This window comes from Flavobacterium sp. I-STPP5a, assembly GCF_009764685.1.
GTDB lineage: Bacteria > Bacteroidota > Bacteroidia > Flavobacteriales > Flavobacteriaceae > Flavobacterium.
In genome coordinates this window covers 1-95,852 of record NZ_VHLM01000084.1, presented here as the reverse complement: position 1 = coordinate 95,852, position 95,852 = coordinate 1, and the positions used below count along the sequence as shown (strand labels likewise).

General features: G+C 34.7%; 63 protein-coding genes, 2 tRNA genes, 1 pseudogene and 1 riboswitch. Of the genes and pseudogenes, 24 read left to right on the top strand and 42 right to left on the bottom strand.

The window, feature by feature from the left end; translation table 11 throughout:
• The 19 genes from FJV36_RS16175 to FJV36_RS16085 form a co-directional block, all read left to right on the top strand.
• Window positions 1-2,127, top strand: a 2,127-nt coding sequence (locus FJV36_RS16175) for a hypothetical protein (RefSeq protein ID WP_158728094.1), incomplete at its 5' end; no start/stop codon positions are given.
• Window positions 2,128-5,517, top strand: a complete 3,390-nt coding sequence (locus FJV36_RS16170) for a hypothetical protein (protein ID WP_158728095.1) — start codon at window positions 2,128-2,130, stop codon at window positions 5,515-5,517.
• A 10-nt stretch (window positions 5,518-5,527) separates the two neighbouring features.
• Window positions 5,528-6,022 carry a hypothetical protein gene (locus FJV36_RS16165; RefSeq protein ID WP_158728096.1) on the top strand — a complete coding sequence of 165 codons (495 nt, stop codon included), beginning with the start codon at window positions 5,528-5,530 and terminating at the stop codon, window positions 6,020-6,022.
• A 16-nt stretch (window positions 6,023-6,038) separates the two neighbouring features.
• Window positions 6,039-6,254 carry a hypothetical protein gene (locus tag FJV36_RS16160; protein WP_158728097.1) on the top strand — a complete coding sequence of 72 codons (216 nt, stop codon included), beginning with the start codon at window positions 6,039-6,041 and terminating at the stop codon, window positions 6,252-6,254.
• A gap of 557 nt (window positions 6,255-6,811) precedes the next feature.
• Complete coding sequence (locus FJV36_RS16155; RefSeq protein WP_158981257.1) at window positions 6,812-14,173, top strand: hypothetical protein; 7,362 nt, start codon at window positions 6,812-6,814, stop codon at window positions 14,171-14,173.
• A gap of 13 nt (window positions 14,174-14,186) precedes the next feature.
• Window positions 14,187-20,054, top strand: coding sequence for a vWA domain-containing protein (locus FJV36_RS16150; RefSeq protein ID WP_158728222.1), 5,868 nt, complete (start codon window positions 14,187-14,189; stop codon window positions 20,052-20,054).
• Between the two features lie 93 nt (window positions 20,055-20,147).
• Window positions 20,148-22,751 carry a hypothetical protein gene (locus FJV36_RS16145; RefSeq protein WP_158728221.1) on the top strand — a complete coding sequence of 868 codons (2,604 nt, stop codon included), beginning with the start codon at window positions 20,148-20,150 and terminating at the stop codon, window positions 22,749-22,751.
• Window positions 22,752-23,016: 265 nt separating this feature from the next.
• A complete protein-coding gene (locus tag FJV36_RS16140) occupies window positions 23,017-23,286 on the top strand; it encodes a hypothetical protein (protein ID WP_158728220.1) in 270 nt (89 codons plus the stop codon).
• 65 nt (window positions 23,287-23,351) lie between these two features.
• Window positions 23,352-23,621, top strand: coding sequence for a hypothetical protein (locus tag FJV36_RS16135; protein WP_158728219.1), 270 nt, complete (start codon window positions 23,352-23,354; stop codon window positions 23,619-23,621).
• A gap of 5 nt (window positions 23,622-23,626) precedes the next feature.
• Complete coding sequence (locus FJV36_RS16130; protein ID WP_158728218.1) at window positions 23,627-23,968, top strand: hypothetical protein; 342 nt, start codon at window positions 23,627-23,629, stop codon at window positions 23,966-23,968.
• 144 nt (window positions 23,969-24,112) lie between these two features.
• The gene (locus FJV36_RS16125; RefSeq protein WP_158728217.1) at window positions 24,113-24,910 is read left to right on the top strand and encodes a DUF5977 domain-containing protein; all 798 of its coding nucleotides are present in this window, start codon (window positions 24,113-24,115) and stop codon (window positions 24,908-24,910) included.
• Window positions 24,911-24,922: 12 nt separating this feature from the next.
• Window positions 24,923-25,783: a DUF5977 domain-containing protein gene (locus FJV36_RS16120; RefSeq protein WP_158728216.1), complete on the top strand. Its 861-nt coding sequence runs from the start codon at window positions 24,923-24,925 to the stop codon at window positions 25,781-25,783.
• Between the two features lie 179 nt (window positions 25,784-25,962).
• Window positions 25,963-29,751 (top strand): tail fiber domain-containing protein, encoded by a 3,789-nt coding sequence (locus FJV36_RS16115; RefSeq protein ID WP_158728215.1) that lies wholly within the window; start codon window positions 25,963-25,965, stop codon window positions 29,749-29,751.
• Complete coding sequence (locus tag FJV36_RS16110; RefSeq protein ID WP_158728214.1) at window positions 29,748-30,968, top strand: hypothetical protein; 1,221 nt, start codon at window positions 29,748-29,750, stop codon at window positions 30,966-30,968. The genes FJV36_RS16115 and FJV36_RS16110 overlap by 4 nt, the downstream gene beginning before the upstream one ends.
• Before the next feature lie 380 nt (window positions 30,969-31,348).
• Window positions 31,349-34,474 carry a DUF5050 domain-containing protein gene (locus FJV36_RS16105; protein ID WP_158728213.1) on the top strand — a complete coding sequence of 1,042 codons (3,126 nt, stop codon included), beginning with the start codon at window positions 31,349-31,351 and terminating at the stop codon, window positions 34,472-34,474.
• A 92-nt stretch (window positions 34,475-34,566) separates the two neighbouring features.
• Entirely contained in the window at window positions 34,567-34,839 is a 273-nt protein-coding gene (locus FJV36_RS16100) for a hypothetical protein (RefSeq protein ID WP_158728212.1), read from the top strand.
• A complete protein-coding gene (locus FJV36_RS16095; protein WP_158981255.1) occupies window positions 34,836-36,830 on the top strand; it encodes a hypothetical protein in 1,995 nt (664 codons plus the stop codon). The genes FJV36_RS16100 and FJV36_RS16095 overlap by 4 nt, the downstream gene beginning before the upstream one ends.
• A gap of 205 nt (window positions 36,831-37,035) precedes the next feature.
• On the top strand, window positions 37,036-37,407 hold the full coding sequence (locus FJV36_RS16090; protein ID WP_158728384.1) for a hypothetical protein: 372 nt from the start codon (window positions 37,036-37,038) through the stop codon (window positions 37,405-37,407).
• Window positions 37,349-37,747, top strand: coding sequence for a hypothetical protein (locus tag FJV36_RS16085; protein WP_158728383.1), 399 nt, complete (start codon window positions 37,349-37,351; stop codon window positions 37,745-37,747). Before FJV36_RS16090 ends, FJV36_RS16085 begins: the two co-directional genes overlap by 59 nt.
• 471 nt (window positions 37,748-38,218) lie before the next feature.
• On the opposite strand, the gene FJV36_RS16080 is transcribed toward FJV36_RS16085, so the two are convergent.
• From FJV36_RS16080 to FJV36_RS16045, 8 genes are all read right to left on the bottom strand, one after another.
• Entirely contained in the window at window positions 38,219-40,753 is a 2,535-nt protein-coding gene (locus FJV36_RS16080) for a multicopper oxidase domain-containing protein (protein WP_233264543.1), read from the bottom strand.
• A 4-nt stretch (window positions 40,754-40,757) separates the two neighbouring features.
• A complete protein-coding gene (locus FJV36_RS16075; RefSeq protein WP_158728382.1) occupies window positions 40,758-41,630 on the bottom strand; it encodes a DUF2911 domain-containing protein in 873 nt (290 codons plus the stop codon).
• A 17-nt stretch (window positions 41,631-41,647) separates the two neighbouring features.
• Window positions 41,648-44,185: a heavy metal translocating P-type ATPase gene (locus FJV36_RS16070; protein WP_158728381.1), complete on the bottom strand. Its 2,538-nt coding sequence runs from the start codon at window positions 44,183-44,185 to the stop codon at window positions 41,648-41,650.
• 77 nt (window positions 44,186-44,262) lie between these two features.
• A complete protein-coding gene (locus tag FJV36_RS16065) occupies window positions 44,263-44,823 on the bottom strand; it encodes an AraC family transcriptional regulator (RefSeq protein ID WP_158728380.1) in 561 nt (186 codons plus the stop codon).
• Window positions 44,824-44,911: 88 nt separating this feature from the next.
• The gene (locus FJV36_RS16060; RefSeq protein ID WP_158728379.1) at window positions 44,912-45,142 is read right to left on the bottom strand and encodes a heavy metal-binding domain-containing protein; all 231 of its coding nucleotides are present in this window, start codon (window positions 45,140-45,142) and stop codon (window positions 44,912-44,914) included.
• A 142-nt stretch (window positions 45,143-45,284) separates the two neighbouring features.
• On the bottom strand, window positions 45,285-46,094 hold the full coding sequence (locus FJV36_RS16055) for a hypothetical protein (RefSeq protein WP_158728378.1): 810 nt from the start codon (window positions 46,092-46,094) through the stop codon (window positions 45,285-45,287).
• The gene (locus tag FJV36_RS16050; protein WP_158728377.1) at window positions 46,094-46,582 is read right to left on the bottom strand and encodes a heavy-metal-associated domain-containing protein; all 489 of its coding nucleotides are present in this window, start codon (window positions 46,580-46,582) and stop codon (window positions 46,094-46,096) included. Before FJV36_RS16050 ends, FJV36_RS16055 begins: the two co-directional genes overlap by 1 nt.
• A gap of 5 nt (window positions 46,583-46,587) precedes the next feature.
• Entirely contained in the window at window positions 46,588-47,445 is an 858-nt protein-coding gene (locus FJV36_RS16045) for a DUF3347 domain-containing protein (RefSeq protein ID WP_233264542.1), read from the bottom strand.
• A 313-nt stretch (window positions 47,446-47,758) separates the two neighbouring features.
• Between FJV36_RS16045 and FJV36_RS16040 the strand changes: the two genes are divergently transcribed.
• From FJV36_RS16040 to cobN, 3 genes are all read left to right on the top strand, one after another.
• The gene (locus FJV36_RS16040) at window positions 47,759-48,052 is read left to right on the top strand and encodes a hypothetical protein (RefSeq protein WP_158728375.1); all 294 of its coding nucleotides are present in this window, start codon (window positions 47,759-47,761) and stop codon (window positions 48,050-48,052) included.
• 491 nt (window positions 48,053-48,543) lie between these two features.
• A complete protein-coding gene (gene cobW, locus FJV36_RS16035; RefSeq protein ID WP_158728374.1) occupies window positions 48,544-49,581 on the top strand; it encodes a cobalamin biosynthesis protein CobW in 1,038 nt (345 codons plus the stop codon).
• 76 nt (window positions 49,582-49,657) lie between these two features.
• Window positions 49,658-53,389 (top strand): cobaltochelatase subunit CobN, encoded by a 3,732-nt coding sequence (cobN, locus tag FJV36_RS16030; protein ID WP_158728373.1) that lies wholly within the window; start codon window positions 49,658-49,660, stop codon window positions 53,387-53,389.
• 67 nt (window positions 53,390-53,456) lie between these two features.
• Here cobN and FJV36_RS16025 read toward each other — a convergent pair whose 3' ends face one another.
• The 20 genes from FJV36_RS16025 to FJV36_RS15930 all read right to left on the bottom strand — a co-directional run bounded on the left by FJV36_RS16025 (window position 53,457) and on the right by FJV36_RS15930 (window position 75,616).
• Window positions 53,457-54,035 (bottom strand): cob(I)yrinic acid a,c-diamide adenosyltransferase, encoded by a 579-nt coding sequence (locus tag FJV36_RS16025; RefSeq protein ID WP_158728372.1) that lies wholly within the window; start codon window positions 54,033-54,035, stop codon window positions 53,457-53,459.
• 72 nt (window positions 54,036-54,107) lie between these two features.
• Window positions 54,108-54,593, bottom strand: a complete 486-nt coding sequence (locus FJV36_RS16020; RefSeq protein ID WP_199250871.1) for a GyrI-like domain-containing protein — start codon at window positions 54,591-54,593, stop codon at window positions 54,108-54,110.
• Between the two features lie 8 nt (window positions 54,594-54,601).
• Window positions 54,602-56,308, bottom strand: a complete 1,707-nt coding sequence (locus tag FJV36_RS16015) for a VWA domain-containing protein (protein WP_158728371.1) — start codon at window positions 56,306-56,308, stop codon at window positions 54,602-54,604.
• A 72-nt stretch (window positions 56,309-56,380) separates the two neighbouring features.
• Window positions 56,381-57,082: a hypothetical protein gene (locus tag FJV36_RS16010; RefSeq protein WP_158728370.1), complete on the bottom strand. Its 702-nt coding sequence runs from the start codon at window positions 57,080-57,082 to the stop codon at window positions 56,381-56,383.
• A gap of 111 nt (window positions 57,083-57,193) precedes the next feature.
• Window positions 57,194-58,270, bottom strand: coding sequence for a cobalt-precorrin-5B (C(1))-methyltransferase (locus tag FJV36_RS16005; RefSeq protein ID WP_158728369.1), 1,077 nt, complete (start codon window positions 58,268-58,270; stop codon window positions 57,194-57,196).
• Window positions 58,271-58,273: 3 nt separating this feature from the next.
• Window positions 58,274-59,029 (bottom strand): precorrin-6A reductase, encoded by a 756-nt coding sequence (gene cobK, locus FJV36_RS16000; RefSeq protein ID WP_158728368.1) that lies wholly within the window; start codon window positions 59,027-59,029, stop codon window positions 58,274-58,276.
• Between the two features lie 52 nt (window positions 59,030-59,081).
• Window positions 59,082-60,917 carry a precorrin-4 C(11)-methyltransferase gene (cobM, locus tag FJV36_RS15995; protein WP_158728367.1) on the bottom strand — a complete coding sequence of 612 codons (1,836 nt, stop codon included), beginning with the start codon at window positions 60,915-60,917 and terminating at the stop codon, window positions 59,082-59,084.
• A gap of 24 nt (window positions 60,918-60,941) precedes the next feature.
• Window positions 60,942-62,171 carry a precorrin-6y C5,15-methyltransferase (decarboxylating) subunit CbiE gene (gene cbiE / locus FJV36_RS15990; protein ID WP_158728366.1) on the bottom strand — a complete coding sequence of 410 codons (1,230 nt, stop codon included), beginning with the start codon at window positions 62,169-62,171 and terminating at the stop codon, window positions 60,942-60,944.
• 2 nt (window positions 62,172-62,173) lie between these two features.
• Window positions 62,174-62,527: a four helix bundle protein gene (locus tag FJV36_RS15985; RefSeq protein ID WP_199250870.1), complete on the bottom strand. Its 354-nt coding sequence runs from the start codon at window positions 62,525-62,527 to the stop codon at window positions 62,174-62,176.
• A gap of 81 nt (window positions 62,528-62,608) precedes the next feature.
• Entirely contained in the window at window positions 62,609-63,955 is a 1,347-nt protein-coding gene (cobJ, locus tag FJV36_RS15980; RefSeq protein ID WP_158728365.1) for a precorrin-3B C(17)-methyltransferase, read from the bottom strand.
• Window positions 63,952-64,662, bottom strand: a complete 711-nt coding sequence (cobI, locus tag FJV36_RS15975; protein ID WP_233264541.1) for a precorrin-2 C(20)-methyltransferase — start codon at window positions 64,660-64,662, stop codon at window positions 63,952-63,954. The genes cobJ and cobI overlap by 4 nt, the downstream gene beginning before the upstream one ends.
• Window positions 64,663-64,665: 3 nt before the next feature.
• Window positions 64,666-65,604, bottom strand: a complete 939-nt coding sequence (locus FJV36_RS15970) for a sirohydrochlorin chelatase (RefSeq protein WP_158728364.1) — start codon at window positions 65,602-65,604, stop codon at window positions 64,666-64,668.
• Complete coding sequence (gene cobA / locus FJV36_RS15965) at window positions 65,594-66,382, bottom strand: uroporphyrinogen-III C-methyltransferase (protein ID WP_158728363.1); 789 nt, start codon at window positions 66,380-66,382, stop codon at window positions 65,594-65,596. Before cobA ends, FJV36_RS15970 begins: the two co-directional genes overlap by 11 nt.
• A 117-nt stretch (window positions 66,383-66,499) precedes the next feature.
• On the bottom strand, window positions 66,500-67,330 hold the full coding sequence (locus FJV36_RS15960; RefSeq protein ID WP_158728362.1) for an SDR family oxidoreductase: 831 nt from the start codon (window positions 67,328-67,330) through the stop codon (window positions 66,500-66,502).
• Window positions 67,330-68,127, bottom strand: coding sequence for an NAD+ synthetase (locus FJV36_RS15955; RefSeq protein ID WP_158728361.1), 798 nt, complete (start codon window positions 68,125-68,127; stop codon window positions 67,330-67,332). Before FJV36_RS15955 ends, FJV36_RS15960 begins: the two co-directional genes overlap by 1 nt.
• Before the next feature lie 19 nt (window positions 68,128-68,146).
• A complete protein-coding gene (locus FJV36_RS15950) occupies window positions 68,147-70,768 on the bottom strand; it encodes a TonB-dependent receptor domain-containing protein (RefSeq protein WP_158728360.1) in 2,622 nt (873 codons plus the stop codon).
• Window positions 70,769-70,881: 113 nt separating this feature from the next.
• A riboswitch (cobalamin riboswitch) is annotated at window positions 70,882-71,079 on the bottom strand.
• Window positions 71,080-71,332: 253 nt separating this feature from the next.
• Window positions 71,333-72,277 (bottom strand): adenosylcobinamide-phosphate synthase CbiB, encoded by a 945-nt coding sequence (gene cbiB / locus FJV36_RS15945; RefSeq protein WP_158728359.1) that lies wholly within the window; start codon window positions 72,275-72,277, stop codon window positions 71,333-71,335.
• Window positions 72,262-73,284 carry a histidinol-phosphate transaminase gene (locus tag FJV36_RS15940; protein ID WP_158728358.1) on the bottom strand — a complete coding sequence of 341 codons (1,023 nt, stop codon included), beginning with the start codon at window positions 73,282-73,284 and terminating at the stop codon, window positions 72,262-72,264. The genes cbiB and FJV36_RS15940 overlap by 16 nt, the downstream gene beginning before the upstream one ends.
• 2 nt (window positions 73,285-73,286) lie before the next feature.
• A complete protein-coding gene (locus FJV36_RS15935; RefSeq protein WP_233264544.1) occupies window positions 73,287-74,741 on the bottom strand; it encodes a cobyric acid synthase in 1,455 nt (484 codons plus the stop codon).
• Window positions 74,742-74,767: 26 nt separating this feature from the next.
• Window positions 74,768-75,616, bottom strand: a complete 849-nt coding sequence (locus FJV36_RS15930; protein ID WP_158728356.1) for a hypothetical protein — start codon at window positions 75,614-75,616, stop codon at window positions 74,768-74,770.
• A 69-nt stretch (window positions 75,617-75,685) separates the two neighbouring features.
• Here FJV36_RS15930 and FJV36_RS15925 point away from each other — a divergent pair, with 69 nt between their 5' ends.
• Window positions 75,686-77,131 (top strand): cobyrinate a,c-diamide synthase, encoded by a 1,446-nt coding sequence (locus tag FJV36_RS15925; RefSeq protein ID WP_158728355.1) that lies wholly within the window; start codon window positions 75,686-75,688, stop codon window positions 77,129-77,131.
• An 801-nt stretch (window positions 77,132-77,932) separates the two neighbouring features.
• On the opposite strand, the gene FJV36_RS15920 is transcribed toward FJV36_RS15925, so the two are convergent.
• From FJV36_RS15920 to dinB, 6 genes and pseudogenes are all read right to left on the bottom strand, one after another.
• Window positions 77,933-78,017, bottom strand: a tRNA-Ser gene (locus FJV36_RS15920).
• Between the two features lie 330 nt (window positions 78,018-78,347).
• Window positions 78,348-78,932 (bottom strand): annotated as a pseudogene (locus tag FJV36_RS15915) (NAD(P)H-dependent oxidoreductase).
• A 191-nt stretch (window positions 78,933-79,123) separates the two neighbouring features.
• A complete protein-coding gene (gene ppsA / locus FJV36_RS15905; RefSeq protein ID WP_158728352.1) occupies window positions 79,124-81,547 on the bottom strand; it encodes a phosphoenolpyruvate synthase in 2,424 nt (807 codons plus the stop codon).
• A 182-nt stretch (window positions 81,548-81,729) separates the two neighbouring features.
• Window positions 81,730-82,092 (bottom strand): hypothetical protein, encoded by a 363-nt coding sequence (locus tag FJV36_RS15900; protein WP_158728351.1) that lies wholly within the window; start codon window positions 82,090-82,092, stop codon window positions 81,730-81,732.
• A gap of 446 nt (window positions 82,093-82,538) precedes the next feature.
• The gene (locus tag FJV36_RS15895; RefSeq protein WP_158728350.1) at window positions 82,539-85,595 is read right to left on the bottom strand and encodes a DNA polymerase III subunit alpha; all 3,057 of its coding nucleotides are present in this window, start codon (window positions 85,593-85,595) and stop codon (window positions 82,539-82,541) included.
• Window positions 85,596-85,906: 311 nt separating this feature from the next.
• Window positions 85,907-87,067, bottom strand: coding sequence for a DNA polymerase IV (gene dinB, locus FJV36_RS15890; protein ID WP_158728386.1), 1,161 nt, complete (start codon window positions 87,065-87,067; stop codon window positions 85,907-85,909).
• A gap of 89 nt (window positions 87,068-87,156) precedes the next feature.
• On the opposite strand from dinB, the gene FJV36_RS15885 reads away from it, so the two are divergent.
• A complete protein-coding gene (locus tag FJV36_RS15885) occupies window positions 87,157-87,921 on the top strand; it encodes a LexA family transcriptional regulator (protein ID WP_158728349.1) in 765 nt (254 codons plus the stop codon).
• Between the two features lie 472 nt (window positions 87,922-88,393).
• Here the strand turns inward: FJV36_RS15885 and FJV36_RS15880 are convergent.
• From FJV36_RS15880 to FJV36_RS15845, 8 genes are all read right to left on the bottom strand, one after another.
• Window positions 88,394-88,478 (bottom strand) — tRNA-Ser (locus tag FJV36_RS15880).
• A 166-nt stretch (window positions 88,479-88,644) separates the two neighbouring features.
• On the bottom strand, window positions 88,645-89,778 hold the full coding sequence (ribB, locus tag FJV36_RS15875; protein WP_158728348.1) for a 3,4-dihydroxy-2-butanone-4-phosphate synthase: 1,134 nt from the start codon (window positions 89,776-89,778) through the stop codon (window positions 88,645-88,647).
• A gap of 8 nt (window positions 89,779-89,786) precedes the next feature.
• Complete coding sequence (locus tag FJV36_RS15870; protein ID WP_158728347.1) at window positions 89,787-91,223, bottom strand: LptF/LptG family permease; 1,437 nt, start codon at window positions 91,221-91,223, stop codon at window positions 89,787-89,789.
• 8 nt (window positions 91,224-91,231) lie between these two features.
• Entirely contained in the window at window positions 91,232-91,885 is a 654-nt protein-coding gene (locus FJV36_RS15865) for an outer membrane lipoprotein carrier protein LolA (protein ID WP_158728346.1), read from the bottom strand.
• Window positions 91,886-91,924: 39 nt separating this feature from the next.
• Window positions 91,925-94,366 carry a DNA translocase FtsK gene (locus FJV36_RS15860; protein WP_158728345.1) on the bottom strand — a complete coding sequence of 814 codons (2,442 nt, stop codon included), beginning with the start codon at window positions 94,364-94,366 and terminating at the stop codon, window positions 91,925-91,927.
• A gap of 15 nt (window positions 94,367-94,381) precedes the next feature.
• Window positions 94,382-94,759, bottom strand: coding sequence for a diacylglycerol kinase family protein (locus FJV36_RS15855; RefSeq protein ID WP_158728344.1), 378 nt, complete (start codon window positions 94,757-94,759; stop codon window positions 94,382-94,384).
• A 10-nt stretch (window positions 94,760-94,769) separates the two neighbouring features.
• Entirely contained in the window at window positions 94,770-95,267 is a 498-nt protein-coding gene (gene tpx, locus FJV36_RS15850; RefSeq protein ID WP_158728343.1) for a thiol peroxidase, read from the bottom strand.
• 332 nt (window positions 95,268-95,599) lie between these two features.
• The coding region (locus FJV36_RS15845; RefSeq protein ID WP_199250854.1) for a transposase at window positions 95,600-95,852 on the bottom strand (253 nt) is incomplete at its 5' end.

The following is a 95,852-nucleotide window of genomic DNA, read 5'->3' as shown; positions in this document are numbered from 1 at the left end:
TTTACACAAAGCCCAGCGCAATCTTTTGGCCCTGTTACTAATAATGAATTCAGGTTGACTTCAAAGTTTACTTTAACTGGTTCCAAAAAAGCCTTTGCCATTTGCAAAGGGGTGATTTTATTGCAACCGCAAGCAGGAGCGGGAAACCAAGATAAGGTAAACCTCATTCTTCGTACCTTCAAACAACCCTTCCCGGGACTAAATGTAAAATACTTCATCTACAGAGGTTTACAAAAAAGTGATTTCTTTACTTCAGATTCCGCTCCTAAAATCATCGAAAAAACAGCAACGACTTCTGATTTTATCAACAAAATCAACGAAGATTTTCATGCCTTTCACGACAGTCGCAAAGATGCTCAAAACAATCCAATTCCCTTACCTGTATTTACGGCTAAGTACATTGGTTATGATCCCGAAGTTCTAGATTCTACTTTATTATCTAGCTTCTTCTTCAAAGAATCGGAATTTGTTGCCGCAGGAGAAACATTCAACGAAAAAGACGATTTCGAATTGCCTATGATTGATATGGGTAAATCATTAGGAAGTTTTGCTGAAGGCGAATGCGGAATTGACGTTGTATTAAACTACGGCGATTACAAACACAATTTTGACAATAGTGAATTTGTTTTCAATTTAGAATATGCCCGTAAAGCCGAAGCTAAAATTGTAATAAGTGGTACTAATATAAATAAAAAATTATTACGAGAACAAAGTACACAGTTTATTGATATTGCAGCGTTTTACGGTTTATTTGTACCTAGCCAAAGTGTAAGCATCACAACATCAAGAACTCAAACTGTAAAAAAAGGCCCTGAAATATACGATGTTATTATTAGCAAATTTGCTACAAAGAACAATTGGTATGTTTATATCCAGAGTGATCGTACCCGTAGTTATGACTTTTATGGCAATTACAAAATAAATCCATCAGGAGTTAACAATCTAAAAACGGGATTACTTGAAAATCCGGATACGAAAGTTGTTCCTATGACCGAAAGCAAATACGGAACTTTTGACTGGCCCGTTTTAGTCAACACGCAACAACAGGCAAACTCAGTTACAACAAACAACTTGTATTTGCAATTAACAACCGATAACAACAACAATACCGCTTTATACGGGCAAATTGGAAAAATAGCTAACGCACAAAAAGACAATTTTATCAATGCTGATGGTTTGCGAATGCCTCCTGATGCTGAAGGTAAGTATCAATCTTTAACTTCACAAATACAGCTTACAGCACCTGCAGCAGCTGGTAAAAACATTGCAACACTTAGCATATTGCTCTATCAGGGAAAAATTAATGCTTACGAAGCTAAACAGGTTTTAGATGAAGCTGGTAACCCAATTGTTCAGTTAGGACAAGCTAACTTTTTTGATGATGTATTTAGTTTAATTGATGCACAACCTTTACTAAAATTAAGCGGTGATACAAGTTTTTCTAAAATGACTTCAGAAAAATTGAACCTAATCAATCATTTTTATGACAAGAAACAGCAAGGAATTTCGATTGCGCAAACGCTAACTGTAAATGATGTTATCGAAACAGGAATCGAAGCCACGCCAACAGTAGCCCGCGTGACCTACCTTACGGAAGCCAGTGATGTCATGAACAATGCCGTCTCTGCCACCGGAAGCACTACGCCCGATACCAAAACCAGCGCTTCAGCCAGCGGTGCGGTGACTAAAAGCAAAACGTACGAGTTACCAGAACCCTATTATTATAATTTGAAACTGTTTACAGATAGCACACAAACCATTACAGGACTGGAACTCAAAACGCTGGACGGAACCACACCCAACAAAATTATTTTGGGACTTACTAAAACTGAAAATGACAACATAAAAGCGTTGATTACAGCGGGTTTAAAAAACCCCCGTTTGTTTTTGATTGATTTGTTTGAAGACGGCAATGAACTGCTCTCCCCCGAAAATATCACATATCAAAAATACAAAGTGGGTATCGTGGCTGAGAATACAAGTGGCGAAAAACAACTGTTTAATCCCGAAACCGATGTTTTTGTGTATTCACTAGATAGGAAGTACCATTTTAGTAAGGGGTATAGTGAGTTTATGCCTGATTTAGTATTTAATCAAGATTATTTCATCATTAATACAGTTATATAAATGACAAGTGTAGCAATTTTAAGAGACGGTAGACCAGTAAGAACACTTTTGTATGATAATCCTCTTTTTGATATTGATGGATTCCTAGTCGAGTTTACAAAAGGAGGAAATCCTCCTGAAGTTTATAGATATTTACAACAAAGTGATTTTAAAATCGAAGATAGGAAAAAATCAAATTTAGAAGGTTATTATAATGAAAGTATTTATTTGAAGTACATACAAAAAGTTGATCCAGTTCCTAGTATCGACCTCTTAACCAAGTATAACTTTGAAAAAGATCTTGCTACCGAAAGAGAGGATATAACAGTTAGTACGGTAGATTTTAATGAACCTTTCAATTATTTCTACAACAATAAAGAATTTACTTTTAAAATAGAACTTGCGATTGATAACAAAGGAATTAGAAATTATTTAAAACCTATAATCGAAGATTTAAAACTTATTGATTACAAAATTAATACAGGAACAACTGTAGGAGTTGTTACACTCAATAATCAATCAAATAATCCTGGGGGATATTTTTATAAAAAGAATTTTGGAGATTTTGTAAACGCATGGACTATAAGTGATATACAAAAGAGCAGGTTCAAAAAAATAATGTCATTAATAATATTTAAAATTAGACGTATTAATGAAAAAATTATTCCAATCATTGCTAATAACACACACTTCTTCGATAAAGAAATGCAAGTTGCAGACGGAATTATTGCGTATAACGATCCTATTTATGGTCTTACAGATTTAGAAAAATTGTTATTTGACCTAAAAAGAGGCTGGGGATATTATTATGCACCACTTGATCCTACAGCTTTCCCACTTAAAGAAAATTTTGATGCTGTATTCAATTCACTTTCTACTTATGATGATTATTTTAAGTATTATACTGGTCTAGTAAATTTTTATAACACATGTTATAGAACTAAAAATCTTGCCACTTATAGATCTGATGAAAAATTAAGATATCTACTGCAAATTCTACCATCATCTGCATTAGGTATTCTACCCTATCCACTTATTATTGCAGCCATAAAAGGACTTATGAAATCGGTTTTAGATCAAGACCTCCAAAGATTTATGGTAAGATTAGTACTGTCAGTAACAACTGTTCATGCTAATGAGTTTTTAGATTTTTTATTGGAAAAAGAAGATGGGAATCGAACTAATTTCCAGCATATATATGATTCCCTAACTGATGCTCGATTAGAGCGATATACCATTGTTAATTGGTTTGTAAATGAACAAACCAATAGAAAGTATTATGCATTTGCTATATATGAATTGTGGAAGGTATCACGATATAATAACGAATACAACGCTCCCGCAACAGGAGTAAATACAAATTGGTATTTTTATACTCATCCGAGCGAAATCAATAAAAAGAGTTTTCATGAGTTAAAGTTCACTTCTAACACTTCTGTTACGTCTAACGGTGGTTTATTTACGTCCAAAACAAAATATAGTTCTCAAACAAATGATAAAAATATAGTAATTAAAGAAATATATACAGAGGCATCTATTGTTTCAACACCAGTAGGATTTAGTCCTGGTCCAAACAGAGAGATAGTAAAAGAAATAGGAATATACCATTTGTTCCAACCCATATCATTCTCAGGATTTGAGTCAAATTTAGATTTATTAATACCTCAAAAAGCAATTGTTCCGGCATTTCTATTCCATTTTATTGAAGAATATGATCGTCTTGTGGATTTTGATGCAAAAATTTCGCTTGCTATAAATTTGACTTTAGATGTTTTATTGCTCTATTTTACTGGTGGCGCAAGTATCCTTAGAGATTTACGCTATTTGCAATACACTACCGATGTTGGTGTTGCTATGACAGGACCTACAACAGCAATGAATGTCGTGGAAGTGTGGAGAGGACTAGAAGCTGGAAGCCAAGTCTTTACACTCACAGCGGGTTCTTTAGCACAAATTAATCACTACTTAATCACAACCGAAAATAATGCCGAAAAAAAGAAAATACTAGAAGGCACACAAAAAGTCTTTATCTGTTTAATATTTATCGGAGCTGGAGCATCTATTGTTACAAGAATGAAAGCCGTAAGAGAAGCAGAAAATGTTTTGGGTTTAATTGATGCGTTACCGCCAGGAGTAGCCAGCGGACTAACTGCTGATGCTATAAGTTTGCTAAAAACATTAAAAGGGCAAAAAGCTGTTTCCTTGACCCTTTTTGGAAACCGATTAAATACTCTTGACCTAGCAGGTGTCACAAACACCATTGCGCCAAAATACCAACTCCTTACTGATGCTCAAAAATTGCTTTTCTGGAAAGATTTTAGTCATATTGACGATATAAATGATATCGCTTTATGGAGGAAACTCAATAGTGGCATGGGTAGCACGGGTGCTCTTGATGGTAGTTATGTAAAAAACTGGTTGGATTTGACAGAGAAAGGAATAGCTTTGGAGGCCAGAACATTAGATTTCATAACTAATCAAAAAAGAGTTAATGCTATTATCAAGTTTTATGATGAGCCAGCTTTAAAAAATGTTTTACAACCTTTATCTTATGTAACAAGATTAAAGTTCGTGGATTATTTTGGTGATATATCATCAGATCTTTTTAATAAATTTATTCAAAAACCAGAGAAAATAACTGAATTTATTAACGTTGATGGAGCCAAAAGATTATTTTTAAAAAGCAATAAACATTTTTGGTTAGTTAATGGATACAAATATGAATATATTGATTCATTTAAATTAGAAATTATTAAGGCAGTAAATGCATATAAAAGTAATACTTTATTTACTGATCCATTAAAAAAAGTAGAAGCGTTAGATGTATTAAGAAATAGTTCTAAATTTACAAAAGGTGATTTTGTAGAAAAGCCTATGAAAATTTATTTGAATAATTTGCTTTTAAATGATGAGGATGTAATGTATAGTGTAGATATTTTATTTAAAAAAGCTAATGGTACAAATTTTAAACCCAGTATATATCTAGATATAGATGCAATAGTAGTTAATACATCAACTAATAAAATTAAAACTCCATATAGTGCTAAATTAAATGTAGGTGATACATTTAAAAACGCTGGTACCAAAGCTTATGATGATGCACAAAAATTAGAGTTTTTTAGAAATTTACCTGAGGATATAAGTCAAGCAAAATCCTATATAATAAATCAAAATAAAAAAGTATGGAAAGACGTATCAAGACCTCAAGATTTGGATCAAATATTCTCTATTGAAGTAAGATATGTCAATAAATTAGGACAATCGCAAACAATGCCTTTGTCAAGTTTTAAACAAAAATTAAAATCAACTCCTTATTCAAGAAATGATTTTACAGAAATAAATCCATCAACTTTTGGTACAACAAGAGATGAATTAATGGAAAGTACATATAACAGAATAATAAACGATTAAAACAATAATTATGTCATTTGAAATCAGATACATTGTAGGGAATTTAGATACTTTTTTTAGAAGAGATGAGATGAGTGTATTACTTTATTACGCAAAAAATATTAATGATACTTTAGCTGGTAATTTTCATTATTTACTTCAAGACGAAACGGTTTATAAAATAAGAAATAATATTAGTATTGGTAATTTAAACTCTTTTGATGATCGACCCGCCTATTTCAATATAAATGAGATACAGAATTGTATTCAATTTATAAACAATCAACTAGTGCCTTCAATGCAAAATGAAAGTGTAAATATGTGGGAGAAATATGGAGGTTTTGAGACTATGAAGAATCTTATTAATAATGCTCCAAATAATCAATGGAGTTTTGATTTAAATATAAATCATGATTATGTCCCAGAAGATATGGATTATTATATTGATATGGCAATTGAAATAAAAGAATTATTACAAGAATCTTTAAATTTAAATACGCCTATAATTATAAGCTATTTAGATTAATCCCGATCGCACGGATTTGCAACCAGGGGTGGGTAATGGTCAAGTTTGGGTTGTAAAAAGAGAAATTGTACGTGATGGAACATTCATTCCATATCAGGAATTTTTGAGTGGTAATGAGTGGATTAGAGGTGTGGATTGGTATGGATTTATTGGTAAGCAAAAAGCAGGCATAATTACTAAATCCCGATCGCACGGATTTGCAATCCGTGCCAGCTACAATAAGCCATCATAAATGCTTTCTCGTCCTGAAAAAAGTTTACATATTACTCTTTCTTATAAACCTATTTATAGACAAGACACACTAAAAAAACAGCTCAAAGCCCCAATTCTTTGAGCTGTTTTAAAAACTACAACTTCAGTAAAAAAATACTGAGCAACCGGTCGTAAAAACTGTCATTCTCACGACAGAAAATCACGATCTGACAAACCCAAAAAATTACATTCTATACATTCAAATGGAAACTTAAAAACATAAGTTCCCCAACCCTTTTATTGGCTTTTCCCAAAAGTCAAGACTTAACATTATCCGCTCACTTTACAACCCTGTAAAGTCATAGAAAACGCCTGTTAAACCACTGCGCACAAATTTTTTAAAGATCGATTTTAGGCTCACCTTTACACTATCAAAAGGAAATAACACTTCAAAACAAAGCAAATTCAGCAGCTTTTTGAAGTAATATTTAAGCCTGAATAAATGGATTAATAATTTGATTGCATAGACTGGTTGTAACAATTACAATTTAATCATGCAAAATACGAACAAAAATTAAAGTCAAAAAAAATTAGCATATGCCAACTAATCCTATTACAGCGGTTCCTATTCCTAAAGCTACAGCAAGATATTACCCTCGATTGTCTGAGGTAGTCACTGTAGATGATTTACCCGAATTTTTGTCATTTGTTGAAAATGGTTTAAATGCCATTTTTGATAAAATACATTATAAAAACTTACAATACTCAAAAGGGTACCGTGGCGACTCAGCTTTTTACAGCCTTGATATTGTAACGAGCAAGAAACTGGCTCTTCCGCTACCTTTTGGTTTAGGTCTTGTACTGAATCCTGACTTGAAAGATAACGACTCATCTATCTCGTCATTTCCTATTACACTTGAATACCAGTGGGAAATCCTGGCATTTATCAAAACCTTTAGCTCCAGCAGTTTTTCATTTTCATTAGAAGATTTTTATGCTGTAGGATTACAAGTCTTCCGCATTAGCGAAGAACAAGTAGTGGCGCATATGCTTAATATTTTTGTAGAGCCTGCAGATGCAATTACAAAATACGAACAGCTTTTGGTTGATATTAATAAATTATATGCTATTACCCAAACGTCAGGCTATCAAAATTTAGAATTCCCTGTGGGAGTTGAGCAGTCAATAGGAAGTGTTGTTACGCTAATCCAAAACAATCCCAAAATCACAAAATCAATTCCTTTGCTTTTGTTTGCGGTTTATATTTTTGAATCAGATGTAAGTACCACTAAAAGCAAACTTCAGGAATTCTATAATATCATCGCACCCGATGGTATTGAAGCGCATATTAAAAGAATTATTACACCAAAAGCAAAAGCAACTCTTGAGTTAAGCGCCGGTATTGAGTTCCCTCAAACTATTTTAAGACCTGTTCTTGAAAATGGTTCTGCTTATGAAAATCCAGCTGCAAAATCAATATTTGTATTTGCTAAAGCCCAATTGTATGCAGATACAGAAGCTGGTATAGGTTATCAGGTGGAATTAGCTGGTACATTGACACCGCGTTATGCAATGATTGGCAATACTGGATTAATTATTGAATTAGACACTTTAAAAGTCGATTTAAGCAAGAAAACCAATATTTCTGAAGCAGATGCAGATGGGCGTCCTAATGATTTTATTGGAGTTTATGCGCGTGCCATTTCTGTTACCTTACCCTCAAAATGGTTTCATAGCGATGATGAACATCAAGGAAGCACGACTGCTACCTTAAAAATTGGTGCTTCAGATTTATTAGTGGGTACAGGAGGTTTATCTGGAAATATTTATCTAGAAACGGTTCCTGTCGTTACGGGCGGTTCCTTCAAATATTTCGATGATAAGTTCGATTTTATTTATCCAATCACCATGTTCGAAAAGAACCCCGAAAGCGGTGAAGTTGAAGAAAAAGAAATTGCTGATTATGCCGATTTAACCACTTTTTTACAAGAGTTAAATGCTGCTAAATTACCGTATGCTTTTAAATATCCATTATCATTAAAAACACTGCCTAGTATAGTACACGCAACAATCAAAGCCAATAGTGTTTATACTTTTAATACGGCTAAAGACTACCAAAACTTTTTATCGCAACTTATCGAAAATACACTTTGGAAAACTATCGGTTCAGCCGAAAAAGGTTTCAAAGTAGGTTTCAATAAATTTGATATTTCTTTTAAGCAAAATAAGGTTATTGGTTCTAACATTAAAGGGAAGTTACTACTTGAAAAATTTAAAAATTCCGATAATGAACCATTCAGTGCACTTATTGATGGCCACTTATATGATGATGGTGATTTTAATTTAACCGCTTCATTTAATAAAGACAATCCTCCATCTGCTACATTATTCAAGCTTGTACATTTTGATTTCTTAAGCCTGGAACTCGGAAAGGACGACGAAGACTATTATATTGGTACTTCTTGTTACATTACTTTTCCGAATCCTCTTATGCAGAGAATCATGGAAGGACAAGGTATTAGTATAGAAAAACTGCGTATCTACAGCAACGGAAGCATTGAAGTGGAAGGAGGTTCTATTCCTATTCCAAAACCTATCAATATAAATCTAGGACCAGTAAAAGTTTCTGTTACCAATATTAATTTTGGTTCAACCCAAATTAATGGCCGCAAATTTAACTTTTTTGGATTTGACGGAGCAATTAGTGTCAACCCTTTAGGAGTTGATGCCCGCGGAGAAGGAATTAAATATTATTTCCCTGCTGATGGTAGTTTTGACGGTGATTTCTTAAGAATTCAAACTATTGAAGTGGATTTGATGATTCCAGGAACAGCTACGCAAGAATCGGCTATGGCTATTATTCATGGTATGATTTCGCTTCCAGAGCCGGGAAAATCTAAAGAGTTCATGGGAGAGGTTTCTTTAAAATTACCAAAAGCTAAAATTACAGGAAGTGTTGGAATGCGTTTTGCGCCTAAATACCCTGCCTTTTTAATTGATGCAAGTATTGAATTGCCTACTGGTATTCCGCTTGGATTTGTTTCCATCACAGGTTTTAGAGGTTTATTAGGATTTAGATATGTGGCTACCAAAAAAGCTGCTGGATTAAAAGTAGATAATTCTTGGTATGAATATTATAAACATCCTAAAGCGGGAATCAATATTAGAAAATTCAGTGGTCCTCCAGACTCTTTACAATATGATTCACCCTTTTCTATTGGAGCTGGTGCCACCTTTGAAACTACAGGTGGAAACATACTGTCGCTTCGTGCCATGCTATTACTTTCTTTACCCACCTTATTTTATATTGAGGCAGGATTAAATGTTCTAGGTGATCGATTAGGACCTATTGAGAAAGATCAAAGTACACCTCCGTTTTTTGCGATGGTTGCCTTTGGTGATGATTCCCTTGAGTTGGCTGCAGGAGCAGATTTTCAAATACCAAAAGATGGTGGACAAATCATACAGTTACATGCTTTATTAGAAGCTGGGTTCTTCTTTAAAAATCAAAAACCTTGGTATATCAATATTGGATCTAAAAAAGACCCAATTACAGCGAGGATTTTAACCTTATTTACGGCTAAAGCATTTATCATGCTATCGGCTCAGGGAATTGAAATGGGTGCTAGATTAGATTTTAAATTGGATAAAAGCTTTGGACCTGCAAAAGTCAAATTATGGGCTTACTTAGAAATGGGTGGGAAAATTTCATTCAAGCGTCCGCAAATGGGTGGCTATATTGCCGCAGGAGGAGGTATTCAAATAAAAATTTGGATTATCAATGTTGAAATTGTATTAAATACCATATTCTCTGTAGAATCATTTAAGCCTTTCTTGATTTATGCAAAAATTGAATTAAGTGTACGTATAAAAATTGGTTTTATAAAAGTGCGCAAAAACTTCACTATAGAACTTCAATGGGATATTAACAGAATTGTTGACCGTACACCGTACAGCCCGCTTCCAAAAGGAACTCATGGAAATGTTAATGATAACAGAACTGCCGATTCTGTAAAAGGAGTACACATGCTAACTAATGAAGCCTTTTTATTGAACTATTTTGATAGTATGCCTGTTCCGGGTGCAATTTCACAAATAATTCCCCTTGACACCTATATCGATATTAAAATGACTAAGGGAGTTTTGCCAAAGGACAGCCTTTCTAAAAAAATTGGAGGCTATACAGCTGATGCAAAAAATTATATCGATTTAATGCCACCTGAAGCGACATCGAAATCAGGTAGAAAACTTCGTCAAGTAAAACATCAGTATTCAATTGAATCGATTGAGTTGAGCTCTGCCAATGGAAACTCTTGGGTTCCTTACCATCCTTTTGAAGCTGTGGTTGATTCAAATTCCAGATCGCTTGTTTCAAATTTACCTTGGGCGCAATGGCAAAAGGTAGTGGATCAATATGATAGTATTCGTGTTTTGGCAACCAATCCGTTTTCTTATTTAAGTGCAGGTGAGCCTGGCTGGCATGTTCCGGAACAATTTGGAATCACTCCTTCAAAGTTATTCTGTGTATCAGAAAGTATTAAGCCGGAGCATGTTAATTTCTTAAACAAAAGAATAGGAAAACGTTACTATGTACCCACTCAATATGAAGCAGATAGAATCAATGGTCTTTACTTTAAACTCATTGGTGAAACCCCTGAAATTGTTGATGGTGCACTTATTGGCGGAGATTTTATGAGTATATCGGCAGAAAGCAATCCATTTGGTTTTAGAAGATCTCTTTCGTTCAAAAACTATAATAAATTAGAAATTATTTTCCCCGAAGCTGCGATTGAACCGACTTTAAAACTGACAACACAAGCTAAAACAGTAAAAATTAGCGCCTACACTTCTGTCTTTCGAAAAGGAGACAAGTTAGCTACTTATAACGGTGTTAAATTACGTAAATCTCCTAGCTCAGAGGCTTTAGATGAAGTGACTTATACCAAAGCTGAACTGCAAGCGGCTATAACTTTATATGATAGCAACAGTAATGTTTTAGACAAAAATAAAATTGATAAGATTATAATTACTCCTGTTGCTGCGAAAGCTGATGCCATTTTAGAGGTGAGAAATAAAATTGCAGCCTTATTTAATCAGTCATACGCTTCAAGGGATGGTGAGTTCACTATGACTGAACCTAGTAATCTAGAAGAGTATGATAGATTGTCAGTGTTATTGGCTCAATTAAAAGCTGATGCCGGTAATGTTAATCCGACAGGAGCTCTTACTCCATTAACGTTTATACGTTTCTATGGATATAACGGAAATGCAAATTATGCTTTTGACAAAATTTTCAAATACAATGACACTTATTTAGTTTCATTTTATCCGAGTCCAAATACAACTGTTATTGCACAAATTGATGCTAAAGGTAATCTGGTAAGAGAACGTTTGTTGAATGGTTTAGTGACATCGATGCAGGTTGTAAATAATAATTTATTAGTTACTCAGGCTTTAGATGCGACTCAGTGCAAAGGAATTGGCGAAGCAATCATTAATGATAATTTTATTGTGGGTTGTGTGGCTCCGGCCAAAACAACTGCAATTGTTGAACTTGATTCTGAATTAAACAGAACTTTCGGAATGCAGTATTTAAATACTTATTCTACAGGTTTCAACAAATTGTTACCGCTTCAAAATAATGAACTGCTTTGGATTAATACATTAGAAAATGGAACTCAAATTAACTGGATTAACGGTACAGACCGTTCTATTGTTCATCGCATAAAGATGGACGAAGTAGCCCATAAAGTGCTACAGCATAATAATACTGATTTTAGTCTGATTACAAAAAACAAAAAAATCATCCGTATTCGTATTGACCTAAGTACAAAAGCAATTGAAATTAAGGATACCAAATTGGTTTCTGAACCATCTATTTCTGATGTTACCGATGCAGTACTTGCAAATAATAAAGTCTTGCTTACTGTTAAACTGACGAATGGAAAATTTGGATTGGCTCAAATAGACGGAACTGCAGTTACTGTTGTTAAAAACGATGTGATTTTTGATTCTCCGGTTTATTTATCAAATAAAACGCTGGCTGATAATGCAGTCATTGCTTACAATCAAAAATATTTGTTTGTATTTAATGCTTCATTACAACTTGGCCGATTAATTGAAAGAGGAGGTACAAATGATAAAGCATCTATTATCAACATTCAAAACGAGCCATCAGAGAATGAAATTGTAATGCTTTCTTCTAAACAAAACGAAAAAGGAATTTATTTCTCTCTGTTTAATGATCAATTTGATAACTGTTGTTTATATCCAACAGAAACTGTTTCAGTTGAGTCATCTGCATCAGCTTTGACCAATTCAACTGCAAATCTGATTGAATTAGATACTGTTGTTAAATCAGACTACACAAGAGTTATTAAGTCTTCAAAATTATTGACAATCAATGCTCTTATTTGTTCTGCTGGAGGAAATCCGGATGAAGATAACGAATTAGATTATACAACTTACATTCAGGAAATCGGATGGCTGACAAAAGAAAGCGCAGAGCATAATTTAACTATTCCAGGATCTACGGCTGTAGCCGAAGATAATCAGGCAATGGAAGCTGCTATTAATAATACAGTTCAACCAATTTGGAGACCAAATTCAACTTACTGCTTAAAATTTGTTTTAACGGATAAAGTAGATGGTAAAGATACTAAGTTCGAGTACTATTATGGATTTAAAACATTAGGTCCTGTTGGTCATTATCCTATTCCTGATGAAAAACTTGCTCCTGGTCAAAAACCATCTGTTAAAAATGAGTTGACTGAACTATCAAAATCACCTTTGACTTCGTTAAGACAATATTTAGATTACAACCGTTCTTACCCAAATGCTGATGGAAGTTTATTGTTATCTAAACCTTCATTCTATGGAAATGAGCAGTGTAAGATAACTATGTTTTTCAAGAACCCATATGTCTATCACATGTTTACAGATTGGGAGAAATATGGAGATGAAGCAGGAAGACCAAAAATTAAAGGAGTGATGAATCTTATTATTAAAGATCCTTTAAATGATGTTCTTATTCCATATCCGTTACCGACACAATCAACAACAGAACCAACAACATACCCTAAAGCAGAGGAAAAAAACATCGAATGGGTTGGCGATAATGACCCAAGAATTCCTTTAAATATTCAAATGTTACAAAACATGATTAAAGGAAGTACTGGTAAAATAAAATGTGACATTAAAATTGGAAATGCTTTAAAACCAAAATCTTATGGGTATGAGGTAAAATTAACCGATTTAAAACCTTCAAAACTATACACGGTTTTAGTGAAAAATTATTTTGATGATAACCAAAATGAAATTGAAGAGAAAAGTGAGAATGTATTAGTGCATCAATTTGGATTCCAAACATCACGCTATAGAGACTTTGCAGAACAAGTAAACAGTTATAAATTAAGTATCGAACCAGTACGTAATGCTTTATTTGATATTCCGTTAAGTTTAAGTGCAGATCAGATTACTTCTTTAAACAATCTGATTTCTGGCCAGGATGATCCGTTAAGCAATGCATTTGCTTTGAAATACCAACATTTATTTGATCGTGCGATTGAAGGCGTTTTGAAAATGTCTCCTTTGGATCCTGCTCAGTCTACAGAAGTGAACCGAATTATCAATACTAAAACTAACGAGGTTGTAGCACTTTTAGTTCGTAATCCTGAACCATTCAATATTCCTAAAATTCCATTGGAAGAAATTAAGAATACTGTTGTTGTAGTCGATGATGCTGGTAATGCAGATACAAAATACAAAGTATTGTATTCTAAAGATTATGCTCAGCTATTAATTATGAATGACAGTAAAAAAATTACTGAAAACAATTTAAAACTGAAGTTTGAATACAGAATGTGGAATAACAACGGAATCGTTGGACCCAACGCGACTGCATTAACGTTTCGTGTTGGTGAACCAGTAATCTTACCAATTGAAAATATAAATCTTTAAAAAACAATACATAATGAATTCTATAAATCTACAAGAAAGTCAACTCTCGGGCTGCGAAACGCATATAGCTATCGTTGTTGATGAGTCGGGTTCTATAAATGGAAACGAAGCGCAGCAAATACGTGATGGACTAACTTCATTTATCAATTCTCAAGCCCAGAGTAATATAACACTTTCGTTAATCGGAATGTCTGACAATGATGATACTCTAAGATCTGATCATGTTATTCAAAAAAGAATTTCGAGTAATAAAGCTGAATTTTTAACCTGGACCAATTTGTTTGGTTCAGGCAGGGCTAATAAACAGTCTGATCACTGGGCATCTGGTCTAAAAGCGGTCAACAATTTAGCTGTAATTCCGGATATTATTGTTATCGTTACAGACGGTATGCAGGTAAACAATTCTGAGGCACTTACAGCTTTATACAGAGATTTAAATCTAAAATCGCAAATTTTTGTATATGGCGTAACAAGTACGGTTAACAATGCGAGCGAATTGGTAATTCCCCTGAACTCTTTTCTAGGAAAAGCACCAGTATTGAAAAGTGGCGGTATTTCTATTCTGAATTCAGATTATATTAGAGTTCCTGATTTTAGCACTTTAGGAAACGAACTGAACCAACTTAATGCTGATTTATCAAGTGCACAAATTGGTTGTTTGCCTAATGTAAGTATTATTCAAAACAAATTAGTTTATCCGGTTTTAAGAAGAGGTTTGGCCGTACATCAAAGTGCCGGAACTTTGGTTCTTAAAAATAAAAGCCGTGTTGCCCTAACTTTGCCAGCCGGAACAAGAATTCATAACGCAAGTAATATTGATGGATTGGTTTTTAAACTGGAAAGCGCCGTTACTATTGCCGGTTCTTCTCAGCTTGAAGTTAACATCAGAGTTGATGGAACACCTGTAGCTACCGGAAACTTCCCAGCACTATTGGTTATAAATAAAGTTAGCAATCCTCTGGGCTTAAGTATCAACTTCAACGTTACAAAAGAATTGTACACTGTTGTTGTAGATCCTACTAAAACAGCTTTGCAATCTACCAGTTTACAAATTGCTGCTGCAGGTTCAAAAGGACTTGATAGTACAAAAGGGATCCATCTTCGTTGGCTTTTTGCTGGAGAATTAGGAGCAAACCATCTTCCAAAAGGAAATCTGTTTACAGGAGTAAATTCTAATTTTAATAAAACTGATGACTTCGTAAAAGTATACAGAGCTGCTTATACTAAAGTTGTTCATAAATTAGACTTAACAAAAAAACCACAGTCAGTAGATAAGCAAAAGATGTTATGGGTTTATAAAACGTCAAATCCACAAAGATCGATTTATGTTTATTTCAAAAACAAAGCAAAATATCTGTCAACAAGAGCAAGTATTGATCCGATGTTAAACCCATCAGGCTTTATTAAGGCTTATGGAAATGAGATTATTGAGATTGAAAATAAAAGCGAATTGTTTTTTGCTGCAGAGCTAAAATTTACTTCAGCTAACGACTCAGGCATTGTAAAATTAGAAACATTATCCGTTGCTGAAAATAGCATTGTTGCACCAAAAAGGCTTAGTAATCGTAAAACCTATTCTTCAACACAAGTAAATACGATACGCGTAGTTGCAGAAAACGGAAGAAGCATCCGATTTAAAGCTAGTAGTTGTTTATTAAGCGAAATCAATTTTGAATTTTATTCTGATTTTATCCTAAATGCAAATGAGAATGGAATTTGGGATCTAAAAGGAAAATATGCTCTGACTACTGATGATAATAAAGCATTTGAACAATTAGAGCCGAAACTAAATGCTGTTCACGGAAAATGGTTGAAATTTAATGATGGCGAATACGTAAATGTAAACAACTATAAAGATAAATGGAAACGTCCAACCCAAGAAGGAGATAAAAACATTAAACAAGTTGTTGAAAGTTATTTAAGCTTAAGTAATGACGGTACTAATCCAAAGGCTTTAGAAACTATCAAATTTAATGACAATGTACCTGTCAACGAACCTCAAGAGGGTGAAGTGGCAGAATTTGCAAAAAATTCGACTGAAATATCTAACCTGGATTTATTAAACATTGCTGCAAATGATTACCATATTGCCAGAATGTTAGGTTTAGGATGTATTGATATTGATGAAACGGTTTTTTCTGGAGAATACATTTATCTTACAGAGTATGTTACACTTAAAAATTTAGAAGGAGGTGCTACTCCTAAAGAAGTACAGCACCTTTCTATGAGTATTCCAACTTCTGTAAACACAGAACGTTTACCTCTTCCTGTACAATTAAGCAATTTTTTGCCTGGTTTGAATGCTGGTTCAGATGAAGACGAACAAACAGCCAAAATCACAGATCCTGACGGGTACAGTTTTGACGGAAAGAAAAGATATGTGAGCTTGTTTATGAGTGATATTAAAGACTATAGTGTAGATACTGTATTCTTTAATTCTACAGAAGAATACGACGGAAGTTCTTTTACATTCCCAATTTATGCGGGAGTAGATTATAAATTTAAAGGCGAAACCAATTGGCAAAAACCAGAATTATCATCTGACACAGCATATTCTAATGTCACTGCAGCATTAACTCGTGGATCTTATGAACCTGCTCCGATTGTTATCCCAGAATCTGGAAAGTCATTTTTAAATGTTCGTCAGGAAAAAACAGGTCTTCAGACTTATGTTTATCAAGGATATGGTATTAACATTTTTTCAAGAGCAACATCTGGAAGACAATTAGAAATTACTTCGGATATTAAACCAAAAAATACCTTATTGCCTCCAACAGGAATCAATTCGCTATTGATTACTGAAGAAAATCCGTTAATGTTTACTTCAATGAGTGAACAGCTCAAATTAAAAACATTATTAGAAGATAAATCCATAACAGATAAAACGTATATCCGACTTCTTTTCGAATATTCTGGTATTCAGGAATTATTAAACTATCCAGTTCCTGACGGAATGAGTAATACTGATGCTTTACTTGCGGATAAAATTTATCCAGATAATGAAGAGCTATTTGCCGATTATTTTAAAGTTTATTACAGAGATAGCCTGCCTCAAATTGAGCATGCTAAAATCGTGGATATTACAAATAGTATCTCGAATGAGCTTACCTCAATCATTAAAGTTAAAGAGTACAAAATCCTGAGCAGTGGCGAAGATATTAAGATTAACCTAACTAATGATAATAAAGACCGATTTATTGGAGGTATTTTAACGGTTGGTGATCAAAACTATATCATTCAGGGTATTAACAATGTTATCATTACTGCAGGAAAATTTGACTCTGCCGATATTGAAGTATTAAAAAAAGAAGTAAGCGAAAGTCTTCTTTCAGATGGAGATGCTACAATAAATTCTGAACAAATCAAGGAAATTAATAAACCGGTAAACGAATTATGCTCTTTAGTAGAGAATATGTTAACGCCTGCCAACTGGCATCAGCCAAGTCCAATTAGTTTTCAGGTTCAGGTACCTCAAGCTTTAAAAACGGTTCATAGAGAAGTTGTTTTACAAAAAGACAGTCAGGGAAATGATACTTTACAAGTAGAAAAAACAAGAGGTATTTGGAACAAAAGAGTAATTGTCGAAAAGGTCTTGGAAGATGCCTATCAAGTTGATGAAAACGGCAAATATGTGTTAACTCTAGATAAAGATGTAATTCCACTATTTGATGCGGAACAAAAACGGGTACAAAAACATTTTGGTTTATATAAGCTTACTTTCAAAGGGTTAAAACTAGATCAACATCCACAATATACTAACAATGGAAATTCAGTTGAATGGATGAATGGTTCTGTTCGTTTATTTACTAAAAGTTGTTTTGAAGGTTCCAATCCTATTCCTGTAAAATCCAGAAAAGAGTTTAAAGTTGTACGTGCATACAATATCGGAACAAATGAAGATTTAGTATTGACTATTAATGATCCTACTTTCAAAATAAAAAATGACGGAACCCAAAATATGGATCCGAATTATGATCACATCATTATTAAAGAAAATGTTGAGCAGATACCGCAAGAGCAGGAAATAAATTATTATCCAAGTTATAAAGCATATCTTTTTGCTGATCCTGCAAACGGAATTACAGCAGCAAACATTCTGCCTAGAGCTGGAGAAAATACGCACTATTCCATTTTTGGAATTAGTAGTCATTCCAATTTGTATGGCTTTGATTCTAAAATTAGTGTGCCTACTCCAATGTATGCAGTTAGAATTGAAAAACCAATTAAGCCTGAAGAGGTAAAAGGACCTTTGTATGCTACAAGACCAGATTTTTTTAATCGATCAACCTACACATTTACAACCAAATATGATAGAAAACCCTACGGAATGCTGCATTACAGGGCAAATGATGATGCTTTATTAAATGTTTTATACGAAGCTGCAACAATTAAAACAATACGTGAAAACCTAAGTAAGCTCGGTGGAAACAATGAAACTTATTTTACGAATAGATGGCAGGATTTTTTAGACTTTGAAACACTAATAAACCAAAACAACAAATTGAATCCAGTTGATTTATTAGCACCTGATAAACAGCCAGATCCGTTGCCTCTGAGAGTCCCATTGAACTATACGGAATACCCAGAGGAAGCTGATGCAAAATTTAAATACCGTTTTCCAGCTCCAGATAGCGTTTTGTTACTGGCTTCAATAAATGAATTTATTAATTGGCATAATCAATCGCACCCAACAGCAATACAGGTTCCAAAGCTTCTTAAGCTTAATTCTCTTAATGATGTAATCATTTCGACAAAAAATGGAATAGAAAGAAATTTATTGGCCATTCACTTTATAGAACAAGCCATTCATGCTGTTTTTGTACCGCTAACAGAAGTACCCGTAATTTACGATTATATTAAGGATAATAGCTATGTTCCTGTCAATAAAAAACAAACGATTAAAGACAAGAACGGGAATATTTTAAAGTATCCTAATCCTGATTTGGACATTGCGCCAATGATGAAAATCGCAAATGAAACCGAATGTAGAACACAATTTACTGATTTTAATCTGGATGGAAATTCACAAAGTATCTACTTCTACGGAGTTCGTGAAATGGATATTAAAATGAATTTCAGTGAGTTTAGTACATTTTTAGGACCAGTAAAACTAGTGCCTTCAAATCCGCCTCAGACACCGGAAATCAAGCGAATCATGCCTGTTTTAGAAAATAAGGTTTTAGGAATCAAACCTTCTATTCAAATAGAATTAAATACTTACAAACCGGAATACAACATCAGGAAAATAAACATCTATCGTGCCACAAATGTACTTGATGCACAATCCATCAGAACGATGACCGCTGTCAAAGAAATTTTAATTGATGAGCATACTTTATCTGCTGACTTTGATAGCGTCTGGACCGTTTATGATGAATTTGAAGATCTCGAAAGTGTTCCTTTTGGAGATGGGCTTTTCTATAGAATTACGGTTTCAAGAGAAATTGAATATGCTGATCCAAGTTCGACTGAACTTAATCCGATCGTCAATATTGATTATACCCCGTCTCAACCATCAAAAATTACGGCTACAGTGATTGCTGATGCTATTTCGCCTGAATCACCAGTGTTAAAAGCTATAGGAGTTCCAACAGGAATAAATGGATCTATATTGAAACCAGTTGTTTTCAATTGGAAAAAAACAGTTCATAATGGTACCTATCTTCTTTACAAAATGAACAATCAAGGAAACTGGGAGAAAATTCATGAGAAAGTTTCTAACGATAGTGAAGTAATTCTTGCCTTAGCTGATGTTCCATCGTACACAGATGAGCTTTTGATTAAGAACAATGATGATGAAAGAGTTTACCATCACTTCAAAGTCCTTTCAGTAAATTCTTCCGGAATGTTCAGTAGTGAGGAAAAAATCCTAACCCTCTAAATAGAAATGAATCCCAACGAGAACGATTCGTTGGGATTTAAAATCAAGCTAGTCAAAATAATAGTTACAAAAAGAAAATAAATTTCAAACAACATGGCAACAAACAGATTTAACATTGGCACTAAATTTCAAAATGCAGATATCCCATCTGAGAGTGATTTCAAAGAAATTTTTGACAGTTTTGTTCATAAAGACGAAGACAAAGCCGACTTTCAAATGGTTGAAACAGGTACCGATACGGAACATTATGTAACTCCCGCACTTTTGCGTACCGGCTTACAAAATATTGGGATTATTACAGGTAACTCTTTTATGCCGCACAAAGAAAACTTTGAGGATTCATTTAGCGGTACAATCCTTCCTTTAACCTATTTTCCTATTCCAAAAAGTGTTAAAGTATTTAAAAACGGGCAATTATTACAAGAAGGTCCAGATTACACTGTCAATTACGACACAGCACAAATTAAATTTTTAGAAACCGTAAGCGACAGAAATTTAGAAGTAGATTACTGGTATAAAAATTTGAGTCCAAATCCTGGAAGCGGATCAGGAACAGCTATCGATTTCACCAGTTTTTTACATACTTCAGGAAATGAAACTAAAAACGGATTATTAACTTTTAATAACACAACCGCTACCTCAACTAGTGGTATTATATTAAAAAACAGTGGTGCAGCAGCAACTTCACTTGATGTTACAAATAGTGGTGCAGGAAGTGGAATTTCATTACAAAATTCTTCAACGGGTAGTGGAGTGAAAGTATCAAATGCTGGAGCTGGAGTTGCAGTACAGATAAACTCAGAAACTGCGTCAACAGGTGATATTTTACAGGTGTCAAAAAATAATGTTGTAAAAGCAAAAATCGACAATGAAGGTAAAGTAACAGCTGAAATATTTGTTACTTCTGGTGGTACAAGTTCAAAGTTTGTTAAAGGAGATGGTAGCCTTGATACTACAGTTTATGCAGAAGATACAAAAGTAATTCATACTACCGGAAACGAATCAAAAGACGGGGCTTTAAACTTAACGCACAATTCCTCTGTACAAGATGTTTTAACAATCACTAAAAACAATAGTGCGAACTGCTTAAAACTAGTTCAAAACTCTAGCTCTAACGCTACTACTTCTACTTTTGACACCACTACTGCTGATAATAATAGAAAAGCAATCAGTATTCAAAAAATACAAGTAGAAAAAGCTTTTATCACACACGACGGAAACGTTTCTGGAACTTCATTTACCACCTTAAATGAAAAGGCTGATATTACGGATGGTTTTTTAACGTTAGCTAGTTCAACTTCTCCATCTGCAACCGCAGGTCACGCCAAATTATACGCCAAAACTGACGGTACAACCGATATGTATGTAATGGGAAGTGATGGGGTTGAGAAGAAAATTGGTGGTGTTGTAGATTTATCAGGCAAAGAAAATACTATTGCACTAGGAACAACTGCACAATATTACAGAGGTGATAAATCTTGGCAGACGCTTGACAAATCTGCAGTTGGGCTCACTAATGTTGACAATACTAGTGATTTGAATAAGCCAATTTCAACGGCTACGCAGGCTGCTTTGAATGGGAAAGCGATAGATGCTAATGTGGTGCATACTACAGGAAATGAATCTTTTACAGGTTATAAATCGGCTACTAATTTCCCGAGTTTATCCGGAATATTGTTAACAAATGCTTCTGGAGCAAGTACATCAGTTTTAGGTGTTACAAATAATTCATCTACTGAAGCAGTTAGTATTGACAGTAATTCTAACGGAGCTGCTTTACTTGTGAGGACTAATAGCTCATTAGGAGGTACTGCATTAAAAATAGAAGCCTCATTTCCATCAACAGGGAAAGCTTTATTATTCGCCAAAACAGGTGTAGATACAACTTGGATTTCTAACAATGGAGATTTTACAGCGCCTAAACTTATCAAATCAGGAGGTACATCTTCTCAATTTTTAAAAGCTGATGGAAGTGTTGATGGTAATGTTTATTTGAAAAGTACTGATTTGAGTAACTATATTCAATTGAATGATAATTCAAGAATAGGCGGATTTAAATCGTTTGATAACAGTATTAGATTTAATAACAATACTTCAAATGCAGGAATTTCCACATCGTCCTTTATTGCGATGCAAAACAATCATATTACTCTTGGGTCAATGGGAAGTGGTCAAAGTACTGCTAATGTTGTAAGTTTCGATACTACTACGGCAAACTCTACCGTGTTAAAAATACCAGCAACATCAGGAACAATTGCATTAACCAATAATCCCACAAGCATAACTTCAACAGCATTTATTAAATCTGGTGGTACAAGTTCTCAATATTTAATGGCAGATGGATCTGTAACTAATTCTAGTCCTCAAGCGTTGCCTTATAAATCTTATGTAGCAATGATATCACAATCTGGAACTTCAGCCCCTGTTTTAACTCAAATATTTAATAACCTAGGACAAACAGTAACATCATCATATCAAACAGTAGGGTATTATAGACTTGATGTAACTGGAGGCGCTTTTATAACTGATAAAACAGCTATATTTTATTCAGATAGTCATTATCAGTCATATACTTCTTACGCAGTAATTGGAACGCAAAATTATGTATCGGTATTGTCAACGACTCAGAATGTTTCCGGCACGCTTATCAATAGTGCCATAAGTGGAAGTTTTATCGAAATCAGAGTATATATTTAATTCAAAAAAAACTAAATCAATGAAGTGTTTTATCAAAACTAATTGAAAAAAACAATAAAGCTTCTTACATGGAATAATTCGGAATTTATAAATAAATGGATTAAGCTAGATTGATTAAGCATCTTTAAAATACTATTAAGTACTGGTTTAACCAGCCCTAGAATAAATAAAATTATCTGTTTTAGGGCTTATAAAAAAAGTGCATTAAAAAGGCCTTAATGGTAATCTAAAACAAAAAAAATAAATTCAAAAACACATAAAAAAAATGGAAACACAAGAAATTAAAAAAGAAGAAGTAAAAGCAATCAATCCAGATCAATTAAAAAAGTTACAAGACTTTAATGGATTCATGGATAAAGCCAGGCTATCATTAGGAGAATTGTCAATTCAATACGAATTTCAAAAAGCTGATATTTTAAGTCAAATTGCTGTTCAGCAGCAAAACATCGGGGATTTAGAAAAAGCAATCAAAGAGGAATACGGAGACATTCGCGTAAATATTGAAACTGGTGAAATTGTAAAACAAGAAGAATAAAATTCTTGAAAACAATTTTAGATCAGTCAATAATTTATTACAATAAAAAAATTAAAAAAATTAAAATGGAAAACGTAGCATTAAAAAAAGAAGAAATAAAAGCAATCAACCCAGAACAATTAAAGAAGTTGCAAGACTTCAATGCATTCATGGATAAAGCCAGATTATCATTGGGAGAATTGTCTATTCAATACGAATTTCAAAAAGCTGATATTTTAAGTCAAATTGCGGTTCAGCAGCAAAACATCAGTGATTTAGAAAAAGCAATCAAAGAGGAATACGGAGATATTCGTATAAACATTGAAACCGGTGAAATTGTAAAACAAGAAGAATAAAATTCTTGAAAACAATTTTAGAACAGTTATTAGGGACCACATATTTAGCAGCCTATTTGGCGTGGTTCCTTTTAGCTTTTGGCGGGGCTTTTACCGCTATAATAATTCGCGCAAAATTGAAGTACAAAAACAGCTATGATACTCCTCATCGTTGGTCCTGGTCTTTTTTGCTGCAGCACAATCTACTTAATTTAACTATTGGCTTTTTAATTGCTGTAGCTTTTTTTAGATTCTCAAATCTAGTCTTAAAAATAGAAACAAGTATTTGGCTCGCCTATTCTATTGGTTTTATAAGCAATGAAATTGCATTTTCTCTTATGAAATTTGGTTTAACACCAAAAAAATAAATTTAAATCAGTACTTCAAAAAAAGCCGAAATTTAAAATCGGATACAATTGCTAAACAATCTTTTACTGCTAAAAACTTATTGTTGTGATTGAAGTAAATCACTCAATAAGTTAGAACAATTCATAATTAATTATAAACAGAGTATGGAATATTACAATATAGCCAAGAGACTTACTGCGTCAAAAAATGATTGCGCTGCCGGTGTTATTGGTACGTCCGTTACACTTGCTGCTCCTGCAAATCAGTTTGTATCAACAATAAGTGTTGAAGATGCAAATGCAAAAGCCGATGCTTGGCTCGCTGCAAACGTACAGGCATATGCAAATAACACAGGATCATGCAGAATTACTGCATGGAGAGGAATAAATCCTTCTTGCGTGCTGGAACCCGCAACAACATTATCTCCATTTGATTACTTGGTTGTAAGGTATAAATGGGCATTAGGAGCCGGACAAGATTTTGACACCTATACCGGAATCGTAAATTCAGGAACACCTCTAGACAATAAATGGATGGGCTGGGGTCACGGATTTAATAACGAAATTCCATTAAATGCTTTAGCAGTTGATTCATACATCATGTGGGGAGGCGATAATACTCAAGCAAATGGAGTTGAAAGTTGTCTGGTAAATTTTAGCAAAATAACTACAGACTTTCCTACACTCAATACAATTCAGTTACGAATGGCTGGTTCTTGGTACAGTGCTGTTAATACAGGAAATATAGATATTGAAGTAATCACATATCTAGGTGGAGAAATGGTTAAATCAGGATATGATATTATAAATAATGGAGGTACTCAGGTGCATAAACAAACGTATTCTAAAAGAGTACTCATACAAGGTACTAACTTATCAAAGAATATAGAATCTGTAGCTAATCTTGGTTATATAACATATTTTAAAAATTCTTCTACAGGACAAATTGTAATTAATTATTAAAAAATAATAGAAATGGGAAATACAGGATATAAATCATTCGCTAATCTAGAGTTGTATTATTTAGATGACGGCAGTTCTGCGGGATTACCAACAAAACCAAATGTTGTTACAGATCCTGATTATATTGCACCAGTTTTAGACACAGTTACTTGTGCTCCAACTACAAGATATTATAGTGTAGAAAAAAAATTAAGTGCAAAAAAAAATAACTGCGGAAGTGGTTATAGCGGAAGTACCGTTGTACTTACCTCGTATCCAAATCAGTTTGTCTCTACAATTAGTTTAGCAGATGCTAATGCGCAGGCAGATGCATGGCTAGCTGCAAATGTACAAACGTATGCAAATAATGGAGGAACATGTGAACCTATCTACACTGGAGGGGGTGGAGGAGGAGGCGGTTGCTTTGTTGAAGGCACACTAATTACATTGCCGGATGGTTCAAGAAAGGTAATCGAAGATTTACACCTGGATCAGCTGCTGCTTTCTGCTGAAATTGAAACGCTTATTGACACCAATGATGCTAGTGAATTGTATAAATGGTCTTGTGAACATTTATTAGAAACCAGAATTATATCACCAATTACCAAATTAACACAGAAAGTTGCATATAAAACGATGATAATTAATGATGGTTTGTTTGAAGCTACTCCAACTCACCTGCAATTAATTCAGCGTGATGGTCTTTGGAGATTTATTGCTCTAGGAGATATTCTGGTTGGAGATAATTTGTACACTATTGAAAGTGAAATTATACCGGTTACATCAGTTACAATCAATTTAGAAGAGAGAAAAATTTATCCGTTGACATTAAATCCATTTCACACCTATTTTGCAAATGGAATTTTAACTCATAATTACAAACAAGCATATTGAAATCTTTAAGATTAAACCCAAATGCTACATTGGAATTTTTTAAAACCGAAGCCAAAAAAGCTATTCTATTAAAATTGAATTTCTTTTTCTTAACAGTTTTAATCTAATGCAGAATTTGGGTATTTAAAAATAGTTTCTAAACGAAACACATAATTATTTAATTAACGGAATATAAAAAAATGAGTATAGATCATAACAGAATAAAAGTAGCCGATTTAGAAAAAGGCGCTCAAAACCAAATCTTAGTTACTAAAACCAATGGAGAATTGGAGTTTAGCGATATTAACAACACTCTTGATTGTACCGTTCCGGGAAAGGTATTAGATGCTAGACAAGGTAAAGTTTTACAAGATAATAAAGTTGATAAAGTTACGGGTAAAAGTTTACTCTCGGATACTGAAATCACGCGTCTTGGAACACTCTCTAATTATACACATCCAGCAAATCACCCGCCAAGTATTATTGCTCAGGATGTTAATAACAGATTTGTAACAGATGCTGAAAAAGCAACTTGGAATGCTAAACAATCTTCATTGGGATTCACTGCAGAAAATGTAGCCAATAAAAACGTTGCCAACGGGTATGCCGGACTTGGCGCAGACGGGAAATTAATTTCGTCACAACTTCCATTGATTAGCATATCAAACACTTTAGTGACTGCTTCACAGGCAGAAATGTTAGCTGTTACCGCCGAAACTGGAGATATAGCCGTTAGAACCGATTTAAATAAATCATTTATATTAAAGGGTTCAAACGCTACGTTATTAGCAGATTGGCAAGAATTGCTTTCATCGACTAATGCGGTAACAACAGTTTTTGGGCGTAATGGTTTAGTTACAGCTCAAATAGGAGATTATACAGCAGACCAGATTACTGAAACTGCTACAAAGAAATTTCAATCTGCAAATCAACAGGCGTTTAATGATGCAACTTCCAGTATTCAAACCCAATTGAATTCTAAACAACCATCAGGCACATATGCCACAGGAACAGGAAGTGTAACTGGTGTAAATACCGGTGATAATGCGGTCAATTCATTATATAGCGGTTTAGTGTCTAATGCAACCCACACTGGTGATGCAACAGGTTCAACGGCATTAACAGTAAAAGGAATTAATGGTACATTACTTTCAGGCTTAGCAACTGGTATTTTAAAAAACACCACTACTACTGGAGTTCCTGTTATTGCTGTAGCTAGCGATTTTCCTATATTGAATCAGAATACTACAGGAACTGCAGGAACAATCACCGGGAGTATTGCCCAAAGTCAAGTAACAAATTTAGTAACTGATTTAGGTTTAAAAGTTGATAAAGTCACAGGGAAAAGTTTACTCTCGGATACTGAAATCACACGTCTTGGAATACTTTCTAATTATACACATCCAGCAAATCACCCGCCAAGTATTATTGCTCAGGATGTCAATAACAGATTTGTAACAGATGCTGAAAAAGCAACTTGGAATGCTAAACAATCTTCATTAGGATTCACTGCAGAAAATGTAGCAAATAAAAACGTTGCCAACGGGTATGCAGGACTTGGCGCAGATGGGAAATTGATTTCGTCACAACTTCCATTGATTACCATATCAAACACTTTAGTGACCGCTTCACAGGCAGAGATGTTGGCTGTTATCGCCGAAACGGGAGATATAGCCGTTAGAACCGATTTAAATAAATCATTTATATTAAAGGGTTCAAATCCTACGTTATTAGCAGATTGGCAAGAATTACTTTCGCCAAATAGTGCGGTAACAACAGTTTTTGGGCGTAATGGTTCAGTTACAGCTCAAACTGGTGATTATAGCGCTGATCAAATCAATGAAACTGCAACAAGAAAATTTCAATCTGCAAATCAACAGGCATTTAATGATGCAACTTCCAGTATTCAAACACAATTGAATGGAAAGCAAGCCGCTGGAAACTACGAACCTGCTTTTTCAAAAAATACAGCTTTTAATAAAAACTTTGGCACAAGTTCGGGAACAATAACTGAGGGTAACGATTTAAGAGTTATCAACGGACAAACTGCTTTTGGATGGGGAAATCATGCAGGATTATATAAACCAACCAATACATCGGATGTTCCATATAAAAGTATTATCAATTTGAATACTTTATTTACAGGGTATAGACAAAGTTCTGTCAATACATGTCAAGTAAACAGTCAAAGTACATTTTCTCCTGATTCAACCTCAAGCTGGGGAATCTTAACAAGCTCTAAAACAGATGACGCTACAGATTACGGAATTCAGACGTATGTGTCAATGGGTGATATACCAAATTCCTATGTTCGAAAATGTGCAAACGGAACTTGGGGTTCTTGGGGAAAACTTTTAACAAATGGTAATTACAATTCTTATGCCCCTACTTTAACTGGTGTGGGTGCTACTGGAACTTGGGGAATAAATATAACAGGAAATTCAAACACATCATCCTATTCTAGTCTTTTATCAAGAAGTAATGATACAGGGAATATAATAACATCCTTTAGAAATACAACAGCTGGTAATAAAAGTTGGCATGATGGAAATAATGAGACTGATGCACCAGTTGCTGGACAATGGTTCAATATAGAATCTATGAGACATTCCAATCCATCTAATGTTTATGGAACACAACAGGCTTATTTATGGGGAGGAGGAAACCCTGACATGTATATCCGACAGGTAAATAATGACGTATTTAGTCCCTGGGCAAGAGTGTTAAATTCTAGTAATTATAATTCCTATTCTCCTACTTTAATAGGTGCTGGCGCTAGTGGTACATGGGGAATAAATATCAGTGGTAATGCTGGTTCAGCAACATATTTGCCTACTGCATATTTAGGAGGACAACAACTTAACCCTCAAACTTACTTTGGACAAGGCATAGGATTAAAAGTGGCAATGACTGGTTTCCCAAGTGTCTGGGCTGATACTCTATGGATAAATGGTTATGCTGGAGGCGATGTATTACAAATGTGTGCTCTACATACTTTAAGGAATGGTCAGCCAAGAATGTTTATTACAGCCCAAGCTTCTAATGCTACAGCTTATGGTTCAAATTATGAGTTCTTAACTACATACAACTATAGTAGCCATGTTCTACCACTAACTGGTGGTACCTTAACTGGTTCTATAAATGCTACTTCGGGAATAGCTGTAGGTGGAGCGAATTCAAGAACAGGAAGCTTAAACGTACAAAACGCTATTGCAATAGGTGATAGCGATACTGGATTTAAACAGAATGGAGATGGAGTATTAGAGACTTATGCGAATAACGTGTTAGTTAGAACTGATACTAGTGGTTCATCTGTATTCAATGTTCCTATTACAGCGGCATCGTTTATAGGCAACGCTTCAACTTGTAATATAACAAAAGGGTATGATAGTAATCCAGACAATTCACATCCTGGAAATGGAGTTAGACCTTTTTATTCATGGAATACTGGACAAGCTAACAATGCAACAAGTGGTTATTCAAATGGGATAACTGTAGGTTCTCATCCTGGAGATCCTAATTATGGTTTTCAGATTGTTCAAAATATGTGGGATGACCAATTATATTTTAGGAGATATAATTACGGTTGGCAAGGTTGGAAAACAGTACTAGATAATTCAAATTATGTTTCATACTCAGCATTCTCAGGTGCAATTACTGGAGCCTCATTAACAGTAACGGGAGATGTTACTGCTTTCTCTGACGCAAGGGTTAAGGAAAATATAAGACCTATTACGAATGTAATTGAGAGAATACAAGCATCCAGAGGGGTAATATATGATAGAATAGATACAAAACAAAAAGACAACATTGGATTTATAGCTCAGGAACTTGAAGCCACTTTCCCAGAATTAGTACTAATTCAAGAAGATGGAACTAAAGCTGTTAAATATCAAAATGCAGTTGCAGTATTGTTTGAAGCTATTAAAGAGCAACAAAGCCAAATTGTAGAATTGAAAAATTTGATAACTCAACTAGTAAAATCATGACCTTAGTATCATCAGGCCCTATTTCAATGGGTGACATAAATATTGAACTTGGCAGAGCTAGAACATCACAAATATCATTAGAAACTGCAGAAAATGGAGGCTATGCTGCTATTAATCAAAATAGCATTGCTAAGCCCTCTAGTACAAATCCTGCAACAATCAATGAGTGGCGCGGTTATAATCACGCAGCAGTCGTACCATCAATAACTATTACCACTTATAGTGCCGGAAATCTTTATTTTACAATAGGTGGTACAGCCTATGTCCCTACAACGTTTCATGTACAAACTAGTACTACATCTAGTTTAGGACCTTGGACAAGCAATACCGCAGGGGTAACTTCGCCTAGAAGCGTATCAATTCCCACAGTAACTACATGGTATAGAATACAGGATGCTGTCACAACATCTATAATATCAAATGTGTATCAATATGTAATTGCTGGTGATACTACTCCACCTAATGCGCCTGTGATATCCAGTAGACTGGTTAACTCAGTCCCTAGAATAAATCTATCTTGGACTGTGCCATTTGATAATTTGGGTGTTACTGGATATGAATTATGGAAAGATGAAGGTTTTGGCTGGTTTCTGCTAGCAACGACAACAGCGACTGTATATGCAGATTTTAATTTATCGTATGACACAACCTATTCATATAAAGTAAAAGCAAATGATGCAGCATTTAATTGGTCCGCTTTTAGTGGTGTAACATCAAAAACACCAATCGAACCATTAATTGTATGTTTTGTTGAAGGTACTTTAATTACATTATTTGATGGTACACAAAAGCCAATCGAAGCCTTGGAGATGAATCAGTTGTTACTTTCTACTGAAATTGAAACACTTCAAGATACTAATGATGTGTCAGAACTATACAAATGGAATTCGAATTTCCTTAAAGAAAATAGAATAGCATCTCCTGTAACCATGATTGATTTAAAAATTGCCTATAAAACGATTATTATAAATGGAGGGTTGTTGGAAGCTACACCGAGCCATTCTCAATTGATTCAGCGGGATGGTATTTGGAAATTCATTCCATTAGGTGATGTAGTTGTTGGGGATAATTTGTATGGGATAAACCAAGAAATTATAGTGATAACTTCTGTATTTGTTAGTTTAGAAAAAAGAAATATCTATCCTATGTCATTGAGTCCTTCTCACACCTTTTTCGCTAATGGGATATTGACACATAACATTAAACCGATACAATAAATGGACTATAAAAATAAATATTATTGGTCAATCCAATGTCATGATATGTATAATTCAATGGATCTTAATTGTGAGGAGTGAAAACTTTTTTAGATTTAATTAAGACATGTCTCTTTAAATCTAAAGCAAAAAAACTTCTTGAAAACAATTTTAGAACAGTTCTTAGGAACCACATATTTGTCCATTTATTTGGAGTGGTTCCTTTTTTATTGAAGGTTTACAAACGAAGTAATTATTTCATTAATTTTTTGAATGCTTTTTACTTTCAACTTTTCTCTAATGCAGGATTTAGGTTTGTAGATTAGTCCAAGTCACAATAAAAAAAAGACAATATTTAACTCACAAAATGACAATATCAAACCATAAAACAATCAAAAAAAATGAGTACTGATCACAACAGAATAAAAGTAGCTGATTTAGAAAAAAATCAGCCAAACAAAATATTGACCACTAACACTTCTGGAGAATTAGAGTTTAGCGATATTAATAATACTCTTGATTGTACCGTTCCTGGAAAGGTATTAGATGCTAGACAAGGTAAAGTTTTACAAGATAATAAAGTTGATAAAGTCACAGGGAAAAGTTTACTCTCGGATACTGAAATCACGCGTCTTGGAACACTTTCTAATTATACCCATCCAGTGAATCATGCGCCAAGTATAATTATTCAGGATATCAATAACCGATTTGTAACAGATGCCGAAAAAGCAACTTGGAATGCTAAACAAGCAAATATTACAGCTGGAACAAGCACGCAATATTACAGAGGAGATAAAACTTGGCAGACACTTAACAAAACAGCTGTTGGACTTGCAAATACTGATAACACAGCCGATGCCGCTAAAAATGTTTTCTCTGCAACAAAATTAACAACTCCAAGAACTATCAATGGAACTGCCTTTGATGGAACTGCTAATATTACAATTGCGGATTCAACTAAAGAACCAAGTATTGCTTCCGGAACTACTGCCCAATACTTGCGTGGAGACAAAACTTGGCAGGCACTTAACAAAACAGCTGTTGGACTTGCAAATGCTGATAACACAGCCGATGCCGCTAAAAACGTATTGTCTGCAACAAAGTTAACAACTCCAAGATCTATCAACGGAACTGCATTTGACGGAACTGCAAACATTACAATTAATGCTGTCGATTCAACACCAAGAATCCCTGTTTCTGAAAAAGGTGTAGCAAACGGCGTGGCTACTTTGGATTCCAGCGGTATTATTCTAACAACTCAATTACCAAGTTATGTCGATGATGTATTAGAATTTACAAACCTGGCAGGTTTTCCAGCTACTGGAGAAACTGGAAAAATATATGTTGCAAACGATACCAACAAAACGTATCGTTGGAGCGGTACAGCATATATCTTTATTACAAGTGGCGCAGTGGACAGTGTTGCCGGAAAAACCGGTGTTGTAACATTAACTAAATCAGATGTTGGACTTGCAAATACTGATAACACAGCCGATGCGGCTAAAAATGTTTTGTCTGCAACAAAATTAACAACTCCAAGAAGTATCAACGGAACTGCATTTGACGGAACTGCTAATATTACAATTGCGGATTCAACTAAAGAACCAAGTATTGCTACCGGAACTACTGCCCAATACTTGCGTGGAGACAAAACTTGGCAGGCACTTGACAAAACAGCTGTAGGACTTGCTAATGTTGATAATACAAGTGATTTGAATAAGCCTGTTTCTACGGCTACGCAGGCTGCTTTCAATTTAAAGGCTAATTTAGTCTCGCCAAACTTAACAGGAGTACCAACGGCACCTACTGCAACAGTTGGTACAAATACGACACAAATTGCAACGACTGCTTTCGTATTGGCGAATACATCAATGCCTGATGCTTCTTCAACAATAAAAGGAAAGGTTAAACTAGCTGGAGATTTAGGAGGTACCGCAGACCTACCAACAGTACCTGGTTTAGCGACTAAAGCTAACTTAGTAAGTCCAGTATTAACAGGAACACCAACAGCACCTACAGCTACTGCTGGAACAAATACAACTCAGATTGCAACGACGGCATTTGTATTGGCAAACGCCACAACTATTCCAACTGGAACAATTTCTCAATATTATAGAGGAGACAAGTCATGGCAAACCCTTGATAAGACGGCAATAGGATTAAATTTGGTTGACAATACAAGCGATGCAAACAAGCCGATTTCAACTGCAACACAAACGGCAATAAATGGTAAGTTGAACAAAACTGGACCCGACACGTTTTCAGGACAATTAACTGTTAATAGTTTAGTTGCAAATGATAGTGGATTAAAACTTGACAAACTTTTTAATAGTTCTGGTTTGCAGTCTTCGTCTTTAGGATATTACGCAAAGGAAAGTTCATCTATATACTCTATGGTAACTGATAGCCAAGGAAATGTATATGTAGGTTTGAGAAATGGTGACATTAAGAAAGTAACAGCGCAGAATGTAAGTTCAGTATTTGGTACAAATGCTAGTTTTGGTCAATCAGCGGCCAGAATGATTATTGATGCAAATGGCAACATATATGTCTCAAACTCATTAGGAAGAACAATAACGAAAACAACGCCAGATGGTGTAACATCTTTAATAGCAACATTACCTATACAAATTATTGCTTCCTATATGGGTATTGCTGCAAATGGAGACATTTATTATACAAGTGGAAATCATCAAGCAAACGAAAACCAAGAATATTCTGTTGGAAGTCCTAATTTATTTAAATTAACTCAGGCAGGTGTAATAAGTGTAGTTGCAACTTTTCCATCTGTTCCAACAGTTCCAATAGTGACAAGTACATGTGTATTTTTAAATAAGAATAATTATAATAGCCCTGATATTTACAAAGTAGAGTTTGATGGAAGCTATTCTACTTTTGTTCCCGGTGTTAATATTGTAGGCGCAGTGTTTGGTATGATTGATCCTGCTGGAAATTATTTGTACTATTCAAATATGTTAAATAATTATATCTATAAAATAAATATACAAACAGCTCAGGTTTCTATTATAAATATTGGTCATAAATCATTTGCTCCCGGTTGCGTTGATGAAAATGGGATAGCCTATTTTTCACAGTATAATAGCACAGGTGCCACAACAGTAGATCAAAACGGAATAGTATCATCTATATATGGTGGTGGTAACGCAAATCCATTTATTGTTTCTGGTAAAAATAAAAACATTTTTTTGGTTACTGATATAGGTGTGAATAAGGTTGTTACACCTACAGCACCTGAAAAAAAAGTACTCAAAGTTGATTATGTTGGTAAAGTAGTCAAAACAGCCTACCTCGAAGACATCCCCTATGTAAAAGCCGATGCAAACGGTAATCCGATTACTAATAATGTATCTATCAATGCTAAATCATACAATCTATCTGCATTAAATATTCCTCCATCATCCAGAACAGACACGGGGACACCAGGAGAAATTAGGATAACATCATCTGCTATTTATGTTTGCATTGCAACTAATACTTGGTTAAGATCAGTACTGTCAACTTGGTAACCAGAATAAAAATCATTATTAACCATTAGAGCGAATAAATCTATTGGAGTTGAACAGATCAAATATATTTTAAACACTTAAAAAAAATAAAAATGGAAAACTCAATAATCAATAAAGAAGAAGCAAAAACAATCAGTGCAGATCAATTAAAGAAGTTACAAGACTTTAATATATTCATGGATAAAGCCAAGCTATCATTAGGAGAATTATCAATTCAATATGAATTTCAGAAAGCTGATATTTTGCGTCAGATTGCGATGCAGCAACAAAATTTCAGTGATCTTGAAAAAGCAATCAAAGACGAACACGGAGATATTCGCGTAAACCTTGAAACAGGCAAAATTATAAAACAATCAAAAAAATGAGTATAAATCATAACAGAATAAAAGTAGCCGATTTAGAAAAAAATCAGCCAAACAAAATATTGACCACTAACACTTCTGGAGAATTAGAGTTTAGTGAAATTAACGATATCAAAATAGATAGTTACAACGCCCTTGATTACACCATTGCAGGAAAGGCTTTGGATGCCAGGCAGGGTAAAATCCTTAAGGATTTAGTTGATAACATCAACATTTTACTTACCTCTGACAATGTGAATTTAGACACCGTTCAGGAACTTGTTAATGCCATTAAAACCGTGCAAACTTCACTAAGTACTATCTTGGTGAATGACCTGAGCACGGGCGGAACTACGAAAGCGCTTACTGCTGAAATGGGGAAAAGCTTAAAGGCTTTAATTGACGCTTTGACTAATTCAAAATTAGATATTGCCAATATCTCGCAAGATATTGAAACGGAAAAAGTATCTACAACCAAAGTTGCAAGTGTAAAGCAGTTGTATGATTGGTCAGCTAGTTTATTCCAAACTTGGGTGTTGGGAATCAATAGAATTTTAGGAGTCACTTATACAGTTGGACTTAACGACTATAAAACAAAAAATATTTTTAGTAACAGTAGCCCTATTGCGCTTTCTGTTCCCAGTAACACATCAGTTACTATTCCAATTGGTACCAAATTTTCATACACAGTGCAAGGTTCAGGAACTGTCACCATTATCGGAGCTGGAATTACTTTCATTCAAAAAAACTTAGTTTACACGACAGGCGATACTTTCTTTTTAGAAAAAACAGACACAAATACATGGGTAGTAGAGGGTAATGTTCCTGCTCCTACTGTAGTTATAGGTAATGTATACATACATGCATCAGCTGGTTTTGGAAATGATTCAACTGCGCAATTGGGAAATCCAGCCAGACCGTTTTTAACATTGAGCGCAGCAATGAGCGCAGCAGAAAGTAATAATCTATATAGAACTTTTATTTTTATGACTGCATCAAGTGGCCCTTATTATATGAATGGTTCTTTTGGTGCTGGGCAATACACATTTTACTCGGATTTTCCTGTAATTATATCACTGCAAAACAATGCCTTATCTGGATTAATCATGACCAATTCAACTGATTTAATCATTGATATTCCTACCGGAACTGTTGATTTTAGAAGTACAATTGTTAAAAATCAAACTCAATTATGGGGAGTAAAAGTTTCTATAAAATGTAGAACTTATATTATGAATGATGGTTTTATTGTAAGGGGTAATCCATTGAATTTAATTTGTGAGGAATTGATTCACCACGGAGGTTTTTTAAATCCAAGTAATGGTTCAATAGGTGGTATTATCAAGGCAAATACTATTACAAGTACTACGGCAGGAATATCTGATTTAACTCAAAGTGGAGATAATTTTATATTGGATTTCAATCAATGCACCACAACTAATGGCCTTGTGCTGGCGCAATATTGTAGAAGTGCAACAATAAATCATGGCAATTATACTTGTGGCAGTTCAGCAACCTTTACCTACGTTGTCCAGTGGCATCCTAATGCAGTAATTACCATTAACTATAAAGGTGATTGTCTTGTCTCGGGAAATGTAAGACTTTCTCAACAAATAGCCAATCAAATATTAAAATTTACAGGTTGTGTTACGTACACAGGTACAGTCCCTTTATTTTATCGAGTAGTAGGGTTGGCAAAGTTTTTTAATTGTCAAATAAAATGTGCAGTACTCACAACTCAATTTTTTGTTAATAACTATGTCGCATTTGAGTTTACTAACTGCTACATTGAGTGTGGTTATGATTTTTTAGATTTTTCTAATGTGGGTCCGATGACTTTTACTTCTCCAATTGCTAGGTTTAAAGGTAACAATGTAGTTTACATGACCAGCATTCCTCAGAATTATATTAAAGCCTCTTCAACCACAAACAACATGATAATTGAAGTTATTGGCAATTTAAGAACTAATGGAATTCTACAACCAGGAGTAACACAAAGCAACTTAATAACTTAATTATAAAAATAATAGCAGCAATCTATAATTCGCCAATAGTAACCCAAGGAGCTTTTCAAGATGTTTTTATTGAGGATGTGCGAATTACACATAAAAGAATTGAAAAATACTTGCGATCACTTTTCAAATGTACTCCATCAAAAATGGACATAGGATTATTTTGTTGGAGACTACCTTAGTTTTTGTAGGTTTGGAAAATGATCAAGTGAGCACAAATCAAACCACATTTGTAAGCATTCCAAATATAAAATATGATTCTGAAAACCCTGATTCTACAGAAGGAATAACAGTTCCCTTGTTTGGTGCTGATGGCAATTTCACCTTTGATGTAGCAACAATTCCTTTTGAGATTGTTGATTTTGGATATCCAACATATGAAAAAGGAATGATCTACTTTGACGGCGGTACTTTAGAAAGTCCTGAAATACTAATATCTGAACCATTGGCGATTGGTTTCTTGATGAATAAACTAATTATGAACGTGAGCCTGTTGGGGTTCAATTTAATTTTGAAGCATAATGGGTTTCATATTATCAAATATAGCACTGATTTTATTTGTTTTAGTTTATATCCTTGACGAAATCACGATTATGTTGGTTGATGTTCGCCATCGAAAATGGTTTAAAACCACGGCCAAACGGAAGCTTAACATAGCTTTTAAAGTAGATGTTTTTGCAAACTTTTTATTCCCAGTTTTCTGGAATGTTACCTTTATTAAAGGTGGGTATGAATTCGGTAGGTTTGGCGAAACTTTGTCCAGTTGCTTTGGTAAAAAAAGGCTTGAAAAGTCATTGAGTTGGTTTGGGTTATTTGTTTCCTGGACAATAGACTGCATTGATTTAGCAACATGGAGCAAAGGCGGTCATTGTATAGCGGCAGTTATGAATGAGGATAGTATAAACAACTTCTTAAATTGATTCCCAGGAGGGGGAACTAAAAAAAGTAAAGCAACAATTAAAAACTTTAACAGAGTAATTCTGTAAAGGTAGTTTAAACGTGGGTTAATTGGTGTTTAAATTGTAACTACAAAGCAAGTACATCAAAGTACTGGCTTTGTTTGTTTTACTTATAAAAAATAATACATTTTATTTTAGGTTTATTTTCATTTGAATTCTTCGATAATAGTGGTTGTTATAAAACTAAGATTTTTTAACTGAATAAATCTAAAAGTTATAAAAACTACTGCTTGTTTTAACAAGATGAAAAAGTAGTTGTTACAGATGAGCTCGAGTGGGAATTTTTCACTAATAGGTAAAAAAAGTAATTTCGTTATCGGTAAAGTAAATAGTGAATTGAAATAATAAAAATCGCCTATGGCAATACATGTCCTAAAGGCGATTTTTGTTTAAGCGAATGATGTAATGCTAGTAAAACTATATGTGCTAAACTTAATAATTTAAATTTACACCCAAACCTAATCCCATATCACTGTCGAAATGCGTTTTAATACTAAAATTCCTTTTTATGATGTAGCGCAATCCTGCCATGTATTCTTTATCGGTGTTCCACATTAAATCCATGCGAACTCTTTTGGAAACAGGAATATCCATTCGTTCTAACTGAAATCTAAAATTACCATCTGTAAAAACCTCGGCTTGGGCTTTTATAAGCATGGGTAGCGTATATTCTATACCTGCACTGAAAACTGAACGGTTGTCCTTTGTATTGGATTGGTTGAATACGTTTTTTTCCATTTCGCCTTCTTCCATTTTACGGTAACGCCAATCAAAGCCTATGAACGGCATTAGCCATTGCATTTTGCCAATATATCTACCAATATGAGTTTCTGTTTCATAACCATGATGCTCTTTGTAGCCCAATCGCCATTCTGTGCCAATACTCCAACGTGTGTTGCTGAACATTGCCATACCATCATTACCGTTAGTAGCAAAATCATTTTCTGCCATCAGGTGAAATTTACGGTCTTCGCCAAACAATTTGCGCTGTGCTAGTTTTGGATTTGGAATTAATGGGTTTGGTGCTTGATTTTGATAGGTAAAAACGCGTCCCATTCCTGCCATCATGTGGTACAAAATATGGCAATGAAAAAACCAATCGCCTTCAGCATTGGCATTAAATTCAATCACATCTGTTTCCATTGGCATGATGTCTATGACGTTTTTTAATGGTGCATAATCTCCTTGACCGTTCAACACTCTAAAATCGTGACCGTGTAAGTGCATTGGATGACGCATCATGGAACCGTTGTATAACGTAATTCTAACATTTTCACCTTTCTTGATTAAAATTTTATCAGTTTCAGAAACCACTTTATTGTCTAAGCTCCAAACGTAACGGTTCATGTTTCCCGATAATTCAAATCGCAATTCTTTTACAGGTGCATCTTGAGGCAGTGTGGTTTTAGTTGGTGATTTTAACATTGCATAATTTAAAGTCGTAATGTCTGAAAGTTCGTTACTGTTGTATTGGTCTGAAGACATTTTCATAGAATGCTTAGAATGATCTATTTTCTTTTGTCTATGTTCTTTTTTTTCAACTTCTCCAGTGATTTCAGGATACATGACTACATTCATGTCCATTTGATTGTAAGACATTTGCATTCCCATATCATCTAAATCTCCGTTCATTTTCATCATTCCGTTCATCATTTTCATTCCATCAAAATATTTTAATTTTGGTAACGGTGAAATTAATTGTTTGATACCATCACCAATATATAGTGATGCCGATTTAGTCCTGTCTTCTGGAGTCACTAGAAATTCGAACGCTGTATTATCAGCAGGAATGGTCACTACGACATCATAGGTTTCTGAAACTGCAATTAGTAATCGATCGACTTCAACAGGTTCAACATCATTACCATCATTGGCAACAACCGTAATTTTACCCCCCGCATACGTTAGCCAAAAATAAGTTGATGCACCACCGTTTGAAATGCGTAATCGTACTTTGTCGCCACCTTGGAATTGGGATAATTGACTATTACTTTTACCATTAATTAAAAAGGCATCATAGTAAACATCACTCACATCCATTGCATTCATGCGTTTCCATTCGTTTGCTACTTTAGTTTTGAAATCACCTTGCTTGATTGCCTCGGCATAACTTTGAGTAGTTCCTTTTTGGATAGCAAACCAATCGGTAGCATTGTGTAACATTCGATGCACATTATTTGGATTCATATCGGTCCATTCACTTAAAATTACAGGAACTGTTGGCAAATCGTCAATGCCTTTTCTGAAGGTTTCGTCTTCAACTCTTTTGTTTAAAATCATTGAACCGTACATCCCGATTTGCTCCTGTAAACCCGAATGACTGTGGTACCAATGTGTTCCGTGTTGTGTGATTGGAAAACTATATTTATGCGTTGTACCTGGTTCAATTGGCATTTGTGTTAGGTAAGGTACACCATCTTCTTTATTGGGTAAAAATAGGCCATGCCAATGCAGTGAAGTACTTTCTTTTAATTCGTTATGAACGTATATTTCGGCAGTATCTCCTTCCGTGAAGGTTAGCGTGGGCATTGGAATTTGACCGTTTACAGCAATTGCTCTAGTAGGTTTATTGCCAATAGTTACTAATGTATCTCGAACATACAAATCATATCGAACTGTTTTAGCTATTGTCTTAACTATAGGTTTGCTTTCAGAAATAGGAATATTTTTTGGAACTTCAACGATTTTTGGAGTTTCTTTTATGGGTTCTGAAACTTCCTTTACTTCTTTTTTTGTTGCAGAAATCACCTTTTTTGTAGCGACTGTTTTTTGTACTACTGCTTTTTTTATCGGTTTAACTTTTTCTTTAACTAACGCCATCCCACATTTTAGACATTCACCTGGTTTTGGTGAATGAATTTCAGGATGCATGACGCAGGTGTAAGACGTTTTTTGTGAATTAACCTGAGCAACAGTTACTTGATTCATCAAAAAAAGAAAAATTATAATTGATAATTTGAATTTCATTACTTTAATTTTTTATTAATTTTTCCCACTCTGCGATTCTTTTATTTAATATGTCGATTGTACTTTTCATTTTTTCCTTGTTGAGTAATGTAATTGCTTTCTTTGCTGCAGCAATAGCATTATTGTAATCTTGTAATTCTGAAGCCATTTTTTGTCTCAAATTGGGGTAATAGAAATTTTGAGGGTCTAATTTTTCAGCTTCTAAAAGCCATACTATTGCTTGTTTGAAATCTCTATTGGTGCTGTAATAATAATTTGCTGCCTGAAACAATAAAGTAGCATCTTGGGTTTTTCCTTTAGTGATGTGTTGGTCTATTAATGCGAGTATATTGTCATCCTCATTACTGTTTAGGGGTATTTTTACCACCGTGTTTTCCCAAATAATTTTTAGAAATGCTTCCCCTTTACTGTTAATGTCATTTAATTCAATTGTAAAGGTTTCATAGAAATTTAGACTCTTTTCAATGGGAATTTTGAAACGCATCACGTCTTTCTTTTCATCGTAGCCCGTTTCGCCATGTAAAGTAGTATCGGTATTAACAATTATGGTCCACTCATTATTGGAAGGAATTGAAAATATGGAGTAACTACCGGCTTTTAAAAGATTGTTGCCAAAATAAACATCCTCGGAAGTGGTTATTACTGTGCAATTACTTGCACCTGTGCGCCATAGTTTATCAAAAGGTACTAACTCACCAAATACTTTGCGGCCTCTAACCAATGGTCTGCTGTAGGCTACTTTTATTTTTGCGCTACCTACTTCTTGCTCAAACGATGCTGCTGGGCTTGATGTGGTAACTCTAATTTGAATTTTTTCTTGTGCTGATACTATTAAAGATTGCAAAAGGATTATGCTTAACAGGATTGTTTTTTTCATTTTTTTCATTTTTTCATTTAAAGTTTTAAATTTCTTAACCGTAATGCATTCACAATTACTGATACCGAACTAAATGACATGGCTAAAGCCGCAATCATTGGAGATAATAAAATTCCGAAAAACGGATATAAAACTCCTGCTGCGATTGGGACTCCCAAAACATTATAGAAAAAGGCAAAGAATAGATTTTGCTTTATGTTTTTCATGACAGCATGACTTAAATTTTTGGCTTTCACGATGCCTAATAAATCCCCTTTTACTAAAGTGATTTTGGCACTTTCTATGGCTACATCGGTTCCTGTTCCCATTGCAATACCAATATTAGCCTGTGCTAATGCTGGAGCATCATTGATACCATCTCCAGCCATTGCCACAATTTTACCTTCGGCTTGTAATTTTTTAATTTCTTTTAGTTTGTCTTCTGGTAAGCATCCAGCTTTGTATGATGCTAACCCCAATTCATCAGCAACTGCTTTGGCGGTATTTTCATTGTCTCCGGTGAGCATAATTACCTCGACACCTTGGCGCATTAATTCTTTAATGGCCGTAGCACTTGATTCTTTAATGGCATCGAAGATGGACACAAAACCAACTGCAATTCCATCAACAGCGATATAAGAAACGGTTTTGCCTAATTTTTGTTCGGCTATGATTTTGTTTTCTAAATCGGCAGAAACCTCGGATTTGACTTCTTCCATTAGTTTTTTATTACCTAATGCTACTTTTTTAGTAGACACAGTTCCCGTAACTCCTTTTCCAGCAACCGCTTCAAAATCTTTCACTTCGATTAATGAGATTGATTTTGATTTGGCATAATTGACTACAGCTTGTGCCAATGGATGTTCGCTGTATTGATTTAATGATGCTATGCTTTGTAATAAAAAATCATTATTGTTGTTGGCAGCATAAATTTTTTCCACAGATGGTTTTCCTTCTGTAATAGTTCCTGTTTTATCTGTAATTAGAACATTAACCTTATTCATATTCTCTAGAGCTTCAGCATTTTTAATCAAAACGCCTGATTGTGCTCCTTTACCAACACCTACCATTACTGACATTGGCGTTGCCAAACCTAAAGCACATGGACAAGCAATAATTAAAACGGCAATTGCATTTATAAATCCGTACACTAATGCAGGTTCAGGACCAAAATTTGCCCAAATTAAGAAGGTAATTATTGAAATGATCACCACAATGGGCACAAAATATTTGGCAATACTATCTGCTAATTTTTGAATAGGTGCTCTTGAACGACTGGCATCGTTGACCATTTGTACAATTTGCGATAGCAAGGTTTCTGAACCAACTTTTTCAGCGATCATTACAAATGATTTATTCCCATTTATTGTCCCAGCAATGACAATATCGTCTTTTTTCTTGTCGACAGGTATTGGTTCACCCGTAATCATGGATTCATCGATACTGCTTTGTCCATCAGTTATTTTTCCATCTACAGGAATTTTATCTCCAGGTTTTACTCGTAATAAATCGCCTTTTTTGATATCGTGAATTGAAATTACTTTGTCACTACCGTCAATAACCAAAGTAGCTTCGGTTGGTGCTAGTTTTAATAGTTCTTTTATAGCTCCGCTTGTTTGACTGTGGGCTCTGGCTTCTAATAATTGTCCTAATAATACAAGAGTTAGAATAACAGCTGTAGCTTCAAAGTATAAATGTACAGTTCCGTGTTCTGTTTTGAATTCACTGGGAAAAATATCTGGAAAAAACATTCCAACCAAACTGAAAAGGAAAGATACTCCCGTACCAATTCCGATAAGAGTAAACATGTTTAAGTTCCATGTGATTATTGATTTCCAAGCACGTATAAAAAATATCCAACAGGCATAAAACACAACAGGAAGTGAAAGAATTAATTGTACCCAATTCCATTTTGAGGCATCCATTACTTGTAGTAAGGGATTGTTATGGGCCATATCAATCATGGCAATGAAGAAAATCGGAACGGTAAATGCTACTGCAATTTTCATTTTTTTAACCAAGTCGGAATATGTTTTCTGGTCTTCGCTTTCGCTTGGTTCCATTGGCACTAGATCCATTCCACATATCGGGCATGAACCCGGATCTTCTTGAATTACTTCGGGATGCATTGGACATGTATACTGCGTTTTGCTAACGGTTAACTCTGGTGCTTTTACCAAATCCATTCCACACACAGGACAGTCTCCTGCCTTTTCGTATACTTTTTCGCCTTCGCAGTGCATTGGGCAATAAAATTTTCCTTGTGCATTGCTCGGTAAAGTAGTTTCTTTTTTATGATGATGAGATGGGGTAGAGCAACATGATTTTTTAGTAGCTTTATTTGTTTCCATATGCTCGATCACGTCTCCTTTGCTCATCTCAATGGTGTATTTTCCCGCTGCTTTCAAATTCTCTTGCAACTTTTCTATCGAAATGTACTTTTCCATAGTTATTGTTGCTGTTGGAGGATTTAATAAAACTTTTGCATCAATACCGTCAATAGTATTCAACGTTTTTTCTACTTTAGTGCGACAACCATCGCAAGTCATTCCGGTAATGTTGTACGTATGTGTCATTTTTTTGTTATTTAAATACAAATTTCCAGTTTAATGCTTTTTTGCAGTTGCAGAATTTTGGGTTTGATATGCAAAATTTATAAATCTTCTATTTGTTTTCTTTTTGTGGTTTTTATATTCTTGAAGTAGGTTGGAGAAAAGCCAGTTACTTTTTTGAATTGATTACTCAAATGCGAAACGGTACTGTAATTTAAAGAATAAGCAATTTCACTTAATGAGAGTTCATCATATATTATTAACTCTTTTACTTTCTCAATTTTCTGATGGATGAAATACTTTTCGATAGTGGTATTTTCTACTTCGGAGAATAGATTACTCAATGTATTATAGTCTTGATTTAGTTTTTGTGAAAGATAATTGGATAAATTAATTTTCAAATCGTTGTTTTTATTTTGAACCAAATCAATAATCAGTATTTTAATTGCATCGATAGTTTTACTTTTCTTGTCGTTAATTAAATCAAAGCCAATACCGCGAAGACTTTTTAGTAATTCTTGTTTTTGGTTTTCGGAAATGTCATTTTTTAATTCAACTTCGCCTAACTCCACAGCGATAGGATTAATCCCCATATTTTCAAACACAGACTTCACAACCATTTTGCAGCGACTGCAAACCATATTTTTAATGTATAGTTTCATTATACAAAGTTTTTTGCTTAGATGATATAAACTAACTTTGCTAAATAATTAACAAAGTTAGTTTACGATAATGACCAAAGATTATGTATTACTTGCTTTCTTCTGCATCTTCTGTAACAGGTTCAGTCAATTTCATACCACATTTAGAACACTTGTCATTCCTTTTTCCTCGAACTTCAGGATGCATTGAGCAAGCATACATTTTAGACTGATCCATCTTCGAATGGTCAGTCATTGTAGAATCTTGTTCCATCATTTCTGAATCGGTTGTTATTATTTCTTTAGTTTTTTGGTTGCAAGAAACCAGTACAAAAGCCATTATTACAGCTGAAAAGATTATTTTTTTCATTGTTTACTTGATTTAAATTACGGATTAATTTCTGCATTGTAATGATACAAAATTCTATTATTTAGTAACTTACATTCTGCACTATTTAAGTTGTATAATTCATTCTATTAATTTATTTGAATGCATTAAAAAAGTTGTATTCCAGGTTAAAATAAAAACCATTTGGAGCAGTTCTTAACATGGAGCTTAATAACTCTTGTCGGTAAGCCAAATCTATTCGTGCCTGACTATTGATAATAAACTGAATTGCAGGAACAACATCAAGATAGGACTTACCGTCTTGGTTTATGGTTTGACCCACAAATTCAACCATCAAATTGATGTTGGTTTGCTTGAAATTAGTATACTTTTTTGGATACATTAATTTACCAAAAGATAAGGTGTAATTAGTCGCATTATCTCCTAAATCGTCTGGAAAAGGATAATTGGGTTTGTTGTCAAATGCTTTCTCAAAGCTAATGGAGGAACTTATAGCTACTTTTTTTATCAATTTAGTTGCTACAAACCCGGTTTCAAAACCCGTATTGTGCCCCATGATTTCAATTTGTTCCTGATGGATATCGGCATTATTGAAACTGTATCTCCCAAAGGCCGCCAAACGAAAATGACTGTTTATGTCATCGGTTGAATAGAAACGGTATTTAGTATATAAACTTCCGCCTTCAGTTACCAATTGGTTACTGCTATTACTCACAAAAACAGAGCCTCTAAACATTAAATTTTTATTCAACCCATACGTAAGCTCTGGCATTAAATGATAATTATAACCTGATATAATTTTTTCTTTAAACAAAGATTGTGATAGCCGAATACTTACTGTATTTGCTGGAATATTACTTGCAGGATCTGTAACTACAAATAACTCTTGACTGTAATTGTTTTGAAACGCAAACAGGATTAATAAAATGCAAACCTTTCTCATTAGTTTATATATTTAATATGAAAATCGTCTTCGTTGTTTGAAGTATAGGTTACCACATTGTGGAGCGATTTAGATAGTTTCTTAAATTCTTTCTCTGTAACATAACCTTTGTCTAAAATTTGAATTTGGACTTCGGCATTGCTAGTTGAAGCTTTGTTAACTTCAATATAACCTTCCTGCTTAATTATTTCAGTTTTCAATGTTATTATTAGTGAACCAATAAAGAAACCTGCTTTTTCTACTTTTTCTTTAAACACTTTTGGAGTTAAACTATTACCCTCTTTTAGTGTTACTGTAAATGTATTGGTATTCAAATCGGTTTCTACATTAGCCACCTCTGCCATGCTTTTTAGCTGCTTGTTGATTGCATTGGAACACATGGAACACGTTAAACCTGTAGCTCTAATTTCGGCTTTTATAATTTGCGCATTGCTTTGCATTGAGAACATCAAAACCATTGATGTTAGGATTAAATATACTTTTTTCATTTGAATTATTTTATAGTTTCAACTGTTTTTCCACAACTTAGCATCATGGAGCCATAGTAGGGATTTTTTATTGCATTCTCTTTGCTTAACCAATTAGCACCAGTACCTTCGTTGAACATTGGACAAAATTGATAGTATACAGGAGTTTCGTATTTAGAAACTTTGATTAATGCATACATGTCTTTGGATAACGTAGTGAAGTGATCGCGTTGGATTTTTATATCTTTTGTAGTGGCGATATTTTCTGCATCCTTCTTTATCGTATTGACAACGCTCATCCAAGCCATGTGAACTTCCATTTCAAGCTTGTCCATTTTAACATTATTAATAGTCGATATTAATTCTTTTGCAGCAGCGGCAGTATTATTTCCATTTGAAGCAATCAAGGCATCCTTTACCAAAAAGTAATTTTCAAAAACCGATTTTACTTGATGGTCATTTTGATGTATAGTACTATTTGTTTCAACATGATTACTATGTTTAGAATGGTCTTCGTTATTAGCAATCGTTGTCGTTACTGCTTTGGCAGGAACTTTTGCTACTCTTTCATATTGGCAACATCCGTGAAGATTACTATAAACATCATCTGGAGCAAGAAAGTGATCACTATCATAACCCACTAATGCAATTCTTTGGAGTATTTCCTCTTGATTTGTTTTGGTGGCGTCATAAGTTATTGTAGCCATCTGAGTTTCTTGGTTCCAATCTACAGTGGCAATTTTTTTTATGTTTCCTGCTTTTTCGATTGTGGTTTCGCACATGCCACAGTTGCCATAAACTTTAATGTTTTCAGTTTTGGCATTTTTTATTTGTGCATTAATTGTTGTTGATAGCAATACAATAATTGCTATCATTATTTTCATAAATGAATTTTTCATTATAAATAAAGTTGTAATCAAGGCAAACTACCTTGATTGGTTGATAAAATAAATTGGGATAAATAACAGTAACGAAAGATTATAATTTCTGTACCAATATTGGTGTAGAAAAACAATACTAAACTGTTAGATTGAATAGCAAAATGCTATAAATTTGACGCAAGTAGGGCTGTCAAAAAAGGCTTAGCTTATTTTAGGGATGAGCCAAATAGAATAAAAACCATCTGATATTGATGGTGTTGTGTTGAAAAATTTAACTTTCTCAATTGAAGAATAGTTAAAGATTAAATTTTTAAAAATGATTTCGGATAACAAGCTTACTGAAGAAGTTGGACAGGTTGAAGAGCATCCACATTTAGAAGTACCGCAATTGTCTTTGCAGCTTTTGTGTTCTTTTTCTCTAGAACTAGCACTACCGCAACAACTCTTTTTAACTTTTTTAGTTGAAGAAACCTCTTTTTTACAAGAACTCTTTTCTAAACCTTTACCACAAGCCATAGCAGTATTAGACATAAGAAACATGCCTAATAAGACTAATAATATAAAGTGGTGTTTTTTCATATCTAAAAAAAAGCTTTGCAAAATTAATTAAAAATTATTCCTTTTTGTTAAAAATGATGTTAAAATGTAAACGTTTATTAATTAACCATTTGTATTGATGTTTACACAATACATATTTTAAATTGACTGTCGTTAAAAAATTTGTTCTGCTCTTGATAATCAGGATTTTTGTGTTTTCTTGTTATACTTCATACGGTATAGGAAATTTAAAATCAACCGAATATGAGGTACGAAAATTAATCAAAAAAATAAATACTGAATTTTCTATTGTGCTGGCAATGTGTTGATATGTATTTAGTTGTAACTTTTTTGGATATCAATTTTTTAATTGCGCCAATTAAAAAATTTGTAGTTCTTGGTAGTACTAATCATTTTAGAAAACAGCATTTTTAAAATTTAGGAAAATAAGCATCGTACGCGGTACATTTTATCAATTTTGCGTAAAAAAAAACTTAAATAAACTCGATATTTTCCAATGGATATACTATTTTTAACCAATAATAACACATTTTAAAAACAGTTATGACAAATAAAATTCCTGTAACTATAATAACTGGTTTCCTTGGGTCAGGGAAAACCACAATTATTCGTAATTTATTAGAAAACAACAATGGTAAACGACTGGCTGTCATTGTAAACGAGTTTGGCGAAATGGGTATTGATGGCGAATTACTAAAATCCTGTTGTACCAACGAAGAAGATATTATGGAGTTGAGTAACGGTTGCGTTTGCTGTACCGTACAAGACGAGTTTTTGCCAATTATGCTGCAATTGATGGAACGTAAAGACACTATCGACCATATTATAATTGAAACTTCGGGACTTGCCTTGCCAAAACCGCTATTGCATGCTTTTAACTGGCCGGAATTAAAACCACAAATTACCGTAGATGCTGTGATTACAGTGGTTGATGCAGTAGGGCAGGCAACTGGCGAAATTTGTGACCGTGCTAGAGTAGAAGCACAACGTAAAGCAGATGAATCTTTAGATCATGAAACCCCAATTGAAGAATTGTTTGAAGACCAATTGTCTTGTGCCGATTTGATCGTAATGACCAAAAAAGATTTGCTTGATGAATCACAATTTGAAGAAGTACAAGCTATTATTGCTGGTAAAATTAGATCGAATGTAAAAATGGTTAGTGCCAATAAAGGTATTATTGCTGCTGACATTTTGTTAGGAATTGGAGCTCAAGCCGAAAATGATTTAGCAAACCGTCATTCACACCATGAAGAGGATCATGCCAATGGTCATGAACACGAACATGACGATCATATTGACTCTGTAGTTATCGAAATTACTGCGGTTCATACTCCAGAAACATTGGTTGCAACACTGAAACAAATCATCGAAGAATACGAAATTTATAGAATTAAAGGGTTTATAAACGTTCCCGAAAAATCGATGCGTATGGTTCTACAAGGAGTATCGACTCGTTTTGACAGTTATTTTGACCGTAAATGGAAAGATAATGAAACCAGAAAAACGAGTTTGGTTATCATCGGAGACGAATTGGAGCATAAAAATTTGCAACAAATTATCAACGAAAGATTGAATTAGTACCAAATAGAAGGTATATTTGAATGGATAATCAACCACTGTTGATTGTCCATTTTTTTTAATTAGAATTGTACAAATGCATTTAATACCTACCATTCCTGGAGGCTGGAATCCTAATGAGGACGGCGTTTTTCACATCGAACAATCCAAAGGAGATATTGTTTTTCTATCCGCCGCCGATACCGAAATTCATTCGCTTAATAAAGCATATAAGGAATTATCTCGGTCACTGAGCTCCGTCGACGTGAGTCTTCGAATGGCCAACTTGACCTATCTAAAACAAGAATTGACCATCGATAAATATGTTGAAGAAGTCATTGGCGAAGCCAAACTCGTTATTTGTAGATTGTTAGGAGGTATTAGTTATTATCCTTATTTGGTAGAATCTATTGAATTGGAATGCAGGAATAAGAACATTCCAGTGCTTTTTTTATCGGGTTATGATGCGCCAGATATAGAGCTGATGAATCTTTCAACTGTCGATTTATCGGTTTCCGATTTGGTTTGGAAATACTTTTGCGCTGGTGGAAAACAAAATTTGATGGAAGCATTGCGTTTTATTTTGCATCATTTTTTTGATAGAAAAGATTTGGTATATAATGGTCCGCAACGCATACCCGATTTGTTTTTGTGTGATTTAAATAGTGGAATTTTATCTAAGGAACAAGCGTATCATACAGAATTCGATACCGTGGTTCTAGTATATCAATCGCATTATTTAGCAGATAATTTAGAGCCTGTTTATGCAATTTGCGAACAATTAAAGAGAAAAAATACACGTCCGATTATGGCTTTTGTCAATAATCTTCGGGACAAGAATACAACCGATGAATTGTATGACTTACTTACTCAAGGGATGAATCGTGAGTTAAGCACAATTATCAATACCACTAGTTTTTCGATAAAAGCATTAACAGAGAATGAAAGCGATTTTATTTTTCAGAAACTCAATGTTCCTGTTATTCAGGCTATTTTTGCTTCATGTACCAAAGAAGTTTGGCAAGACAATTTATTTGGATTAACGCCTACTGATGTAGCTATCAATATAGCACTACCCGAATTGGACGGGCGAATTATTACAACCGCAGTATCCTTTAAAGTAGCATTGGGCAAGGATGCCATAACCGATTCAGATATTTTAAAGTACGAGACGCACCAGGAAGGAGTTGATTTTGTGGTTGATTTTGCGGTACGTTGGCATCGACTGCAAACCAAAAAGAATTCAGAAAAATGCATCGCTTTGATAATGCCCAATTATCCCAACAAAGACAGTCGTTTGGCCAATGGAGTAGGGCTTGACACACCCGAAAGTATGGTTAATATCATCAAGGCTCTCAAAGATAATGGATATGATTTGGGGAGCTTTATTCCCAATTCGAGTCAGGAATTGATAGAATTGGTCACGCATTATATTACCAATGATGTAGATACGACCCAATTCCGACCGTTTCAGGTTTCGTTGTCAATTGAAAATTTTTACAAACAATACAATACCATTTCGTCAAATCTTAGAGAACAACTCGAAAAGCAATGGGGGAAACCGGAAGATTCTCCATTTTATAGCGATGGAAAATTTGCTATTGCTGGTTTTTTATTGGGAACTGTTTTTGTGAGTATTCAACCTTCACGAGGGTACAATCAAGATGAAAAAGCGATTTATCATTCGCCAGATTTACCGCCCACTTTCAATTATTTGGCCTATTATTTTTGGGTAAATCATGTTTTTCAAGCCGATGCTGTTGTTCACGTAGGCAAGCACGGAAACCTCGAATGGTTGCCGGGGAAAAGTGTTGCATTAAGCAAAGAAAGTTGCTATCCAAGGTTGTTGATGGAAGCCATTCCGCATTTTTATCCCTTTATTGTCAACGATCCTGGAGAAGGAACTCAAGCCAAGCGTCGCAACCAAGCCGTGATTTTGGATCACCTGATTCCGCCCATGACGCGTGCCGAAAGCTATGGTATTTTAACTCAATTGGAGCATCTCATAGACGAATATTACGAAGCTTTTACGTTGGATATAAAGAGAGCTACAGTATTAAAGAAGCAAATAAAAACACTGGTTCAAGAAGCACATTTAGATACCGATTTGCGTGCGTCGGTAGAAGATATTGACGAATTATTAGTAAAATTAGATGGTTATTTGTGTGATTTAAAAGAAGCACAAATTCGAGATGGCTTGCATATTTTTGGACAAGCTCCAGAAAATGATCAATTACTTGATTTGCTCATTGCCTTGCACCGTGTACCTTCGGGAGCGATAAAAGGCATAACTCATGCATTGGCACTCGATTTGGAATTGGATTTTAATCCGCTGCATTGTGATTATTCCACCCCTTTCGAAAAAGATATTCAGCAGATCTATTGTCGAACAATTGGGGATGCTGTCGAACAACTCGAATTGATTTCACGAGTCTATTTATCCCAATTTTTATTAGATAATAAAGAAACGGGCTACCTAAATTTTGATGACGTTCTTGATTTTATAGCCAAAGACACTTACCCAAAAGTACAGCAAACCACAAACGAAATCGCTAATTTATTGTCGGGGTTGAATGGGAAGTATGTTTCTTCGGGAAGCTCGGGTGCGCCCACACGAGGGAGGCTAGATGTTTTGCCTACAGGAAGAAATTTTTATTCGGTAGATGTACGAACTATCCCAACTCCAACAGCTTATGCTTTAGGAGTAAAAAGTGCAAACCTCATTATAGAACGCTATTTACAAGAAAATGGAGAATATCCCGAGACGGTTGGGCTATCGGTTTGGGGAACTTCAACCATGCGAACTGGCGGTGATGACATTGCGCAAGCTTTTGCACTTATGGGTGTAAAACCTGTTTGGGAAGGGGCAAATCGGAGGGTGACCGATTTTGAAATCATCTCGATGCTCATGCTCAAACGGCCGCGAGTAGATGTAATGTTGCGTATTTCGGGTTTTTTTAGAGATGCTTTTCCAGATGTGATTTCGTTATATAATAAAGTGGTAGAACGAGTAGCACAGTTGGACGAAGATATTGAAATGAACCCTATCAGAAAACGTTTTCTAAAAGAAAAATCCGATTGGAAAGCCAAAGGGATTACCGATGATAAAGCTCATAAAAGAGCCTTGTTTCGTGTTTTTGGTTCTAAACCCGGAGCGTATGGCGCAGGATTACAAGCCGTAATTGATGAGAAAAATTGGCAAACCAAAGAAGATTTGGCACGGGTATATATGCAATGGAGTGGCTATGCTTATGGTAGCGATAGAATAGGGGAGTCGGCGCACGAAGTTTTTGAACAGCGGCTATCCGATATTCAAATTGTGATGCACAATCAAGACAATCGGGAACATGACATTCTGGATTCCGATGATTATTACCAGTTTCAAGGTGGTTTGACTAATGCCGTACAAACCGTAAGTGGTACGCAGCCCCAAGTTTATTTTGGAGATCATTCCCGCCCAGATAACCCGAAAGTAAAAACACTGAAAGAAGAATTATTAAAAGTTTATCGCTCCCGTGTGGTAAATCCAAAATGGATTGAAGGCGTAAAAAGACATGGTTACAAAGGTGCTTTTGAATTGGCAGCAACTATGGATTACCTTTTTGCTTATGATGCCACGACCGACATGATTGACGATTTTATGTACGAAGGCATCACAGAGGAATATTTATTTAAACCCGAAAACAAAGAATTTATAGAAAAAGTAAATCCGTGGGCATTAAAAGACATGTCCGAACGTATGCTGGAAGCGATCCAACGAGGAATGTGGAAAGAACCAAAACCAGAAACGGTTGAAAAGCTGCAACAGCTTCTTATAGATTCAGAATAAATGGATAAAAATTGATAATTAACAATGGGTAATTGATAATTATCCATTGTCAATTATCAATTAATCATTATTCAATTTGTTTCTTTCTTTTATATAAAAATAACTGCCATTTTTCTTCGGCTACACCTGCTTTATCCATTTCGGCACGACCTAGAATGAAGAAAAGATCCGACATTCTGTTGATGTAGGCAGGAATATAATCATCGACCTCATCTTCTTTCATCAAACTTACCAATAAACGTTCGCCTCGACGCATTTGTGTACGTACGACATGACATAAAGCCGAAATTTCGTTTCCGCCCGGAAGCAAGAAATAATCTGATTTGCTTGTCATAGCAACTTCCAGTTCGTCTATCCAAGCCTCGCAGAATTCCGCTCCATCTTCGGGTTTTGGATTTGGGTTTACCTTTTTACAATCTGATGGTCTTGCCAAATGTGACATCATATCCATCATATCTTTCTGAATTTTATGCAGGTTTTGTTGCCATTCGTGTTCGGTTCCTAACTTAGCACGCAACAAACCAATGGTAGAATTTACTTCGTCTAAAGTTCCGTAACAGTTCACACGAACATCATCTTTATAAACGCGGCTTCCGCCAAATAATCCTGTTTTTCCGGTATCTCCTTTTTTAGTGTATATTTTCATAGTATATTTTTTAGTATGGTTATTTTTTTTGTAGTTATTTTCCGTATTTAACTTTAGGTATATCAATTTTAGTTATTCAAAATTGGTTTTCAAAGGCAGGTATATATCAATAATGGACGTTGGTTTGTTCCATTGAAATCGATAATCGTATTTTTCAAAATGAATGAATCCAACTTTTTTAGGGTCTTCAATTTTTAAGTTTGAGTTTGGAATACTAATTTTATAAATGGTATTAATTGTCTGTTTTAGATTTTCCATTTTTCCTTTGTGCGTAAAAATTTCATACTCTCCTTTTGGAATTTCCATGAAAGTAAAATGATCCGGAAATACTTGCTCCAATTTTGGAATTGCTGTCAAATAGAAATACTTTTCATCCCTTTTATAGGTAATACCAAATTTTTCCCAATTCCCGCGATTTTGATTTAGTTTGTATTTTTTTAGCTCTTCATTAAAAATTTTCCAATGTTTTTGTATGATTATAAAATTATCAGATTGAGAGTTAGTCAATTCTGTTACAAGGCCACACGTTTTTATATTCGCTACAATTGTATTCATCATATCGGATTCTAATATGCGATAACGCGATAATTGGCATTCATCTCATTAGCTAATTTTTTAGCCAAAGCTAATTTTACAAAGCCCTTTTCTGTATCAATTACCGTGGTGTTTTTGGCGATTCTTAGATAGGTTTTAAAATAAGAAACTGCTTCTGCAAAGGGGTTTTCGGTTTCGCCTTTATTTATTTTGCCATCAGTCAAGACATAGAATACTGTTTCTTCCTGAGGCGTTTTCGATTTTAAAAGTTGGTGAACTAATGACAAACCCGCCTTTAAATTCGTTTTTCCGCCAGAACGTAGCTGTTGTACTGCGGATATAAATTTTTCTACATTTTGCGTAAGCTTTAAAATTATAGTTGCCGTACCGTTTTGCAATGCCACTGCCGAAAGGACTATTTTTTTGTTTTTAAATTTAAGAAGCGTTTCTGAAATCAATCCTTTTATAAAAGAAATTTGCTGATTTTTCACCATTGAGCTACTAGAATCGATCAGGAAAACCAAGTGAATTTTTGACGTGGAAACTGCTTTTTTATAATGAACTTTAAATTTTTGTGTAGTCAAATATTCTTTTACTGATGACAAAACATCAATTCCTGTTGTGCCTGTCCCAAAAGGATGTGGACTCTTTTTTTGAATCAATTGATTTTTAAACAATGATCCTTTTTTTGAATCAATCTTTGGTATTTGTATTTTTAAAAACTGCTCCGTTGCTGTAGCCTGTAATAAATAATCACTTAAACCGCTATTTTCTATATTTTCATTTTGATTTTCAGTCCCATTTTCGTTGCTATTGCCATTGTCACTGTCATTGTCTTTTGGAAAATGTTTTGCCCGATGATTCAAGACCAAAGGAGCGACTTTCTCTAAATGAATCACTGTTACTTCGGAACAATTGTCTAAAGCGGCATAAGCACGACTTGCTTTCATCAGTAAAATGTCGGCTCGCAGACCTTCTACTTGGTGCGATATGCATTGGTCTGCAATGTTTTCCTTAATTTCTTCCGAAACATAAATGGCAGGAAGTTGTTCTTTTGCGGATGTAATCATTTTAGACAACTCCTTTTCATCATTTTCAAATTGGCTACAAAATGCCGTTGAATCCGTATCAAAATCCAAACGCCGATTCACAATCTCCATTCGGATTTTTTTGTCTGTAGGTGTTTTTATAGTGACACTCAGTCCAAAACGGTCTAGTAACTGCGGACGTAAATCGCCTTCCTCTGGATTCATGGTTCCTACTAAACAAAATCGGCTGTCGAGCCATTGCGAAATCGCATCTCGTTCTAGAAAATACCCCCCACTTGAAGATGCGTCTAACAAAATATCCATCAGGTAATCATTCAACAGATTGATTTCATCGATGTATAAAATACCGCGATGCGCCTTGGCTAGCAATCCTTTTTGGACTTCCAGTTTTTTTTCGTTGATTAAAGTTTCTAAGTGTACGGAACCTAAAACCCGATCTTCGGTAGCACCTATAGGTAAATTAACAAATGGAAAATCACTCTCAATATTTTTCATCAGGTTTTGTAGTGCCCGAACCGTTGTAGTTTTCCCAGTTCCTTTATCACCCAAGGCCAAAACCCCGCCCAGCGATGGATCAATCATGCATAAAAGCAAAGCCAACTTAAAATCGTCTTGTCCGCAAATGGCGGTAAAGGGATAATTAATAATTGATGATTGGCAATTGATAATTCTCGTGTTTGGTATATTCATTGTGTGCCTTTTTTTAAATATTTTTTTTCATTGTCCATTGGCAATTGACAATTCTCCATTATTAATTGATAATTATCCATTGTTTAGTGCATTATAAATCCATAGTATCCCAATAAATATTGAAAAAACTCCGACAACGGCATTCATTATTTTGAAAGCAATTTGGTTCCGCTCAATGAATCGGGAAACCGAAAATGCCAAAACGCAACTGTAAGTAGTCATGGCAATAATAATTCCGATACTTTGCAAAGCAATAATTCCGATGGCGGTATAGGTATCCTTTGATGCCATGACCAATGCAATCGAACAAGCTCCTCCAGTGCCTGCTAATCCGTGTAACATTCCCACCCAAAAGGTACGACTTAGTATATTCATTGCTATTTCTTCTCCTTGTTTGCCGTGTAAATGGAGTACATTTGTGGTATGCTCGTGTGCTTCAATAGTTCGATGAAGGTCCATTATCTTTTTGAGTTTATGATTGCGTCTGATTGCAGATATTCCCAACCAAATCATTACCGGACCTACCGCAATTTCAGCGTAAGTAGAAAGATTTAAGGGTAATGTGGATTTTAATACTAAAGCAAAAGCACTAAAAAGCAACAGGGTTACTGAATGTCCCACAGCCCATTGCGAAGAACGCCATAGTAGTTTTGCTAAACCTATTTTGTTGTCTCTGCGCTCGGATGCTAATACCGAAACCGCTGCCATGTGATCCGGTTCAAATGAATGCTGTATGCCTAATAAAAGCGAATCTGTAAATAGATAACCTATCATCTTATATTTTTTTTAATTTCTAAATTTCAATAACAATTTCAGTACTAATTTCAATACCAATAACAAGGTCAAATTTTAAATTTTAATCTTTGTGTTGAGACCAAAGAAAGGCTATATAATTTTATCATTCGCATCAATCAAAAGTACGGTCAATATTACATTCGGGATATGTTGCTTACAAACATCATAACAATGTTGTCGTAAGGATTTAAAGAAAGGTTCATGCTCTGTAAAATCGAAAATCTCTGTCAGTCGTCTTGCCATATTCAAATCTAAAATGGGCAAACATTGTTCATCGCTATACCCGCAATTCTTAGCCATTTGATGTATGAATGCTTTGTCCCAAGTTGATTTTCCGCTGTGGGTATCAAGTTCGCCTTGAGCCAGTTTGGCTGCTTTTCCTATCATTATTCCAATGGTTACTTTCTCTAGGGGAACTGATTTTATTTTTTCTAAAGTATCTCCAATCCAATTGCCGTATTGTATAAAAGCAAATTCAGGCAAATGCGGGAATCGGACTTTCAATAAATTCTCCGATCTTCCTCCCGAATTGATGACAATTTCAGAACAGCCATTGGCAATCGCTACATCAATGCCTTGTGTGATGCTAGCAACATAGGCTGCTGAGCTAAATGCTTTCACAATCCCCGTTGTTCCTAAAATCGAAATCCCGTTTAAAATTCCGATGCGGGAATTCAATGTTCTTTTTGCAATTTCTTCCCCATTTACTACAAAAACTTCCACATCTACACCTTTGTCACATTGAAATTGGTGTTTAACAAAATGTACCGCATCGGTAATCATTTTCCTTGGCATGGGATTAATGGCAGGTTCGCCCACCGGAATGGCTAATCCAGGTAAGGTCACAATACCCACTCCTTTACCTTGAAGAAATTGAATACCCTTAGCTTCATTTAAAGAAACTTTACAACCAATTGTTGCACCATGTGTAACATCAGGGTCATCTCCTGCATCTTTTACGGTGGTGCATGTGGCTTGTTGTGAATCGAAAATACACGAAGTAATGACAAATGTTACTTTTTGACCTATTGGCAGAGTAATTTCTATTTCCGTGACTTCTTTTTGCTCCAAAAGGCTTGTTAGTGCCGCTTTTGCACAAGCAGTTGCACAAGCCCCTGTGGTGTAGCCGCTGCGTAAAGGACCATCTGGAATAGGAAGCAATGCCATTTTTTATTTTTTTAAAGCCATAAAATTAAACAAATCAGTTTCATTAGATACTAATAGAAAACTCTTAGGCAACATAACTCTTTCGATAATCACAATGGGAATTGCGCAAATTTTGGCAGCTTCAATTTTAGTGGATAAAAATCCCGATTCACCACTTTCTTTGGTAATTACCGCTTTACAATTGTATTTTTTTAAAATCTCAATTTCATAATTTAAATCATCACTTGGAAATTCTAAAATCAAATTTTCTTTTGGGAACCCTGCTTTTTTGGCTATTGCCAAAGAACTTTCCCGAGGTAAAATCCGAAAGTAAGTACTGTTTTTTTTCCAATACGATTCCAGCTTTTCAATGGTTTGTACTCCTGTCAAAGCCAATAAACTTTCTATCTTTTTAGTATTCAAATAGTCAATGGCTTCTGCATAATTTTTGACATAAATCACATCCTCCGAAGCTCTTTTTAGAGGATATTGTCTTTCAAAACGAATGACAGTCAGCGATAAAAAGGTGCTTGCTTCGGCTATGGTTTGATGCAATATTTCGGCAAAAGGATGGCTCGCGTGTATGATGGTACGTATTTTTTTTTCTTGACAAAATGCAATTAATGTTGCAGGAGTGAATGCGCCAAAACGATAGCTTCCGAATTGTCCTTTGTCAAATTCGATTTCCGTTTTTGTAGAATAAAAGTAAGGCAAGGCTTCCGTTTCGAGAAACTTCGCTACTTTTTTTCCTTCTGTTGTACCGCCGAAAACTAGTATCATTTTTTTTTAATTGACAATTAAAAATTGACAATTGATAATTATCCATTATCAATTACCCCTTAATTTTTGCTTCTTTCCCTGTTCTAAAAACATGTTTCCACTCAGGGCTGTACAAATAGGAACGATTTTTTCTTGCACCAATGGCAGCTCCAACAATCACTAAAGTTGTTAAAGTTAGTTTGTTATCACGAATTATTTGAGCCAATTCGGAAAGTTTGCCCACAAAAACCCTTTCGTCTTTCCAAGTTACTCTATATAAAACGCCAACGGGAGTATCTTCGGGATAATGTTCCAGTAGTTGTTCTTGAACTGATTTAGCAATAGTAGCACTCAAAAAGATGCACATTGTGGCTTGATGTTTCGCCATTTCGTTCAGTTTCTCTTTTTCCGGAAGGGGTGTTTTTCCTTCTCCTCGGGTTAAAATAATTGTTTGAACGACTTCTGGAATAGTGAATTCCGATTTCAAATACGCTGCTGCAGCCTGAAAGGACGAAATACCTGGAACAATAGAATAATCCATCCCTTTCTCGTCAAAAATGGTCATTTGCTCCTGAATAGCTCCGTAAATGGAAGGATCTCCCGATTGTAAACGTACAATTAAGTGCCCTTGTGCATAATGTTCGTCCATAATTTCTATTTGTTCTTCAAGGGTCATACTTGCTGAGTTACGAACGATTGCATTAGCTTTGGCATAATGGGTTAGCTCAACTGGAATAAGGCTTCCCGCATACAAAATCAAATCGGCTTCTTCCAGTAGTTCTTTTCCTTTTACACATATCAAATCGGCCGCACCGGGACCAGCACCTACAATTACTATTTCGGCTTTTCGTTTTGCTTTTTTGTCTAATGACAAAGCGATGGTGTGTTTTTTACCCGAGGACAAATGCAGTTTTTGTTTTTCTAAAATCAAATCATCAGTTTGTGCCAATAGCATTGCCGAAGCTTCTGCAACACTATGAACGCCTAACTTGCTCATCACAACTTCTGATGGATTTGCACTTACTTTCGAATTCAATTCATCGGCTGTAAAAGTGATAAACGGAATTTGTAACGTATTTGCCAAAGCTATAAAAGCCACTTCGTCGTGTTTTACATCCAAAGAACCGAATGATTTTATAGATTCGACAGCAATACAATTTTGTTGTAATTGTTCTCTAAAAGAAACTTCCAATAAATCCGATTCGATATCTCTTGAACAACCCATACCCATAGTAATTACCGGAGCGTAATAATACAATGCCGGAATTGGAGACGAATAAACCGTATAGGTTACGGCTAGAAAAAGATCATACTTAGAAAAATCAATTGCTTCATAGCTGTAATAAACAGTAACAAAATCGGGTTTGTTTTTTTCTAAAAAAGTACAGCCTTTGTCTTTAATATCTAGTAATAAAGCGGTGGGTTTATTGTTAACAAATAACGAAATGATTTCATTCATTCCAATGGTACTTTGCGTTTTCCAGTTGTACGTTTTTGCCAAAGTATCCAAAGCCCAAATATCTTGCCCGTCACTAGCAGTTGTAATTACGGCTTGTGCGCCAATAACTTTGGCTAAATTTTGTGCTAATTCATTGGCACCTCCCAAATGTCCTGAAAGCACCGATTGTACAAATTTACCCGCTTCGTCGATATTGATAATAGCTGGGTCTTTGGTTTTGTTTTCCAAATAGGGAGCAATGCTCCTCACACAAATCCCCAATGCTCCAATAAAAATAAAACCGTCAAAAGCTGTGAAATTTGATTCTAGAAACAATGCAATCGATTCGATTTCGGTAATTCCTTCGTGTTTTCGGGTAGATACCAAAACTGATTTTTGAAATTCTTTTTGAAGTATTTTCCCTAAAAGTACTCCTTTGTCAGTGCTGGCTAGTAAAGCTATTTTTTTCATTTATTTAAATATAAGTTCTAATAACTATTGCTTTTGAGCGGTCAAGATAGTTACTTCGTTGTGTTGATCTATTTTTATGGTTGTTGATAAAAGCAGCTCATAATTGAGTTGCTGTACGCTTTGTATAAATTCGGTTTTGCTTTCTTGCTTAACGGCATTAATTACGATTCGCCCTTTTGGTAACAAATATGAATCTATTCTAGTAATTAATGACGCCAATCGGTTGCCATGCCCGCCGATAAAAATGGTATCGGGTTGTTTTAATTCGTCTAGATTTTGTAAAAAGAAATCGCCCATAACAGCTTGAATACTCAAAGCACCAAACTTTCGAGCATTATTTTCTAAAATCGATTCGCATTCGGGACGAATTTCAAAAGCCAAAACATCTAAATTTGAGAATTGTAATTGCGCCTCGATTGAAATAGAGCCTGTGCAAAAGCCAATATCCCAAAGTGTTTTTCGGTTGTGTAGATCCAATTGGGATAAACTCAGCAATCGAATGGGCATTTTGGTAATCATATTGGGACGATTGGGTAATCCTTCAAAATCGGTGTCGGGAATGCCAAAGGGTTTTGTTTTTTGTTCTTTCTTGATCAGTAAAATACAATTTAGCGGTTGATATTCTTGTTGTATCGCTTTGGCTAAAGTGAGATGGCTTATCTTTTCATCATGGCCTTCCAAAGATTCGCCTACTATCATTTGGTAGTTTTTATAACCATATTCCAATGCTCTTTTAGCAATTGCTTGAGGCGATTTTTGAGCATCTGTCAATATACCAATACATTCTTTTTGTTCCATCAATGCTACATCCAGTTCTTTCCAACTGCGCCCGTGAACGGAAGTATACGTAATATTTGAGTACGTAACGCCTGCTTTGTGACACAACAATTGAATGCTATTGAAATATGGTATCGTTTTTACGGTTGCTTCGGGATGAAATTTCTGAATGGTATTTGCAAATCCATAAAATAAAGGGTCGCCCGATGCGAAAACAATAATGACCTCACCTTGCTGTTTGTATGTTTCGAATAACACACTCATTTCTCCCGAAATAGTTATCCATTGATGATTTTTGGGAAGGTGTTTTTGTACCAATTCATAATGGCGTTTCCCACCCGAAAACACCTGCTGCGATTGCAACAAGAGTTGTGTTTCGTCTGAAAAAACGAAATTCGGGTTGTCGGATATGCCAATTAAAAAATAATTGATGATTGTTAATTGACAATTGATGATTGTTGTTGGGGATAAATCCATACTTACCGATTTGTTTTACTTGTTTTTATAATAGAAGTAAGTAATTTTATAATTTCAAGAATTGACTTTAATATGTTTTCTGTTTCATCTGGTGTTAAGTATTGGGATTCTCGTAGCAATAACAACCAATATTCGGTTTCATTGGCTTCTTTTAGCGCAATTGATAATTTATGTATAAAATCATTTTTAGATTCTGCATGCTCAGATTCTCGCACCATAGCACCTATAGATGTACCTGAACGCAAGACTTGTTTTGACAATACATACTCCCTTTTGTTTTCCATTAAACTTTTTGAGATTTTAATAATTTCTAGAGCAAAAAGGAATGATTTCGTTTTGATTACATTATCTCTCATTATTATTATTATTTAAAAATTATCCATTTTAAATTGTCAATTATGCATTTTAATTATCCATTGTTAATTATCCATTGTTAATTATAATGTAAACGCTGCGTTTACAATACTTGCTGCCACATTACTTCCTCCTTTACGTTCTCGGATAATAACATACGGAATACTTGTGATTGCCTGTAATTTCAGTTTAGATTCCACAACATTTACAAATCCTACGGGAGCACCAACCACGCCAACAGGTTTGCATTTTTCGTCTATTATTTGCTCACACAATTCGAATAGAGCAGTGGGAGCATTACCTACCACGTACAAAGCGTTAGGATGTTTTGCCAATGCTAATCGGATTCCTGCTTGACTACGGGTGATGTTTTCGCTTTGTGCTAGTGCCGTAGCTTCGGGATCATTCAGATAGCAAAGTACCTGGTTTTGGTATTTTCCTGTAAATTCTTTTGTGATTCCAGATTGCACCATCGTGACATCGGTAATAATTGTACCTCCGTTTATGAGGTAATCATTCCATTTTTCGATGGCATTATTACTCGATAAATAGAGATTTTCGTATTCAAAATCGGCTGTTGTGTGTACGCAGCGCATCACTGCCCATTTGTCTGCTCTTGGGAGGTCGGTACGTTGTAAACTTTCGGCAATTTGGCGAAAGCTTTCGTCTTGAATTTCCTGTCCTGTATGGGGTTTTCGAGCCAAATAACCACGCGGTGTCACGAGGAAATTTTTGAATTGATAGGTTTGTGAATTTCCAATCATAACTAATGAAAACATATCGACAATTTCGGTGTCGAATTCGCCCAAAGTGGTAATAGTGATGTGCTCATCTGGACGTGTAACTTGACGAATTACTGCAACTGGAGTAGTAGGACTGCGGTGTTTTAAGAAAATTTCTTTGAGTCGGTTGAGCTGCCAAAAACGTTTTTTACTTCTTGGGTTGTACAGTGAAGTAACGAAATCCCCTGTTGCTGCAGCGTGAATTCTTTTCTCAATTGTTGTCCAAGGGGTCATTAAATCGGATAGGGAGATACAGCAAAAGTCGTGTCCTAGCGGTGCGCCCAATTTTCCAGCCGAAGCAATAAAAGCACTTATTCCCGGAATGGTTTGTAAGTCGATGTCTTTATCGGTTTGGGTGCTCGCATATTGGTAGACCAAGGATGCCATAGCATAAATGCCAGCATCTCCAGAGCTTATTACTACTATATGCTTGCCTTTTTCACAACGGTTTACTGCTAAGACGGCTCGTGCCTCTTCTTCGGTTAATTCTTTTCCAATACATTCGCAATTTTCTTTTAGCAAATGCTCTATAAATTGAAAATAATAATGATACCCAATTACAACATCGGCATCTGCCAAAACCGATTGTGCAATTGGTAAAATATATTCTTGTCCGCCGGGGCCTATTCCTACTACGCTTAGTTTCATTTTTTCTTTTTTATAATTAACAAAGAGAAATAAGGAATCTCTCTATTCTTAATGTCTTCTATATTCGTTGTAATGTATTGTTGTGTTGTTCCCAATCGTTCACAATACATAATTGTCAGTCCACTTGTTATCAAAAAAGGGAAAATATCTTTAAGTACACTTCGTATTTTTATTAAAACTACTGTGTCAAAATCGTTTAAGGTGGTTTCTAGTTCTTGACTGTTCTTGACCCTTGGTATGATGGCAATTTTCTCGTTTAGTATGGCTAATGGTAACTGGTGTTGTGCCGTTGCTAATATAAAGGAGGGAACGCCAGCAATAATTTCGACATCGAGTTGGTGTTGTTGTATGTGTTCTAATAAATACGCAAAAGTGCTGTAAAACAAGCTGTCTCCTTCGCTGACAAAAACAATTGTTAAACCGTTATGATAATCTTCCAACATAGATTGAAAAGTGGCCCTATATGTAGCTTCGGCTTGCGCTCTGTCATCAGACATTTTGAGAAACATTCCGACTAATTTTTTTTCGTCCAGTTGGTGGTGTTGCAAAATAGGCAAGGAGAAACTGGTTGTTTTCCCATTAGGCAATAAGGAACCAGGATAATATACTTTATCCGATTTTTGGAGTGTTTTAAGTCCTTTTATGGTAATCAAATCTGGATCACCAGGACCTAAAGAGATACCGTATATTTTTCCTGTTTTTATCATTTTTTATATTCCTAATAGTTTTCTTAAACCTGAAAAAGGTGTTTTTTTGACTGCTATTTTTTCTTCTTCTTCAAATAAAATTCCTTTTACCGCCAAGTGATGTCCTTTTTGTTCTTTGCCTACTTCGTTTTCAAAACCAATGATTTGTGTACGGTATTTGCATAATTGGCAATTCATATTGGGATTGCCTTGCTCTACTTCGGCAATACGATCGTCAATGGTTTGTAGTAGCAGTTCGTCACATTCAAAAGAAGCGGTATAACAAAATTCAGTATCAGAGTTGCTCGCAAAATCTTCAACTTGAGTATATATTTTCTTTAGTAAAACACCTGTAAATAAAAATACAGGCAATACCACTACTCGTTTATAGGGCAGTTTGTTCACTAATGGTAACGTATCTTTTAATATTGGTTGAGTAACTCCAATATAGGTTGTAGTTGCAAAACCAAAACCCATTCCTTCCCAAAGCATTCGAGCCATTTTTGCAATGTCTGAATTGGCATCAGGATCGGAGGTGCCACGACCGACAACTAATAAACAAGTTTCTTTTCGGTCTAATGACGTTAGTCTAGATTCAGTTGCTTCTATCAGTTTTTTAGAAAGCTGTAATATGGATGGCGTGATGCCAAAGTGTTTTCCCAAAGTAATCTTTAAATCTGGATATTGACTTTGAAGCGCATTCATTTCGTATGGAATGTCATTCTTGGCATGTCCGCCAGCAAAAAGAATGGCAGGAATAGCAATAATTTCGCGGATTCCATTAGTATACAAACGCTCTACTGCAGCTGCATAAACGGGATGAGAAAATTCAAGAAAACCATAATCAACTTCATAATTGGGATAACGTATTTTTAAGAGACGTACTAATTCCTTGAATCCAGTAACACCTTCTGGATCTCTGCTTCCATGTCCACAAATTAAAATTCCTTTTTTAGTATTCATTCTCTTCTAAAATTTTAGTTATATTAGTATCAATTGGAAATGCATGTTTTCCTACTATAAAAACAACGGGCATTGGAATTGTTTCTAGTTTAAGTTTGTCCTCCATCTCTTCTAAAGTACCGGTAAAAATTGTTTCATCAGCTTGTGATACTTTCGAAATTGCCGAAATATATAATGTTTCATCAGGTGTAATTCTTTTAAAAGTACCGATTACTTCATTCAAATTTTTGTAGCCCATGTACATAATGAGCGTAGTACCTGTTTTAAGCATATTTGCCAATGCGTCCAACTGTTCAAAGTCGTACGTTGCGGTATGACCAGTACAAAATAGGACTGAATTGGTTTTATTACGTTCGGTAAGAGGAATATGTTGGGAGTTGGCTGCAGCCATTCCTGCTGTAATTCCCGGAATAACTTCAAAATCAATATTGTGATCCGTTAAAAAGCGAATCTCTTCGGCTACTCTCCCAAAAATAAACGAATCCCCTGATTTTAGGCGAACAATTTTTTTGTTTTGGTGCACGTATTTAAGAAACAAATCGTGTATAGTGTCTTGACGTGTCATCGAATCTACTATGTCTCCAAATTTTCTACCTACATATATTTTTTGAGCATTGGCGGAAGCCAAATTCAAAATTTCATCAGAAATTAAATTGTCATGCAAGATAATATCGGCATTCTGAATTCGCTTAACCGCTTTCACAGTAAGCAATTCTGGATCACCTGGCCCTGAACCAACAATACTGATATTAATTATTTTGGGGTCTTTTATATTCATGTGTAGCTAATATTGTTTTTGTTGGAATATGGTATGATTAGCCAGTTTGTTCTCGCGCGGGTCTCCATAACTGCTATGTGTGATAGAGAGCGCAATTGTTCTGGCGATTTTCATACTTTATTCTGCATTTAACAAATCCAGCGGATTTGGATACTTAAACTGGTAGTCCAATTTTGTTTTTAGTTTATCTGAATTTATTATTTTATAGCATAAATTTTCTGATGGGGCAAATGTTGGTTTTTCAAGACCAATTTTTTCAGCTGCCAGTTCATAATACTCCCTACGTTTAGGATGAATATCGGTACTGGCATTGAATATTTCTCCCCAGATTTCTTTTTTTAGAATGCTATCTATAATCGCAATACAATCGTCTTGATGAATCACGTTTATAGGGGCTTCGCCATTTTGCACGTCCTTTTTTCCTGCCAAAAAACGCCCTGGCATTCTATCGTAGCCTATTAATCCAGAAAAACGAAGAATAGTTGTACTGAAATGTTTCTGTTCTAAAAGCATTTTTTCTACAATTAACAACGCTTTTCCGCTTTCCTTTTCTGGAATTCTAGTTTCACTTTCAGTAACGGTTTCATTCGTATCAGGATAGACTGATGTTGAGCTAACAAACAATACTTGCTTAATTCGGCTTTCAATTAATTTTGGAATTAAAAGTTTGAATTGACGTGTATGGAACGCTACAATATCAGGTCTTCTTTTTGGTGGAAAATTAATAATTAAAATATCCGAATCTAAAAAGTCAGCAATATCATCTGTTTGAATCTCAGTGTCGCTTATAGTTATTTGATAAGGCAAAATACCTTTGTCTTTTAAGAGCGCAATTTTATCTAAATCGGTAGTGGATCCCTTAATAGAATACCCTTTTTGAATCAGAGTTTCAGCCAAAGGCAATCCTAACCATCCACAACCCAGAATACTTATTTTATTGTTTTTCATTAGATAGCTTTTGTTCTAGAACGCAGATACAAATCGAAATAGAGGAAAAGAATTGTCCCAAGAAATCCTAGTCCTACTAAGTTATTTTGAAAATCGTTAAGTTCTAAATTGGGTTTAAATACGGTTCCTATTTTATAAAAAGGTATAATGAAACACATTACCGTAATTAGTATATTTAACTTAAAGCGGTGCTTTTGAATTTTGGTTTGGTCGAATGTTTTTAACAGTTTACTTAATAAAAACGAGTCGATGGTTCCTGTAAATATTAATCCGATAGAGAAAACAAGGCCACCGATAACCGAAAATAACCAATGATGTGTTCCCGAAACTGCTAACCCAAAAGCGGCAATTTGAGAAGAAGTATCAAAGATAAATCCGAAAATAAGCCCCGTTAAGAATACCGTAAATGGGTTTAAATTTTGGTCTAAAAATTTAGGGATGAGGTGTTTTTTGATACTCAAGGAATTACCATTTTTAGCTTGCGATAAAGAAATGATGTTTCCAATTCCCATTATGAATAGTAAAGTCATAGGTACCCAATTAAGTAAAAAATCAACCCAAGAAGGAACTTCAAATTGATTTTTAAGGTAGCTAAGCGTTAATGCAATTAGGGTAACCATCACACCGTGGCCGAAAGTAAATAATGTTCCAACCCATCTTGACCAAGTGTTTTTATTTTCATGCAAACGATAGGTATAATTGTCTATTACCGTAATGTGATCCGGATCTAAACCGTGACGCAAACCTAAAATAAATAAAATGAGCAATGCAGATAAATTGTTATTTAGAAGTTCCATTTTTGGGATAGTCTTTATGTTAAAAGAAATAAGAAACACTCGCCTTGATAAAGAAAGGAGTCCCCGGAGTGTTGTGAAAATCCATTACGGGAGCGGTTTCATTTTTTAATTGAGATTCATCATAAAACTGGGCTTCTGCCCATGCTACATTGAAAATGTTTTCGGCAGAAAGAGATACTTCATATCGGGGTTTGGTGTATCGGATAATTGCATCTGCGATGGTATAAGGTGCAGAAAATACTGATCCATCTTCGATAGCAGGACGTTCTCCCATAAAACGGTACCGCAAACTAGCATTAATTCCGTTTTCTAATTTCAGAGTCAATCCGCCTGTAGAGTTCCATCTAGGAGCTAATGGTGCAAAGTTTTCGCCTTTTTTTGCGTCTTTCAAAATGCTGTAGGCGTAATTCAAATTGCTATCTGCCCACAAGTAATCTGTAAATTGAATTTTGATTGCCGCATCAAAACCATATTTTCTCGTTGGTCCCAAGTTTTCAAAGCTACCATCATCAGATACAAATTTAAATTCAGATCCTGTATCAAGGCGCCATGCTGTGAAATTGAAGATTGATTTTTTATGCAATTTCATTATAAAACCCAAATCAGCACCTTCGGATAGTGGTACAGGATTTCCGGCTGTTGGGTCTTTGCTCACTGCGGTTTGAGCGTAATTGGAGTGAAGTCCAACTCCCCATTTGGCAAAAACAGTGAAGTTTGATGTTGCATTAAAGTTTAACTGTGCTTTCGGGTTAAAGCGATACACGGTTTTTTGTCCTGAATTGGAGTCGTCTAATTTATCATTCAAATAAAAATCGAAGACTTCGTTCCTAGCACCTAATGTCAAAGCCCATTTGGGTGCAAACTGCCAATTTTCATCGATATAAAAACTGTAATTTGAAATACGTATTTTATTGTGATCTTCGGTGTTTAGAAATTCCCTTCTCAATACGTGATTTCTGCCCATTGAAAAAATATCGCTACGGGTAACCAATCCTATTTCAGAGGATAATTTTGTAGAACCAATGTTGTCAAGTCTGTTATATGTACTTTTTAAACCGAATAAATCTCGTTTTTCCCATTGTAATATCTCATCTCCATTGATGGGATCGTTCATGAAAAAAGTAAAATTAGAAAACAAATCGAAGATGTTTTTAGAATAATACAATTGATTTCTCCAGGATGCAGCATCGCTAAATTTGGTTTCAATGACTAAGTTTGCGTTTAGTCTTGACGCAATTCCGCCTTCGGAATCGTCTATAGAGCCGTATCTAGAAATAGATCCATCCTCTACAGCTCTCAATGGCAATTGTCCCGAAGCGTTCCAGGTGCTATTAAAATAAGAGCCTGAGAGTGTAGCCGTTGTTTTATCGGATAGTTGTGCATTGTATTTCCCGAAAACATTAAAACGTTTGAATTTTAATTTACTATCAAAAAAGCCATCGGTATAGTTGTACTCAGTAGCCACATACGCATTGTCTTTCCATTTTGAAACCAAATGTTTTTGATCTAAAAGCTGAACCATAGCTAAGATTCTTTGGGTATTAAATATACCAGATTCTAGTTTGATAACATTTTTTTCTAAACGGTATTTTGAGTTAAACTGGGCAGCACCTGCGGCTGAAAAATCTCCCAGTTTTGCCTCATAAGGTCCTTTGTAAAAGTTAGCAGAACCAATTATTTCTGGAATCATAAAATGCATGTCGGCATAGCCTTGTCCGTGTGCGTGCGAAGGCATGTTTACCGGAGTTCCATCCATTTGAATGTTAAAATCAGTTCCGTGATCGTTGTCTGTCCCCCTAATAAAAATTTGCTCGGCTTTTCCTCCACCTGCATGTTGTGCAATAAACAATCCGGGAACGGCACGCAACAAATCTTGAGCTGATTTTATGGGTTGCAGTTGCAGGCTTAACTGATCTATTTTGTTTAGTTGTTTTCGGTCTAGTGAAGTTGAAATAGTAACTTCGGCCAAGTTCATTGCATTACTTTGCAAGGCAATATTGAGCTTCTTTTGTTCGTCTTTTTTTAAATTTATTTTTAGACTAAACGTATTGTAACCTTCACAAGAAACAATAATTGTTTTTATTCCTTCTGAAACAGATGGTAGCTTATATGCCCCTTGATCAATAGAAATAGTGTTCTCGCTAGATTCTTTTATCTGAATGGCTGCGCCCTCAATTTTACTGTGATTGTTGGCATCTGTAATAAAACCACTAAGGTTAGTTTGTGCTTGCGTTTTAAAAAAAGATATTAACAGCAAAAAAAAAAGTTTGAATGAAAAATACTTTGTAAAGAAGTTTTTCTTTCTTTTTTGAGGTTTAAAGGTCTCGGCGTTATTACTCGAAGAAAACAACAATTGGTCTTCGAGAATTGTGTTTTCTAAAATATGAGTAGCAACTACAGCATTTGATGTGGTTACATTCATTTCTTTGTACCACGTGTTTTCTGGCTGAATGCTTATGATTGGGCCTTGTTTACAAAAACCACTGCATTTAGTCCTTATGGTGTGAATTTCGTCATTTAATTCTCGTTCAGTTAGAGAATTACGGAGGGCAGTAATGTTTTCTTCAGCGCCTTTGTTTGTACATGAAGTACCATTACAGAGGTAAATAATTTTTTTAATTTTGGATAAATCCTTTTCCATTTTAAGTTATTTGTGCGTTAATAATCCCGTTAACCGATTATTTGCAACAATAGAATAAGGACGCGTGAAGATAAAGGAGAAGATTATTTCACCCGTTTGCCTTTACTCCGAAAGCTACGAATCGACGTAAAGGCAGGTATTCTGACTCGTTTCAGTTGATAACGCCTTCCCATTCCATGATTGAAACAGTGACATAATGTTATAACCTTAATAAAACTTACAGCAGCGGGTACTGTCTCGGATTTACACCGAATTCCCTTTTAATTTCTTCTTAATATTTTAAAAAGAAAACCATTACAGCGGCAAAAGTACGAAACAGATGTGGATTAATTTTTAAACTTTTTGATAAAATTTATAAGACATTGTTTATGAGTGTTTTAGTTTTGCTTATTGTGTTTAGTTGGAAAATAATAAAAAAAAGCAAAATAATACCTTTTAGCCCCGATAGGAGCAAGTATCCTTTTGTGCCAGGGTTTGGCACAAAAGATACTTGTGTATAGCGGGAACCAATACCTCCGAAAATGCCTCAAGCTTAGGCTCCTGAAAGTTACAATCAAATTTTAGTTACCCAATTATGTAAACACTTATAATTGTTATAATTATGATAGTGAGTATAGTAACTTTGTGGTTAATCCTAGAAACTCTGATTATCTCTTGATGTTCTATTTTCCTATCATTTGTTCCTATGTACGGCTTATTTACAATTTTTCCGTGGTAAGTATTGGGACCGCCAAAGCGGCAATTCATGATTCCTGCCAATGCTGCTTCGGGATAGCCTGAATTTGGACTGGCATGTTGGTTGCGAAATTGATGAACAAATGAAAAAAGACTCCATTTTCCGCTCAAGATAATCATTAATAATGCAGTTAAACGTGCGGGAATGAAATTGGCAACATCGTCTAAGCGAGCAGCAAATTTGCCAAAATAAAAGTATTTTTCATTTTTGTATCCAATCATGGAGTCTAGGGTGTTGATCATTTTATAGGCCATCATAGCGGGCAAGCCACCAATGGCATAATAAAAAAGAGGTGCAATTACTCCATCACTTAAATTTTCGGACAAGGTTTCGAAAACGGCTGTTCGTACTTGGTTTTCATTTAGGGTAGTGGTATCGCGTCCTACGATCCAAGAAAGTCGTTTTCTACCCGCTTCCAATCCGTTGTCTTGAAGTGCATCAAAAACTGCTTTTCCTTCTTGTATCAGGCTTTTATTGGCTAGACCATAAAAAACAAAAATACTGGCAAAAATGATATAAAGAATTGTGTTGATTTGTAGCAAGATGTTAGACAGTAAATAAAAGAATGCAAAGACCAAACTGCATAGAACAAGTGTGAGTGTGATTCCTTTTGCAAAGCGAAATTTACCTTTGTTTAATAGGTTTTCGCCAAAATATATTGCATTTCCAAAAAGCCGAATAGGGTGAGGCAATCCTCTTGGGTCTCCCAAAAGCAAATCGAGTAGGTAGCCTACAAATAAAGGTATTAAGAAAGTGATTAAAGGAGTGTCCATTGGCGTATAGCATCGATTAAAAGTTGATTTTGCTCAGGTGTTTGTGTTGCAACTCTAAAATAATGAGGAGAAAGTCCTTTGAAATTGCTAGCATCCCTAATCAGTAATTGATGGGCATTCAAGAGGTGTTGTTTTAGCGCTGCGGCAGTTTTTACTTTTGTTTGGCACAAAAAAAAGTTAGTTGTTGTGGGATAGACTTCAATGTTTTTTATTTGCTGTAAGGAATGCATCAAGTCTGAAGTGTCTGACAATAATCTATTTAATGGTAACGCAATATCGACGGCATTTTTTACAATAAATTTACCGGCTTCAATAGCCAAAGTGTTTACAGACCAAGGCATTTTTGCCAATTGTATGGCTTGAATATTTTGTTCTTGGCTGATGATATATCCCAAACGCAAACCTGGAATGGAATAGGTTTTAGTCAGGGATTTTACGAGTACAAGGTTTGGAAAAGTATTGATTTCGTTTACCATTGTAATCACATTCGATGTAAAATCTACATAAGCTTCATCAATTACAAACAGTGCATTGGGATTGTTTTCTAAAAGGGAATGAAGCATTTTTTTTTCAAAAATCAAGCCCGTAGGATTGTTTGGATTGCCAAAGAAAACGGCTTGGGTATCAAAACGGGTAGTGTCGTTTACTGCAGACCATTCCATGAAGTCGGCAGGTACATTGTGTACACGACAGGCATCCTCATACTCAGCAAATGAAGGTATGATTATAGTGGCCGATTTTTTTTGTAAGTGATGTGCAATCAAATAAAAAGCTTCGGTAGCCCCATTTGTTATAAGTATTTGTTGGGGTTTCAGTTGGTGCCAATGGGCTATTAATTCTTGAAGCGATTCGGCATTTGCTTCTGGATAACGATTAAGCCTGTCCCATTGCAGCGATAGGAATTCCTTTAAACCTTTAGGAAGGCCTTCGTAAAAAACATTCGAACTGAAATTCGCTTTAATGGTGTCGTGATGTAAGTAACCGTCGTCTCCGTGTCCTAAAATCATAATTATTTTTCTTTAAGAACGGAATAAATATACTCCATGTCTAAATGTTCTCGCAGGTGTTGTGCCAGTAAATCGTATTGCTGTTCCTTGAAAGCTTTGTAATTAAAAGGGGTTGCTGTCATTTCTTTTTTTGTCTGTGAGAGCAAATCATTAATGACAATTTCGTTGTCTAATATTCCATGAATGTAGGTTCCCCAACAATTTTCGGCCAATAAAAAACCATCTGTAGTGCTATCTGAAAAATGGTTCAGCTGGGTGTTTTCTTCAGTTGAAGTTGAAATCCCCATGTGTATTTCATAGCCTTCACAGGTTTCTTGGTGTTTTTTGAACTGAAACTGTACTTGTCTTGTAATTTTTTCTTGTGTGAGTATTGTTTTTATGGGAAGTAAACCCAATCCGGCCATGTTTTCAATTGCTCCTTCCATTTGGTGTGGATCTTCTACGGTTTGTCCCATCATTTGATAACCGCCACAAATTCCAATAACGGTTTTGTTATTTTTATGAGCATTGACAATTGCTTTGGCTACTCCATTATTCTTAATTTCTATTAAATCTGAAATCGTATTTTTACTTCCTGGAAGGATAATAATATCGACTTTTTCAATTTCTAAAGGGTCTTTTGTATACAACAAATTAACATTTTCATGGCGTTCTAATACATTAAAATCAGTATAATTTGAAAGGCGATTGAGTAAAATAACGGCAATATTTATCTTGTTGTCAACGGATTGAGAACTTTTGTTTTGAAGGCCAACGGAATCTTCTTCCTCAATATAGATGTCTTTTGTAAAAGGAACGACTCCTACAACTGGAATCCCACAAAGGTCTTCTATTAATTTTTTTCCATCTTCAAAAAGGCGTGCATCTCCTCTAAATTTATTGATGATAATTCCTTTTATCAGTGATTTTTCTTTGGGAGTTAGTAAAATAATACTACCGTAAACACTAGCAAAAACGCCTCCTCTGTCAATGTCGGCAATTAAAAAAGTGGCTGCATCGGCATATTTTGCCATGCGCATATTGGTAATGTCACGATGTTTCAGGTTCAATTCAGAAATGCTTCCTGCACCTTCCAAGACTATAGGGTTAAATTTTTCGGATAAGCGGTTATAAGCCGCCTGGGCTTCTTTGAGCAGTCCCATTTTGTTGTTACCCATAAAATAATCATAGGCCGATTGGTCTCCAATGGGTTTTCCATTTAAAACAACTTGTGAACTTTTATCAGTTGTTGGTTTTAATAAAACGGGATTCATATCGGTGCTGCATGGAATACCACAAGCTTCGGCCTGTACGGCTTGCGCACGGCCTATTTCGAGTCCGTCGGGTGTGGCAAAACTGTTAAGTGACATATTTTGCGATTTAAAAGGGGCGGGGGTATAGCCATCCTGCTTAAAAATACGACAAAATCCAGTATTAATAATGCTTTTTCCTACGTCGGAGGCTGTTCCAACGAACATAATGGGTTTTAATTTTCGCATAGAATTTACTCAATAAAAAGTGACGTGTTCCAATGTTTTGACACGAAATCTTTGGCTTTTAAGTCGATTGATGACAACCGATGGGGTTCAATTAGCAATCCCATAAAGGTACCACTATGAGCCACAAATAAACCACATTTATTTTCGACAGCAAAATCAACTAACAAAGTAAAGTTTTTTTTAGGTAAAATAGTCTGGTTAATAACAGCACTTTTTGTGGTACATTCAAAAAAGGTTGCATAATCATTGTTTTTAGTACTTTTCTTTAGGTTTGAATACAGGTTTTGAAATTCTAAAACCTGATTTTCAGAATATTTTCTGTTTTGAGATATTTTGATGGTGTCAATATTCATTTTTCGATCCGAATCGAAATATAGCATCGAACACGGAATTGGAGAGAAGGTATCTATAATTTCACCTGACTTTTGATTAAATAATAAAGCATCTAAATCTAAACAAGGGTCAGTAGGCTCTATCTGAGAAGCGAGATTGTAGAGGAACTTGTTTGGATAGTTAGTTTTGTAAATTTCGTTTAAAGCCAATAATACTCCTAAGATATCAGTAGAACTGGACGACAATCCTTTGCCTATTTGAAAATTCCTTTGTTGGTTAAAATAGATGTGTTCAACAGGAGGTATTATATTATCATCATCAAGTAATGAACAAAATAATTCGATGGCCTGCTTTGCTTTACTTCCGAGTCTTATCCCTTCCTGGCTTGGGTTTGTACTTACAACTGTAGTTGTTTTAAATAATTTAGAAGAAGTATTGCTTACTAAAAATGGTTGGCTTTTGCCAAAAGCTCCTTGCAGGAGTTCGCCAATTTTGGCATAAGTTGTAACTTTGATTGTCATTTTCCCTTTCTCTATAGAACTACAAAGATAAAAATTGACAATTAACAATTGATTTTTATCTTTGAGGTCATGAAATCACAATTTCTTATAGCAGCACCATCAAGTAATTCCGGAAAAACGACAATCACATTAGGGTTGCTCCGGTTGTTGAAAAATAAAGGGTTTAAAATACAGCCTTTCAAATGCGGTCCGGATTATATTGATACCAAACATCATACAAAGGCTGCCTGTCAAGTGAGTATCAATCTAGATACGTATATGATGAGTGAAAGGCATGTGGAGGAATTGTATAGTCAATACAGTGAAGAAGCCGATATTTCGATAATAGAAGGAGTAATGGGACTTTTTGATGGGGCAAATAGAATGCAGGGGAGCAGTGCAGAGATTGCGATACTGCTGGATGTTCCCGTTATTTTAGTAGTCAATGCCAAGGCGATGGCCTATAGCGTGGCACCATTGCTGTTTGGACTGAAGAATTTTAATCCAAATATTAAAATTGCGGGGGTCATCTTCAATTTTGTCAATACCGAAAGTCATTTTTCTTTTTTGAAAGACGCTTGTGATGATGTCGGGCTGGAAGCGTTAGGATTTGTTCCTTCTGATCTTGGAATTGCTATTCCTTCTCGTCATTTGGGACTAGCCATTTCTGCTGAAAACGATTATGAAACCATAATTGAAAACGCAGCACAACATTTGGCTAAATCGATCAACGTAAATCGATTGTTAGCCTTGTGCAGTCTTTCTGAAACCGCATTGAATAAAAATTATTGCTGTAAAACGACAGAGGCGGTGTCCATCGCTAGTTCACTATCACTAGAGTCTGATGACTTTTGTCAGACAGCTCCTTTTTGTGAAGAAAAGGAATTTGAAGGGAATTACGATATGCAACAATCTTCGGTGAAGTATAAAATAGCAGTGGCACACGATGATGCTTTTAACTTCACCTATTTTGAAAACATAAAAGCTTTGGAAAATTTGGGTGACGTGATTTATTTCAGTCCGCTAAAAGATGCCGTTATGCCCGAAGCTAACATGCTATATTTGGCAGGTGGCTACCCCGAGTTGTATTTAAAAGACTTGACTGCAAATACTTCTATGCGTAAATCTATTCTTGATTTTTGTTCCAATGACGGAAAAGTAATCGCCGAATGTGGTGGAATGATGTATTTGGGCAATCAGATTACCAATGCTGACGGAATCGGGTATCCAATGGCAGGTTTTTTACCTATCGAAACTTCAATGGAACAGGCAAAACTTTCTTTAGGATATCGAGAAGTACATTTGAATGGTAAAACCATTAAAGGTCACGAGTTTCATTATTCAACAGCCATCGAAAAGGAGAATCTGTCAAGAGTAGGAGAAGTTTTTAATGCTAAAGGAGTAAAAGTAACTACTCCTATTTATAGACTAAAGAATGTAATGGCTTCCTATATTCATTTTTACTGGGGGGAATGTGATTTTATAGGTGAATTTTTAACGGATGGAGTTGATGGCGTGAGAATCTTCAATAAGTAAATTGAACTTTTTTTTTCGTTTATTGCAACATTCATTACTATTGTAAATCAGTTCGTTTTTATGTCTAAATTTTTGGAGATAACATATCGGATAGGTTTTTTACACAGGTGTCTTGGAAAAATTCCATTATGCTTAAAAACTCATTTTGAAGCTTATTAAGGTCCTTTCTAATGTTTTGCATCAAGATGATAATTTAACGATAACTTTTATGGGTTATACACTGTCTGCTTTTCGGATAAATACACATGCTCTTTGTGAAAAATTAGCAGCTGAATATGGCTAACCACATTCTTTTGTAGGTCATTTTGTATCTAGATAAATGATGCAGGCATTTGATTCTTACAGAGAAAATTTTCAACCTACAATCTTTTTGAGCGAACTTAAAACAATGGCTTGCGTTAATACAATAGCAGCCGACATTGACGAAGAAGCGCAATTTTTATCTAGTAGTTTGTATTAATTTTTTTTGAATTTAATACGAAACGATTGAAAAGCTTTGCAAGCTCCCGTAGCATATTTTAATGAAATGATGAATGAGGAGCACGCTTTCATGTGAATCAAATGACTGCTTGCACCTTTACAGGGAGCAAAGAAAAACTAACTAAAGATTTAAAAAAAAATTATTCAATATACTCGCATAAACGAATTGATGATTAGCAGTTCTATTTTTGACCATCAGGATAAAGTAAAGAGTTTACAGATTTCCAAATCGATAATGGATGCAGTTAATGAATAATAGGGTAGTGCCGATAAAAAAACGCTGTAAAATTTAAGTTTTACAGCGTTTCGCCTTTAATTCCGCGGAGAAAGAGGGATTCGAACCCCCGGACCTGTTACAGTCAACAGTTTTCAAGACTGCCGCATTCGACCGCTCTGCCATTTCTCCAGTATGCCGCTTTCGTTTTTTGATTGCGAGTGCAAATATAATAAGTTTTTTCGAATATGCAATATTCTTTTATGGTTTTACTAAAAAAAAGAATTTTAAAATAGAAATGCAGAATACTGATTAATTTTTTAAAACAAAAAAACACCACGAATTTTGCGTCTTTAGACTTATCGAAGAAAATAGGATTACTACCGAGATGCTAGAAGGGGAGTCTCGAAATGAAAACGCAAAATATTTACAATAGTGAATTTTTAAGGCTTCTGAAATAAAAAAGCCCGAAACGTAAAAGTTTCGGGCTTTTCTTGCGGAGAAAATAGTTTCTGACTGCTTTTAAAGATTTGTAATTTCAGATTTAATTTCATCTAATATAGTTGCTCTTTGCTCAGCTGTTGAACCAGCAATACCAAAAAAGGTTAACTGTTTAACATTCGATATACCGCAATATCCTAAAACACCTTCTGCTATTGGTTTACTTATCAAATCTTTACTAGTTGGCCAGGCATCGTAAACAAATTCTGGTGTGCCTGCAGTATTAATTATTATTGCTTTTTCAGTTTTTAATAATCCGCGAGCACTATTTTCATCAACAGTAAAAGCATAATTAAAACCTAAAACACGATCAAAATATCCCTGCATAATTGCAGGTCTACCAATCCGCCAAACAGGATAAACGAGAATAATATTGTTTGCCCATGAAATAAAATCGCGCTCGGTTTGTATATCTGTAGGAACAGTTCCCATGGCAAAAGCTCCAAAATCTCAAGCCGATAATACTGGGTTAAAATTCAATTCATACAAATCACGAACAACGATTTCGTGGTTTTTTTCTTTGAGTGCAGCAATTACAGTTTTAACAATTCCGTTTTTGTTAAAACTCTCGGGATTGGGATGTGCTACTATTACTAGTGTTTTCATGTCATTTTTTTTTAAAATATTTTGATTTCTAAGATAAAAAAATGTAGATTTTTTTTAGACTATTTAGATAAACAATTTGTTAATAGTTTATACAATTTAAAACGCTTTTTAATTGTATAAGCTATTACTACATAATTAATTAAACATATTAGTTTCTACAATTAATGCAAGTGTTTTTCTATACTAATTATCTATTGTCGAGCAATTCGCTGTTCCACTGCTGCAATTGCATTTACTGTTTTGATTACCGAATCTGGAGTAACTGAAATGCTATCTATTCCTAGTTCTACTAAAAACTGAGCAAAATCAGGGAAGTCACTTGGCCCTTGGCCACAAATACCTACTTTAACGCCTGTTTTTTTTGCGGTTTGTATCAGCATTTCCAACATTTTTTTTACTGCAGGATTTCGTTCATCATATAAATGTGCTACTAATGAGGAATCTCTGTCAAGCCCCAGTGTAAGCTGGGTTAAATCATTACTGCCTATGGAAAAACCATCTATATGTTTCGCAAATTCTTCTGCTAAAATTATATTAGACGGAATTTCGGCCATCAAATACAATTCTAGTCCATTTTCACCACGCTTCAAGCCGTATTCATTCATTACATCACAAACTTTATGCAGCTCCTCAACAGTTCTGCAAAAAGGAATCATGACCACAACATTGCTCAATCCTATTTCATCTCGCACTTTTTTAATGGCTTTACATTCTAAAGCAAAAGCGGGTTTATAAGTTTCTGAATAATAACGGGACGCACCTCTCCAACCAATCATGGGGTTTTCTTCATGTGGCTCATAATACTTCCCTCCCAATAAATTGTAATATTCGTTCGATTTAAAATCTGAAAATCGAACTATTACTTTATGCGGGTAAAATGAAGCGGCAATTTTCGCGATCCCGTTTGATAGTTTTTCGATAAAAAAGTGTTCTTCATTTTCATAACCAATAATTTTTTTCTCAATTTCTACTGTAAGCTCAGAATCATTTAACGATCGGTGATTTAAAAGCGCTAACGGATGGACTTGAATATAATTATTGATGATAAATTCCTCTCGAGCTAAACCAACGCCTTTATTGGGTAAGTGAGAAAATTGGAAAGCTAAACTTGGTGATGCCACGTTCAGCATGATATCCGTTTTTACTTTTGGTAAATTGCGAAGATCGTATTCTGATTTTTCGTATTTGATCTCGCCTTCGTAAACATAACCTTCATCACCTTCGGCACAAGAAACTGTAATCACTTGTCCTTCAAGTAAAAGTTCAGTAATGTTACCACAGCCAACGATAGCTGGCACACCTAATTCCCTAGCTACAATAGCAGCATGGCAAGTTCTTCCGCCTTTATTGGTAATAATGGCTGATGCTTTTTTCATTATAGGTTCCCAATCTGGATCGGTCATATCGGTAACCAAGACTGAACCGGCAATGAACTCGTGACCTTCGCTCACCCTTTTATCTAATGAATACAATATTGTTGCGGGACCTGAACCAATTTTGTCCCCAACAGCTATTCCCTTTGTTATTAATTGTTTCAGTCTGTCTTTATCTTCAATGCGATATTCGGTGATAGTGTGTCGATCTTTTTGAGAATGAATCGTTTCTGGTCTGGCCTGAACAATAAACAATTCTTTGGATAGGCCATCAATAGCCCACTCAATATCCATGGGAGTCCATTTTTGTTTTATTTTAGTGTAATAATCCTCGATGATTGCTACCCATTTTGCTAATTTAATGATGGTTTCATCTTTTAGGCAAAAACGGTTGCGAAATGAATTTTCGGTTGGAATAATTTTTACACGTTCGTCCCCACCTTCTCCATAAATCATCATTTTGTCTTTGTTGCCCATCTTTTTTTCGATGATGGCATTAAAACCTTGCTTTACAAGGGGTTTAAACACAATATATTCATCAGGAGATACAGCACCTTGCACTATCATTTCGCCCAAACCAAAAGAGGCATTAATAACTACGGCATCTTTAAAACCACTCTCCGTATCAATAGAGAAAGCAACGCCCGAAGTTCCTAAATCGCTGCGAACCATTTTTTGCACACATACTGATAAAGCCAATTGAAAATGGTCGTATCCAAAACTTTGACGGTAGCTTATGGCTCGATCTGTGAATAATGATGCAAAACATTTTCGAACACAATCAATGATGTTTTCTGGCCCTCGTACGTTCAAGAATGTCTCTTGCTGTCCAGCGAATGAAGCATCCGGTAAATCTTCAGCGGTGGCGCTACTACGAACGGCTACATCAGTAAAATCTTGATCGTATTGCTTTGAAATTCTTTCATAAGAAGCAATGATTTCTTCACTAACATCCGCTGGAAATTTTCCATTCAAGATGAGCTGTCGTACTTGCATTCCTCCTCTTCGCAATGATTCAATATTGTCGTAATCAATTTCAGCAACAATTTCATTAATAGTTTTTTCTAAATTGTTGTGGCTAATAAATTCATAATAGCCATCGACGGTAATAACAAAACCGTCAGGAATATTGACTCCTAGTGATGTAAGGTTTTGTAGCATTTCGCCTAATGAGGCATTCTTGCCGCCAACGAGTGCAATATCATTAATGCCAACGCTGATGAGTGGTAAGGTGTATTTCATATTAAGTTGTTTTGGTTTTGTGGTTAATAGTTGTTGGGTTATTTGAAATAGTGATCAGGTAAAAGAAATTTTTTATCTGGTTTTTTAAAAATTAAAAAATGTATGTTGCCAAAGGTCTAATTTTAGCAAGCTTCATTTTGGATTTATGATTCAATGCAGTTTTTTAATCATTCCTGCATTTTTCATGATAAGTAACCACTGCCGCCATATAGTTTTTTTGCGTTACTGAGCTTTTGAAGTTCTTTTTGATAATCAATTTGTTCTTGGTGTACATTGGTAAAAGTATCTTGTCCAGAATGCATCGATTCTGTTGAATTACTTGCTTCTTGTGAATTGACGTAGGCTTGGCCTTGTGTTAGGTACGTAACGCATCCTAAAATAGAAAGTAACGTTATTTTTCCTAAACCAGATGGTACAATAATGAGCTCTAATTCGCCAATATAAAAACGGATTATAGACGAGTTTAACACCGATATTGTGGTATCTCCTGTTTTGAAAGGTATATTAGTATTCACAACTTTGGCAATTTCTTTGGGTTGATTCACAGTTACTTTTTTTAAATTTTATACTGGACTGCCATACACAATGTTAAATCGGAACAGTGAAATAATATTTGAATGAATTATTTTTTATACTGCTTTATCAACATAAGTTCTAAACTTGATTATAGTAATATTATTTCTCATTTATAGATTTAAAACCACAGAACAAAAAGTCATTTTCATGATTGTAAGTGCTTCAAATTTATAATTTGCACGATAATTATTATTTTTGTTTGTTTATAACGTAAAAAAGTTAAACAAATATAATTTAAAAAATGAATTCCTTTTCTTTTTTATCTTTTTTTTTAATTTTTAATATTTTTAGTTGAGTAATAATATTAATTATTCAATAATGAATATGTTGTTTGCGAGTTTAGCTAAGGTGCGGAAAGTATTGCTTCGCTATCATCTATATCATTCATTCTATACCAGAAGAGATGATATATGACTTACTCTTTCATCTTTATTCTTGGTAAATTGATTTCGTGTTCTTGCGGATATGGAGCTCGTTCGGTGGTACTAATATCACCTCTCAACTGTTCTGTTGCCTTAAATTGAAGTGTTTTTGAATTGGCATATCTCGGATCAGGCTTAAAAGGCATTTTGGCCATTTTTGAAACAGTAATGGTTGGAAAATGATAATCTACCTCAACCGTACCCAAAAGTAAATAGCATCCACCGCCTTTGAACGAATAGTTGATAAGGCTTTTAGGAAAATGTGCTGTGTCAAAATAATCTCCATTTGCATCAATCCAAGTGCCAAAAAACATCATTCCCATTTTTGTAGGGACTTGTTTTATAGATACTAAGTAAGCAATCAATTTTACTTCTTTCTTTAGGTAGTTAATGAGGTTATTGGCCAAAACACCACTCTTGAATTTTGTTTCTAATAAATCAAATGGTGAACACGAAACAGGAAAACTCAATAATTCAATTTCATCAAAAGCATCTTCTAAAATGGAACGTTCTATAATTGGAAACTTGTATTCCTTAGTGGGTTCTTCAATAAGCAATGGAGTGTTTACCTCCAGTTTATGATGTATCAAAAGCATTCGTGCCTCGATAATTAATTGACTTTTTGTTTTGCCAATACACCTGAAGGCTCCAATAAATATTAATGTTTGGATACTTTCTAATCCTGATGGAACTCTGGTGATGAAATTTTCAATAGATTTGAATGCATCATTTTTTTCTCGTTCAGCAACAATATTGAAAATATACTCGCTGTTTAGATTCTTTAAAAGCATAAAACCCAAATACACATCTGTTCCATCAACGGTTGTTTGATAAACGCTTTTGTTGATACACGGATTGTGTATCGTTGCGCCACTCATTTTGGCTTCGTGAATGTAAATTTCGGGTCTGTAAAAACCACCGCCATTGTTGATAGCTGCTACCATAAATTCTATTCCAAAATAAGTTTTTAAATATAAACTTTGGTAACTTTCTACGGCATAACTTGCCGAGTGCGCTTTACAAAAAGAATATCCTGCAAAGCTTTCTATTTGCCTGTAGACTTCTTCACTCAGTTTTTCTGGATGCCCTTTTGCTTTGCAAGAAACAAAAAATTGATTTTTTACGGATTGTAATTCTGCTAACGAACGTCCTTTACCGCTGATGGCTCTTCTTAAAATATCGCCATAGGCTGCAGTCAACCCACCATAATGCAACGCAATTTTAATTACATCTTCTTGATAGACCATAACTCCATAAGTTTCGCCCAACTGTTCTTTGAAAACCTCATGAAAATATTCAAATTTATCAGGATTATTGTGTCTAAAAATATATTCTCGCATCATTCCACTTTGAGCCACTCCAGGTCGAATGATACTTGACGCGGCAACTAGTGTTTTGTAATTATCGCATTTTAAACGTCGTAACAAACCCCGCATAGCCGGGCTTTCTATATAAAAGCAACCTAAAGTTTTACCAATACTGAGCAACTCATTGCATTTGGCTTCGTTTTTAGACAATGAAGTATCCGTGATATCCACTTTAATTCCTCTGTTTTTTTCAATAATTTTAACAGCTTCATCAATGGTACCCAAACCACGCTGACTCAGAATATCGAATTTTTCAAAGCCTATATCTTCAGCTACATGCATATCAAATTGCACAATTGGAAAACCTTTTGGTGGCATTTCTAGTGCTGTAAAATTGGTAATTGGTTCTTCAGAAATGATGATGCCGCAGGAGTGCATGCTTCTTTGATTAGGATATTTCTCTAACATCATTCCGTATTCTTCGACATATTTTACCACCGAGTTAGTTTCTCTTTGTCGTCCTTTGGCTTTAGATAATCCATCCAATTCGTCTTTAGACAGTCCAAAAACTTTACCCACTTCTCTAAAAATAGATCGGTATTTGAATTCTACATTTGTGCCACAAAAGGCTACGTGATTTGGATCAAAACGCTTAAAAATATATTCTAAAATAAAATCACGTTCACGCCAAGACCAATCGATATCAAAATCTGGTGGCGATTTTCGGTTTTCGTTTAGGAATCGTTCAAAATACAAATCGAGTTCGATAGGACAGATGTCTGTAATACCAAGACAATAACTCACGATACTATTGGCACCACTACCACGCCCTACATGCATAAAACCTTGACTTTTGCTATATTGAATGATGTCCCAAGTTATTAGGAAATAACCACTAAAATTTAAGTCGTTGATTACTTTTAGTTCTTTTATTACGCGGGCTTGCGCTTCTTTGTTCGAGTTTCCATAGCGTTTTAGTAAACCACTTTTGGCTAAGTTTTCTAATAATAAGCGGTCGCCTTCTTTGCTTTTGGTATAGAATTTTTTGTTTCGAGGCGTTTTAAATTCAAATTCAAAATTGCATTCTTCAATAAGGAATTCGGTATTTTTTATAATTTCTGGATACTCACTGTACTTTTTAAGCAACTCTTCGGGACTTGTCAGTATTTCAGAAGTTTTGCAAATGTCCTCTTCGGTTAATTTTGACAATAAGATGTTGTTGTCTATAGCACGCAGAATTCTATGTAAGTTAAATTCCTTTTTGGATCTAAAAGTAACAGGTTGCAGGATTACCGCTTTTTGAATGATCGGCTTCCATTCGGTTTTGAATAATTTTAGCACTTCTTCTGGACGAATGCCAATGTATTCAAAATTTCGTAACTCGTTAGGCATATTAGCTGTTGGATAGACCACAAATACATTTTCAAATGCTGGCGCGACCTCTGGCAAGTGGCTTTTGGATAGATTATGATGGGTTAGCAAACGACACATTTCGCCAATGCCTTTTTGGTTTTTGGCTAAGCCAATAAAAAGCAATCTGTTGTTTTGTCTGAACTCAACACCCACGATAGGTTTTATGCCAACTTCTTTGCATTGTTTTGTGAAATCGTAAATGCCCGTTACCGTATTAATATCGGTCAATGCAACTGAGGTAAGGCCTGAAATTTTAGCTTGTTGAACAAGTTCGTTCAATGGAATTGTTCCGTAACGTAAGCTATGATAAGAATGGCAATTGAGATACATTGTAATTGAAATTTAACGATTTTTGATTTATAGTTTTTTGCGTTAGGGAAATGTCATTAGGTTAAGAAGGAAAAAAATAGCACGCAGATTCAACAGATTTTAACTGATTTTTCTGCATAAATCTGCGAAATCTACGTGAAAACTAAAAGAGTAATTCCTTGACTTAATAACATTGTGCGTTAGGGATGGAAGCGGCATCCTTTTGTGTAGCGCTAGCGGAACAAAAGATATAGCGTACAGCCCGACCCGCCTTTTTCGGCGGGAAACGCCCACCCAAGCCTGAACGTACAAACTGACGTAGTAAATTGTTTTTACTTTGTTCTTTGTTTTATAATGGTGCCTGAACATCGTGAAACCGCATCAAAACCAAACCTATTTTTAATTTTGTCAATGGCTTGGTAGAGCGATAACAATTCTGTTGTGTCTTCAAACATATTGATTTGATAGGTCCCACGAACCAATCCTGTGAACCGTATTCCCACCAACCGCAAGCGCATTCTTCTGGTGTACACTTTCTCAAAAAGGTCTATTGCTGTTTTAGTTAAAATATGATCGAAAGAAGTGTACGGAATCTTAATTTGTTTGGTCTCTGTATCAAAATTATTGTACCGTATTTTAAGTACTACTGTTGATGCTAAAAATCCTTCTGAACGCAATTGATAGGATAGTTTTTCGACCATTCCTGTGATTAGAGATTTAATGTTGTAAACGTCAATGGTATCGGTTTCAAAAGTATGTTCGGTTGAAATGGATTTTCTTTCGGTGTACGGTTCTACCGGATTGTTGTCTATTCCGTTTGCTTTTTTCCAGATTTCCACTCCATTTTTACCAATCATTTGTTGTAAAACTTCGACAGGCATTTCGGAAAGTGTTTGAATGTTTCTAATGCCAATTCTGGATAGTAATTGAAAAGTCACGTCGCCCAACATTGGAATTTTTTGAATAGGCAATGGATTTAAAAAAGGTTTTACATTAGCACCAATAATTTCTATTTTGCCTAAAGGTTTTGCTTCGCCTGTTCCAATTTTTGAGACTGTTTTGTTTACCGAAAGGGCAAAACTTATTGGTAAACCACTTTCTTTTAGAATTTTACTAGATAGTTCTGTGGTCCATTTATAGCAACCAAAAAACTTATCCATTCCAGTTAAGTCTAAATAGAATTCATCGATGCTTGCTTTTTCAACAATTGGCGCTACTTCTTTTAAAATAGAGGTTACTTCGTGTGATTTATTAGAATAGTATTCCATATCTCCTTTGATAACCGAAGCTTGAGGGCAAAGGCGCAAGGCATATTTAATTGGCATTGCAGATCGGACTCCAAATTTTCTAGCCTCGTAGGAGCACGAAGCCACAACACCACGATCAGAACTACCACCAACAATTAGTGGCAATCCTATTAATTGTGGATTTACTAATCTTTCGCAGGAAACAAAGAAGGTATCTAAGTCCATATGTACGATTGCTCTATTCATCATCATTTCTATTTTTATACATCACAAAATTAGTATAGATACTAACAAATTTTAGTATATTTGTTGTTACAAATTATAACAAAATAGCTATGTCTTTATTTTCTGATAATATTAGGAGCCTTAGGGTACAACATAAAATTTCTCAAGAAAAGCTGTCGCAATCGCTAGGGATCACCAGGGGCAGATACGTGAAGTATGAAGATGGAACCTCTGAAGCTCCGTATGAAATATTGAAGAAAATAGCGTATTATTATCACATCAGTATTGACCTGTTGCTCTCTGTAGATGTGCGTAAAATTCCAGTAGACGATTTATTACAATTGGAAAATAACCGATTGGTGTTGCCCATTACGGTAGATAACAAGGGAGAAAACTTTATAGAAGTTGTCACGCAAAAAGTAAAAGCAGGGTATTTGAATGGATACGCTGATCCAGAATATATTGAAAGTCTGCAGCAAATAGCTTTACCGTTTTTGGGAACAGGAAAGCACAGGGGATTTCCGGTGGAAGGTGATTCGATGCCACCTCATGCAGATGGTACTATCATCGTTGGGCGTTATGTAGAAAAGTTAGGAGATGTTAATGATGGTAAAACCTACATACTGATCACCAAAAATGAAGGCATGGTGTACAAGCGATTGAATAAAAACAAAAAGAATGCACTTGTTGTTTCATCAGACAACAGCTTTTATCCTCCTTATGAAGTCAAGGTTTCTTCTATCCTGGAGATATGGGAATACGTGTGTAATATTGGACTCAGAGATGACAAACAGGAATTAACGGAATCTGCCAGTATAAAGGACCTGTTTTTAGAGTTGAAAAGAGATATTCATGATTTGAAAATAAAGCTTTAAATTTAGGTTATTGGTAGAAAGGAATATTGAGGTTAGGAGACTTCAGAGAGCGCAATTTAAAGTTGCGAGTTCACTCGCTCAAAATATTAGAAGTTTATCACCAAAAATCCATGAACTCCTATCTATTCCCTCTTTTACTAGATGAAGATATGACTATAATCGCATCTGAAATTTCAAATTTTTTTCCCATTATAATTTTTTCCCAATAAAATAATTGTAAACTTTTCATCCATATTTGAAACTAAAATACCTTGATAATTTCCAGCTCTTCCATCGTGTATATGCTCTATTAAATTTCGATTTTAAATTTTGCTTGACGCTTTAGAAGCTAGAATTGCTGAAAAAAGATTGTGCAGTATTATAAATTCGTTTTGAATGAATAAACAACTATTGTGGACTAAATGTGGGCTAGGAGTAGATATAAAAAAAAACCCTAAGTAATTGAAAATCAATTATTAGGGTTTTAATTCCGCGGAGAAAGAGGGATTCGAACCCCCGGACCTGTTACAGTCAACAGTTTTCAAGACTGCCGCATTCGACCGCTCTGCCATTTCTCCAGTATGTCGATTTCATTAGCTGAATTCGACTGCAAATGTAAGGCTCTTTTTGGTTTATACAAGTGTATTTTTGAAAAAAAATAACGATAATTTTGAATTATTTTATAAAATATTCATAATCTTATGGTTACAAATAAAATTATTTTACTTTTTTTTTCAAAACAAACTAATACCTTACGTATTCTGTTATTTCTAATCCATAACCAATCATTCCCACGCGTTTTGTGCCTTCGGTATTGGTTACTAATCTTATTTTTGAAATGTCAATATCATGTAGTATTTGAGCACCGATACCAAAATCTTTGCTATCTATAATGATTTTTGGTGCTTTCAGCGTCCCATTTTGCTGTAAAACTTTTAACTCACTCAATCTATTTAAGAAGTTTAAAGATTGTATGTCTTGATTTATAAAAATTAACGCCCCTTTTCCTTCTTCATTGATCACCTTAAACATGTCATCTAATTGTTGGTCGGCATTATTGGTTAATGTCCCTAATAAATCATTATTAACAAGTGATGAGTTAATTCGAGTGAGTATAGAATCACCTAAATTCCAAGTTCCCTTAGTTAGGGAAATATGAATTTGTTTATTGGTAGTTTGCTGGTAAGCTCTCAGCCTAAAAGTACCAAAACGAGTTTCTATATTGAAATCTTCTTTTTTTACAATTAAACTATCATGTTGCATTCTATAAGCTACTAGGGCTTCAATAGAGACTAATTTTAAATTGAATTTTTGGGCAACTTCTACTAATTGAGGAAGACGCGCCATGGTTCCATCTTCATTCATTATTTCTACAATGACACCAGCAGGTTTAAACCCGGCAAGTCTTGCAAAATCAATTGCAGCCTCTGTATGACCAGTTCTTCTTAATACACCACCTTGTTTTGCTATAAGCGGAAAAATATGTCCAGGTCTAGCTAAGTCATGTGGTTTTGTGTTTTGATTAACTAAAGAAAGTATTGTTTTAGCTCTATCAGAAGCTGAAATTCCGGTTGTGACTCCGTTTCCACGTAAGTCAACAGATACGGTAAATGCAGTTTCCATAGGATCCGTATTATTGCTTACCATAACATGAAGTCCTAATTCTTTACAACGGTTTTCTGTTAGCGGTGCGCATATCAATCCACGACCGTGAGTAGCCATGAAATTTATCATTTCGGGTGTTACCATTTCGGCTGCTGCCAAAAAATCACCTTCGTTTTCACGATCTTCATCATCAACAACTATGATTACTTTACCTTGTCTAATATCTTCTATTGCTTCTTCAATAGTGTTAAGTTGTATTGTATTTGAGCTCATTGTGTGTGTTAGTTTTGTGTTGTTGGGAATATTTTTTTAAATAACTTTTGAATAGGTAAAAGGATTACATCCATATTAATCAGTCCTATGTCGTTAGTTGCTCTATAGGTCAGTAATATAGCAAAAGGTGTTAATATAATAGAAGATAGCCAAGCTCCTAAGAAAGGTGTCATTCCATCTTCTTGAGCAAGTCTTTTTCCAAAAGTATTGATAAAATGGTACGATATAAAAATAAGTACGGCAAAAACAATTGGCAATCCTAAACCACCTTTTCTAATTATGGCTCCAAGGGGTGCACCAATAAAAAACATTAAAAAACAAGCAAAAACAATTACAAATTTGTCGTAAAATGCAATTAAGTGTCTGTTGATGTTTTTTTGTTTGTTTAGAATTTCATTGCTTATTGATTCAATAGAGTAGGAGGTGTTGGTAATGTTGCTACTTGCTATTTTTAAAATGTCTGATTTTTGCTGATTAGTATACAAACTTAAAATATCATTTGGTAAAGTTTTTTTTATTTTTGATTTTGAAAAAACTTTAGCACTAGGGAAATTGATTCTTGCAGATGGATTATCTGTAAAACTTTTGATATCTGTTTTGATGTTTTTGTTTAGAGAATCAAGTGTATATGATAGTTCATTTATCGTTAACATCGTATTGGTATTGGTTACCGATGCATCGTTGATGTCAGTTTTATTCAACTCTGATAAATCAATATTTATAATTTGTTTTTTAAATGAACTTTTAGCAAAAGGCATTTTGCTTCTGTCTTCGTATTTCTTAGGGACAATATCTTCATAATAATACCCATCATTTAAAACTAACTGCAAAATACTAGATTCTTCACTACTAATCAACGAACCGTTTTTGGCTTTTATTACGGTTTTACTTCCATCACCAATATTAGATTTTTTGTGAATGGTAATGCCAGTAAGTTCATTACCTTCTTTTCCTGATTTTTTATTTACTTTTATATTGTAAAACCCTACATCATTAAATTGTCCTTCGGCAATGGCTAGTGCAGGTTTTACTTGAGCAATGTTTTTACGAAAATTAATAAACTTATATTCAGCATATGGAATTACATTATTTGCAAAGAAAAAGGCCATGATACTTAACAATGTTATAAAAATTGTTAGCATTCTCATGGCTCTTTGTAGTGATATTCCAGAGGACTTCATGGCTGCAAATTCATAATTTTCAGCAAGATTCCCAAAAGTCATTATTGAGGCTAGTAAAATAGAAAGCGGTAATACCAATGGTACTATTCTAGGCATTGCAAAGGCAAGGAATTTGATAACCATTATCAAATCTAAGTCTTTACCTGCTAATTCTGAGATAAACAACCAAACGGTTTGTAAAATGAAAATAAAAAATAAGATTACAAATACAGTTGTAAATGTAGTCAAGAATGTTTTTAATAAGTATTTGTCAAGAATTTTCACCTAGTGCATTAATCTAATTTGTTGATGTAGTAATTTGGATATTTACTTGCCGCAAATGTAAATTGATTTTTTGACAAAGGTTGATTGGTTTTAAAAGAATTAACGGTTAATGTGGTTTTTGTTCCTTTTTTTCCAATTTCAATGAGATTATAGATGTGTTTTGTTTGAATGTCAATACCCAATAAAACCTCTTTTCTTTGATCTTTTGTACTTACAGGTACTAATTTTATATATTGAATTTTTCTACCCTTAACATTTTGAACAATATCCATTGTGTATTTGTATCCAGAATTAAAAAAAGTCAACATTTTTGACGGAGTGATGGCATTATCATCTTTTTCATTAAGATTTGAAATGGTAATTTCTTCGTCCTCTGGGACAATACTATATGTTTTTTTTCCATCAAATATTTTAGTTACTCCCATGAAATTTAGAACGTATTGATTCCCTTTCATAGTAACATTTCCTTTACTATCCTGGTTGATGTTTTCTTTTGCATTATTTAATGAATATTTAAAATCAATAGCGATATTATTGTAACTTTTAACTTTAGCAGTAACTTGATCCAGTAAATCTTTTGCTTTTTTATCCTGAGCATTCACTGAAAAAGCAAGCAAAAAAAGCATACTAAATGTAATAATTTTTGAACTAAAAGTTTTCATCTCAATCTTTTTTGTTTTCAAAGCGTTTAATTTCATGGTTTAATTATTTTGTTCATTATTGAAAAATTGATCTAGAGAACTCATATCAAGTATATTTACGCTTCTTGCTTTACTACCTTCAAATGGTCCAACTATACCAGCAGCTTCTAATTGATCAATAAGTCTACCAGCTCTGTTGTATCCTAATTTTAATTTGCGTTGTAGTAAAGATGCCGAACCTTGTTGTGCATTAACAATAATCTCTGCAGCTTCCCTGAAAAGTGTATCTCTTTCAGAAATATCTACATCAAGATTAATGCCACTTTCTTCTCCTACAAACTCAGGAAGTAAATAAGCGGTAGCATAGGCTTTTTGAGCTCCAATAAATTCTGTTATTTTTTCTACTTCTGGCGTGTCAATAAAAGCACATTGTACACGAACTACATCATTACCATTTGTGTATAACATGTCTCCACGACCTATTAACTGATCTGCTCCTTGCGTATCTAGAATTGTTCTTGAATCAATTTTTGAAGTTACTCTAAATGCAATTCTCGCAGGGAAATTGGCTTTTATTAAACCAGTGATTACATTTACCGATGGACGCTGAGTTGCTATAATTAAATGTATACCAATAGCTCGTGCTAATTGAGCCAGTCGTGCAATAGGGACTTCAACTTCTTTTCCTGCCGTCATAATCAAATCGGCAAATTCATCTACTACAAGAACAATATAGGGTAAAAATCGGTGTCCATTTTCTGGATTCAATTTTCTAGCCTTGAACTTATCGTTATATTCTTTGATATTTCGTACCATCGCATCCTTCAATAAGGAATAACGATTGTCCATTTCTACACAAAGAGAGTTTAATGTGTTTACAACTTTAGCATTATCTGTAATAATAGCATCATCCATATCAGGGAGTTTTGCTAAATAATGTCTCTCTATTTTATTAAAAAGAGTAAGTTCTACTTTTTTTGGATCAACCAATACAAATTTTACTTCTGCAGGATGCTTTTTGTACAATAATGATGTTAAAACCGCATTTAATCCAACTGATTTTCCTTGTCCTGTGGCACCAGCCATCAATAAGTGTGGCATTTTGGCTAAATCCACAACAAAAGTTTCATTAGAAATTGTTTTTCCTAGTGCGATAGGTAATTCCATTTCGGCCTCTTGAAATTTGGCTGAGCCAATGACACTTTTCATAGAAACCATAGTAGGGTTCTTATTCGGTACTTCAATACCAATAGTTCCTTTACCTGGAATAGGTGCGATAATACGAATTCCTAAAGCGGATAGTGACAAAGCGATATCATCTTCAAGACTTTTAATTTTTGAAATTCTGATTCCAGCCTCAGGTACAATTTCATATAATGTAACAGATGGACCTACGGTAGCTTTTATTTGTGCAATTTCTATTTTGTAGTTGCGCAAGGTATCTACAATTCTGTTTTTATTTTCTTCTAGCTCTGCTTGGTTGATTGTAATTCCTCCTGTTGAATATTCTTTTAGTAAATCAATTACAGGAAATTTATAATTTGATAAATCAAGAGTAGGATCAAATAACCCAAAATCAGCCACTAGTCTTGAAGCCAAATTTTCTTCAATGATGTCTTCTTCAGCTGCTTTTTCAATTACAAAAGTATCTGCTGTATTTTTAATAATTTCAGGTTCTCTTTGAGGGGCAATAACCATTGAAAGTGGTTTTGTAACTGGGTCCCTAACGATGTCTGAAGCATTACTAATTGTAGGCTTGAGTGCCTCCTTGTTAATTTCAAATTGATTTCCATTCGTTTTTAAATGAATGTCATCTTTTTCTTCTTCGTCAACAGCAAATTCCTCCAAGTTGTAATTGCTATTAGTTTCCTTTTTTGTTGAAGCATTTACAGGGTCTATTGTACTCTCTTTGGATCTATCAAGAAAGGATTGAATGATTTCTGGTGAAAGTTTCATTTTAAAAATGATATAAATCACTAAACCAAAAAGTAATATTAGAAAAGTACCTGTTTTACCTAAATAATCTTGTAAGAATAAATTGAGTTCATACCCGATAATACCTCCTAATTCTGGTAATGAAGTGGCAAAAAAACCAAATAAAATTGAAAGTACAATAATTGCAAATAAGTCCCAAAACCAAATATTCTTCAATCTCTTAACGGGAATCCCTACAACGAGATACAAGCCTGATAAGAAAAATAAGCGTACAAATATAAAAGAAGTGGCCCCAAAACCGTTGTAAATAAAAGTATCTGCTAATAATGCTCCAAATTTTCCAAGCCAGTTTTGAACAAGTTCTTCTCTATTCGTTATCTCTTGAACTGCACTTTGGTCTTGTTGTCCATAGATAAAAAAAGAAATGAATGCTAATAACAAGGCTACAGAAAAAAGAACAAGCATAGTGCCAAAAACTATTTTCTGTTGTTTAGAGATTTGGATTTTTTGATTGCTAGAAGAAGTGTCCTTCTTATTATTGATAGGGGCTTTTGTTTTTTTTGCCATTGATGTATTTGTAAATTACCTAGAAAAGAATGGGATGTAAATAATTAGCCCAATAACAATTGCTGTTATTGCTGCAAAGAAAACGGCACCAGCAGCAATATCTTTGATAAACCCAATTTTTTCATGAAAATTAGGATGAATAAAATCAGCAATTTTTTCTACTGCAGTGTTTAATCCTTCAATGCTTATAACCAAACCAATAGCTAAAGTTTGTACTAACCATTCTGTTTTTGATATGCCAAAATAAAAACCAGCAATGGTTACAATGCTTCCAAGGAAACATTGCACCATAATGCTGTGTTCTGTTCGTATTAATTTGATTGCGCCATTAAAAGCAAAACGAAAACTTTTTAATCGCCCTGTAAAAAAAGTATTGTCTTTTTCGAACTCCATTAAGTTAATTTTATAGTACGCTTAAAGCGGCTTCATAATTAGGTTCGTCAGCAATCTCAGTTACTTGTTCTGTATGCGTAATAACACCATTTTCATCTACAACAATTACAACTCTTGAGTGTAGTCCTGCAAGTGGACCATCAGTAATTTCTAAGCCGTTTGTTTTACCAAAGTTTCCTTCAACAAAGTCAGATAAATTTACTACATTTTCTAAACCTTCAGCACCACAAAAACGATTTTGCGCAAATGGTAAATCTCTAGAAATGCACAAAACTATAGTATTATCTAAAGCACTTGCACTTTCATTAAATTTTCTAACAGATGCTGCACAAGTTCCTGTATCAATACTTGGGAAAATGTTTAAAACTAATTTTTTACCTGCAAAATCTTGTAATGATACAACTGATAAATCAGCTTTAACCAATTTAAAATCAGCGATTTTACTTCCTATAGTTGGTAATTCGCCAGAAGTGTGTATTGGATTTCCTCCTAATGTTATTGTAGCCATGTTTATTGTTTTTTTATGAAGTTCAAAAGTATGAAATTTATTTAAGAATAATGATGCATTGACAGTTCTAAAATTGATGTTTTTTTTATAATTAATCTTGTATTTTTTTTGGTTTAACCAAAAAAAAACGCACCCTAAAAAGGAGGGCACTGAAAAACATCGCTTATTTTGATTAGCATCCTTTTTTAGATAATAAAAAACGCTTGTAACAGGATTTCAAACATCCGTTATAAGCGTTTTTTTTTTGGAACTGTTTTTTATTGTAGGTTATATGAGTTGGTTTTTGACTTATACAGGTTCATTTGGCAAAATGCATGTGTAGATTACATTTTCTACATTAATTTGAGTATTCTTTTTAAGTTGACTGTAAAAATTGCTATTGCACCTTGCATTTGCATATTGGTAATACCGTATGATATCGCTCTATCATAACCGTGTACATTTTTTAACTCGCTATTTTTGGCTTCTATCTTGTATCGATGTTTTGCTTTTTCTTTGTAATATTCTGTTTCTTGAAAAGCCATTTGGTCTTGATGTAATTCTGATTTTATGGATACCGAATACGTTTTTGTTTTGGCTCCATCT

Excerpts from the sequence above, each read along its gene's own strand:
- FJV36_RS15970 (WP_158728364.1), bottom strand. The coding sequence starts at position 65,604 with ATGAATACTAAAAAAGGAATTTTAATTTGTGGACATGGAAGCAGAGAT.
- FJV36_RS16005 (WP_158728369.1), bottom strand. The coding sequence starts at position 58,270 with ATGGCATTGCTTCCTATTCCAGATGGTCCTTTACGCAGCGGCTACACC.
- FJV36_RS15865 (WP_158728346.1), bottom strand. The coding sequence starts at position 91,885 with ATGAAAACTTTTAGTTCAAAAATTATTACATTTAGTATGCTTTTTTTG.
- ppsA (WP_158728352.1), bottom strand. The coding sequence starts at position 81,547 with ATGAAATACACCTTACCACTCATCAGCGTTGGCATTAATGATATTGCA.
- cobJ (WP_158728365.1), bottom strand. The coding sequence starts at position 63,955 with ATGAAACTAAGCGTAGTAGGAATAGGCCCCGGCGGACAAGAATATATT.
- FJV36_RS15955 (WP_158728361.1), bottom strand. The coding sequence starts at position 68,127 with ATGGAACTTCTAAATAACAATTTATCTGCATTGCTCATTTTATTTATT.
- FJV36_RS16140 (WP_158728220.1), top strand. The coding sequence starts at position 23,017 with ATGGAAACACAAGAAATTAAAAAAGAAGAAGTAAAAGCAATCAATCCA.
- cobM (WP_158728367.1), bottom strand. The coding sequence starts at position 60,917 with ATGAAAAAAATAGCTTTACTAGCCAGCACTGACAAAGGAGTACTTTTA.
- FJV36_RS16045 (WP_233264542.1), bottom strand. The coding sequence starts at position 47,445 with ATGAAAATAATGATAGCAATTATTGTATTGCTATCAACAACAATTAAT.
- dinB (WP_158728386.1), bottom strand. The coding sequence starts at position 87,067 with ATGAATAGAGCAATCGTACATATGGACTTAGATACCTTCTTTGTTTCC.
- FJV36_RS16075 (WP_158728382.1), bottom strand. The coding sequence starts at position 41,630 with ATGAAAAAAACAATCCTGTTAAGCATAATCCTTTTGCAATCTTTAATA.
- FJV36_RS16165 (WP_158728096.1), top strand. The coding sequence starts at position 5,528 with ATGTCATTTGAAATCAGATACATTGTAGGGAATTTAGATACTTTTTTT.
- FJV36_RS16155 (WP_158981257.1), top strand. The coding sequence starts at position 6,812 with ATGCCAACTAATCCTATTACAGCGGTTCCTATTCCTAAAGCTACAGCA.
- cobA (WP_158728363.1), bottom strand. The coding sequence starts at position 66,382 with ATGAATATAAAAGACCCCAAAATAATTAATATCAGTATTGTTGGTTCA.
- FJV36_RS15930 (WP_158728356.1), bottom strand. The coding sequence starts at position 75,616 with ATGACAATCAAAGTTACAACTTATGCCAAAATTGGCGAACTCCTGCAA.
- FJV36_RS16065 (WP_158728380.1), bottom strand. The coding sequence starts at position 44,823 with ATGAAACTATACATTAAAAATATGGTTTGCAGTCGCTGCAAAATGGTT.
- FJV36_RS16010 (WP_158728370.1), bottom strand. The coding sequence starts at position 57,082 with ATGATAGGTTATCTATTTACAGATTCGCTTTTATTAGGCATACAGCAT.
- FJV36_RS16135 (WP_158728219.1), top strand. The coding sequence starts at position 23,352 with ATGGAAAACGTAGCATTAAAAAAAGAAGAAATAAAAGCAATCAACCCA.
- FJV36_RS15860 (WP_158728345.1), bottom strand. The coding sequence starts at position 94,366 with ATGGCAAAAAAAACAAAAGCCCCTATCAATAATAAGAAGGACACTTCT.
- FJV36_RS16055 (WP_158728378.1), bottom strand. The coding sequence starts at position 46,094 with ATGAGAAAGGTTTGCATTTTATTAATCCTGTTTGCGTTTCAAAACAAT.
- FJV36_RS16115 (WP_158728215.1), top strand. The coding sequence starts at position 25,963 with ATGAGTATAGATCATAACAGAATAAAAGTAGCCGATTTAGAAAAAGGC.
- FJV36_RS16105 (WP_158728213.1), top strand. The coding sequence starts at position 31,349 with ATGAGTACTGATCACAACAGAATAAAAGTAGCTGATTTAGAAAAAAAT.
- cobW (WP_158728374.1), top strand. The coding sequence starts at position 48,544 with ATGACAAATAAAATTCCTGTAACTATAATAACTGGTTTCCTTGGGTCA.
- FJV36_RS15935 (WP_233264544.1), bottom strand. The coding sequence starts at position 74,741 with ATGTTCGTTGGAACAGCCTCCGACGTAGGAAAAAGCATTATTAATACT.
- FJV36_RS16110 (WP_158728214.1), top strand. The coding sequence starts at position 29,748 with ATGACCTTAGTATCATCAGGCCCTATTTCAATGGGTGACATAAATATT.
- FJV36_RS16015 (WP_158728371.1), bottom strand. The coding sequence starts at position 56,308 with ATGAATATACCAAACACGAGAATTATCAATTGCCAATCATCAATTATT.
- cobK (WP_158728368.1), bottom strand. The coding sequence starts at position 59,029 with ATGATACTAGTTTTCGGCGGTACAACAGAAGGAAAAAAAGTAGCGAAG.
- FJV36_RS16025 (WP_158728372.1), bottom strand. The coding sequence starts at position 54,035 with ATGAAAATATACACTAAAAAAGGAGATACCGGAAAAACAGGATTATTT.
- FJV36_RS15885 (WP_158728349.1), top strand. The coding sequence starts at position 87,157 with ATGTCTTTATTTTCTGATAATATTAGGAGCCTTAGGGTACAACATAAA.
- tpx (WP_158728343.1), bottom strand. The coding sequence starts at position 95,267 with ATGGCTACAATAACATTAGGAGGAAATCCAATACACACTTCTGGCGAA.
- FJV36_RS15985 (WP_199250870.1), bottom strand. The coding sequence starts at position 62,527 with ATGAGAGATAATGTAATCAAAACGAAATCATTCCTTTTTGCTCTAGAA.
- FJV36_RS16125 (WP_158728217.1), top strand. The coding sequence starts at position 24,113 with ATGGAATATTACAATATAGCCAAGAGACTTACTGCGTCAAAAAATGAT.
- FJV36_RS16085 (WP_158728383.1), top strand. The coding sequence starts at position 37,349 with ATGGGTTTCATATTATCAAATATAGCACTGATTTTATTTGTTTTAGTT.
- FJV36_RS16040 (WP_158728375.1), top strand. The coding sequence starts at position 47,759 with ATGATTTCGGATAACAAGCTTACTGAAGAAGTTGGACAGGTTGAAGAG.
- cbiE (WP_158728366.1), bottom strand. The coding sequence starts at position 62,171 with ATGGATTTATCCCCAACAACAATCATCAATTGTCAATTAACAATCATC.
- cbiB (WP_158728359.1), bottom strand. The coding sequence starts at position 72,277 with ATGGACACTCCTTTAATCACTTTCTTAATACCTTTATTTGTAGGCTAC.
- FJV36_RS16095 (WP_158981255.1), top strand. The coding sequence starts at position 34,836 with ATGAGTATAAATCATAACAGAATAAAAGTAGCCGATTTAGAAAAAAAT.
- FJV36_RS16145 (WP_158728221.1), top strand. The coding sequence starts at position 20,148 with ATGGCAACAAACAGATTTAACATTGGCACTAAATTTCAAAATGCAGAT.
- FJV36_RS16100 (WP_158728212.1), top strand. The coding sequence starts at position 34,567 with ATGGAAAACTCAATAATCAATAAAGAAGAAGCAAAAACAATCAGTGCA.
- cobN (WP_158728373.1), top strand. The coding sequence starts at position 49,658 with ATGCATTTAATACCTACCATTCCTGGAGGCTGGAATCCTAATGAGGAC.
- FJV36_RS16060 (WP_158728379.1), bottom strand. The coding sequence starts at position 45,142 with ATGGCTTTTGTACTGGTTTCTTGCAACCAAAAAACTAAAGAAATAATA.
- FJV36_RS16050 (WP_158728377.1), bottom strand. The coding sequence starts at position 46,582 with ATGAAAAAAGTATATTTAATCCTAACATCAATGGTTTTGATGTTCTCA.
- FJV36_RS15855 (WP_158728344.1), bottom strand. The coding sequence starts at position 94,759 with ATGGAGTTCGAAAAAGACAATACTTTTTTTACAGGGCGATTAAAAAGT.
- FJV36_RS16120 (WP_158728216.1), top strand. The coding sequence starts at position 24,923 with ATGGGAAATACAGGATATAAATCATTCGCTAATCTAGAGTTGTATTAT.
- FJV36_RS16150 (WP_158728222.1), top strand. The coding sequence starts at position 14,187 with ATGAATTCTATAAATCTACAAGAAAGTCAACTCTCGGGCTGCGAAACG.
- FJV36_RS16080 (WP_233264543.1), bottom strand. The coding sequence starts at position 40,753 with ATGAAATTCAAATTATCAATTATAATTTTTCTTTTTTTGATGAATCAA.
- FJV36_RS15960 (WP_158728362.1), bottom strand. The coding sequence starts at position 67,330 with ATGAAAAACAATAAAATAAGTATTCTGGGTTGTGGATGGTTAGGATTG.
- FJV36_RS16170 (WP_158728095.1), top strand. The coding sequence starts at position 2,128 with ATGACAAGTGTAGCAATTTTAAGAGACGGTAGACCAGTAAGAACACTT.
- ribB (WP_158728348.1), bottom strand. The coding sequence starts at position 89,778 with ATGAGCTCAAATACAATACAACTTAACACTATTGAAGAAGCAATAGAA.
- FJV36_RS15895 (WP_158728350.1), bottom strand. The coding sequence starts at position 85,595 with ATGTATCTCAATTGCCATTCTTATCATAGCTTACGTTACGGAACAATT.
- FJV36_RS15940 (WP_158728358.1), bottom strand. The coding sequence starts at position 73,284 with ATGATTTTAGGACACGGAGACGACGGTTACTTACATCACGACACCATT.
- FJV36_RS16020 (WP_199250871.1), bottom strand. The coding sequence starts at position 54,593 with ATGATGAATACAATTGTAGCGAATATAAAAACGTGTGGCCTTGTAACA.
- FJV36_RS16070 (WP_158728381.1), bottom strand. The coding sequence starts at position 44,185 with ATGACACATACGTACAACATTACCGGAATGACTTGCGATGGTTGTCGC.
- FJV36_RS15925 (WP_158728355.1), top strand. The coding sequence starts at position 75,686 with ATGAAATCACAATTTCTTATAGCAGCACCATCAAGTAATTCCGGAAAA.
- FJV36_RS15950 (WP_158728360.1), bottom strand. The coding sequence starts at position 70,768 with ATGGAAAAGGATTTATCCAAAATTAAAAAAATTATTTACCTCTGTAAT.
- cobI (WP_233264541.1), bottom strand. The coding sequence starts at position 64,662 with ATGATAAAAACAGGAAAAATATACGGTATCTCTTTAGGTCCTGGTGAT.